107 protein-coding genes and 1 riboswitch (2 of these 108 running past the window's edge) are annotated in these 115,343 nt (G+C 56.5%); of the genes, 57 read left to right on the top strand and 50 right to left on the bottom strand.

Features of this window, described 5'->3' with window-relative positions:
* Positions 1-113: the end of a hypothetical protein gene (locus ABWV79_RS11285; protein WP_170355134.1), read on the top strand. Its footprint begins 133 nt before the window's first position; only the last 113 of its 246 coding nucleotides appear in the window; its start codon lies beyond the left edge, outside the window; the stop codon is at positions 111-113.
* Between the two features lie 10 nt (positions 114-123).
* Positions 124-594, top strand: a complete 471-nt coding sequence (locus ABWV79_RS11280) for a phage holin family protein (RefSeq protein ID WP_353392001.1) — start codon at positions 124-126, stop codon at positions 592-594.
* On the opposite strand, the gene ABWV79_RS11275 is transcribed toward ABWV79_RS11280, so the two are convergent.
* From ABWV79_RS11275 to ABWV79_RS11235, 9 genes are all read right to left on the bottom strand, one after another.
* Positions 595-1,764, bottom strand: a complete 1,170-nt coding sequence (locus tag ABWV79_RS11275) for an acetate/propionate family kinase (protein WP_353391999.1) — start codon at positions 1,762-1,764, stop codon at positions 595-597.
* A complete protein-coding gene (locus ABWV79_RS11270) occupies positions 1,757-3,151 on the bottom strand; it encodes a bifunctional enoyl-CoA hydratase/phosphate acetyltransferase (RefSeq protein WP_353391998.1) in 1,395 nt (464 codons plus the stop codon). Before ABWV79_RS11270 ends, ABWV79_RS11275 begins: the two co-directional genes overlap by 8 nt.
* 6 nt (positions 3,152-3,157) lie before the next feature.
* Positions 3,158-5,572, bottom strand: coding sequence for a DUF3141 domain-containing protein (locus tag ABWV79_RS11265; RefSeq protein ID WP_353391996.1), 2,415 nt, complete (start codon positions 5,570-5,572; stop codon positions 3,158-3,160).
* Between the two features lie 11 nt (positions 5,573-5,583).
* Positions 5,584-6,384, bottom strand: a complete 801-nt coding sequence (gene fabI, locus ABWV79_RS11260; protein WP_502949859.1) for an enoyl-ACP reductase FabI — start codon at positions 6,382-6,384, stop codon at positions 5,584-5,586.
* Positions 6,385-6,515: 131 nt separating this feature from the next.
* Positions 6,516-7,844 (bottom strand): type III glutamate--ammonia ligase, encoded by a 1,329-nt coding sequence (gene glnT / locus ABWV79_RS11255; protein ID WP_353391995.1) that lies wholly within the window; start codon positions 7,842-7,844, stop codon positions 6,516-6,518.
* 71 nt (positions 7,845-7,915) lie between these two features.
* Entirely contained in the window at positions 7,916-9,244 is a 1,329-nt protein-coding gene (locus tag ABWV79_RS11250; RefSeq protein ID WP_353391994.1) for an FMN-binding glutamate synthase family protein, read from the bottom strand.
* Between the two features lie 11 nt (positions 9,245-9,255).
* Complete coding sequence (locus tag ABWV79_RS11245) at positions 9,256-9,939, bottom strand: GltB/FmdC/FwdC-like GXGXG domain-containing protein (RefSeq protein ID WP_353391993.1); 684 nt, start codon at positions 9,937-9,939, stop codon at positions 9,256-9,258.
* Between the two features lies 1 nt (position 9,940).
* Positions 9,941-10,834 carry a class II glutamine amidotransferase gene (locus ABWV79_RS11240; RefSeq protein ID WP_353391991.1) on the bottom strand — a complete coding sequence of 298 codons (894 nt, stop codon included), beginning with the start codon at positions 10,832-10,834 and terminating at the stop codon, positions 9,941-9,943.
* Positions 10,835-11,015: 181 nt separating this feature from the next.
* Complete coding sequence (locus tag ABWV79_RS11235) at positions 11,016-11,663, bottom strand: helix-turn-helix domain-containing protein (protein ID WP_353391990.1); 648 nt, start codon at positions 11,661-11,663, stop codon at positions 11,016-11,018.
* Positions 11,664-11,789: 126 nt separating this feature from the next.
* A riboswitch (cobalamin riboswitch) is annotated at positions 11,790-11,993 on the top strand.
* A gap of 102 nt (positions 11,994-12,095) precedes the next feature.
* On the opposite strand from ABWV79_RS11235, the gene ABWV79_RS11230 reads away from it, so the two are divergent.
* From ABWV79_RS11230 to ABWV79_RS11160, 15 genes are all read left to right on the top strand, one after another.
* Complete coding sequence (locus tag ABWV79_RS11230) at positions 12,096-12,452, top strand: DUF1636 family protein (protein ID WP_170355145.1); 357 nt, start codon at positions 12,096-12,098, stop codon at positions 12,450-12,452.
* Positions 12,452-13,255: an ABC transporter ATP-binding protein gene (locus ABWV79_RS11225; RefSeq protein WP_353391988.1), complete on the top strand. Its 804-nt coding sequence runs from the start codon at positions 12,452-12,454 to the stop codon at positions 13,253-13,255. Before ABWV79_RS11230 ends, ABWV79_RS11225 begins: the two co-directional genes overlap by 1 nt.
* Entirely contained in the window at positions 13,252-14,199 is a 948-nt protein-coding gene (locus ABWV79_RS11220; RefSeq protein ID WP_353391986.1) for an ABC transporter substrate-binding protein, read from the top strand. The genes ABWV79_RS11225 and ABWV79_RS11220 overlap by 4 nt, the downstream gene beginning before the upstream one ends.
* 1 nt (position 14,200) lies before the next feature.
* Complete coding sequence (locus tag ABWV79_RS11215; protein ID WP_353391985.1) at positions 14,201-15,214, top strand: FecCD family ABC transporter permease; 1,014 nt, start codon at positions 14,201-14,203, stop codon at positions 15,212-15,214.
* 193 nt (positions 15,215-15,407) lie between these two features.
* Complete coding sequence (napF, locus tag ABWV79_RS11210) at positions 15,408-15,923, top strand: ferredoxin-type protein NapF (protein ID WP_353391983.1); 516 nt, start codon at positions 15,408-15,410, stop codon at positions 15,921-15,923.
* Positions 15,920-16,213, top strand: coding sequence for a chaperone NapD (locus tag ABWV79_RS11205; protein WP_170355149.1), 294 nt, complete (start codon positions 15,920-15,922; stop codon positions 16,211-16,213). The genes napF and ABWV79_RS11205 overlap by 4 nt, the downstream gene beginning before the upstream one ends.
* Positions 16,210-18,702 (top strand): nitrate reductase catalytic subunit NapA, encoded by a 2,493-nt coding sequence (napA, locus tag ABWV79_RS11200; protein ID WP_353391982.1) that lies wholly within the window; start codon positions 16,210-16,212, stop codon positions 18,700-18,702. Before ABWV79_RS11205 ends, napA begins: the two co-directional genes overlap by 4 nt.
* Positions 18,703-18,729: 27 nt before the next feature.
* Positions 18,730-19,548: a ferredoxin-type protein NapG gene (napG, locus tag ABWV79_RS11195; protein ID WP_353391981.1), complete on the top strand. Its 819-nt coding sequence runs from the start codon at positions 18,730-18,732 to the stop codon at positions 19,546-19,548.
* On the top strand, positions 19,545-20,462 hold the full coding sequence (gene napH / locus ABWV79_RS11190) for a quinol dehydrogenase ferredoxin subunit NapH (RefSeq protein WP_353391980.1): 918 nt from the start codon (positions 19,545-19,547) through the stop codon (positions 20,460-20,462). The genes napG and napH overlap by 4 nt, the downstream gene beginning before the upstream one ends.
* 12 nt (positions 20,463-20,474) lie before the next feature.
* Positions 20,475-20,912: a nitrate reductase cytochrome c-type subunit gene (locus ABWV79_RS11185; protein WP_353391979.1), complete on the top strand. Its 438-nt coding sequence runs from the start codon at positions 20,475-20,477 to the stop codon at positions 20,910-20,912.
* 29 nt (positions 20,913-20,941) lie between these two features.
* Entirely contained in the window at positions 20,942-21,643 is a 702-nt protein-coding gene (locus tag ABWV79_RS11180) for a NapC/NirT family cytochrome c (RefSeq protein ID WP_170754182.1), read from the top strand.
* A 13-nt stretch (positions 21,644-21,656) separates the two neighbouring features.
* Complete coding sequence (locus ABWV79_RS11175; RefSeq protein ID WP_170355155.1) at positions 21,657-21,914, top strand: hypothetical protein; 258 nt, start codon at positions 21,657-21,659, stop codon at positions 21,912-21,914.
* Between the two features lie 105 nt (positions 21,915-22,019).
* Positions 22,020-25,553, top strand: a complete 3,534-nt coding sequence (locus tag ABWV79_RS11170) for an AAA family ATPase (protein WP_353391977.1) — start codon at positions 22,020-22,022, stop codon at positions 25,551-25,553.
* 28 nt (positions 25,554-25,581) lie between these two features.
* Positions 25,582-25,839 (top strand): DUF4242 domain-containing protein, encoded by a 258-nt coding sequence (locus ABWV79_RS11165; RefSeq protein ID WP_170355157.1) that lies wholly within the window; start codon positions 25,582-25,584, stop codon positions 25,837-25,839.
* A 77-nt stretch (positions 25,840-25,916) separates the two neighbouring features.
* Entirely contained in the window at positions 25,917-27,332 is a 1,416-nt protein-coding gene (locus ABWV79_RS11160; RefSeq protein ID WP_353391976.1) for an FAD-binding oxidoreductase, read from the top strand.
* Between the two features lie 9 nt (positions 27,333-27,341).
* Here ABWV79_RS11160 and ABWV79_RS11155 read toward each other — a convergent pair whose 3' ends face one another.
* The 3 genes from ABWV79_RS11155 to ABWV79_RS11145 are packed head-to-tail and all read right to left on the bottom strand — an operon-like array spanning position 27,342 to position 30,836.
* Positions 27,342-27,806 (bottom strand): LuxR C-terminal-related transcriptional regulator, encoded by a 465-nt coding sequence (locus ABWV79_RS11155; protein WP_353391975.1) that lies wholly within the window; start codon positions 27,804-27,806, stop codon positions 27,342-27,344.
* A 7-nt stretch (positions 27,807-27,813) separates the two neighbouring features.
* Positions 27,814-29,583 carry a DUF6493 family protein gene (locus ABWV79_RS11150; RefSeq protein ID WP_353391973.1) on the bottom strand — a complete coding sequence of 590 codons (1,770 nt, stop codon included), beginning with the start codon at positions 29,581-29,583 and terminating at the stop codon, positions 27,814-27,816.
* Positions 29,580-30,836: an SWIM zinc finger family protein gene (locus ABWV79_RS11145; protein ID WP_353391971.1), complete on the bottom strand. Its 1,257-nt coding sequence runs from the start codon at positions 30,834-30,836 to the stop codon at positions 29,580-29,582. The genes ABWV79_RS11150 and ABWV79_RS11145 overlap by 4 nt, the downstream gene beginning before the upstream one ends.
* Before the next feature lie 249 nt (positions 30,837-31,085).
* Between ABWV79_RS11145 and ABWV79_RS11140 the strand changes: the two genes are divergently transcribed.
* The 3 genes from ABWV79_RS11140 (at position 31,086) to ABWV79_RS11130 (ending at position 35,175) form a co-directional block, all read left to right on the top strand.
* A complete protein-coding gene (locus ABWV79_RS11140; protein ID WP_170355166.1) occupies positions 31,086-31,949 on the top strand; it encodes a LysR substrate-binding domain-containing protein in 864 nt (287 codons plus the stop codon).
* 143 nt (positions 31,950-32,092) lie between these two features.
* Positions 32,093-33,859 carry a type I secretion system permease/ATPase gene (locus ABWV79_RS11135; RefSeq protein WP_353391969.1) on the top strand — a complete coding sequence of 589 codons (1,767 nt, stop codon included), beginning with the start codon at positions 32,093-32,095 and terminating at the stop codon, positions 33,857-33,859.
* Complete coding sequence (locus ABWV79_RS11130; RefSeq protein ID WP_353391968.1) at positions 33,859-35,175, top strand: HlyD family type I secretion periplasmic adaptor subunit; 1,317 nt, start codon at positions 33,859-33,861, stop codon at positions 35,173-35,175. The genes ABWV79_RS11135 and ABWV79_RS11130 overlap by 1 nt, the downstream gene beginning before the upstream one ends.
* A gap of 13 nt (positions 35,176-35,188) precedes the next feature.
* Here the strand turns inward: ABWV79_RS11130 and ABWV79_RS11125 are convergent, their stop codons facing one another.
* Positions 35,189-37,231 carry a dockerin type I domain-containing protein gene (locus ABWV79_RS11125; protein ID WP_353391966.1) on the bottom strand — a complete coding sequence of 681 codons (2,043 nt, stop codon included), beginning with the start codon at positions 37,229-37,231 and terminating at the stop codon, positions 35,189-35,191.
* Between the two features lie 155 nt (positions 37,232-37,386).
* On the opposite strand from ABWV79_RS11125, the gene ABWV79_RS11120 reads away from it, so the two are divergent.
* The gene (locus tag ABWV79_RS11120) at positions 37,387-38,610 is read left to right on the top strand and encodes a beta-barrel domain-containing protein (RefSeq protein WP_353391964.1); all 1,224 of its coding nucleotides are present in this window, start codon (positions 37,387-37,389) and stop codon (positions 38,608-38,610) included.
* Positions 38,611-38,696: 86 nt separating this feature from the next.
* On the opposite strand, the gene ABWV79_RS11115 is transcribed toward ABWV79_RS11120, so the two are convergent.
* The 3 genes from ABWV79_RS11115 to ABWV79_RS11105 form a co-directional block, all read right to left on the bottom strand.
* Entirely contained in the window at positions 38,697-39,398 is a 702-nt protein-coding gene (locus ABWV79_RS11115) for a response regulator transcription factor (RefSeq protein ID WP_353391962.1), read from the bottom strand.
* Entirely contained in the window at positions 39,398-41,263 is a 1,866-nt protein-coding gene (locus ABWV79_RS11110) for a PAS-domain containing protein (RefSeq protein WP_502949862.1), read from the bottom strand. The genes ABWV79_RS11115 and ABWV79_RS11110 overlap by 1 nt, the downstream gene beginning before the upstream one ends.
* Before the next feature lie 114 nt (positions 41,264-41,377).
* Positions 41,378-42,910, bottom strand: a complete 1,533-nt coding sequence (locus tag ABWV79_RS11105; protein WP_353391959.1) for an alkaline phosphatase family protein — start codon at positions 42,908-42,910, stop codon at positions 41,378-41,380.
* A 241-nt stretch (positions 42,911-43,151) separates the two neighbouring features.
* Here ABWV79_RS11105 and ABWV79_RS11100 point away from each other — a divergent pair, with 241 nt between their 5' ends.
* The 4 genes from ABWV79_RS11100 to ABWV79_RS11085 are packed head-to-tail and all read left to right on the top strand — an operon-like array spanning position 43,152 to position 47,061.
* Positions 43,152-44,276, top strand: a complete 1,125-nt coding sequence (locus ABWV79_RS11100) for an ABC transporter permease (protein WP_170355178.1) — start codon at positions 43,152-43,154, stop codon at positions 44,274-44,276.
* A 1-nt stretch (position 44,277) separates the two neighbouring features.
* A complete protein-coding gene (locus tag ABWV79_RS11095) occupies positions 44,278-45,093 on the top strand; it encodes an ABC transporter ATP-binding protein (RefSeq protein ID WP_170355179.1) in 816 nt (271 codons plus the stop codon).
* Positions 45,094-45,097: 4 nt separating this feature from the next.
* Positions 45,098-46,414: an MlaD family protein gene (locus ABWV79_RS11090; protein ID WP_353391956.1), complete on the top strand. Its 1,317-nt coding sequence runs from the start codon at positions 45,098-45,100 to the stop codon at positions 46,412-46,414.
* Entirely contained in the window at positions 46,411-47,061 is a 651-nt protein-coding gene (locus ABWV79_RS11085) for an ABC-type transport auxiliary lipoprotein family protein (protein ID WP_170355181.1), read from the top strand. Before ABWV79_RS11090 ends, ABWV79_RS11085 begins: the two co-directional genes overlap by 4 nt.
* A 41-nt stretch (positions 47,062-47,102) precedes the next feature.
* On the opposite strand, the gene ABWV79_RS11080 is transcribed toward ABWV79_RS11085, so the two are convergent.
* From ABWV79_RS11080 to ABWV79_RS11070, 3 genes are all read right to left on the bottom strand, one after another.
* Positions 47,103-49,040, bottom strand: a complete 1,938-nt coding sequence (locus ABWV79_RS11080; protein WP_353391954.1) for a vWA domain-containing protein — start codon at positions 49,038-49,040, stop codon at positions 47,103-47,105.
* Positions 49,037-49,576: an RNA polymerase sigma factor gene (locus ABWV79_RS11075; RefSeq protein ID WP_353391952.1), complete on the bottom strand. Its 540-nt coding sequence runs from the start codon at positions 49,574-49,576 to the stop codon at positions 49,037-49,039. Before ABWV79_RS11075 ends, ABWV79_RS11080 begins: the two co-directional genes overlap by 4 nt.
* A gap of 62 nt (positions 49,577-49,638) precedes the next feature.
* Positions 49,639-51,114: an FMN-binding glutamate synthase family protein gene (locus ABWV79_RS11070; RefSeq protein WP_353391950.1), complete on the bottom strand. Its 1,476-nt coding sequence runs from the start codon at positions 51,112-51,114 to the stop codon at positions 49,639-49,641.
* 334 nt (positions 51,115-51,448) lie between these two features.
* On the opposite strand from ABWV79_RS11070, the gene ABWV79_RS11065 reads away from it, so the two are divergent.
* The gene (locus ABWV79_RS11065; RefSeq protein WP_353392382.1) at positions 51,449-51,817 is read left to right on the top strand and encodes a fluoride efflux transporter FluC; all 369 of its coding nucleotides are present in this window, start codon (positions 51,449-51,451) and stop codon (positions 51,815-51,817) included.
* Positions 51,814-52,179 carry a fluoride efflux transporter FluC gene (locus ABWV79_RS11060; protein ID WP_353391948.1) on the top strand — a complete coding sequence of 122 codons (366 nt, stop codon included), beginning with the start codon at positions 51,814-51,816 and terminating at the stop codon, positions 52,177-52,179. The genes ABWV79_RS11065 and ABWV79_RS11060 overlap by 4 nt, the downstream gene beginning before the upstream one ends.
* A gap of 32 nt (positions 52,180-52,211) precedes the next feature.
* Here ABWV79_RS11060 and ABWV79_RS11055 read toward each other — a convergent pair whose 3' ends face one another.
* From ABWV79_RS11055 to ABWV79_RS11040, 4 genes are read right to left on the bottom strand one after another with little or no spacing between them, the layout of a single operon-like run.
* A complete protein-coding gene (locus ABWV79_RS11055) occupies positions 52,212-52,538 on the bottom strand; it encodes a cytochrome o ubiquinol oxidase subunit IV (protein WP_234899478.1) in 327 nt (108 codons plus the stop codon).
* Complete coding sequence (locus ABWV79_RS11050; RefSeq protein WP_170754238.1) at positions 52,531-53,163, bottom strand: cytochrome c oxidase subunit 3; 633 nt, start codon at positions 53,161-53,163, stop codon at positions 52,531-52,533. Before ABWV79_RS11050 ends, ABWV79_RS11055 begins: the two co-directional genes overlap by 8 nt.
* Positions 53,160-55,250 (bottom strand): cbb3-type cytochrome c oxidase subunit I, encoded by a 2,091-nt coding sequence (locus ABWV79_RS11045; protein WP_353391945.1) that lies wholly within the window; start codon positions 55,248-55,250, stop codon positions 53,160-53,162. Before ABWV79_RS11045 ends, ABWV79_RS11050 begins: the two co-directional genes overlap by 4 nt.
* Entirely contained in the window at positions 55,247-56,209 is a 963-nt protein-coding gene (locus ABWV79_RS11040; protein ID WP_353391943.1) for a cytochrome ubiquinol oxidase subunit II family protein, read from the bottom strand. The genes ABWV79_RS11045 and ABWV79_RS11040 overlap by 4 nt, the downstream gene beginning before the upstream one ends.
* Before the next feature lie 170 nt (positions 56,210-56,379).
* Here ABWV79_RS11040 and ABWV79_RS11035 point away from each other — a divergent pair, with 170 nt between their 5' ends.
* The 7 genes from ABWV79_RS11035 to ABWV79_RS11005 all read left to right on the top strand — a co-directional run bounded on the left by ABWV79_RS11035 (position 56,380) and on the right by ABWV79_RS11005 (position 65,849).
* Positions 56,380-57,615, top strand: coding sequence for a lytic murein transglycosylase (locus ABWV79_RS11035; protein ID WP_353391941.1), 1,236 nt, complete (start codon positions 56,380-56,382; stop codon positions 57,613-57,615).
* 401 nt (positions 57,616-58,016) lie between these two features.
* Positions 58,017-59,645 carry a peptide ABC transporter substrate-binding protein gene (locus tag ABWV79_RS11030; RefSeq protein ID WP_170773328.1) on the top strand — a complete coding sequence of 543 codons (1,629 nt, stop codon included), beginning with the start codon at positions 58,017-58,019 and terminating at the stop codon, positions 59,643-59,645.
* A 66-nt stretch (positions 59,646-59,711) separates the two neighbouring features.
* Positions 59,712-60,635: an oligopeptide ABC transporter permease OppB gene (oppB, locus tag ABWV79_RS11025; RefSeq protein ID WP_353391939.1), complete on the top strand. Its 924-nt coding sequence runs from the start codon at positions 59,712-59,714 to the stop codon at positions 60,633-60,635.
* 10 nt (positions 60,636-60,645) lie between these two features.
* A complete protein-coding gene (locus ABWV79_RS11020) occupies positions 60,646-61,575 on the top strand; it encodes an ABC transporter permease subunit (protein ID WP_353391937.1) in 930 nt (309 codons plus the stop codon).
* Between the two features lies 1 nt (position 61,576).
* Complete coding sequence (locus ABWV79_RS11015; protein WP_353391936.1) at positions 61,577-63,382, top strand: ABC transporter ATP-binding protein; 1,806 nt, start codon at positions 61,577-61,579, stop codon at positions 63,380-63,382.
* A gap of 307 nt (positions 63,383-63,689) precedes the next feature.
* Positions 63,690-64,583 (top strand): UTP--glucose-1-phosphate uridylyltransferase GalU, encoded by an 894-nt coding sequence (gene galU / locus ABWV79_RS11010; protein WP_170355194.1) that lies wholly within the window; start codon positions 63,690-63,692, stop codon positions 64,581-64,583.
* A gap of 189 nt (positions 64,584-64,772) precedes the next feature.
* A complete protein-coding gene (locus ABWV79_RS11005; protein WP_353391934.1) occupies positions 64,773-65,849 on the top strand; it encodes a DUF2793 domain-containing protein in 1,077 nt (358 codons plus the stop codon).
* Between the two features lie 23 nt (positions 65,850-65,872).
* Here the strand turns inward: ABWV79_RS11005 and fcl are convergent, their stop codons facing one another.
* Positions 65,873-66,850 (bottom strand): GDP-L-fucose synthase, encoded by a 978-nt coding sequence (fcl, locus tag ABWV79_RS11000; protein ID WP_353391933.1) that lies wholly within the window; start codon positions 66,848-66,850, stop codon positions 65,873-65,875.
* A gap of 10 nt (positions 66,851-66,860) precedes the next feature.
* Positions 66,861-67,985: a GDP-mannose 4,6-dehydratase gene (gene gmd, locus ABWV79_RS10995; RefSeq protein ID WP_353391931.1), complete on the bottom strand. Its 1,125-nt coding sequence runs from the start codon at positions 67,983-67,985 to the stop codon at positions 66,861-66,863.
* 158 nt (positions 67,986-68,143) lie between these two features.
* Here gmd and ABWV79_RS10990 point away from each other — a divergent pair, with 158 nt between their 5' ends.
* The gene (locus tag ABWV79_RS10990) at positions 68,144-69,448 is read left to right on the top strand and encodes a UDP-glucose dehydrogenase family protein (RefSeq protein WP_353391929.1); all 1,305 of its coding nucleotides are present in this window, start codon (positions 68,144-68,146) and stop codon (positions 69,446-69,448) included.
* Positions 69,449-69,456: 8 nt separating this feature from the next.
* Here ABWV79_RS10990 and ABWV79_RS10985 read toward each other — a convergent pair whose 3' ends face one another.
* On the bottom strand, positions 69,457-70,341 hold the full coding sequence (locus ABWV79_RS10985; protein WP_353391927.1) for a phytanoyl-CoA dioxygenase family protein: 885 nt from the start codon (positions 70,339-70,341) through the stop codon (positions 69,457-69,459).
* A 104-nt stretch (positions 70,342-70,445) separates the two neighbouring features.
* On the opposite strand from ABWV79_RS10985, the gene ABWV79_RS10980 reads away from it, so the two are divergent.
* Positions 70,446-71,336: a LysR family transcriptional regulator gene (locus ABWV79_RS10980; protein ID WP_353391925.1), complete on the top strand. Its 891-nt coding sequence runs from the start codon at positions 70,446-70,448 to the stop codon at positions 71,334-71,336.
* Here the strand turns inward: ABWV79_RS10980 and ABWV79_RS10975 are convergent.
* From ABWV79_RS10975 to ABWV79_RS10965, 3 genes are read right to left on the bottom strand one after another with little or no spacing between them, the layout of a single operon-like run.
* Positions 71,309-72,391, bottom strand: a complete 1,083-nt coding sequence (locus ABWV79_RS10975) for a helix-turn-helix domain-containing protein (RefSeq protein WP_353391924.1) — start codon at positions 72,389-72,391, stop codon at positions 71,309-71,311. The two genes, ABWV79_RS10980 and ABWV79_RS10975, sit on opposite strands and share 28 nt — an antisense overlap.
* 48 nt (positions 72,392-72,439) lie before the next feature.
* Entirely contained in the window at positions 72,440-73,186 is a 747-nt protein-coding gene (locus ABWV79_RS10970) for an anti-sigma factor (protein ID WP_353391922.1), read from the bottom strand.
* Positions 73,183-73,755 carry an RNA polymerase sigma factor gene (locus ABWV79_RS10965; protein ID WP_331251810.1) on the bottom strand — a complete coding sequence of 191 codons (573 nt, stop codon included), beginning with the start codon at positions 73,753-73,755 and terminating at the stop codon, positions 73,183-73,185. The genes ABWV79_RS10970 and ABWV79_RS10965 overlap by 4 nt, the downstream gene beginning before the upstream one ends.
* 48 nt (positions 73,756-73,803) lie before the next feature.
* Here ABWV79_RS10965 and ABWV79_RS10960 point away from each other — a divergent pair, with 48 nt between their 5' ends.
* From ABWV79_RS10960 to ABWV79_RS10950, 3 genes are all read left to right on the top strand, one after another.
* Complete coding sequence (locus tag ABWV79_RS10960) at positions 73,804-74,751, top strand: c-type cytochrome (protein ID WP_353391920.1); 948 nt, start codon at positions 73,804-73,806, stop codon at positions 74,749-74,751.
* A gap of 75 nt (positions 74,752-74,826) precedes the next feature.
* A complete protein-coding gene (locus ABWV79_RS10955; RefSeq protein WP_353391919.1) occupies positions 74,827-75,849 on the top strand; it encodes an Ldh family oxidoreductase in 1,023 nt (340 codons plus the stop codon).
* Between the two features lie 65 nt (positions 75,850-75,914).
* Positions 75,915-78,074: a Tex family protein gene (locus ABWV79_RS10950; RefSeq protein ID WP_353391917.1), complete on the top strand. Its 2,160-nt coding sequence runs from the start codon at positions 75,915-75,917 to the stop codon at positions 78,072-78,074.
* A gap of 80 nt (positions 78,075-78,154) precedes the next feature.
* Here ABWV79_RS10950 and ABWV79_RS10945 read toward each other — a convergent pair whose 3' ends face one another.
* Positions 78,155-78,997, bottom strand: coding sequence for a cytochrome P460 family protein (locus ABWV79_RS10945; protein WP_353391915.1), 843 nt, complete (start codon positions 78,995-78,997; stop codon positions 78,155-78,157).
* 165 nt (positions 78,998-79,162) lie between these two features.
* Positions 79,163-79,744: a YceI family protein gene (locus ABWV79_RS10940; RefSeq protein ID WP_353391913.1), complete on the bottom strand. Its 582-nt coding sequence runs from the start codon at positions 79,742-79,744 to the stop codon at positions 79,163-79,165.
* 85 nt (positions 79,745-79,829) lie between these two features.
* Between ABWV79_RS10940 and ABWV79_RS10935 the strand changes: the two genes are divergently transcribed.
* The 10 genes from ABWV79_RS10935 to ABWV79_RS10890 all read left to right on the top strand — a co-directional run bounded on the left by ABWV79_RS10935 (position 79,830) and on the right by ABWV79_RS10890 (position 88,823).
* Positions 79,830-80,564 carry an endonuclease/exonuclease/phosphatase family protein gene (locus tag ABWV79_RS10935; protein ID WP_353391911.1) on the top strand — a complete coding sequence of 245 codons (735 nt, stop codon included), beginning with the start codon at positions 79,830-79,832 and terminating at the stop codon, positions 80,562-80,564.
* A gap of 201 nt (positions 80,565-80,765) precedes the next feature.
* On the top strand, positions 80,766-81,386 hold the full coding sequence (locus ABWV79_RS10930) for a CDP-alcohol phosphatidyltransferase family protein (protein ID WP_353391909.1): 621 nt from the start codon (positions 80,766-80,768) through the stop codon (positions 81,384-81,386).
* Positions 81,383-82,996: a sulfatase-like hydrolase/transferase gene (locus ABWV79_RS10925; RefSeq protein WP_353391908.1), complete on the top strand. Its 1,614-nt coding sequence runs from the start codon at positions 81,383-81,385 to the stop codon at positions 82,994-82,996. The genes ABWV79_RS10930 and ABWV79_RS10925 overlap by 4 nt, the downstream gene beginning before the upstream one ends.
* Positions 82,993-83,895, top strand: coding sequence for a lysylphosphatidylglycerol synthase transmembrane domain-containing protein (locus tag ABWV79_RS10920; RefSeq protein ID WP_353391906.1), 903 nt, complete (start codon positions 82,993-82,995; stop codon positions 83,893-83,895). The genes ABWV79_RS10925 and ABWV79_RS10920 overlap by 4 nt, the downstream gene beginning before the upstream one ends.
* Positions 83,892-84,965, top strand: a complete 1,074-nt coding sequence (locus tag ABWV79_RS10915) for a glycosyltransferase family 4 protein (RefSeq protein WP_353391904.1) — start codon at positions 83,892-83,894, stop codon at positions 84,963-84,965. The genes ABWV79_RS10920 and ABWV79_RS10915 overlap by 4 nt, the downstream gene beginning before the upstream one ends.
* Positions 84,966-84,977: 12 nt before the next feature.
* Positions 84,978-85,373, top strand: a complete 396-nt coding sequence (locus tag ABWV79_RS10910; RefSeq protein WP_353391903.1) for a 6-pyruvoyl trahydropterin synthase family protein — start codon at positions 84,978-84,980, stop codon at positions 85,371-85,373.
* A complete protein-coding gene (locus tag ABWV79_RS10905; protein WP_353391901.1) occupies positions 85,357-86,142 on the top strand; it encodes a methyltransferase domain-containing protein in 786 nt (261 codons plus the stop codon). The genes ABWV79_RS10910 and ABWV79_RS10905 overlap by 17 nt, the downstream gene beginning before the upstream one ends.
* Positions 86,143-86,178: 36 nt before the next feature.
* The gene (locus tag ABWV79_RS10900; RefSeq protein WP_353391900.1) at positions 86,179-87,000 is read left to right on the top strand and encodes a RibD family protein; all 822 of its coding nucleotides are present in this window, start codon (positions 86,179-86,181) and stop codon (positions 86,998-87,000) included.
* 24 nt (positions 87,001-87,024) lie between these two features.
* The gene (locus ABWV79_RS10895) at positions 87,025-88,005 is read left to right on the top strand and encodes a zinc-dependent alcohol dehydrogenase (protein WP_353391899.1); all 981 of its coding nucleotides are present in this window, start codon (positions 87,025-87,027) and stop codon (positions 88,003-88,005) included.
* Positions 88,002-88,823: an inositol monophosphatase family protein gene (locus ABWV79_RS10890; RefSeq protein WP_353391897.1), complete on the top strand. Its 822-nt coding sequence runs from the start codon at positions 88,002-88,004 to the stop codon at positions 88,821-88,823. Before ABWV79_RS10895 ends, ABWV79_RS10890 begins: the two co-directional genes overlap by 4 nt.
* Before the next feature lie 29 nt (positions 88,824-88,852).
* On the opposite strand, the gene ABWV79_RS10885 is transcribed toward ABWV79_RS10890, so the two are convergent.
* The gene (locus ABWV79_RS10885) at positions 88,853-89,752 is read right to left on the bottom strand and encodes a LysR family transcriptional regulator (protein ID WP_170355217.1); all 900 of its coding nucleotides are present in this window, start codon (positions 89,750-89,752) and stop codon (positions 88,853-88,855) included.
* A 112-nt stretch (positions 89,753-89,864) separates the two neighbouring features.
* Between ABWV79_RS10885 and ABWV79_RS10880 the strand changes: the two genes are divergently transcribed.
* Complete coding sequence (locus ABWV79_RS10880; RefSeq protein ID WP_353391893.1) at positions 89,865-90,485, top strand: glutathione S-transferase family protein; 621 nt, start codon at positions 89,865-89,867, stop codon at positions 90,483-90,485.
* Between the two features lie 80 nt (positions 90,486-90,565).
* The gene (locus ABWV79_RS10875) at positions 90,566-92,194 is read left to right on the top strand and encodes an FAD-binding oxidoreductase (RefSeq protein WP_353391891.1); all 1,629 of its coding nucleotides are present in this window, start codon (positions 90,566-90,568) and stop codon (positions 92,192-92,194) included.
* Positions 92,195-92,203: 9 nt separating this feature from the next.
* Here the strand turns inward: ABWV79_RS10875 and ABWV79_RS10870 are convergent, their stop codons facing one another.
* The 18 genes from ABWV79_RS10870 to ABWV79_RS10785 all read right to left on the bottom strand — a co-directional run bounded on the left by ABWV79_RS10870 (position 92,204) and on the right by ABWV79_RS10785 (position 110,761).
* A complete protein-coding gene (locus ABWV79_RS10870) occupies positions 92,204-93,112 on the bottom strand; it encodes a carbon-nitrogen hydrolase family protein (protein WP_353391890.1) in 909 nt (302 codons plus the stop codon).
* Between the two features lie 78 nt (positions 93,113-93,190).
* Positions 93,191-93,604, bottom strand: a complete 414-nt coding sequence (locus tag ABWV79_RS10865; protein WP_353391889.1) for a GFA family protein — start codon at positions 93,602-93,604, stop codon at positions 93,191-93,193.
* A 28-nt stretch (positions 93,605-93,632) separates the two neighbouring features.
* Complete coding sequence (locus ABWV79_RS10860; RefSeq protein WP_353391887.1) at positions 93,633-94,343, bottom strand: glutathione S-transferase family protein; 711 nt, start codon at positions 94,341-94,343, stop codon at positions 93,633-93,635.
* Positions 94,340-95,521 (bottom strand): CaiB/BaiF CoA transferase family protein, encoded by a 1,182-nt coding sequence (locus ABWV79_RS10855; RefSeq protein WP_353391886.1) that lies wholly within the window; start codon positions 95,519-95,521, stop codon positions 94,340-94,342. The genes ABWV79_RS10860 and ABWV79_RS10855 overlap by 4 nt, the downstream gene beginning before the upstream one ends.
* A gap of 88 nt (positions 95,522-95,609) precedes the next feature.
* The gene (locus tag ABWV79_RS10850) at positions 95,610-96,515 is read right to left on the bottom strand and encodes a LysR substrate-binding domain-containing protein (RefSeq protein WP_353391885.1); all 906 of its coding nucleotides are present in this window, start codon (positions 96,513-96,515) and stop codon (positions 95,610-95,612) included.
* A gap of 402 nt (positions 96,516-96,917) precedes the next feature.
* On the bottom strand, positions 96,918-98,426 hold the full coding sequence (locus ABWV79_RS10845) for an enoyl-CoA hydratase-related protein (protein WP_353391884.1): 1,509 nt from the start codon (positions 98,424-98,426) through the stop codon (positions 96,918-96,920).
* 48 nt (positions 98,427-98,474) lie between these two features.
* Positions 98,475-99,395: a helix-turn-helix transcriptional regulator gene (locus ABWV79_RS10840; protein ID WP_353391883.1), complete on the bottom strand. Its 921-nt coding sequence runs from the start codon at positions 99,393-99,395 to the stop codon at positions 98,475-98,477.
* 64 nt (positions 99,396-99,459) lie between these two features.
* Entirely contained in the window at positions 99,460-99,906 is a 447-nt protein-coding gene (locus ABWV79_RS10835) for an acyl-CoA thioesterase (protein WP_353391882.1), read from the bottom strand.
* Positions 99,906-101,096: a benzoyl-CoA 2,3-epoxidase subunit BoxA gene (gene boxA, locus ABWV79_RS10830; RefSeq protein WP_353391880.1), complete on the bottom strand. Its 1,191-nt coding sequence runs from the start codon at positions 101,094-101,096 to the stop codon at positions 99,906-99,908. Before boxA ends, ABWV79_RS10835 begins: the two co-directional genes overlap by 1 nt.
* Positions 101,093-101,260, bottom strand: coding sequence for a hypothetical protein (locus tag ABWV79_RS10825; RefSeq protein ID WP_353391879.1), 168 nt, complete (start codon positions 101,258-101,260; stop codon positions 101,093-101,095). Before ABWV79_RS10825 ends, boxA begins: the two co-directional genes overlap by 4 nt.
* 80 nt (positions 101,261-101,340) lie before the next feature.
* Positions 101,341-102,792 (bottom strand): benzoyl-CoA 2,3-epoxidase subunit BoxB, encoded by a 1,452-nt coding sequence (gene boxB, locus ABWV79_RS10820; protein ID WP_170355230.1) that lies wholly within the window; start codon positions 102,790-102,792, stop codon positions 101,341-101,343.
* Between the two features lie 33 nt (positions 102,793-102,825).
* A complete protein-coding gene (boxC, locus tag ABWV79_RS10815; RefSeq protein ID WP_353391878.1) occupies positions 102,826-104,484 on the bottom strand; it encodes a 2,3-epoxybenzoyl-CoA dihydrolase in 1,659 nt (552 codons plus the stop codon).
* Positions 104,485-104,573: 89 nt separating this feature from the next.
* Positions 104,574-105,017 carry a DUF309 domain-containing protein gene (locus ABWV79_RS10810; RefSeq protein ID WP_353391877.1) on the bottom strand — a complete coding sequence of 148 codons (444 nt, stop codon included), beginning with the start codon at positions 105,015-105,017 and terminating at the stop codon, positions 104,574-104,576.
* The gene (locus ABWV79_RS10805; RefSeq protein ID WP_353391876.1) at positions 105,014-105,832 is read right to left on the bottom strand and encodes an alpha/beta fold hydrolase; all 819 of its coding nucleotides are present in this window, start codon (positions 105,830-105,832) and stop codon (positions 105,014-105,016) included. The genes ABWV79_RS10810 and ABWV79_RS10805 overlap by 4 nt, the downstream gene beginning before the upstream one ends.
* Complete coding sequence (locus tag ABWV79_RS10800; protein WP_353391875.1) at positions 105,829-107,367, bottom strand: benzoate-CoA ligase family protein; 1,539 nt, start codon at positions 107,365-107,367, stop codon at positions 105,829-105,831. Before ABWV79_RS10800 ends, ABWV79_RS10805 begins: the two co-directional genes overlap by 4 nt.
* 229 nt (positions 107,368-107,596) lie before the next feature.
* A complete protein-coding gene (locus ABWV79_RS10795; RefSeq protein ID WP_353391874.1) occupies positions 107,597-109,093 on the bottom strand; it encodes a TRAP transporter large permease in 1,497 nt (498 codons plus the stop codon).
* Entirely contained in the window at positions 109,090-109,650 is a 561-nt protein-coding gene (locus ABWV79_RS10790) for a TRAP transporter small permease (protein WP_353391873.1), read from the bottom strand. Before ABWV79_RS10790 ends, ABWV79_RS10795 begins: the two co-directional genes overlap by 4 nt.
* Before the next feature lie 82 nt (positions 109,651-109,732).
* Positions 109,733-110,761, bottom strand: a complete 1,029-nt coding sequence (locus tag ABWV79_RS10785) for a TRAP transporter substrate-binding protein (RefSeq protein WP_170355237.1) — start codon at positions 110,759-110,761, stop codon at positions 109,733-109,735.
* Positions 110,762-111,010: 249 nt separating this feature from the next.
* On the opposite strand from ABWV79_RS10785, the gene pobA reads away from it, so the two are divergent.
* The 6 genes in view from pobA to ABWV79_RS10755 are tightly spaced (at most 36 nt apart) and all read left to right on the top strand, a layout consistent with a single transcriptional unit that may run on beyond the window.
* Positions 111,011-112,180, top strand: coding sequence for a 4-hydroxybenzoate 3-monooxygenase (gene pobA / locus ABWV79_RS10780; RefSeq protein WP_353391872.1), 1,170 nt, complete (start codon positions 111,011-111,013; stop codon positions 112,178-112,180).
* Positions 112,181-112,182: 2 nt separating this feature from the next.
* Positions 112,183-112,587 carry a 4-carboxymuconolactone decarboxylase gene (gene pcaC / locus ABWV79_RS10775; RefSeq protein WP_170771687.1) on the top strand — a complete coding sequence of 135 codons (405 nt, stop codon included), beginning with the start codon at positions 112,183-112,185 and terminating at the stop codon, positions 112,585-112,587.
* The gene (gene pcaH / locus ABWV79_RS10770; protein ID WP_353391871.1) at positions 112,584-113,300 is read left to right on the top strand and encodes a protocatechuate 3,4-dioxygenase subunit beta; all 717 of its coding nucleotides are present in this window, start codon (positions 112,584-112,586) and stop codon (positions 113,298-113,300) included. Before pcaC ends, pcaH begins: the two co-directional genes overlap by 4 nt.
* A 2-nt stretch (positions 113,301-113,302) precedes the next feature.
* The gene (gene pcaG / locus ABWV79_RS10765; RefSeq protein ID WP_353391870.1) at positions 113,303-113,902 is read left to right on the top strand and encodes a protocatechuate 3,4-dioxygenase subunit alpha; all 600 of its coding nucleotides are present in this window, start codon (positions 113,303-113,305) and stop codon (positions 113,900-113,902) included.
* A complete protein-coding gene (locus ABWV79_RS10760; RefSeq protein WP_353391869.1) occupies positions 113,895-114,746 on the top strand; it encodes a 3-oxoadipate:acetyl-CoA acetyltransferase in 852 nt (283 codons plus the stop codon). Before pcaG ends, ABWV79_RS10760 begins: the two co-directional genes overlap by 8 nt.
* A gap of 36 nt (positions 114,747-114,782) precedes the next feature.
* Positions 114,783-115,343, top strand: the 5' portion of a protein-coding gene (locus ABWV79_RS10755; RefSeq protein ID WP_353391868.1) for a 3-carboxy-cis,cis-muconate cycloisomerase. The gene runs 501 nt beyond the window's last position; 561 of the gene's 1,062 nt are visible here — the first part of the coding sequence; the start codon lies at positions 114,783-114,785; its stop codon lies beyond the right edge, outside the window.

Raw genomic sequence — 115,343 nt, 5'->3', positions numbered from 1 at the left:
CCTCGCAGATTGACGAGGTGCTGACGGAATTTGAGGATATCCCTCATAAGAAATCGATTATGTTTGCCATCGGAATCTTCGCGGTTGGCTACCTGATGGGCCGTTCCCGGTAGGAGACCACGCATGAGCCGCATTTCCCGAAATATTTCGATCATCCTGCGCGCCGAACGCCTGATTGCGCAACGGCAGGTTGCTGTCGCAGCGAAACGAACCGGCATCTACGCCGCGGCAGGATTTGCCATCGGTCTGGCTGTAGTGATGCTGAACATAGCCGGTTTCTTCTGGCTTTCGGCGACGCTGACCAAACCTGTGGCTGCTCTTATTCTGGCCGGGCTCAATCTGGTACTCGCCGTCTTGCTGGCATTGATCGCGAACTCGATGACTGCGTCGACGGATACAACCGCAGCCGTCGAGCTGCGCGATATGGCCCTGCAAGACATTGAGGTTGAAATAAAAGAAAACCTAACCGAAGCGCGAAATGTTGTCTCGGGCGTCCGGCGCGATCCAATAGGCGCGCTGACGCCAGAAATCGTCAGTGCGCTGTTGGGTTCCACGCTCAAGTACGCGCGGAACCGCAAAACGAAAGCAGATTGATTACATCATCGCTGCAGCGGCCCGCGCGATCACCATCTCTTCATTCGTTGGGATCGACAGAATTCGGACTCGGCTGAAATCGGTCGACAGAACTGTACCGCCATCTGCATTGCGTGCGTGGTCCATATCAATTCCGATCCACCGCATCCCATCACATACCATTTGCCGAATTGGGGCTGAGTTTTCGCCAACACCACCGGTAAAGACCAGTGCATCAATCCCCTCCAGCGCGGCCGACAACGCGCCCAACTCCCGACGGATGCGGAACACGTAATAGTCAATGGATTTGTGCGCATCGGGCGTATCCGCGGCCAACAGAGTCCGCATGTCCGAAGAAATACCTGAAAGACCCAAAAGTCCTGACTTGCGATATAGGACTTCGGCGATTTCATCGGCAGACAGGCCATCTTGCTGCATCATGTAAAGCACAACACCGGGGTCCAGTTGCCCGCTGCGCGTCCCCATAGGCAAACCATCCAACGCCGAGAACCCCATAGTCGATGCAATGGCACGCCCTCCGGACACCGCGCACATCGAAGCACCGTTGCCCAAATGCGCGATAACCACCCGGCCATCGTAAAGACCCGGTGCGATCTCTTTCAGCTTTTGTGTAATGTAGTCATAGCTAAGTCCGTGAAAGCCGTACCGACGCACACCTTTGTCATAATAGCTTTGCGGCAGCGCGAAGGTGTCATTGACCCACGGGTGCGTACGATGGAAGGCGGTATCGAAACAAGCGACCTGCGTCGTGTTGGGGAAAGCCGCGCTGGCGGCACGAATGCCCGCAAGGCTGTATGGTTGGTGCAGCGGCGCAAAGGGGATAAAGCTGCTGAGAGTATCAATAACAGCGTCGTCGATGCGAACAGGCTCGGAATATACGGTGCCCCCATGCACCACGCGATGCCCGATCGCACGGACATGAATGTCAGGCAGATATTCCTGCGCCAGTTCCAGAAACGCGTGGATTGCTTCGTCATGGCTTTTAGTATTGGTCAAAGGCCGGTCTATCGAACGCCCACCAGCGGATTGCGCCAGCAGACGCGGCGCGTCGCCCAAGCGTTCAATCTGTCCGCGCCACCGCATACTGGGGCGATTGTCATCCACCAGTTCATACAGCGCAAACTTGAGCGAAGAGGAGCCGGCGTTCAACGCCAGAACATGGTTAGCCATGGATTTTGCCTTTGGTTGCATTGGCGTGCAGCGCTGCCACTGCACAAGATGCCAGGCGCGACTCGTCGTCGTCTGACCGGGACGTCAGGATAATGGGCGCTGCCGCCCCTAGAACAATGCCGGCGGCCTCGGCATGAGAGATAAAAGTAAGCTGTTTCGCCACCATATTTCCGGCCTCGATATTCGGAGCGACCAGAATATCCGCAGCGCCGCCGACCTCGGACGTAATACCTTTGGTCCGTGCCGCGTTCAGGTCAACCGCGTTGTCCATCGCCAGAGGGCCGTCGACCAGACCACCTGTGATCTGACCCCGTTCGGCCATCTTGGACAGCAGCGCCGCGTCTACTGATGAGGGCATATGAGGATTTATCGTTTCAACCGCCGACAACACCCCAACTTTCGGGGTTTCGATCCCAATCGAGTGCGCCAGATGAATTGCGTTCTGGACGATATCCGCCTTGGTCTCGAGGTCAGGCGCGATATTGACTGCGGCATCCGTTACCATGATCGGCCGCGACATGCCCGGTACGTCCATTACGAATACATGCGACAGTCGCCGCCCGGTCCGCAGCCCCTTTTCCCGACGCAGAACCGCGTGCAACAGCTCGTCTGTATGCAGATACCCCTTCATCAAGGTTTCCGCCTTTCCTTCGACCACCAGGTCTACTGCCTTATGCGCAGCTAACCCATGGCTGGCGGCTTCAACGATCTCGATACCTGTCAAATCGGCACCCAGTTCGGCTGCAGCGGCTTCGATCTTGCCTCGGTTCCCCACAAGTATGGGCGTGATGATGTTGTTAGCATGGCCCAGCAAGGCACCGCCAAGCGAATTGGCATCCTCGGGGGCGACAACCGCTGTTGGCATCGGATCAAGCGGGCGCGCCTTTTCCAACAGCGCGTCGAAATGGCGATGGCGCTGAACAACTAGACCCGGAACTTCGACCGAATCGAACTCCATGTGTTGGGCGGGTGGCGTTACCTGAACACTTCCGCTGAGGACCAGAATATTGTCCCCAACGCGGTGCACTTCGGTTGTGCAGATCAGATCGCCGTCTTCCAGCTTTTCCGCGACAGTAACAAAGGCCGTCAGCTCATCCCCTGCCAAGACCGGAACATGAAAGCTCAGATCTGCACGTCGGGTCTGCGTCCCTGCGCCCGGCAGAATATTTCCCAACACCGCCGCCACCAGGCCCGCAGGCCACAACGCAGGTGCGACCGCTTCGGGCCGACCGTCGCCATCGCCATCATAAGCCGCCAGATGCAACGGATTATGATCACCTGATGCCGAGGCAAACGCGTACAGGTCGTCGACTGTACACAGTCGGGTCAATTGCGCCTCATCGCCAACTTCCAGTTGCGAAAACGTTCGATTTTCGAGGATTTTCATTCTGTATCAACTCTGCTTGATTTCAGCAGGCCGCTTTGCTGGTCTGCGAGTCTTTGATGTCCGAAGTGCCGCTGTCTTAGGCTCTGGCGCAGGCAGGTCAAGCACTTGTCGCAAGTCTCGAACCATAGCTATCAGCTCGGTTGTAGGTTGCGGAATATCTCCAACAATCCTCTCGATCAGATCAACAGCTTTGCTGCGCTCTTCCTCGGCGGGTAATAGATCAGACAAGCTGTCGAGGGCGCCTTGTTCGTCAAACGTCGTTATGATCGTCTGTTCGTGCAAAAGGCGGCGACGTTGTTCAACCGTCAGGTCTTTGAACGGATCCTCATGTTTAAACACATGAGCCCAACGATCCAATATTTCCGAGCGAAAACTTTGATTGCTGTAGGCCAGCAGGATCAACATGCGGACAACAGCTTCGGCGACGCCCCCGTGTTTCATATGGGCCAAAGCGGCCTGCACTTCGGGAAGGGCCTTCAGTCCTTCAGGGTCTGGCAAGGTTCGATGGGCCGCATTTTTTCGCCCAAACCACGTCGCCACCGGGCCGCCCCACATTGAAAAGAACGCGGCTTCGTACCAGGCATCGCGCAGGTCCCGGCCCAAGTCCATCATCTGCTCGATCCAGTCCCCTGTCAGTTTCTCCAATTGCAAAAAGGGATTGTCCTGCGCAGCAACCAAGCGGTTTTCCTTGGCCAAGTCAGCGGCCATTTTCACGGGCAACATCGCAGGCTGAGCGGAAGACGCCAACGCACGTTGCTGCCGCAAAGGATGAAGATCTTGCAAAGCCTGACCGGTGGTCGGCGTAACCGCAGATTGCACGAAAGGGCGGCCAAAGGTTTCGTAGATATTTGCCTGAGTTTCCGACATATGCGCTACAGCAGCAAAACAGGTCTCGTCCTGCTGCCCGTCATCCAGCGCTGCCACATCTTTCAGTGTCCGCTCCAAAAAGCGGACTTCGAATTTCTTGTCGAGCCCCTCGCCCTCGACGTTTTCGATCTTCATCTCATAAAGCCCCGGCGCCATGGCTTCGACCGTTTCAAGGGTCGAGGCAAGCTCGGTATGCTCTTTCCGCGCGACTTTGGACGATACGAAAATACCCAGATGCCCGACTTCGTCGTGCAACATGTAAACGATCCGCTGACCGCGCAGGCGGATTTCTTCTTCGTCGGTATAGGTTGCGGCAATCCAGTTCAGCGCCTGTTGAGGCGGTGTGATATTGTCACCCTGGCTGGCGAAAACAAATATCGGGCCCTTCACTGCCTTGATGTCGATTGGCACACCGGGCTCCAGCTGCGCCGTGTTCTTGACCAAACGATTGCCCACAAACAGCTGCTCGACGATCCAGTGGATTTCGGCTTCGTTCAAAATGAAGTAACCACCCCACCAGCGTTCAAAGTCCAGAAACCGCTGGCGGCCGCCTTCGGGATCACGATAGAGATCAAAGTACTTTCCAAAGTAATTCCGGCTGGGGTTCAGCTGTTCGAAATTCATCACCAGATTGGCACCGTCAAACTTGCCAGCACCCAGATCGGACCAAAACATCGGCTGCCATGTGCCGCCCAGAACTCCAGCATTGTACCGCATCGGGTTTTCCCCGACTTCGCCTGACCAAGGGGCAATCGGCGCTCCGTTCAGCACAAGCGGGCCCGTCAAATCGGGGTTGCAGGACGCCATGATCAACGTGGCCCAACCGCCCTGACAGTTACCCATGACAACAGGTTGAGGACTGTTGGGATGGCGGGCGTTTACCGTTCTGACAAATCCAGCCTCGGCATGCATGACGTCGGCAAGGGTCTGGCCCGGCACCGGGTCACGACCAAAGCTGACAAAATAAACCGGGTGCCCCTTGGATAGCGCTACCCCGACCTGACTGTCGGTTTTAAATCCGCCTATACCACCACCGTGGCCCGCCCTTGGATCAATGATCACATACGGGCGTTTGGTGTTGTCGATTTTGAGACCTTCAGGCGGCACGATCTGCAACAGCTGATAGTTGCAAGGCCGCTTGAGCTGCGCGCCATCCACCACAACTTCGTAATCGTAAACCAATACGGGTGGGCACCCAGCAGCTTCGTGTTCAAGGAAAATATCGCCGCGCTCACGCAGCACATCCATTGTCAAAGCGACCCGCTGGCTTGCGTCCTTCAGGTAATCCGCCCAATCCTTCGCAATGAACGATGAGCCAGCAATTCGCGCAGACGCGTCTGCAAGGCCCTGAAGCAGGTTTCGCGTACGCTCGGAGTGATCCGTCGCGATTTTACTGGATTGCAACGCAGCTGACTTTGACAAAAAGTTCCATTTGACCTGCGATTGTTCCAGCGCATTTTCAACGGCACTATAGGTTCTGTCATTTGCGACGGCTGCATCGCGGGCCATATCGGACCCGAACTGCAGAGACTTGGAATGTGTATTCGGTATCATGAGGGCATCCTTTAACCGACGATACTGTATCCGCCGTCGATGGGATGGACCCCACCGGTGACGTTGAATGCTTCGCGACTGGCAAGAAAAGCGGCATAGGCACCGACATCCTCGATCGTCGCCAAATGGTGCGTGGGTGCTCGGGCGGCGGCATCTGACAGCAGGGCATCGAATTCAGCCAGCCCAGAGGCAGCCCGTGTTTGTAACGGGCCAGGCGACAATGCGTGAACCGAGATACCCTTTGGCCCCAGCTCCGCAGCAGAATATCGAACAGCAGCTTCAAGCGCCGCTTTGACCGGGCCCATGATACTGTAATTTTCAACGACCCGGCTGGCACCCAGAAACGAGACCGTCATGCAGGTGCCGCCACGATCCATCAATGGTTCTGACAGACGGATCATACGCAAAAAAGAATGGACCGAGATATCCATGGCCAATGCAAACCCCTCGGCCGAGCTGTCCACAACGCGACCATGCAAATCATCACGCGGAGCAAACGCGATCGAATGCACCAGTGTATCCAGCCGACCCCACCGCGCGCCAATCTCATCAAACAGCGCCTGCGTCTGGTCTGGTTTTCGGACATCCAGCGGCATAACGATTTTTGCCCCGACCTGATCCGCGAGGCCTCGCACATGCAGTTCGGCCTTGTCATTGAGATAGGTCAATGCGACCTCGGCCCCCTGCGCATGCAGGGCGCGGGCACAACCCCAGGCAATCGACTGATCATTGGCCACGCCAATAACCAGCGCTTTCGTTCCATCCAGGCGGAACATGGTGCCGATCCCCTCGTTTTTTCTGCGCTGCAGCATAGGCGATTCCACCCAAAACCACAAAGTTTACGCTACGGCATAGCGTCCAAAACCGCCCATGCCGCAGCGCCGCATAACAAGAGAATGTAACAACCGCACAAGAGTTGTGCTGAATATCGGCGGGTTGCCAATTAGATGTCTAAAGTGTGCTCTTTCTCCCAACGCGAGAAATGGCTGACGAAGGAATTCCATTCCTGATGCTTCATCTTCAGGTAGGCGCTGGAAAATTCGTGCCCCATCGCCGCCTTCAGCCCCGCGTCACTGTCATAGGCGCGCAGCGCGTCCAGCATGTTCAACGGCAGTTTCGGTGCGTCGGTCACGGTGTGACCCTCGGCATACATGTCGATATCATGACGCGGGCCGGGATCGGCTTTGGAGCGCAGCCCGGACAGCCCCGCCGCGATGATCACCGCTTGCAGCAAATAGGGGTTCGCAGCCCCGTCCGCCAAACGCAGCTCGAACCGGCCCGGACCGGGCACGCGCACCATATGGGTGCGGTTGTTGCCCGTCCACGTCACGGTATTGGGTGCCCAGGTCGCGCCCGACATGGTGCGCGGCGCGTTGATGCGTTTGTAGGAATTCACCGTAGGATTGGTGATCGCCGCCAGCGCGCTGGCATGTTTCATGATCCCGCCGAGGAAATGCTTGCCCTTCTCGCTCAGACCGACCTCGCCAGTCGGGCCGTCGCCGTCACCCGCGAATACGTTGGTCTTGGCATCAGCCCCCGGTGCATCCCAGACCGAGATATGGGCGTGGCAGCCATTACCTGTCAGCCCCTCGACCGGTTTGGGCATGAAGGTGGCGCGAAACCCGTGTTTCTCGGCCACGGATTTAGTCATGAACTTGAAGAACGAATGTTTGTCGGCGGTGCGCAGAACATCGTCAAACTCCCAGTTCATCTCGAACTGGCCATTAGCGTCCTCATGGTCGTTCTGATAGGGGCCCCAGCCCAGTTCCAGCATATAGTCGCAAATCTCGCGCACAACGTCATAGCGGCGCATCACCGCCTGCTGGTCATAGCAGGGTTTGGCGGCGGTATCGAACGGGTCGCTGATCTGTTCGCCATCGGGGGTCAACAGAAAGAACTCGGCCTCGACCCCGGTTTTGACATGCAGCCCTTCGGCGGCGGCCTCGTCGATCAGACGGCGCAGAACGTTGCGCGGGGCTTGGGCCACGTCTTCACCCTCCATCACACAGTCTGCTGCAACCCACGCAACTTCGGGCTTCCAAGGCAGCTGAATGACCGAGGACGGATCGGGCACCGCCAACATGTCTGGGTGCGCCGGGGTCATGTCCAGATAAGTGGCGAACCCGGCAAAGCCTGCGCCTTCGATCTGCATCTCGTCGATGGCTTGTGCGGGGACCAGTTTGGCCCGTTGTCCACCGAACAGATCGGTGAACGAGATCATGAAGTATTTGACGCCTTTTTCCTTGGCGAAAGCAGCCAGATCTGTCGTCATGGTCGGCTTTCCTTTCCCTGTTGAACCCAAAAGAAAAGGCGCGGCCCCGGTCAGGGTCGCGCCCGCTTGTCTCAGAACCCCGGCTTGCCCGGATACCACTCTGTCCCCGCCAGAGGCACGCGCGCCATGGCGGCAGCCTCCATCGTCAGGGCGCACAGGTCTTCGGGCTCCAGATTGTGCAGATCGTTGTGGCCGCAGGCGCGCGCGATGGTCTGCGCCTCAAGTGTCATGACCTTGAGGTAATTGCGCAGACGCCGCCCGGCCTCAACCGGGTCAAGGCGCGCCGCCAGCTCCGGGTCTTGCGTGGTGATGCCGGCCGGATCGCGGCCTTCATGCCAGTCGTCATAGGCCCCGGTTGTGGTGCCCAGCTTTTGATACTCGGCCTCCCATTTCGGATCATTGTCGCCCAAGGCGATCAAAGCCGCCGTGCCGATGGCCACCGCATCTGCACCCAGCGCCATTGCCTTGGCCACGTCAGCACCGTTGCGAATACCGCCCGAGATCACCAGTTGCACCTCGCGATGCACACCCAGATCTTGCAATGCCTGCACGGCGGGGCGGATACAGGCCAGCGTCGGGATACCCACATGTTCGATGAACACGTCCTGCGTGGCCGCAGTGCCGCCCTGCATCCCGTCCATCACCACCACATCAGCCCCGGCTTTCACCGCCAGCGCCGTGTCGTAATAGGGTCGCGTCGCGCCGACCTTCACGTAGATCGGCACCTTCCAGCCCGTGATTTCGCGCAGTTCGAGGATTTTGATCTCAAGGTCATCCGGGCCCGTCCAATCCGGGTGCCGACATGCCGAGCGCTGGTCGATCCCTTTGGGCAGGGTCCGCATCTCGGCCACGCGGTCGCTGATCTTTTGGCCTAGCAGCATCCCGCCGCCGCCGGGTTTGGCGCCCTGCCCCACCACGATCTCAATCGCATCGGCCTTGCGCAAATCGTCGGGGTTCATGCCATAGCGCGAAGGCAGATACTGATAGACCAGTTTCGAGGAATGACCGCGTTCCTCGGGTGTCATACCGCCGTCACCGGTGGTGGTCGACGTGCCCGCAGCGGACGCTCCGCGACCCAGCGCCTCTTTCGCGGGGCCGGACAACGCGCCGAAACTCATGCCTGCGATGGTGATCGGAATATCCAGCTGTATCGGGTTCTTGGCAAATCGCGTGCCCAGCGTGACTGAGGTGTCACAGCGTTCGCGATAGCCTTCCAGCGGATAGCGGCTGACCGAGGCCCCCAGAAACAGCAGATCGTCGAAATGCGGCACCTTGCGTTTCGCGCCGCCACCGCGAATGTCATAGATGCCCGTTGCCGCCGCCCGCCGGATTTCCGCGTTGACCGGGTTTGAAAACGTTTCAGACTGTATCGGCATCGTGCGTGGTGTGTGATCGTCCATAACGGTCTTCCTCAGTATTCTGCCGCGTTGTCGACATCGAAATTATACAGCTGGCGGGCCGAGCCATAGCGTTTGAACTCTTCGGGCTTGGCATCCGCGCCTGCGCGGTCCAGCAGGTCGGACAGTAGGGTCAGATGTTCGGGGCGCATCTCTTTTTCGATGCAATCCGCGCCCAGACTTTTGACCGAGCCGCGCACGAATAGCCGCGCCTCGTACAATGAGTCCCCCAGCGCGTCACCCGCATCGCCGCAGACCACCAGCGTCCCCGCCTGCGCCATGAAGGCGGACATATGGCCGATATTGCCATGCACCACGATGCTGATCCCCTTCATGGAAATTCCGCAGCGCGAGCTGGCATTGCCCTTGATCACCAACAACCCGCCATGGCCCGTGGCCCCGGCATATTGACTGGCGTCGCCTTCAACGATCACTGTGCCCGACATCATGTTCTCGGCCACGCCCGGCCCGACCGAGCCTTCGACCCGAACGGTCGCCTGCTGGTTCATCCCCGCACAGTAGTACCCGGTCGAGCCTTTGACCGTGACCTCAATCGGAGCGTCCAAACCAACAGCGATGGCGTGACTGCCCTTGGGGTTCTGAACCTGCCACTGGGTCTGGTTCGTCTCGGTGCTTTGGGCCTGAAGGGCGGCGTTCAGCCCGCGCAGGCCCTGTTCGGCAACATCATAGCTCTGCATTTTAGCGGCTCCAGAAATAGACGGTTGCGGGTTCGGGTTCCCAGACGCGGGCATCCTCGATCCCCGGCAGGTTGACCAAGGCGCGGTATTCGCTGCCAAAGGCCACGTACTGATCGGTCTCGGCCATCACCGCCGGTTTGCAGGCGATGGGGTCGCGAACCACGCCGAACCCATCCTTGGTGCCGACCACAAAGGTAAAGAACCCGTCGAGATCCTCAAGGCTGCTTTCCAGCGCCTCGCCCAAAGTGGCCCCATTTTGCATCCTCCACGTCAGATAGGCCGCGCCAACCTCGGTATCGTTCATGGATTCGATGCGCACGCCTTCACGCATCAGTTTGCGGCGCAGCGCATTGTGGTTGGACAGCGATCCGTTGTGCACCAAGCACTGATCCGCGCCGGTGTTGAACGGATGCGCCCCTTCTGTGGTGACGGCGGATTCAGTCGCCATGCGTGTATGGCCAATCCCGTGGCTGCCGGACATCGAGGTCAATTGGAATCGCTCCGCCACCTCTCGAGGCAATCCAACTTCTTTGTAAATTTCGATCGCATCGCCATCGGACATGATCCGTAGGCCAGGGCGCAATTCCCTCAGGGCCTGCCGCGCAGCGCTGACTTTGTCGTTGGCCACGCTCAGAACCGCATGAGTGTCATTGCGGCCCAAGCTGACGGGGCTGGTCAAGACGTCGGCCAAATCTTCGGCCAGAGTCTGAAAATCCGCATCCGGATTGTCGGATTGCACGGTGAGCTTTGCCTGATCTCCGACAGGTCCATAAATCGCGATCCCGGCGCTGTCCGGGCCGCGATCCGTCATTGTGATCAGCATATCTGTCAGCATCGCGCCCAATTGAGGCTCGAGCGTTTTGTCCTTCAAAAAAAGGCCGACAATTCCACACATGTGTCAGCTTCTCCTGTGTTGAGTTGGGCAGACGCTAACACCTGAACTTCAGATTATCAACAAAGGGAAATTAATATTCATAGGGGGAATATTTTCGGCTATCTATTTCCCCCGCATTCAAAAATCACGGAGAGCAACCCCGCAAAACCTCAGCAGCGGGTTATCAATCGCCGAATCGTGACTAACGCGTCTGCGGATATGAGATGATCGACAGGTAACGGGCTGGCAGTTTGCGCAGCACCTCGGGTCCATGCGGTGCGTCCGCATCAAAGAACAACGTATCACCCGGCTCCAGCAGATAGATTTGATCGCCGTGTCTGTAATCGACTTCGCCTTCAAGCATGTAGAGCATTTCAATCCCGTCATGCTGGAACGTCGGGAAAGTGTCGGACTCTTCCGTCAGCGTGATCAGATAGGGTTCGACCACAACACCGCTGGCATTAGACCCCATATGACCCAAAAGGCTGTATTGATGGCCTGCGCGTGTCCCGGCCCTCTCGGTTTCAATGCCTTCCCCTGCTTTGGTGTGGGTTGCGTTTCGGGTTTCTTCGTATCTGCGGAAAAATGCAGTAATCGGTGTGCTTAGGGCATTGGCCAACGATTGCAGCGTCGTCAATGAAGGCGATGTGTATCCGTTTTCGATTTTTGACAGCATACTGATGGATAACCCGGTCAGCCTCGACAATTCCGCAATTGTTACACCCTGCTGCAACCTCAACGCGCGGATTTCCCGACCGATCGCCGTTTCGAGATTCTTTTCACCGGGGTCCCTGACCTTGTGGGGATCCTGAGAAAACTGAGGTTTGGACCTATCGTTTGATGCTTTCACCAACCTATCCTTAACGTCTTTCGCTTCGTCGTTATCGCCTGCAATTTTCCTGAAAGGAAACATATTTTCAAAACTACATTCCTGCGCAACCTCCGGTGATTTGTGTTGACCGGCGATCTGATCTCGGGCAGTGACGCATTTGATGGTTCCCTGGGGCATGCTCCTGCGGTGAAAAGGGAATACGGTGAGGTTTAAGTGCCAAGTCCGTAACTGCCCCCGCAACTGTAGGCGGTGAGCGAAGCCAATATCCCACTGACATGAATAATGTCGGGAAGGGTGGCCAAGCCTCGACTCGCAAGTCAGGAGACCTGCCATCGCAACCGAAACCAACCCGGGGCGGGGCGTCCTGGAAGGAGGCTTGATGGTACCTCTTACGCCTTTATGCGCGACCGCGTTTCAGTACGGCCCCAGCGGCCGTGGAACAGGCGCTTGATGGTCGAGACCACTGATCATTTCGTTCTGATCTGCGCGACCTGTCAGGGTCTGGAGGCAGCGCAGCACATTGCGGATGCCTTGTGCCCTGAATTGCCTGCGGGTTTCGCAGTGCGCACAGTAGATTGTATGGCTGGATGCGATCACCCGGTCACTGTCGGATTTCAGGCCCTGGGAAAAGCCCAATACCTGTTTGGTGATATCGGCAGCGAGCAGGAGCTGAATGCTCTTGCCCAATTCGCCGCGCAATACCTGGGCAGCGCAACTGGTTGGACAAAGGCCACAGACAGGCCTGCGCCTCTGATAACTAAGACATTGGCGCGCATGCCGGCGTTGGCTGTTCGAGAAGCTCGATGATGAGCAGACCCTTCCTGCAGGCGCGTGGTGTAGCCTACTATTCTTTTCACGGTGACGTTCTGTTGCAGGACATCTCGTTCGATCTGGAAGAGGGGTCGGTTCTGGCCATTGCCGGTCCGAATGGCGCTGGCAAAACCACTCTGCTGAACTTACTATGTGGCGCTGAAGCTCTGTCTGAAGGCGACGTTCTGGTGCAAGAGCAGAGCTTGAAAACATTGTCAGCGACGGAGCGCGCCCGAAAAATTGCCGTCGTTAGTCAGCAGGAATATCCCGATGGGCGGTTGCATCTGCGTGACTATGTGGCACTTGGGCAAATTCCAATTCGCTCGGACCGCTCCTCTGAAGATCACGCAAACGACTTGACGCGAATTCTGGACCTGACCGGCCTTATGGAGCTTGCCGACAAGCGCATGGCAGTGTTGTCGGGTGGCGAACGTCAGCGCGCCCATATCGCGCGTGCGCTGGCGCAGAACCCTACTCTTCTGTTTTTGGACGAACCGACGAACCATTTGGATCCCGACGCCAAAGGGCGGATGCTGTCGCTGGTCGCTGGACTGGGGATAACCGTCATAATGATTGTCCATGACATTGTCATGATCCCCGAATTCGCCACCCATGTCGCATTAATGAAATCTACCCGGCTGACCGGCTTTGGCCCTGTTTCGGAGGTCCTGACGACTCAACATGTGCGCGACACGTTCGGCGTCGACTACTTGTTCTTTCAGCACGACGGTCGGATGATCCCTGCGCTGGACATACGAAAAACCACTGTTTCCCAACCCTCCAGGAGATTTCCAAAATGAAACATATCTTGTCCGTGGCTCTGGTTATGGCCATGGCGGGCGGTGTTGCTGCGCATGAAGTGACCGTAGACAATTGTGGTGAACCGCTGGTGTTTGAAACCCAGCCCGAACGGTTGGTCGTACATGACATGAACATGACCGACATGGCCTTTGCGCTGGATCTGCAAGACAAAATCGTCGGCCTCACGGGCATCACCGGCTGGTACAAAACCAGTCCTGAATTCGACACGCTACGTGGAGATATCCCCGAACTGGCACCGAAATATCCATCGGTGGAAAATATTGTCGCGGTTGAACCCGATCTGTTCTTCGCCGGCTGGTACTATGGAATGCGCCCCGGTGGGGATGTAACGCCAGAAACGCTTGCCCCGTTCGGGATCACAACCATGATCCTGACTGAAAGCTGCGTTCATTTGCATAAAGACCGCCCCGAGGCCAGCATGGACCTTTTGTTTGACGACATTCTGCGACTGGGCAAAGTCATGCATGTCGAAGACAAGGCCGAAGCGCTTGTATCTGGTTGGAAGGATGAACTAACCGCAATCGAGGCACAAACCGCAGACTTACCGAAACCTCGAGTGTTTCTGTTGGATGGCCCGGCGGACGCTCCGTTCACTGCTGGGAAATACGCAATCCCCAACGCAATGATAGCAGCGGCGGGTGGTCTCAACGTTACCCGTGATATGGACACAAGCTGGGGTCGCACGTCATGGGAAACCGTGGCAGCCGCGAACCCTGAATTTCTAGTGCTGTTGGATTATCAAACCGGAAACGGAGCGGCGGATACGTTCAGGTTTCTGCAAGAACATCCTGTGATGTCACAAACCGACGCGGTCAAAAACGAGCGCTGGATCGGTTTGCGGTACGAAGAATTGACCCCTGGGCCGGCAAACATTCAGGCCATCGCAAAATTGGCAGCAGCCATGCGCACGGGTCTGAACTGATTTGGGCCGTCTGGGGCTGACACTTTTGATGGGGGTGGCCATTCTGGCCGCCCTACTTCTGGTTTCGACAATCTACGGAACCACATCCATTCCTCTGTCCGATACGGTCTTAGCTATTCTGCTCGGCGCTGGTTTGGTCGAGGGAGACATGTCACCCCTTAACCGAATCGTCTTCGACCTGCGCCTGCCCCGCGCGCTTTTTGCCGCCGTGATCGGCGCTGGCCTTGGAGTTGTTGGAGTCGTGCTGCAAACGACTACGCGAAACGATCTGGCCGACCCGTTCCTGTTCGGTCTTTCCTCCGGTGCGGCGGCGGGGGCAGTGTTCGTCATTACGGTGACTGGTGACATACTGGGGTTCTGGACTTTGCCGATAGCAGCATTTTGTGGGGGTCTGGTGGCCTCGGGCATTGTGCTGGCTCTTGTCCACGGGCTGCGAACCAGTGCACCGGAAAAGCTAATCCTGGCTGGGCTTGCCGTGTCGTTTCTGTTCTCGGCGTTGACTAATTACCTGATTTTCGCAGGTGACAACCGTGCTGCGCATTCTGTCATCTTCTGGATGCTGGGCGGATTGGGTCTGGCGCGTTGGGAAACCTTTCCGCTCGTATGCGCGGGTTTGGTCCTAATTCTGGTCTATTCACTATATCGCAGCCGTTGGCTGGACGCCTTGTTGACCGGTGACATGACGGCGTCGACACTGGGTGTCCCGGTCCAGTCGCTGCGGTTCAAGATGTTCTTTGTTGCCGCTCTGGCTACGGCTGTATTCGTTTCGGTCGCCGGGGTGATCGGGTTCGTCGGGCTGATGGTTCCGCATATCGCGCGCGGAATTGCCGGACCACTGCACACCCACTTAATCCCTGCGGCCGCGGTGGTCGGCGCTGTTCTGCTGACCGGGTCCGATATCCTCAGCAGACTGCTGCTGGCCCCGCAAGAACTGCCGGTCGGCATAGTGACCACCTCGTTAGGGTCCGTTTTCGTGTTCATTTTGTTGCTGAGAACTGCAAACGCGAAACGGTAGGTCACACCGAGCCTGTTCACTCATTCTTGGGCTGCAAACTGTGGTCACCCGTCAAATTCCGACATTCATTTAAAAATATATCCTAGATCAACCTTAAGAGTGCCCAAAAAATGATCTAAATCAAAACCGGCTCGGTGCAAAAACGCTAAGCGGAAATTAGCAAACAAAAGAAACGACGAGAGCCAGGTCTAAAATGGACCAAGTGACGACCCGTCGCGCTTTCCTGCGCGCCCGATTTCAAGAAGAGGACGGCAAAATAGCCCGGCCTCCGGGATCGGTCGGCCAGGTCTTTTATGATCAATGCACAAAATGCCGAGACTGCGTCGTGGCTTGCCCCGAAGGCGTTCTTTCAATCGCGGCAGATGGATTTCCCGCGTTCACTCCAACCGAAAATCCCTGCACGTTTTGCGGCGCGTGCGCCGAAGCCTGCCCAACACCGGCGCTTGATATCAGCCGATTGGCCCTGTGGCGATGGCGCGCGTCGCTTGAAAAGCAAGCATGCCTATCCATGAACGGCGTCAGCTGTCGCATCTGTCAGGACAATTGCGAGCAGAACGCAATCCGATTTTCGCTCCAAACCCAAGGGCGCGCGGAACCCGCTTTGAATGTTGACGCGTGCAATGGATGCGGATTGTGCGAGGCGCTTTGTCCTGCTGACGCACTTACACTGAAGCATAACCCTCAACCTCAAATGGAAGCGATACAATGAACATCTGCGGTTGCCTTGCCCATGTCGCGCCGGACTATGCTGCCAATGCGGCGCAATCCATGGCCGCAACTCCGGGCGTCGAACTCCACGCCCAGACCGAAGACGGCCGTTTCGTCGTCGTTGTCGAAGATACCCCTGAACGCCTTGCGTCCGAGACCATCATGGATCTGCACCAGATCCCAGGGGTCGTGTCTCTGACGTTGACCTATCACCATTTCGAGGACCTCGCAGAGACCCGCCCGCGTCCCGATGCCCCAAGCCAAACCACCAGCCGGAGGCTCACGCTATGACACATTCTGAATCACGCCGGACATTCCTCAAGGCCACTGCGGCCACAGCCACAGCCTCGGCCGCCGGTATTCCGCTGGCCACAGGCGCAGCCGACGCTCAGGCGGCAACGCCGGATATCCGCTGGGACAAAGCCGCGTGCCGGTTCTGCGGAACGGGCTGTTCCGTTCTGGTTGGCACCAAGGAAGGCCGCGTTGTGGCCACTCAGGGCGACCCGGACGCGCCGGTGAACCGCGGCCTGAACTGTATCAAGGGCTATTTCCTGTCCAAGATCATGTATGGCAAAGACCGCCTGACCACTCCGTTGCTGCGCAAAACCAATGGTGAATACGACAAGAATGGCGAGTTCGAACCGGTCAGCTGGGACGAAGCCTTTGATGTCATGGCCGCCAAGTGGAAAGAGGCGCTGGCCAAGAAAGGCCCGACCAGCGTGGGCATGTTCGGCTCGGGTCAGTGGACGGTCTGGGAAGGCTATGCCGCCGCCAAACTGATGAAAGCTGGCTTCCGCTCGAATAATATCGACCCCAACGCGCGCCATTGTATGGCTTCGGCTGTTGTTGGGTTCATGCGGACCTTTGGCATAGATGAGCCGATGGGCTGCTATGACGATTTCGAGCACGCAGATACATTCGTTCTGTGGGGTTCCAATATGGCCGAAATGCACCCCATCCTGTGGTCGCGCCTGACAGACACGCGTCTGACCAAACCGGGCTGCGAAGTTCATGTCCTGTCAACATTTGAACATCGTTCTTTCGAATTGGCGGACAATGGCATCGTGTTCAACCCACAGACCGATTTGGCGATCCTGAACTATATCGCCAACTACATCATTCAGAATGGTGCGGTGAACGAAGACTTCGTCAAAAAGCACGTAAACATCACCAAGACGGCAACCGATATCGGTTACGGCCTGCGCGACGAAAACCAACTTCAGCAAGACGCGGAAAACCCGAACTCGGGCAAAATGGAACCCATCAGCTTCGAAGAATATGCCAAAGCTGTTGAGCCATACACTTTGGAATATGTATCTGAACTCTCGGGTGTTCCCGCTGACAAGCTTGAGAAACTTGCGAAACAATATGCGGATCCAAACCGGAAAGTCATGAGCCTTTGGACCATGGGTTTCAACCAGCATACGCGCGGTTCGTGGGTGAACTCGCTGATGTATAACGTCCACCTTTTGGTTGGCAAGATTTCCGAACCCGGCAACTCGCCCTTCTCGCTCACCGGCCAACCATCTGCCTGCGGCACCGCCCGAGAGGTTGGCACATTTGCCCACCGCCTGCCCGCGGACATGGTTGTCGCGAATGACGAGCACCGCGAGATTTGTGAAACCGCATGGAAAATTCCCGAAGGTACAATCCCGCCCAAACCGGGCTTCCACGCTGTTTTGCAACACCGAATGCTGAAAGACGGTGTGCTGAATGCATATTGGGTTCAATGCAACAACAACATGCAAGCCGCCCCGAATATCAATGAGGAAGGGTACCCCGGTTATCGCAATCCTGAAAACTTCATCACAGTTTCAGATCCCTATCCAACCGTCACCGCAGTTTCAGCTGACCTGATCCTGCCAACGGCTATGTGGGTCGAGAAAGAAGGCGCATATGGCAACGCCGAGCGCCGCACTCAGTTCTGGCATCAACAGGTTAAAGCGCCGGGCGAGGCTAAGTCCGACCTTTGGCAGCTGATGGAATTCTCGAAGCGCTTCACCGTAGAAGAAGTTTGGGGCGAAGAGCTGCTGGCCAAGATGCCGGAACATCGCGGCAAGACCATGTTCCAGGTTCTGTTCGAAAACGGCAATGTCGATCAATACCCGCTGTCAGAAACTGCCGAAGGGTTCGACAATGACGAATCCGAACATTTCGGGTTCTACGTCCAAAAAGGCCTGTTCGAGGAATATGCAGGGTTCGGACGCGGCCACGGACATGACCTTGCCCCCTTTGAAATGTACCACGAAGCGCGCGGTATGCGCTGGCCGGTCGTGGATGGCAAGGAAACGCTGTATCGCTTCCGCGAAGGGTATGACTCGTATGTCCCCGAAGGTGCGGGCGTCAAATTTTATGGGCACAAGGATGGCAAGGCCAAAATTATCTTCGCGCCCTACGAACCTGCTGCTGAAGAGCCGGACAATGAATACGATTTGTGGCTCTGTACTGGTCGGGTTCTGGAACACTGGCATTCGGGTTCGATGACCCGTCGGGTTCCGGAATTGCACCGCGCCTTCCCGTCAGCCGTTGTTTTCATGCACCCCGACGACGCACGGGATCGCGGTCTGCGGCGCGGTCAGGAAATTGTTTTGTCCACCCGCAGGGGTGAGGTGACCAGCCGGGTCGAAACCCGCGGGCGCAACAAGGTGCCACGTGGGCTGGTCTTCATGCCTTGGTTTGACGAGCACCAGTTGACCAACAAACTGACGCTAGATGCAACCTGCCCGTTGTCGAAGGAAACCGACTACAAGAAATGCGCCTGTAAGGTCGAGCGCGCGTAAGAGACTGGCAAGGCAAAGGTAAGACCCATGTCAGGTGTTGGCTCTCCCCTCTCGCCGCAGCGGCGCCGGTTCCTTCAAGACTCGGCGCGCGCCGCAGGCGGCTGCGTGGCGGCCGGGTCCATGTTGGCCTGGCTGGCACGCGACGCGCGGGCTTTGCCAGCCGAGGCATTGCGTCCCCCTGGAGCCTTGCCGGAACAAAACTTCCTGTCCGCCTGTATCCGTTGCGGCCTGTGCGTGCGAGACTGCCCCTATGACACGCTGAAACTGGCCGAGCTCGGCGTCGATGCCGTCGCCACCGGCACACCCTATTTCACCGCTCGCGACGTGCCCTGTGAGATGTGCGACGACATTCCCTGTGTCGCCGCCTGCCCCACCGGGGCGCTGGACCCTGCGCTGGACAATATCGACGACGCCGATATGGGCGTGGCCGTTCTGGTCGACCAGGAAAACTGCCTGAACTTTCAGGGCCTGCGCTGCGATGTTTGCTACCGGGTCTGCCCGGTGATTGACGAAGCGATCACGCTTGAAACCGCGCACAACACCCGTTCTGGCCACCATGCGCTGTTCATCCCCACCGTTCATGCCGATCGCTGCACCGGCTGTGGCATGTGCGAGAAAAGCTGCGTTCTACCAGAAGCCGCGATCAAGGTTCTGCCCACCCGGCTGGCGCGTGGTAGCAGTGCTGACCACTATCGCAAGGGCTGGGAAGAAAAAGCCGCCAAAGGCGCGCCCGTGGTCGAAGGTATCATTGACCTGCCCGACCGCCTGCCCGGACCGGGTACCGATAATCTGGTCACGCCGGGCGGCTTTGCGCCGGAGTACAATTTGCCGGGGGCCGGACAATGAGCACCCGCACCCATATGCCTGTCGGACAGGAAGCCATCGAAGTCAAAGGCTGGATCGGCGCGCACAAATACCTGCTGCTGCGCCGTGCCTCTCAACTGTTCTTTCTGGTTCTGTTTCTGCTGGGCCCGTGGTTTGGCATCTGGATCATTCAGGGCACGCTGGCCGGGTCGCTGACCCTTGGCGTGCTGCCGCTGACCGACCCGCTTGTGCTGTTGCAAAGCGTGGTTGCCGGGCACTGGCCCGAGCTTACCGCCCTGATCGGAGGCCTGATTGTTCTGGTCGCCTACGCGCTGATCGGCGGTCGGGTTTATTGTTCCTGGGCCTGTCCGATCAACCCCGTAACCGATGCCGCCCATTGGCTGCACCGCAAGCTGGATCTGCCCAAAGGCTGGCAACCCAAACGCGGTACCCGGCTGTGGATCCTAGCTACGGTGCTGATCGTTTCGGGTCTGACCGGCATCATTGCGTGGGAGCTGATCAACCCGATTACCATGCTGCATCGCGGGCTGATTTTCGGCGCGGGCTTTGTCTGGGCGATGATCGTTGCGATCTTCTTCTTCGACCTGTTCGTGTCACGCCACGGATGGTGCGGGCACCTGTGCCCGGTCGGAGCATTCTATGGCCTGATTGGCACCAAAGCGATGTTGCGTGTCAGCGCGCCCAATCGCGCAGCCTGTGACGACTGCATGGATTGCTTTGCCGTTTGCCCGGAAAACCACGTCATCTCACCCGCGTTACGCGGCAAAACCGGCACCACACCGCTGATCCTGTCGCCCGACTGCACGAATTGCGGCCGCTGTATCGATGTCTGCGCGGTCGATGTCTTCAAGTTTACTCACCGGTTCGACGACCAGGTCGCCGCGCCTTTCGATCCCGTTCCCGCGCCCGAGAGGCGCGCAGCCAGACCTACCTAAGGGAGTGCCAAGATGAACAAGCCAATCCTGACCGGCGTCACCGCCCTGATCCCCGTTTTACTTCTGAGTAGTTTCGCCCTTGCCCAATCCGCGCAAGTCGAAGCCCTGCGCGGGGCCGAGGTTAATGAACCCGTTCCACTCGATCAGGTCCACCGCACTATCGAAGGGCGTATGCAGAGGAATTACCGACAGCAACCTCCGCTGATCCCGCATTCAATCGACCAGTACCAGATTGATCTGCGGACCAACCAATGCCTGTCCTGCCACGACTGGACAAAGGCCGGTGAGCGCAACGCACCCACTTTATCGATGACGCACTACCTGGATCGCGAAGGACGTGAACTGGATCAAATCGCCGGTACTCGGTACTTCTGCAATCAGTGTCATGTTCCGCAGGCAGACACGCCCGCGCTCGTCGACAATGTTTTTGAACCTTCTTCCGGAAACTGATCCAACGCTTGACTGAAAGGAGCACCGACATGGCAGACTCCCCCGAAAAACGCGGCTGGATAGGCCGCATCTGGAACGCGATCTGGACACCGGCCGTCATGTTCAGCTCGGGTTTTCTGGTGCTGGCAGGTTTTCTGGCTGGCATCCTGTTCTGGGGCGGGTTCCACTGGACCCTGGAACTGACCAACACCGAGGAATTCTGCACCTCGTGTCACACGATGGAGACCAATCTGGGCGAATACCGCGAAACGGTTCACTATAACAACCACTCGGGCGTCCGGGCTATTTGTTCGGATTGTCACGTTCCCCATGAATGGAACCACAAAATCAAGGCCAAGATCATGGCTGTCAAAGACGTTTATCACGAGTTGGCTGGCACAATCAGTACGCCTGAAAAATACGAAGACCATCGTCTGAGTATGGCCTCGGCTGTGTGGAAAAAGATGAAGGCATCGGACAGTCGCGAATGCCGCAACTGCCATAATTTCGACTACATGGACTTCACTATTCAGGAAACCCGCGCCGCGTCCGAACACCAAAGGGCGATCGACAACAACATGACATGCATCGACTGCCATCAGGGCATCGCACACAGCCTGCCACCCGGATACCTGGAACAATACCAAGAGGTGACGGAAACTCTGGCGAGCAAAGCGTCTGGAACGCTGCAAGATCAGGTTGCTGATAGCAGCGCAGAAATCCGGTCATTCCTGACCAAGCAGGCCGACTGAGAAAGGGCACGATATGCTTGAACTTCTGGGAACAATCGGCGCCAACATTATCAGCCTGCCGGGCATCTTGGGCCTTGCGCTGGGTATGATGACCCGCAACCTGATGCTAGGCGCGGTTATGGGCGGTGTCGTCGGTGTGCTTGAAACGCTTATCTTCGCACACTGGTCCTTTGCCAATATCCAGACCATCGAATTGGTTATCGCAGTCGTCGTCGGCTTCTGCGCCGGAGCACTTGGATCGGCGATCCGCATCAAAGGTGCGACTGTCTAACCAAACGGTATCGGCGACGCGAACCTTCGCGTCGCCTACGCGCTTCCCGTTGCGCGCCTGAACGCTCAACTTGATCCAAATCCGTTTCCACCGCATGATCCTGCAATGGGTTTTGAAGTCGGAACATGGCTGCAAGAACTTGGGTTGGGTCAGTACACTGATGCGTTTCGGCAAAACGACGTCGACGCGCGTGCGCTGCCTCTGCTTACGAATGACGACCTCAAGGAAATAGGGGTGTCATTGGGCCACAGGAAAATCCTGCTGGCTACCATTCAGGAATTCGATCAACAAGACCATGTCTATTCTTCGGCTACTTCTTTGCTTCCGGATCAAGCGGTTAAAAACGATGAGGCCGAACGCCGGCATTTGACGGTGTTCTTCGCTGATCTTGTCGGCTCGACAGAACTGACGAACCAATTGGACCCCGAAGACATGCGCCTGCTGTTGCAAACCTATCAGGACGCAGTTGCAGGTGCGGTATCACGCTATGGTGGCTTCGTCGCCAAGTATCTTGGCGATGGATTGCTGGTCTTTTTTGGTTGGCCGCGTGCATTCGAAGACCACGCCTTGCGCGCGGTTAAGGCCGGTTTAGAGGCTATCTCCCGGGTTCAAAAGCTCCGGACACCTTCCGGTCAACCCCTGGCCGCACGTATAGGCATCGCAAGTGGCGATGTAGTCGTTGGCGATACAATCGGCGAAAACACACATGAAGAAGGCGCGATGACGGGCCCAATCCTCAACCTTGCTGCTCGGTTGCAGGAAAAAGCCCCGCCGAACACGGTTGTTCTGACCCAAGAGGATTCGCAAGCGATGCTGCATCGTATTTTCGAATTCTCGTCGCTTGGGCGCGTAGACCTTAAGGGATTTGAAGACCCCCGAGAGCTCTTGCAGGTGGTTAGTGAAAGGCAAGCTGAAAGCCGGTTTAAAGCTGCACATCGTGATGACGGATCAAACCAGCTTGTTGGGCGCAGTTCCGAAAAGGGTATCCTGCAACAAACCTGGCTTCGCGCCCGCGCAGGACAGGGTGAAGTCATTCTGCTGACCGGAGAAGCGGGCATAGGAAAATCACGCCTGACAGAAGAATTTCTGAACGACGTTACGAATGCAGGTCAGGCTGATATCATCAGACTGAATTGCTCGCCATATCTAACCAGTAGTCCGTTCCATCCTGTAACCGAGCGAATATCGCAGGATGCAGGAGTGGAGCCAGGCTTCGACGACGACCAGGTGTTGCGCCACGTCCGGGCCATGCTCGAAGCGCGGCAAGGCATCGACTTGGATCAGGTTCTTCCCGTTTTTGCAGCCTTGGTCGCCCCCGCAAGCGCATTGGCTCGGGATATTCTGGACCTGTCTCCGCAGGAACAGCGCGACATAACTGTGCAAACGTTGATAAAGACGGTGCAGGCGCGGTCGCAGGTTAAACCGGTCGTTCTGTGCGTCGAGGATGCGCATTGGATCGACCCGTCGACGAACGCCTTGCTTGATCGGTTCCGGGCGATCTGCGCAGATTTGCCGCTGATGATCCTGATCACGCACCGCCCTGGCTGGGAACTACAGCGCGACGCCGGTGATGCGCACGTCCAGACCTTGCACCTGCGTCGTTTCAACTTTGAACAAGTTGAAAACCTGATCCAAAACATATCGGGCCAGTCACCAGACGCGTCTCTGGTTCGCCTGATCATGGAAAAAACCGACGGCGTGCCTCTATTCGTCGAAGAACTTACCAGCGCATATATGGAAGCCGGGGAAGAAAATCTGGCCGTTCCGTCTTCGTTGAAGGGCGCATTGATGGCCAGGCTCGACGCTGTGTCGCCAGAGGCAAAGCAAATGGCGTTGACAGGCGCGGTCATCGGTCGCGAGTTTGCGCTGGACCTTCTGGCGGAGGCAATTGATCTGGAAAGACCGAACCTGCAGTCGGGGCTGGCAGAACTGGTGGAAACGGGACTTGTTTTCGAAAGCGGACACAGCCGCGGCCAATTTGTTTTCCGGCATGCCCTGATCCGCGATACCGCATACCAATCCATGCTGTCTGCGACCCGAAGAACCCAACACGCAAACGTAGCCAAGGCCCTGACACGCCTGCGATCGGCCGAGATTGCGCGCCGACCTGAATTGGTCGCAAGGCATTTGACCGAAGCGGAAGACTGGCAGATTGCGTTCACGCAATGGAAATTGGCAACAGAAATGGCCCTTGCCCGGTCTGCCAGTCAAGAAGCGATGGCCAACGCGACCGAGGCACTTCATGCTGCAGAGAACCTTGGAACGCAAAACAGCGCCGAAACAATCACGGCGATGGTTCTGGTTGGGCGCAGCTACGACAGCCTCGGGGATCTGCCTCAAGGGATTGCCAAGCTCAAACAAGCCTCCGACGCGGCCCGAACACTGGGACATGCCGGGCTGTCCGCAGACATCGCGCAGCACTTCGCGGATTCATGCATGATGTCCAGCCAACGTCACAACGAGGCGATCTCATTGTGTCTTGAGGCACTGAATGGTCTGCCCGAAGACGACGAAAGACGCCAGTGCCAGTTGATGAGCCAACTCGCTCGGGCCTATATGTTTATCGGTCAGTTTAGTGAAGGGGCGGCGTACGGTCACCGCGCCATGAAACTTGCGGCAAATCTCGGTGACTACAAATCGCAGTTCTCCGTCATGATGATGCGTTTTGGTGCCCCGTTTGTGGCTCGGCAGGATGAAGAGGCGCGAAATTGGCGGCAAAACCTGCAAGCCATGCACGACGTGGCCGAAAAACTGGGCACGATTGACCAAGGGCGCGACCGGACCCTCAGCCTGTTTGTTGGGGCCGAGATGGCAGACAGGGTTATGCTTGACCGCTCGCTCAAGCTGCTGACAGAGGTCTCGCAAAAGGACAATCACCTGCAGCTTTACTGGGTTCAAATCCACGCGCGCGCGATGGTTGCCATCATGGAAGGCGCTTGGCAACAAGCCGAAGCATTCGCGACCGAGGCTGTAAAGATCGGCCGAAAAACCCACGGTAAACACATCGAAGGTGTGTTCGGTGTGCAGATGTTCACGATCCGGCGCGAACAGAACCGGCTTCACGAGGTCGCTCCGGTGATCAAGAAACTGATGGACGAAGACCCCGACGACATCACTTGGAAACCTGGCTTTGGTCTTATCGCCGCCGAGTTGGGCTATTCCGACCCGGCCGAACGGATTCTCAACGAATTGGCAGCAAACGGTTTCGACCTACCGGCAGATGCCATGTATTCGACTACGCTGTCATATCTTGCGGATATTTGCGTCGCGGTTGGCAGGCAAGACCACGCGCAAACGCTGTTTGACCTGCTTTTGCCCTACGAGGACCTGACGATCACTGCTGGTGCCACCACCGTTTGCACTGGGGCAGCCGCACGTCGGCTAGGCAATCTGGCAACCTTGCTGGGCGACCGCGATATCGCAGAACATATGTTGACCAGAGCAATCGAGATCGACACAAATATGGCCAGCCCACCGTGGATCGCGCACAGCAAGGCTTCATACGCGTCTGCTTTGCGAAAATTCGGGCATAAGCAGAACATCGAACATGCGTTTCACCTAGAGGCCGAAGCGTTGGCAATCGCACAGAATTTGGGTATGGTTTCCCTTATGTCTAAGCTTGAAGGAACGGTCACTTAGTTCATAAACGCATGCCCTGGGGGTGCATATGCCAAGATATATTATTGAACGCCATTTCGCCGAACAGCTGAATATCACGGACGACGGCAAAGCGCACATCAAGGAAATTAACGATGAGGAGGGGGTCGAATGGATCTTCTCGTTCCTTAGTGCCGATAAACGCAAAACCTATTGTCTTTACGAAGCGCCTGACGAGGAAAGTCTGAGAAAAGCAGCCGCGCGCCTGAATATTCCGGCAGATGTTATAACTCCGGTAGATCGGATAGATCCGGGAGTTTTCGCGTAAGACGCGATAATTGAAACTCCGATTTCTATCAGAGGCAAGTGGCAAGAGACCTTCCATTATTAAGGAAGGCATCGAATATGTTCGACGTAAAAACTCTGCATGGGACTTCGGCCCAAGTTGACCAGTCTTCACTGGATGATCTTAGTGCGGCTTTGCGCGGTGGCGTGTATTGCGAAGGCACTGCGGAATACGACGCAGCACGCACAACCTGGAACAGTATCGTGGATCGCCATCCTGGATTCGTCATTCAGGCTTTGGGTGCAAGCGACGTACAAAAGGCAGTGAATTTTGTAAGGGACGCTGGTCTGGTCATGTCAGTTCGGTCGGGCGGACATCAGATCGCCGGTCACGCTGTTGCTGACGATGCGGTTATGCTGGACTTGTCCCAGATGCGATCGGTCCACGTCGACCCGATGGCCAGAACCGCTAGGGTCGCACCTGGCGCCTTGCTGGGCGACGTTGACCGCGAGACGCAGGCCCACGGCTTGGCCGTTCCGCTCGGGATCAACTCGACAACCGGTACAGCCGGATTGACCCTGGGCGGAGGTTTTGGCTGGACCACACGCAAGTTTGGAATGACCATCGACAATCTGCTTTCAGCCGAGGTGGTCACAGCGGAAGGTATGATCGTCACTGCATCACCGTCCAGCCACCCCGATCTATTTTGGGCAATCCGTGGCGGCGGGGGGAATTTCGGCGTCGTCACCTCGTTTGAATTCCAACTGCATCCTCTCGGTCCTCAGGTCCTATCCGGACTGATTGTTCACCCCATCGAAGCCGCGCCAGGCTTGTTGGCCGAGTATGTGCAAATAGCGGATTCTGCACCCGATGAATTGACAGTCTGGAGCGTGATGCGCAAAGCGCCCCCTCTGCCCTTCCTGCCCGACGAATGGCACGGGCGGGAAGTTCTGATCTTTGCCGCCTGCTATGCCGGCCCCATGGGAGATGGCGAGGACGCCATGAAGGAACTACGCGGGTTGGGCTCTCCGATTGTGGATGTCATTTCGCCCCACGCCTTTGTGGACTGGCAGGCGGCGTTTGACCCGCTTTTGACACCAGGCGCACGGAACTACTGGAAAAGTCACGATTTCAGCACGTTGTCATCAGATGCGATAACGGGGTTGCTGAATGGTATCTCCAGCTTGCCCGACCCGGCATGCGAGGTGTTTATTGCGCATGTGGGCGGTGCCATGGCCCGCGTGTCTTCCGACGCCACCGCATATCCGGAACGGTCCGCGCATTTCATCATGAATGTCCATACCCGGTGGGAGGACCCGCAAAAAGACGACGAATGCATTGCATGGGCACGCGCGCTCTATGATCGTATGACGCCCCATGCCACCGGCAGCGCCTATGTCAATTTCATGCCCGAAGATGAGGCCGATCACATGGCCGGTGCCTACGGTGAAAACGGGATGAAGCTGGCCAAGGTCAAGGCGCAGTATGATCCGGAAAATCTGTTCCGGCTTAACCACAATATTCTGCCCGCCTGACTCGTGGCGCTATACGGGAAAAGACGATCGTGCCAACCAGCTGCTGAGGTCTTTCTCTGCTGCTACGATGGCTTCGTTGTTCAGAATCTGAGACGTCATTGCTTTTGAAACGGCGCGGACACGTTTGTTGATCGCGACATCGCCGGTATCAATCAGCAAATCGTTCACATCCAGTTTTTCGTATATCGAAAGCAGTCGGTTTTGTATCGTCCGCAGCGCCAGTTTGCGACGGGCAGCAATCGCCTTATCCGGCAAGCCAAGCGCAAGATCGGTCAGAATGGCTAGTTCAACCTCGGTCAGGGCTTCACCGGACCGGCTCTGATCCCTTTGAATCTGATGGATCTCGCGATCCACCATGATCTGAGCCTCAAGCAACACCGCCCGCAACGCCAGATGCATCCGGGATGGGCTGGCCGTCTTTAGGACATAACCATAAGCCGCCTCTTTCGGCACGATCCGAGCAATGCCACGCAAGTATGCCTCATCCGAATAGTTCGACCAGAATTTCGCGATCCTCTGGCGCGAGTCGCATTAGCGCCAACTTAAAATCCGCCTGCCCCGGAACCAACTTCTTCTGCCGGTACTCATTCATACGCTGGATCAGCTTTTGCGGAGCCAGGTATCCACGATTGTCGGTCGGAGCAGACAACATGGGTACCGATAGACCGGCCTGCACAAATGCCAGCAGTTCAGCAGAACGCGCAGAGAACATACCAACAAAGCTGTTTGGATCGGTTCCCAAAGGAATATGACCCGAGTATCGGGGCTGCAGGGAAGGTTCTATTTCCGCCACAAAATCGCTATCGCGCGCCCACGCGAGGGCGGTAGCTGCAATAGGAATCTGCAAATGGCTTCTGCTTTCAAGCCCAGCATCAATCCCGCGCGCCCTCAACTGGTTTGCGCGCTTGGCCAACGGATTCAGCAAGGGCTCTGCTGCCGCTCCAAAGCGTGCCATGCCATCCAGAGCACGTTCGGTCAGTACTGCATCATCGCAGTGCTCAAGCAGCGCCAAAAACGTTTCAACAGCTTCTTCCGCCGACGCAACTGGAACGACGTCTTCGAGCACTGGAGTTGGGTAAAGGGTTTCATTGGTTTGGACAGGAGCGTCTTGCAGATGAGCGGCAAGTCGAGTTTGAAAAGTAGGGGCTGCCAGCTCCAGGTAATCCCGCATCCGAGCCTGTATTTCGGCATCTTTCACCTGATCCAGTTCTTCGACCAAATCAAGCGCCAGCGCCTGAACCTCTCCGGCCTCAGATATCAGGGCCGAAACGGCGACTTTGGCCACGTCATGCACGCATTGGGGATGCCGTTTGGCACTGCTTTTCAATAGCTTTATCGCCAGTTTTGCCGATGATTTTTGCCGACTTTGAAGCGCCGGTTCGATAGAAGTCACAAGTAAAGTCGGGTCCACCCCCCCATTTGTGTCCATCCGTTTCAGAAACTTCAGGGCGAATGAAACAGTGGGTGGAACAGGGCTGCTCAGCAAGTCGAGGTAACGGTTTGCCCGGTTTGCAATCTCATCTTCTGTGGGGTCCATGGCGACGTGGAACCGGGAATACCACCCAGCCCTGAACTGGCCAAAGTCCCGCTCTAACGCATCCAAGGACGCATCCAGAAGCCTTTGCCTGTCTAAAGTCCCGTCCCGGCTGAGTTCAATCAGAAAGTTGGCCCATGAAACATTTCGCCCACAGTACTTGTCGCATGCGGCTAGGCTGAGGTCGCCGCCGCCTTCGACCTCAAAAAACCGCCAGACATCCTCGGCAAGAAATTGTGTGCGGGCCAATTCCGGTATGCTGGCCTGTCCAGCATAATATCCAAGTATGTAAGCATCAGTTTTGGGGATGGTGCAAAGCCCCTTGTTAACAAGGGCGTGGATTGTGGTGATCAATCGAGGGTTATCTTCGACCGCGGCTTCGGCCCACGCGTTCATCCAGCTTGGGTTCAGTACGGCAAAAACCTCCTCCAGCGGGATCGAACTTGGCAGAATGCGCCAATCGCCGCAACTGTATTCGGACGGGCGCGCCGTTGCCAAGACAGCCACGCCTAAAGCCTCCAAATCCTTGGCGAGATCAACTGGAGGTTTGAGACCTTTGAACTGAACGTCCCAGGCTGCTTTCTGCTGACGCTTTTGAACTTTCAGCGCAGTTGGAGCAAGTTTACGGCGGTCTTGTTCGGAAAGATCGGCCAGTGCCTTCAGGACACGCTTGGCCGACTTTGTCGTAACCAACCGGATGAAATCCGTTTCGTTCAATGCAAACGTTCCAACTCCATCTCTACTGCAAGAACATGCTTGCAGGGCCCCCGCGTTGTCTGATGTTTGGCATACCACGGGCAAGTACAACTGTATCCGTCTTGAGAGAGACGCACGCGGTGAGTAACGTTTTCACTGACTACGTCGGCGCCAGTTTGCGACAACGTCACAGCCTTGCTGTCAAAAAGCGCCCGCGCGGACTTGAGACGAGGGTTGAGCGCCTGCAGACGCTCCAGACCAAACGGGAGCTGCCGGTGGAACCAGGCGTTACGAGAAAGGTCAAAACCAACTTGGCCAATTGCCGCCAGATGTGAGATCGCCTGACGAATGTCTGCGCCGGATACGCCAGGTTCATGCCCCATAAACGCTAGGTCGAGACTATCTTGCCAATTCAAATGGGCGCGAATGATCGGAACGCAGCTGTTCGGATGAACCAAATCAGACAGCAACCGTCCATCCCCCGAAAAGCCGCGCCAAGGCTCTGCGTTCAATACCAACGTGAATCTCTGAGAGCCGAAATCCAACTCCCAGGCAGAGCTTCCAAGTGCCGGGTTTCCATAAACATTCAAATATCGCGCTTTACTCGCCAGAGTCTCCAAAACACGTAAACGATGCGCCCCACGCAAAGGTACACTATCAGCGCTTTTACGCGTCATCGTTCGCACACGGTTTCCCGCGGCAGAAACCCAGAGCAAATGATCGGCTTTTGAACGCGGTAACGTACGCAAAAACCTTTGTGCCGGCACGGACGGAAGGGAAAAAACCTTCTCCATAACTGCAAGATGCCCTTGAACCTCGGCGAACCCTTTCAGCCAGCGCAACGGCAGCGGAACTTTGCGTTCTGTTACGCAGCCTTTTTCATGCGCAATATCTACAAAGGATGAACCGATTCCGATTGTTAGTTCGCCGCTCGGTTTTACCTGCGCCAACAGAGCACGCAATTCAGGCCCAAAATCCACATTCGTAGTGCCAGTTCTCCGCTTTTCCACCTCAAGCGACTCCTGCTCGAGGTCCAGTCGCGCATACACACTGCAACAGGCGGAAAACCCTTCAAACCGGACACATTCTCGCCCGACGGTCGCAACCGGGTCAGCTTCACGCAGGATTCGCGCCAGCATGGCCGGCGGAACATAGAATCGTGAACCAACAATTTCAGATATCGCGCGCAGAGCTTTTGCGGTTAGGTCCGGCTGAATGGCTTTCGCTTTCAGATAAGTTTGCGCGCTTTCTGGCTGGCCTTTGTCCGAAGCCAATCGCAGAAACTTGGCTTGTCCGGAACCCGCCAAGGACGAGCGGCCATCATAGCTATAGATATAATCGATTCCGCTCATTCCGGAGCCCCAAAAAACTGTCAAAGGATGTAAATACTCTAAGCAATGGTAGCTAGCTGAATGAAATCTTTGCAACCATCGCAACTCGGGATTTGGTCTTTTCTTTCAAATAACTCGAGCTCAATATATATACTTTTCTAATAAATGCGGATGTAAATTCAGGTTTTCTCAATGCTTAAATCCGAGCTCAGATCTTTCCATGCGGTTGCGACATTCCGAGGGTTCTCGGCTGCCGCGAGGGAGCTCAACATCACGCAACCTACGCTCTCGACACAGGTAAAAGACCTCGAAAGCCGCTATAATATTCAACTTTTCAACCGCGTTGGGCGTGAAGTACATCTGACCAACGCAGGCGAAGAATTGTTAGCCATTACATCTCGATTGCACCAGGCTGAGATTGACGCCGAAACGCTGCTGGAGTCGTTTCGGGGATTTCACGCCGGTCGCCTAAGTATTGCCGCGGTCGGTCCTTTTCATGCAACGGATATGATCGTTGCTTTCAAGTCCAAATACCCGGCGATCGACATTGAGGTTTGGTTTGGCAATTCGCAAAGGTGTTTTGATCGGATTCTGTCCTACGACGCTGATGTCGCCATCCTGGCCGAAGTTCAATCTGACCCCCGAGTGACAACTCAGCTCTATAGCACACACCAGGTAGTGGCGTTCGTAAATTCCGACCACCCTTTTTACCATAAGGAAAGTATCTCAATTGCCGACCTTCACCGACAACGAGTAGTCCGACGCGAGGTCGGTTCCACCACGCGGCTGGCCATCGAAACCGAAACGGAAAAACGAGGAGTCGTTCTGGATCCAATTCTGGAGTTAGGGAGCAGGGAAGCTATTTGGAAAGCTGTAGAACAGGGTATCGGAATCGGCTTCGTCGCCGATTTCGAATTCGTTTCTCACCCCAATCTGCGCGCAATTCCGCTTAGAGATGTAAAGGTTGAGACCCGCTATTATCTGGCACATTTGAAAGAGCGCGGAGACTCTCGACTTGTCCAATCCTTCTTTAAAACAGCATTAGAAGCCAAGTGACGCTGGCTGCTTCCAAACCATTTCGGCTGGCTCATTTGTTGCGAACACCACGCTGTTTTCTGGCTTCAGCCTAGACTGGCATTTTCTCTTTCTGACCATCAGTCTAAGATGTGTCAAAGCTCTCAGGACCTAGGGTTCCGTTCGTGAAAAATGACTTAGTACCACCACCTGCCCCTCGCGAAGAACTAAGAGCCGCGCGCAATCAGGGTGCAAAATTTTTGGCGCTTGCTTTCCTGTTCAGTGTGTTTGTTAACCTTTTGATGCTCACCGGCCCTCTTTTTATGTTGCAGGTCTACGACCGGGTGCTTGGTTCACGCGCGGTAGAAACCCTGGCAGCGCTTTTTTTGTTGGTCGCTCTGCTATATGCCCTGATGGCCATGTTAGACTATGCCCGCGGTCGGATTGTTGCGCGGTTTGGTGCACGGTTCCAATCCCAGTTGGATGAACGGGTGTTTGACGCCACTATGCGCAGATCTCTGCATCCACAAATCCGTGCAGCTCCGGCAACGGCCCTGCGGGATCTGGAATCCATTCAAAACCTATGCTCATCGCCGGTATTGCTTGCTGTGATGGATATCCCGTGGACACCAGTCTTTCTGGCGGCCATTTTCCTTTTTCATCCGCTGCTAGGGTGGTTGGCCATCGCAGGAGGTGCGGTTCTGGTCGTCATCGCTCTGATGAACCAACAACTGACGCATCGCAAAATCGCCGCCGCACAATCTGCTTCGGCCAAGGCCAACTCATTTTCGGAACATGCCCGCCAAGCCGCTGAGATTGTGCGCGCTCAGGGTATGCAAACAGACATCACCAACCGCTGGCAACGACAGCGGACGGACGCATTGCGGCAAACGATTTCCGCCAGTGATTGGACTGGCAGCTTTTCATCTCTGACAAAGTCCCTCCGTCTGTTTTTACAATCTGCCATGTTGGCCCTTGGCGCGTTGCTGGTGTTGCGCAACGAATTGACGCCAGGTGCTATGATCGCCGCGTCGATCCTACTGGGCCGAGCTTTGGCCCCGGTTGAACAGGCTATAGGACAGTGGTCGATGGTTCAGCGCGCCAGAACTGCATGGGTCTCATTGAACGAGTTCCTGCAATCTACGCCGCCCGACGCTCTGCGCACAAAACTGCCCACACCCGAGGCCAATTTAACGGCCAAGACGGTCACGCTAATTCCGCCTGGCGCGGAAAGTCCGACATTGCGCAATGTGTCCTTGTCTTTGGAGCCAGGAAAAGCGCTCGGCGTGATCGGGAAAAGCGGGTCAGGAAAGTCAACACTGGCCAAGGCGCTTTTGGGCCTTTGGCGTCCCGTAAATGGAGAGGTCCGCTTGGGCGGGGCAACCTTGGATCAATACGATTCCGGCGAGTTGGGACAGCACATTGGATACCTGCCGCAGGATGTGACGCTGTTCAACGGAACCGTCTCGGAAAACATCGCGCGCATGTCCGAGAACCCGGATGCTCAGGCCGTGGTAGACGCCGCCAAAAAGGCAAATGCTCATGATCTGATTTTAACGTTGCCCAAAGGCTATGACACGTTTCTTGATGGCAATGATAGCCAGCTATCAGGCGGCCAGAAGCAGCGTATAGCTCTAGCACGCGCGCTCTATGGAAATCCGGTTCTGCTTATATTGGATGAGCCGAACTCGGCCTTGGATGCCGATGGAACCGAGGCACTGAACGCGGCAATTCGCGGTCTCAAGTCCGAAGGAAAATCCGCCATCATAATGACCCACCGCCCGCAAGCAATTTCAGAATGCGACGACCTGGTCGTTATTGAAAAAGGGCAGGTCGTGAAGTCCGGAAATCGGGACGAGGTTTTAGGAGCTATGGTACAAAATGCCAACGTGATCAAACGCGACCTTAGCAAAACGACTGTCAAGGTAACCCGAGAAAAGGCGAACGACTGATGCCGGACCAGGACGCAAATAATATACGGCCTGTCTGGCGCATAACTTTCCCTGCTATCGTCGGGTTTGTTGCCTTGGCGATCCTAATTGGAGGATTGGGTATCTGGTCGGTTCGTACACGACTTGCCGGTGCCATCGTTTCCCAGGGCACCATCGAAGTAGAAAGCAATCGTCAGGTCGTTGAACATCCTGACGGCGGCGTCGTCGGAGAGCTTTTTGCCCGCGACGGAGATGCGGTGGATAGCGGCGACTTGCTGGTGCGGCTTGATGATACTTTCCTCACCTCTGAAAAAACCATTGTCGAAGCGCAGCTGTTCGAGCTTCTGGCGCGCAGAGCCCGTTTGGAGGCCGAACGCGACGGTGTTTCTATCGACAACCTTGCGGCGCAGTTGCAAGAGCTTCAAATGCAAGAAGGTTTGGCCGATGACCTTGTCTACGGACAACGGCGTCTGTTCGAAGCGCGCCTAGAAACGCTGACACAACAGACCGGACAATTGAGCAACCAGCTTGTTCAGATTGAAAGTGAGATCAAAGGCAACGATTCTCAACTGGCTTCCCTGCGCCGTCAGATGGAGCTGATCAACGAAGAACTGGAAGACCAGCAAAGCCTGTTTAAACGTGGTTTAACCCCTGCAAGCCGCGTTCTGGCCCTGCAGCGTGAACAGGCTAGCCTGACCGGGGAAATCGGACGTCTTGAGGCATCCATCGCGCGACTTCGGGGGCAGATCGCTTCGACGGAAATCGAAATCGTCGAGTTGACCGCGACACGGCGAGAGGAAGCCATCGCAACCCTGAGGGACATTCAGGCCCAGATCGCAGAACTTGCGGAAAGGAGATTGTCGTTGACAGTTCGCTTGTCGCGCCTGGATATTCGGTCTCCGGTCACCGGCACCGTTTATGGCAGCGAGGTATTTGCCTTGCAATCGGTGATCCAGGCAGGTGAGCCTATGATGTATATTGTGCCGCAAGACACACCGTTACTGGTTGCAGCACGAGTGGATGCGATCCATGTGGATCAGCTGCATGTCGGGCAACCCGTTCTGCTGCGCTTCACAGCCTTTAACCAACGTGAAACGCCGGAAATTGCGGGCAAGGTGATCAATGTGTCAGCAGACACCTTCACTGACGAGGCAACAGGTCAAACCTTTTACCGCGCTGAGGTAACACCCGATGACGGCCAGGTCGAACGTCTGAATGGCCAGGAACTGCTACCGGGTATGCCTGTTGAGACTATGATCAAGACGGACGAAAGAACGCCCCTTTCCTTCCTCGTTAAACCGCTATCAGACTATTTCAATCGAGCATTCCGAGAATGACCTGGGAACGGGCTTAAACTGACTCGAGGTTACCTAGCAGAATTGAAGTCATGTCAGCAGCCAGGACATTGTCGACTACAACGATATCTGTGCCCGTCTCGTAACTGACATTGGTTCTGGTGACACCTGAAAGGTCGGCATCGGCGTCGATAAAAACCCATTCCGCCTGGTGTGAAGAAGATTGCCCAACCGCCACTTGCAAGACCGCAAGCGCATCCAACGCGTTCACTGCACCGTCCCTGTTGATATCCGCCGCAATCAGATTTTCCGCGGTAGCCGGCCCCCATGTTGGGTCAAGCCCAACCGCAATACGAAGAACCTGAAGAGCATCAAGGGCTGTAATGTCTCCTGACGCCGTTGAATACCCTTTCACGATATCCAACTCACCCGTGAAGGTTCCTGATGGCAGGCTCAAGTCGAACACCCCATCGTCGTCAGCCCGCACGCTCACGGTCCCGCCTCCATCTATCGAAAAGCGGATCTCAGCGTCGCTTAACCCCGCATTTGTAGATGTGGAGTCAATCGTAATGTCGCCCTGAATGCCGTCCGAGCTGCCGGGATCAAGCCCACCGAAGTCGCCAAAATCGACGGGAATGTGGTCCGGCCCTCCAAATCCCGCCCCGAACACCTGTACAAGCGACAACGGGCTACCCGTGTTCGAATTTACCTCGATCGTTTCATTCAGGTACTCGATTACCGCACCCGTTGCCGTGGACGTAAAGGTCAATTGTTCGGGCGTTCTGAGTAGAGGGTAGTCAAACACGTTCAACCGATCGACTCCGACCTGAAAATCGGTGATCGTGATGGGGTTACTTCCGTATTGGGCAACGAAAATGTCCGCACCAGCCCCGCCCGTCATTGTTGTCGCTCCGGTGCCCGCAATCAGGATATCGTCCCCTGCTCCACCGTTCAAAGCTGTTTCCAGAATGCTGCCGTTGAGTATGTCGTTCTGACTTGTTCCGTTCACAGTACCGAACCCGTCCCGTACGACGCCCAAATTGGACACATCGACGGACAGCTGAGTCAGACCCGCATTCTGCTGCGAGGCTACAAGTATCTGCAACTCATCACCCACATGTGCAACGCTGAAGGCTTCTACGTTTTGTAGACCGCTTTGAAGCGTATCTTCGAAACTGTCTTGGTGAACCAGTTGCCCGTCGGGCGTCATGGTGAACAGTGTAATCCCGTCATCCCCTCCGCCGGCGACAACGAGAACATGACCGTTCACCTCGACAACCTCGAGATCCTGAACATTGCCAAACCGCGTGTGCAAAGAATCCAGCACATGATCTGTGGGGGTCAAACTGCCGTCACTGCCAAGCATCATGACACTCAACGAGTTGCTCTGGGCACCGGCAACCACAACCCAGGACTGACCATAAGCCTGAACGACTTCCACTGCGGTCGGTGTCGCAATTCCCAAGGTGCTAAGCGTGTCAGTATTATCCACTTCACTGATTGCGCCTGTTCCGTGATCGATACTGAAGGTTCCGACTGTCCCGGAGGTGGCATCGCTTGTCACCAGAATCGAACTGGACGCAATCTGTATCACTTGCATCGAATCAGCTTGGGCCGTGCTTGACCCCGAAAGACGCACAGTCCCATCGCCGTTAAGGTCATAAGTCGCAATCTCCCCGGTGGTTTCATGAGCTACAGCCAAAATTCCACCAGACAGCTGGACCACGGCAGAGACATCCCCGCCTCCCACCAGTGTTCCTGTTTCTTGTAGCGCCCCGATTGTGCTGTCTGGATTCAGTTCATACCCAACCAAACCGTTGGCCGAGCGCACGTCCAGCACCAGTTGGTCTCCATCAGCAAAGAAAACGGGAGTTCCCATACGTCCAACCTGAAACGCGATCGAACCCGCAAAATACTCGGTGTCTTGCACTTGCGGGATCGCACCGTCGATCAGTTTCCAAACAACTACGCCGCCGCCAGGGCCCGTCACGCTGTACAGATACGTATCTCCGTTAAACGTTTGTAAAGCCGTATCGCCGATACCTGAATCGAGCGCTGCACTTCCTGTTGCAACCACTCCTTCGAACTGAAGCATCATAACCATCACCCCACGCCACATCTGGCTTCGTGAATAAGATGACCTGATGCCCAGTCCGAAACAAAAGCGCGATTGTGGTGAAAACGAGGAGTTCAGTTTCAGATTAACACAAATTTTTCAGGTCCGACCGCATGAGTCACAGATGGGAAAGACAGATGAACAGCAACTTGCCCCATCGGGCGGACGCGGACACCACATATGAGGGTAAGATGACCAAAGAACCTGAATCCAGAACCCCTACGCACGAATTGCAGGCGGACGCAGCTTACAAATCCAAACTACAAAAGTGGATCGACAGAAAGATGCGCCGTTGGGCCGGAACAGGGCTTGCCGGTGGTCTTGGTTCGACTCTGTTGGCATTGCCCGCACTTGCTCAGGCCACCGTCGAGGAACTCTACGCCTTCCAATTCGCGGAAACCATTCCAGGTGTTCGATCGGTCAAGCTGTTAAAAGACGGAGATGTTGTTCTGAAATTGGCCAATGGCCAAACGATAGTCGTTGCCGCTGAAAAAGTTCAAATTCTTGAAGGCGGCGCCATTATGATAGCCGAGGATGCGGTGGCCGAAATTGCACAATTCAGCCTAGCGGCCGAAGCCGGCGGCGCGGCTAGTGCCGGTGGCATCAGCGGCGTAGGAGCCGCACTTGGCGGGCTTGGGCTGGCAGGGGCCGCAGCAGCCGGCGCAGGAGGAGGAGGCGGTGGCGACTCTGCTCCTCCCCCAGCTCCGACCTACCCTCACCTGAACCTTTCTGGTGTACAATCCACTGCATTGAGCAGTGCCGCATTGAACATAAATGCGGCTGAAGGCGCGGAGTCAGTCCAAGTTACTATTGGAAGTTTTGTCGCGCCGGCCACCTTGAATAGTGATGGAACCTGGAGCCTGTCTTTATCGCCTGCACAGGCAGCCAACCTACCTCAAGGCGTGACAAATGTTGTCGTCCGCAGCCTCGACGTTGATGGGAACGAAATAACCACGATTGGTGGGTTGGCCCGCAGCGGAGAGGAATTGATCGAGTTAGTTCCGCTCGGGGACAATTTGCTTGTCGAAGCCTACGTGCGTCCAGATGATATCGCGTTTTTGCACGCCGGACAGCCGGTGAAGGTCAAAATCACCGCTTATGATTTCGCTCGATACGGTGCGCTGGATGGGGAAATAGTCCGGATCGGTGCAAACACCATAACGCGATCAGAACGAAATGACGAAGAAGTTTTTGTCGTTGAGATTCAAACCCAACAGTCTTTTCTGGATGCCAACGGAGTGGCAGTTGAGATCATTCCCGGCATGATCGCTGAAGTCGATATTCTAGCGGGGCGAAAAACTGTGATGGAATACCTGATAAGACCCGTCGTCAAAGTCAAAGAGCAAGCTCTGCGGGAATAGAAAGGGGTTCTGAAGGCGGGCCAACCGAACTAATAACCTGAAATCACTTGGCGGCCGTGGACTGAAAAACTCATAATGCCGCTCGCTTATTGCCAAACGACATCTCCCAGAAAAATGTAGCCTGCACCATAAATCGTTTTGATTAATTTGGGGTTTTTGGGGTCTTCACCCAATTTGGTACGCAGTCGGGATATTCTGACATCCATCGCCCGATCAAAACTATCCCCTGCGGCACCGCCCAAAGTCTCTTGCATATGTGCGCGACTGATCAACCTTTTTGGGCTTTCCAGAAACAGCCGCAAAACTTCCCCTTCGGCGTGGCTGAAAGGGGTCTCGGTCCCTGCGCCATCATCCAGGATGTAGCGATCGAAATAGGCAGTCCAACCGTTAAAATGCGCCACATCAGAATGAGTTGGTCGCACCCGCGGCGCTCGCAACCGGGCCCGTATGCGCGCGACAACTTCGGCAGGATCAAAGGGCTTGGTGATATAATCATCAGCACCCAATTCCAAACCGGTAACCCGGTCCTGTACCTGGGCTCGGCCCGAGATGATTATGACCGCTGCGCCTTGCTCTAGCGCCAAGCGATGCACCAGCGCAAGACCATCTGTGTCAGGCAATGAAAGATCCACCAGGCACACGTCTGGAGTAACACGTTTCAACGAGGCTTCGAACTCGCGCGCACGAGAGAAACTCTGGGTCCGGAAGCCTGCCTCCTCCAAAGCATCGGTCAATATCCGTCGAATTTCAGGTTCGTCATCAACGATCGTGACCAGAGGTTGGGTCATCAGGCGGCCTCGGTTCTGATCAGGGCACAAAGTTGAGCGCGGGTGAATGGCTTGCGTAAAACTGGTGCTCGGACAAGCGCTTGTTTGTGCAATGGGTCGGAATAAGGCAGCGAAGTCATTAGAATGCAGGGCACCGATGCGTTTATGTCGTCCAAAAGATTCAACCCGGTCTCCTCTCCCTCAAGGCGGATATCCGACAGCACCAAGACTATGTCCTGTAAATTTTGAACCAAAGCTAAAGCCTCGGATTTCGAAGTTGCCTCGATCACGGAAAATCCCAGTTCGACCAGCATGTCACGGAATTGGCTTCTGAGCGCGTCGCTGTCTTCGACCAGCAGCACAAGCCCCTCTTGCACGGGCGGAGCCGGTCTGTACGGCAAACGCAGCACCACAGAGGCGCCAGACGGTGTGTTGCGCAGATCCAAATCCCCGCCAGCCAATTTGACCGTGTCATAAACCATTGGCAAACCAAGCCCAGACCCCTTATTCCCCTTGGTGGTAAAAAACGGGTTGAGTGCTTTGTCCAAAGCTTCAGGCGAAAAGCCGGGGCCAGTATCGGAAACCGCGATTTCCGCCCAGATGCTACCCACCTTATGAGCGCTGATGGTAATTTGACCTGTTTCACCACAGGCATCGCGCGCATTTAACACAAGGTTCAGCAGGGCATCCTGCACCATGCCCGAATCCAGCATCAAGGCGACGTCTGGCAGTGTATTGACCACCGATAGCCCAACACCGCGCGGCAACGACGGCGAGGCCAGAATTCGCAGGTCTTCAAGTAACCCACGCATATCGGTTGCCTTGGGTTGAGGAGTGCGATTGCCTGTCATATCCGCTATTCTGTTCAGCAATTGCCCTCCGCGGCGGGCGGTCTGCTGCGTGGCGGTGACCAACTCACGGGCATATTCCGGCAAGTCCATCTTTTGCAGTCGGGATTGCATTCCAAGAATGATCGTCAAGAGGTTCGAGAAATCATGGGCAAGGCCGCTGGTCATCTGGGCCGCCATAGCCCGACGGCGCGTTTGCTGCAAGGCGACCCGGGCTTGTGTCTCTTCGGTGATATCGACTGACATGACATAAACCCCGCCTTCTTTGTCTGGCGTGAAAGAAACACGAATACGTCGCGAACCCTGGTTTTCGGTGAACTCGAAAACGGATGTTTCCCCGTCATACGCTTTCTGAAGGTGCGGCTCGACTTTGTCATAGTCAGCAGCACCCAATGCCTCAGAAATATGCATCCCGATTATATCGGACGGACGGCCTGGCATCACTGAATTCAGACGTCGATTGGAATAGTCATATCTTCCTTCAATATCCAAATGCGCTATATGAGCAGGCATCATTTCAGTCGTCATGCGGGTGCGGGCTTCGGTTTCGGTCAACTGCCGCTTGGCTTCTTCCAATGCCGAATTTGTAGAAGCGAGCTTTCGGTTCGCTGCCGACAGTTCCTCGGCCCTGTCCAAAAGTTGCCCGGACAGTTCTACCGAACGGGCGCGCAGCAGGGCCTCAGCCTGTTTGGTGTTTGTGATATCTGTATAAACTGCAACCCACCCCCCCTTCGGTAACGGAGCGCCCTCGACCGAGATAACCTGACCGTTGGCTCGAACGCGTTCAAGGTAGTGGGGTTCAAAAGTCAAAGCCTGTCGGATTCGCCGTTCGACGATCTGGTCAGCATCCGCATCATCGCCATACTCACCATGTGTCGCCAGATAGTAGATGGTATCCCGAAACAGCGCACCGGGTTTGACGAGGTCATCGGGCAGGTCAAACATCACCTGAAACGGTCGATTGCTTACAACCAGTCGCAGCTGACTGTCATAGATCGACAACGCCTGACCAATCAGATTCAACCCGGCCGACGTCATCGCTTTGATCTGTTCTTCGGTGATGTCCAATTTCACCCTCCCCGAGTTATATCCGTAACATCGGAAATCTCGCAGGTGTAGAGGCGTTAGCGCCCAAGGCCACGCAGAATTCGATCAATGCCTAGAGCGAGACTTTGGGCCGTCGGATGTAATCGCACATAATGACAACGTGTGGTCCATATTGCGCATTCGGTGCCGCAACATTTGGCGCGTAAGCCGGGCCAGTTCGGGTGCGTAGTCGGGGTTGAACGCCACGTTTTCAAACTCTCCACGGCCCGTGTGGTCAAAAAGCATGGGAGGCAGGTCCGCAGCGAACTCGACCAGAGTAAAGCGGTCATCCCGCAATATTCCAAGGGATGAATCGCTGGGATCAGTCCCTAGCTGTTCCTGCCAGATCGTGGGGTTCAAAGGTTCGGAAAAGTCCAGCTCACTAAAGGAATAGCTGCGCCAGTCCTCGGGCAGGTTCCCACGCAGCAAAGGCAACAGAGACCGCCCATCCATCGAATTTGGAATGGATTGCCCAATCCAGTCGAGAATGGTCGGAGTAACATCGATGGATTCGGTCGGAGCAGAAATGACGGAACCCGCTTGGTCTCGATTGCCAGGCAACCGGATCATAAGGGGCGTGTGATAGGCCGCATCATAGACGGTCATTTTACCCCAGCTGTTTCGATCTCCGAGCATCTCTCCGTGATCAGCAGTGATAATGATCAAAGTGTCGTCATACTGGCCACTGTCCTTCAGGAACTGGACGACCCGTCCGATATGGTGGTCAACTTCCGTCGCCAACCCCAGATAAACAGATCGCAGAATTTGGATGTTCTCAGGCGTCGGATCAACGTTCTTAAAACCCAGGACGAAATCAGCAGCAGTCTGTTTTTGCATAGTAGGTGCAAAGAACGGATGAACTTCGGCCTCGCTGTTCGCGCCCCCAAGCCCGGCAGGCAGAGGGAGCGACGTTGGGTCATACATGTTGTTGTAGGGGGCAGGTGCCACAAGGGGTGGATGCGGGCGGATATAGGTGAGATGTGCAAACCAATTCTGCCCAACAAGCGGCGCCATACTATTAAGGAATACATCCGTCAAAAACGCGGTGTCACTGTCTTTGGCCGCGTACAACGCTGGATCATTCAGCTTGGCCGGACCACCGGACTCAGAGACCGGTGAATGGACATCCCAATAGCTGTCAAAGGAATAGCCCTGTTTCATCAAGTGCGACCGCCATGGGTAAGACTCTTCTAGTCGCATCTCGACCACTTCTTCGAACCCGGCCATGGGTTGTTCATAAGACCGAAGAACAGGGTCATTTGGGTCGTGTATCCTAGGGTCGGCCGTCGTGTCGGTATAGCCAAACAACAAAGGCGAGTAGCCAGCCTTTCGCATTTCACTTGCTATGGTCGGGGTATCGTGACGCAAAGGTGTTCCGTTTCGCACGGACCGATGGTTCATCGCATATTGCCCGGTCAGGATAGACGCGCGCGACGGGCCACAAGGGTTGGTCACTGAAAAATGCCTGTCGAACGTCACCGCCTCTTGCATGAAGGCGCGCATGTTGGGCAGGTCGACATGTCCCGCCAGTGCGCCGTTCAGACAATCGGCCCTAAGCTGGTCAATAATGATAAAAAGGACATTACCGGCGCGTTGCATCCCAATTCCTCTGATCCTGCTGGCTTGGCTTTTGATGCGGACATTGTCCGGGTTCTGCCCAAGCAGCAACAGATTCGTTAGACTTGGCCTTAGTTAAGATCAGACTTGAAACGTGTTTGTCGGCTTGGTCGATCAATCCTGCGTCTGAAACTGTCACACATGCGCTATTGAGAGGAGAGAATTACCAGAATCTTTCGAAAAATACGTTGCAGCGCACGCGTGTTTTAAATCACATACGCTCATGACCCGACCAACTGTAAATTTGAACCATGATGCTGAAGGCATCAGCATTCTAGTGTCGGGTGAACTGCTAACCCAAACCCTAAGCAGTATAGAAGCCGCATTCACATCCTTCACGCCTACGGGGAACAAGGTCGTTGTCGACCTGTCAGACGTTCAGGCAATGGATACAAGCGGCGCATGGCTGGTCGCCGATCTGACCCGCCGGGTACAAAAGGCAGGGGGTGAGATTGATCTTCATGGTGCGTCACCTGCCTATTCCGACCTGATTGCGACTGTGTCCAAAAGCATCCCCGATGACCCAGTAACTGAAATTCACCATCGCAGCTTTGGAGACTGGGTGGAAAGCGTCGGCAAACGGACGGCGGGCGGGTGGAAAGACACCCTGTCGATGCTGGACTTTCTTGGCCTGACGCTGCACCGACTAGGCCGGACCCTTCTGAACCCACGCAGGCTACGGCGGGCGGCTCTGGTCTCGCAGATGGAAGAGGTCGGTTTCAAAGCCATTCCGATCGTTGCCTTGATGGGTTTTCTGATTGGCGTCGTTTTGGCATTCCAAGGTGCAACCCAGTTGAAACAGTTCGGCGCCGAGATTTTCGTAGTCGAACTGATCTCGATCTCGGTTTTGCGGGAATTGGGCATCCTTCTGACGGCTATTATTGTGGCAGGTAGGTCCGGTTCGGCTTTCACGGCGTCCATAGGCTCGATGAAAGTGCAAGAAGAGATTGATGCCATGCGCACCTTGGGCCTGGACCCGATTGAGGTTCTGGTCATCCCGCGGGTGGTCGCCTTGCTGATTATGTTGCCGATCCTTGGCTTCATTTCCGATATCTCCGCCCTGATTGGCGGTGGACTTATGAGCTGGATCGACCTCGACGTCAGCCCCGGAATGTTCGCGACGCGGTTGAAGGAAAACACAGGCATCTGGCAATTTGCGATCGGCATGATCAAAGCGCCGTTCTTTGCACTGGTCATCGGTGTTATCGCCTGTTGGCAAGCGTTGCAGGTCAAGGGGTCTGCTCAAAGCGTCGGGCAGAGGACAACCTCGTCTGTGGTTCAATCCATTTTTATGGTTATTGCACTGGACGCTTTGTTCTCGATCTTCTTCTCGGTCATGGGGGTCTGACATGGACGGAACCGTGCTGCAGAAAACAACCCAGGCCGACACCCAGCGCGAGGCCGTCATTCGGGTACGTAACCTGACCAACCAGTTTGGGCCGCAGGTGGTTCACCAGCACCTTGATCTGGACGTCTGGCGCGGTGAGGTGCTGGGCATCGTCGGCGGGTCAGGTACTGGTAAGTCCGTTCTGCTAAGGACAATTGTCGGGCTGAACAAACCTACAGCTGGCAGTATTGAAGTTCTGGGCGTCGACGTGTTGAACGGTCCCGAACAGGAGCGTCGAAGGATTGAACAGCGTTGGGGTGTTGCATTCCAGGATGGGGCGCTGTTTTCGTCACTAACCGTTTTGCAGAATGTCATCGCTCCTCTGCGCGAACATACTGGTATGAGTGAAAGCCTAATGTGCGCACTTGGCAGTTTGAAAATCAGCCTAGTCGGTTTGCCTCAGCTCAGTTGTGGCAAATTTCCTTCGGAACTTTCAGGGGGGATGCGCAAGCGGGCTGCGCTGGCCCGTGCGTTGGCAATGGATCCCGAAATCGTTTTCTTGGATGAGCCCACGGCCGGGTTGGACCCGATCGGAGCCGCCGCTTATGACGATCTGATCGGAGAACTGCAAAATGCGCTGGGATTAACTGTATTCATGGTCACGCACGATCTGGACAGCCTGTATGCCATTTGTGACCGTATTGCCGTTCTCGCGGAAAAACGCGTTTTGGTTGAAGGGCCGATTGAAGAAATGACCAAAGTCGATCATCCTTGGGTGCAAGAATATTTCACCGGCCCTCGGGCGCGCGCAGCGCAAGAGAAAGGGCAAAGCAGGTAGAACCATGGAAACCCGAGCGAATTATATCTTGATCGGCGCCTTCACCCTTGCGGGCATACTTGGTGCTTTCGGGTTCTTTCTGTGGCTCGCCAAATTCGAAATCTCGCGGCAATACGCTTATTATGATGTGTTGTTCGACAACGTCTCGGGCCTATCCGCTGCTGGCGGAGTCAGCTACAATGGCCTGCCGGTAGGTCAGGTGATTTCTCTAAATCTCGATGAAAATGACCCTTCAAAAGTACGCGTTCGTCTGGAAGTTGACGCAGAAATCCCAGTTACGACAGAGACAATCGCTCAGTTACAATCGCTTGGTGTAACAGGTGTCAGCTATGTCGAGCTGACCGGTGGTTCGCCCACAGCCGAGCGTCTACCGCAAGATAGCCTCATTAAAAGTAAACGCAGCGCGATACAATCCTTATTCGAAGGCGCTCCGCTGCTGATGGAAAAAGCAATAACGTTGCTAGAAGACATCAATGAGGTCGTCGACGACAAGAACCGGCAGGCAGTTTCGGATATTCTGGAAAACGTCGCCTCGGCCACTGGTCGCCTAGATAAGACACTGTCAGACTTTGAAGGCCTGTCGTCTGATCTGGGTGGAGCAGCGCGTGAGATTTCTGCTTTCTCAAAACGGCTTGATAATCTGGCCGACACGGCGGAAACAACGCTGGAAACTGGTACGGACACTTTAAAAAGCGTTAGAACAGCGTCCGAATCCGCCGCTGCTGCCTTGGACAGTGCAAAGGTTACTTTTGAAACAGCGGATCAGGTCATCCAACAGGATCTCAAACCGTTCATTGAGCAAGCATCGTCTTTGGCTGAGAACTTGTCGGGCCTGTCGGATGAAGGCAGCGTCGCGCTGGCAACAGTTTCCGAGACTTTCCTGAATGCAAACAAAACCCTTGGTACGATCACAGGTGCGATGGAAGCGGCCAAGGGAACCCTCACCTCGGCCGAGCGTGCCTTTGACTCGGCGAACCGAGTGATTAACGAAGACGTGGGAGAGGTGGTTGCAGACATTCGTAACGCAGCCAATCAGGTGGCGAACACGGTCACACGGGTAACCGACCGGCTGGACGAAATATCAGCTGATGTTCTCAGTGCTTCAAAGTCCGCTTCTGAATTGCTAGGCACGATTGACGGCATCGTTCAGGAGAACCGCCGTCAACTGTCTGATTTCATGCGCGTTGGCTTGCCCCAATTCACTCGCTTTATCGAAGAATCCCAACGGCTTGTCGTTAGCCTCGATCGGTTGGTCGACAAGGTCGAACGCGATCCTGCACGCTTTTTGCTGGGAACCCAAGCATCGGAGTTTCGCCAATGATCAGGATATTCCTTGCTTTACTGGTGGTTGCGGCCATCGCGGGCTGTACAGGGCTGGGAACGCTTACGCAGGCGTCTAAACCGAACGATCTCTACTTGCTCACGCCCAAAAGCACATTTTCAACGTCCTTGCCACGAATCCAACGACAGATTGTAGTGGAAGAACCGACCGCAACCGCGGCGGTCAATACGGATCAGATCGCGGTGCAACCTACACCGCTTCAGGTGCAATACCTACCGCGGGCGCGTTGGGTGGACCGGGCACCTTTGATTGTTCAATCCCTGCTGGTCGAAAGCTATGAAAACAGCGGAAAAGTCGCTGCAGTCGGACGGTCCATTGTGGGTTTGCGCGCGGACTATGTCATAGTCCCAGACCTACGCGAATTTCAGGGAATCGTCGTAGAACAGCCCGACGGCTCATCAATTGTACGGGTCGAAGTCAGAATGAATATCAAAATCATCGATGAGTTCGAGGACAAGATCATCGCGTCGGACTCGTTTCAAGAATATGTCATTTCAGAAAGCGACCAGACACCCGATCTGGTCAATGCCTTTGACGTCGCATTGGGCAAGACCATGCGCGACGCTGTCGAATGGAGTATTCGGAGAATACACACCCACGCCAGCAACAACCCTAGGTCTTTCTGATAGAGGTTGTTGGGTGCCGCGTAGGACGGCACCCGTTGTGACTAACGCTCAAGCGATTGCGCGAGGCGCATCAGCGTCACAGCTTCTGATCGATACCCAAACGGATCATCGCCACGGGATGTGCTGGCCAATGCGATGGCTTCATCATAGGACCAGCCATTTAGATATTCACCTCGGCGTAGCAACTGGCCGAACCCTGCAATGGCATATGAGAAACCAATATCTTCGGTCACGTTGCCCTGCCCGGAGAAAATCGGTTCCTGGATCAATTGGCTTTCCTCTGAGCCCGGTGCTTTGAAGCGCAGCTTCAAGTAGCCAATCTCTTCAGACGCGTCGGACACCACGCTGTCGGCATAGCGAAGAGGTTCGTTCCTAATGGCTTCAGACCCCACCGGTGTCACTTCGTATATCGCCGTGACCGAATGCCCTGCCCCAATATCTCCGGCATCGACCTTGTCGTTTGTAAAGTCCTCGCGTCGGAGGCTTCGGGTTTCATAACCGATCAGGCGGTATTCAGCGATCTGAGCGGGATTGAACTCTACCTGAATCTTCACGTCATTTGCGATCGGGAACAATGCACCTGTCAGTTGGTCGACCAGAATTTTACGCGCCTCGCTCAAGGTGTCGATGTAAGCGGCCTGACCGTTCCCATTCTGAGCCAGCGTCTGCATGACCTCATCGTCAAGATTGCCGCGCCCAAACCCCAGAACGCTGAGATATGTTCCGCTGTCTCGCTTGCGAGCAATAAAGTCCCGCAGCGCTTCGGGATCAGCCATCCCAACATTGAAGTCACCATCTGTCGCCAAAAGGACTCGGGTAACCTCACCTTCAGCAGACATAGTTTCCGCCACTTCATATGCTTGCTGTAAGCCGGCCTGCCCTGCAGTCGAACCACCGGCTTCAAGGCGCTGAAGGGCAGCTAGGATCTTACCTTGATCAGATGCAAATGTCGGCTCCAAAACTTGTCCAGCGCTGCCTGCATAGGTGACGATGGACACCTGATCCTCGGGCCGCAACTCAGCCAGCATTAAGCGGAAGGACTTCTTGAGCAGCGGCAGTTTATTGGCGTCCTGCATCGAACCCGACGTATCGATCAGAAAGACAAGGTTAAGCGGCGGGCGTTCCTCGACAACCGGCGTCATACCTTGAATTGCGACATGGACAAGCTGAGTCCCATCGTTCCAAGGGGTTGGGCTTACAGTGATCGAAGGTCGGAAAGGCGCTTGACCCTCGGGCAGAGGATAGGCGTAGGGGAAGTAGTTTATCATTTCCTCGATTCGCACCGCATCACGCGGGGGCAATTTGCCATTCAGCAACGACGACCGAACGATTGAATATGAGGCCGTATCGACGTCGATCGAAAATGTGGACACGGGATCGTCTGCTGTAATTTTCAGCGGGTTTGTTTCGGCAGTGGCAAATGCCTCAGTATCCCTTTCGAGGGACAAGCCATGCAGGCGCGACAGCTCAGATGGCGTGCTGCCGCCCTCATCCGCAGTCAGGGAATTACCATTTACGACGGATCTCTGGCCTGTAGCCCGCTGGTTTCTCGGCTCAGACAATGGGGCGGGGAGTTCGGCCAACACTGGGGCTTCAAACCCTGGCTCACTGTAACCGAGAGCATCTTCAGCCTCTGCCACCACATTTTGTGGGACATCGGATTGGACTTGTTTCCAAGACGTCGGGTTCGGCACATAGTCACGTGTCTGCGGCAGGACCACAACCAGAGCAACGGCTGCAACAGCTGTCGTGGCCGTCAGCAGACCACGGTGTGAGAGGGCATTCAACATGGATTTCGCTCCTTTTGTCACGCGGGCCAACAGGCCTCGCCTGACATTGGGACGGTCCTGGGCGGACGATCCTTGGAGCGCCGCAAAGTTTTTTTGCGCCAGTTTCATATTGGCGGCTCGACGGGATGCGTCTGGACCGGGGGTCGAGACGTCCATTACTATCTTCAACTGCTCAAGATCATCGGTCATTGCGCCAACTCCTCTTGTCGCATTGCACGCAGACGCTTTCGAATTTCAGCAAGACGCCATGACACGGTACCTTCGGACACTCCCAATACTTCACCCGCCTGCGCATGCGTCATCTCATCTTCAAGGGTCAGGGCCAGCGTCTCCTGCAAGTCGAGCGGCAACAACCGCATCGCTGTTTGCAGCCACTCGACGGCTTCCGCTACCTCGGCTGCTTCGGCGCGGCGCATCTGCTCAACGTCGCCCCACCCAAGCGCGGCTCTGCTGCGCGTCGCCTGCCTGCGGCGTGTGTCCTCGACGGCGTTCACCACAACGCGATACAACCAAGTGGTAAATTTAGACCGCGCTTGAAACCCGGCAATCTTGGACGGCAAACTGGCACAGATATCCTGAGTAATATCCTCGGCCTGTTCCTCGCGGCCGGTCAATCGATAGGCCAGACGGAAAATTCGATCGTAGTGACGCTCCAGAAGGGCAGCAAACGCCTCAGCGTCCCCTTCAATCGCGGCTTGAGCCAAGTCTTCATCCGACGTTTCCATGCGCATCACGATGAGTAAAACGCATCTGAAAGGTCAATCCTTGGCGGCATTCGTAAAAAAAATCAGAAATGTTCGGATGTGGCTTGTTCCCAATCAGCCGCATACTCATCCGGAATGGAACCTGAAAGGAAAGCACCGGAATCCACTAGCGTGTATTGATCAGCATAGGAATTCTCACGCTCATCTGCGGTACGGCGCCGGATATCTGATGGGTGCAACTCGGCGGTGGTTTCTTTGCCCATAGCCCCCAGAATTTCTACAAAGCTCTCCACAGTCGCGTCATGGTAGCGCTGAACACGCTTGCGTTTTTGCGGTACGTTCACCGCTCTCCCCCTGATCGGGTCTTGGGTCGCCACGCCGGACGGGCATCTGTTTGTGTTGCAGTGCAAGGCCTGAATACAACCTATCGCGAACATCATCGCCCGGGCCGAGTTGCACATATCGGCACCCAACGCGAACTTCTCGATCATGTCATATCCCGTCGCCACTTTGCCCGAGCAAATGATCCTGATCTGATCCCGCAACCCCACACCGCGCAGGCAATTGTTGACGAAGATCAGAGCCTCGTTTAGAGGCATCCCCAGTCGATTGGTAAATTCGACCGGGGCCGCGCCGGTGCCACCTTCGGCACCGTCAATGGTGATGAAGTCCGGCACAATCCCAGTTGCAAGCATCGCCTTGCAGATCGCCATGAACTCAGACGGACGTCCAATACACAGTTTAAACCCGACAGGCTTACCACCTGACATTTCGCGCAGATGCTGCACGAAATGCATCAGCCCCGTTGGCCCCTCAAACGCAGAGTGGACAGGTGGAGAAATAACATCCTGATGCACCGGCACACCCCGGATTTGAGCGATTTCTTCGTCAACTTTCGCGGCAGGGAGCACACCACCATGAGATGGCTTGGCCCCTTGCGACAGCTTGATTTCAATCGCCTTGACAACTTCTGTGCCGGCTTTTTCGGCAAATTTGTCCTTGTCGAAACCGCCATCGGCCGTCCGACACCCAAAGTAACCGGTTCCAATCTGCCATATGATGTCACCGCCCTCGGCCAAATGGTGCGGAGACAACCCACCTTCACCAGTATTATGGGCGAAACCACCATCCTTAGCGCCACCATTCAAAGCTCTGATCGCGTTTGCGCTCAAGGCACCAAAACTCATGGCAGATACATTCAATCGCGAGGCGTTGTAGGGCTGGCTGCACTGGGGGCCACCCAGCAAGACACGCTTTTCGCTTTCATCCACGTGTTTGGGCGCGAGCGAGTGGTTGGCGCGGTGATACCCAACGGTCAGGATATCGTATTGCGTACCAAACGCCTGCGTATCCACCTGCCCTTTGGCGCGCGCATAGACCAACCCACGGATGATACGATTAAAAGGTCGGCCACTTTCGTTGGTCTCAACGAAATACTGACGTATTTCGGGGCTGACGAACTCCAACATATATCGGAAGTGACCTAGAACCGGATAGTTGTTGAGCACATTGTGCTTGGTGGTCAGAACGTCATAAAGCCCGATCACTGAATATGGCACCAAGAATATCAACAACCAATGCGCAGGAGGCCAAAAGAGTCCCCAAACAACCGTCAGCGGCAGACACACATAACTGAGAAAATAAAATAGTCTGCGGACGATCATCCTAGCTCTCCAAATCAGATGGCGGTTCATCAAATCGTGGGGGCATTTGGCGTTTGATTGCAAGCATTTGTATCAGTGCACGTAGATGGCGGTGATTTTGAGGGCAGGGCTTCAGGTCGGCTCATAGTTGATCCTACTATAGTCACACGGTATCCAACTCGCACGCTTGAAACGGACGAAACCATTGGCCCAAAAATCTACCCACCCGAAGGTTTCAGCCACAGCTTGGATGTTTTTGGCTGTTTTCGTGGGTGGCGCAGCAGGGTCATTGTTTCGAGAGGCTTTTTCTATAGAGATCCCCGGCATTCGGATCCTAACAACAACCTTCGGGATTAATATTGCGGCCTGTTTTGTCTTGGGTTGGCTATATTCCATAAGACACCGCGTACATGCCCATGTCCTGCACCTTGGCGCTGTCGGCTTTTGCGGCGGGCTATCTACCTTTTCCTCTTTTGTTGCAGACTTAGACATGTTGGCCGCTATAAACCCCTGGTACGCCGTAATGGCTGCCGTACTTGAGATCGCATGTGGCCTGATTGCCGCCCTCGCGGGCGAAGCAATAGGTCGCCGCGTTTTCAACACGAGGTCCGGGTGTTGAGCGAATTTTACCAGCATATAATGTTTGGTTTAGGCGGGGGTCTAGGTGCGGTCCTGCGCCATTGGGTGGCTTTGAAAATCAATCACGATCTGCCTTTTGCGACGTTGATCGTAAATGTTGCAGGAAGCTTCATTCTGGGCCTCTGGATCGAGTACCTCGGCGGGGTGACTGAGATAAGCGAGGAACAGAAACACCTTGTTTTCGGGTTCTGCGGTGGCTTCACGACCTTTTCAAGCTTTGCTTATCAATCGCTGGAGTTGCGGCGCAGGAACACATTTGCCTTGGCTGCGGGCAACATATGCCTCAGCCTTGCCTTGTGCTGGATAGCGCTTGGATTTGGTCTTTTATTGGCGAGGCTTTGAATACCGAAGAGTTCGCGTTTCTAACTTGGTCACTACATTGGAAACGTGTGCATGCGCACCGCCAAATTTCCCATGATCCAGATTGTACCGACTATGATGATCAGCAAAACCAGCGTTGAAAACAACACAAGATCCAAATCTTCACGGCTACTGCGTCTGCGATCAATGTGAAGGAAGTAGACCAGCTGTAAAATCAATTGCGCAAGCCCAAGCAATCCAATCGTCAAATAAACGCCCTTGGTCGCAATACCGAAGACAAACGCTGCCAAGAAGACAGAAATGGTCAGCAGCAGTGAGCCGCCATATCCTATAAGATAACGACGGCGTTCGCGACGGTGCATTTCGCTGCGCTTATCCATAGGCAAGCCCTCCGAAATAAACGATTGTGATGATCCCGATCCAGATCAGGTCAAGGAAATGCCAAAACAAGGCCAACCGCACGACCCGCGACATAAGCAGGTCTGTCAGACCAAAAACGCGAAGCTGGATGCCAAGCACGATCAACCAGATGCAACCGGCAGCAACGTGCAGGCCGTGCAGTGGAACGAGGCCATAGAAAGCGGACAGAAACCCGCTGCGTTGGGGAATGCCTCCCTTTTCAGCCATCGCCATAAAATCACTCATTTCAAGAACCAGAAAACTCAGCCCCAGAACCAGCGTCACGCCAAACCACATCACAATGCGTGAGCGTGGCAGGTTGTACTTCAGAGCCAGCATCGCCAGCCCCACAGTCAAGCTGCTCGTAAGCAAGATGAGCGTTTGGGCAAAAATGCTCTTAAGGTTGAACAGCTCATGCGGACCGGGTCCACCGGCCTGCGCATCTATCATGGTGATGTAGATCGCGAACATCAGACCAAAATAGACAAGGTCGCTCATTAGAAAGACCCAAAAACCGAATGTGACGACTTCACTGGCCTTGTCCGCTTCGGGATGCCTGCGGCCCAGGTTCAATCCAGGGTAACTATGGGTTGGAGCGCGCTTCATGTTGCGGCCTCCATATCTGGTCGCGCAAGACCACGGTTTTCAGGTGTGCATTCATGGTCGCGATTGACAGGGTCCGAATTGCGCACGATCTCAAGCCATGCTTCATGCTGTTTGCGCACCTCGGTGGCCGGTATGACCTCTTCGGTGTCCGTTTGGAACGTCCAGGCGATGAACGCCACGACGATAAGGACGCTCATCAACGCGGCCAACCACCAGATCCACCAGACAAGCGCGAACATCCAAACACCACTGAAGACACACAAAACGAAACCGATCGCTGTATTGCGCGGCAGCAAAATATCCTCGTAAGCCTCAGGCTGCGGGTAAGCTTCATTTCGTTCCTTGGCCGCAGCAAAATCATCCCGCTCGGTCACCTTGGGGATGATAGCGAAGTTGTAAGGCGGCGGCGGCGCCGGCGTCGACCATTCCAGTGTGCGGGCATCCCATGGGTCGCCAACCGGCACGCGTGTTTTCTCGCGGTCTCTGATACTGATCCATAACTGCGCAACGACCGCCAGCAATGCTGACAGGATCACCAGTGATCCAAGCGCCGCAACGATCATATAGGGGTGGAAGCTGGGGTCCTCCCAACTGAAAGACCGTCTGGGCATCCCCATCAGACCGACGAAATACAGCGGCAAAAAGGTCAACATGAACCCAACTGTCCACAGAACAACCGTCAATCGCCCCCAAGCTTCGTTCAAACGAAACCCAAAGGCCTTGGGGAACCAGTAGTTATATCCAGCCAGCAACCCAAACAACACCCCGGGCAACAACACGTTGTGGAAATGCGCAACAAGAAACAGCGTGTTGTGAACCTGATAATCCAACGTTGGATTAGCCAGAAGAACGCCACTGAGGCCGCCAATCACAAACAGCATAAGGAATGCGAGGCCATACAGCATCGGGACCGAGAAACGGATTCGGCCCCGAAACAGTGTGGCCATCCAGTCATAAACCTTCACTCCGGTCGGAATAGCGATCAGCATCGTAGCAATCCCAAACACCGCATTTATCAGCGCGCTTTGACCCATCGTGAAAAAATGGTGCAGCCAAACCGTGAACGACATAACCGCGATCGACATCGTGGCGATGACAAGCGAGTTGTAGCCGTACAGTCGTTTGGCCGAAAAGGTTGCGAAAATCTCGGAATAAATCCCATACGCGGGAAGGACCAGCAGATAGACCTCGGGGTGGCCGAACAGCCAGAACAGATTGGCATAGTTCATCATGTTCCCACCAAGGTCGTTGGTGAAAAAATGGAAGTCCAGATATCGATCCGCAGCCAACATCAGAGCCGCCACGCCAAGAGGTGGCATTGCGAAAACGATCAGGATCGAACTGCAGATGATCGTCCAACAATACATCGGCAGACGCATGAAAGTCATACCGGGCGCGCGCAATTTATAGATTGTTACTGCAAAGTTTATACCTGTCAGAGTTGTTCCGATACCCGACACAACAATGGCCCAGATCCAATAATCCGGCCCTACACCGGGGTTAAAGGCTGCTCCGGTATAGGGTGGATAGGCCGTCCAGCCACCGGTCGAGAACTCTCCGACCACCAATGACACCATCAGCATCATGCCTGCGGAGACCGTAAGACCAAGGCTGATCTGGTTCATGACCGGAAAGGCGACATCTCGTGCACCGATCATCAGGGGAACCAAAAAATTCGCAATGCCGAACACGAAAGGAACCGCGACAAAGAAAATCATGATTGTGCCATGGGTACTGAACAGTTCGGCAAAGTGTTCAGCTTCCAAAAAACCTTCACCCGGGCCTGCGGCCTGCTGAGCGCGCATCACAACACCTTCAAGAACGCCCCGAGCCAACATGACGATGGCAAAGACGATGTACATGATGCCGATTTTCTTGTGATCCGCGCTGGTCAGCCAATCGCGCCACAGTGGACCCCAAAGACGAAACCAAGTCAGCAAGGCGACAACGGCTATTGCTCCGACGATCACTATCGCGGCAGCGGCGTTGGCGACTATCTCATTGGCGTTCGGAGACTGGATCAGCCCCGCAATCGGAAAGGACTCCCAACTCAGACGGCCGAATATTCCGCTGTACTCAATCGTCATTGCCCGCTCTCCTGACCATATGAAACGGTCCCGGGCTGTTGCGCTACCGACAAAGGTTGACCGCTGTGGTAACGGCGCAGAATAGAATGAAACAAGTCGCCGTCATCCAGTGTGAAATACAAGGCGTTCAGAGGCATCGTCGCGGTGCCCAACGCAGCCTGAACTTCGTCCCTGTCGGTGCGCATTGCCAGTGTTTTATAGGTCTCGGTTGTTAGCGGAATGCCGTTGGCTCGCACGCTGTTTACCCACGCATCGAAATCCTGCAACTGCATGGCCTGTGTCAGGAATTTTTGCTTGGTAAAGCCCCTGCCATTGTACTGCGTGTTTTCACCCTGCATGGTCTTTGGCGTGTTGGCGACGAGATGCAGTTGAGTGGTCATTCCCGGCATCGCGTAAATCTGGCCGGCTAACGCAGGGATCATGAAAGACTGCATAACGGTGTCAGTCGTCAACGTTATCGCGACTTGTTGCCCTACAGGTATCCCGAACTCTCCCACAGTGGCGATGCCGTGGTCAGGATAGATAAACAACCATTTCCAATCTAAGCCTACGACCTGCACATTGATGGCAGGCGCTTCACCAAATGAGTTTGCATAAGGATCCAACCGGTGAGTTGCCTTCCACAGATAGAAAGACAAGACCGCGACGATCACGACCGGAACGCCCCACATCAAAAACTCCAGACGCGCCGAAAAGTCCCAGTTCGGGGCATAAGCTGACTGACTTTGTTTGCGCCTCCGATACCTGATTGCGATCAAAGGTACGAGGCATAAAACCGGCACAACAGCAATCAGGATCAACAGCGTTGCTCGCACCAGATGTGTTTTCTGAACGGCTGCGATGGGGCCTTGCGGCTCCAGAAAACTGTCGGCAGCATGGGCCACATGTGCAAACAACCCCGCGGTCAGAACCAATGCAGCGATTGGCAACACAGCGGATGACACTCTGAAATGGGCCACGCCTGTTCGCCCTCCTACGGCATATGGTCTGGCTGAACTATCAACAGAGTCGGGCGATTTCTCAAGAGTTTTCCAAAACCCCAAATTGTTCTTATTCCTTTGCGATCAACCCCTGCCTTATACAAACGAACTATTGACTTGCGAACCACGTAGGTTGAGACAATTCGGAAATGCATTGGATTGTTTGTTTTCTTGCTCTTCTGCTTTGCACGACTGTTGCGCGGGCTCAGGACCGCGCTGCCATCGAACACCAATTTCAAGCGTGGATTGATGAAACCATATGGCCGAACGCAAAAGCCAAGGGCGTTTCAAAACACACTTTTCAGCGAGCATTTGACGGTGTGATGCTCAACTGGGATCTTCCCGACCTGGTTCCACCCGGAACACACAGGGTGCAGCCGACGCAACAGAAACAGGCCGAATTCGGTGCGCCTGCCCGCTATTTCAACCCTGGCTCAGTGCAAGGTGCCACCTCGGTTGGGCGTAAGATGGCCCGCCGCCATGGCGCGGTGCTTGCCCGAGTTGAAACTGAAACCGGTGTCCCTGCCCGCATATTGTTGGCTATTTGGGGACGAGAAAGCGGATACGGTCAAGTGCCCATCCGGCATGACGCCATACAGGTTCTGGCTACCAAAGCGTTTATGAGCACGCGGGCAGAACTATTCACCAAAGAACTGATCGCAGCGCTCGAGATTGCCGAGGCGGGCCACGCCCCACCTGGTAGGATGAAAAGCAGTTGGGCTGGAGCTCTTGGGCAGCCCCAGTTCATGCCCTCGAATTATCTTGAACATGCGGTTGACGGAAACGGAGACGGACGCGCAGACATCTGGACCTCGGTTGACGATACTTTGTCATCAATTGGGTACTATCTTGCGCGGCATGGCTGGGTGCCGGGCCGCGATTGGGGATTTGAAGTCACGGTTCCCCTATCTGTGTCCTGCGCAAACGAGGGGCCTGATCAGGGTAAACTTATTCGTGATTGGGCCAAACTTGGCATTCAGCGAGTGTCGGGGAAACCATTCCCACAGCATGAACTACCCGAAGAAGGATATCTGATGATGCCTGCTGGTCGAAACGGACCAGCATTTCTGGTTACACCAAATTTCTATGTGCTGAAGCGATACAACAACAGCGATCTGTATGCACTGTTTGTCGGCCACGTAAGCGATCGCATCCAGTATCAAATCGGCGATTTCAAGGGACGTTGGGGTGCGATAGACCCGCTGTACCGATCAGACATTTTAGCAATGCAGAAAGCATTAGAAGCTCAAGGGCACGACGTGGGCGGAGCGGATGGTTTACCTGGATTCAAGACGCGCCGTTCTATCGGTCGGTGGCAGGAACAAACTGGCCGTATCCCGACCTGTTTCCCCGCGGCTTCAATGAAAGCGACTCTGGCCAAATAGCGATTCGCTGTTTTCACAGGCTATGCTTGAGCCATTACCAAGCGTAAAGCGTCAACCTGTTTCCAAGCAGCTTCACAAAAGTGTCAAGAAGCCCTTGCGCTAAATTATTTTATTGCCGGATAGGACCCGTTTTCATTCACAATTGACGTTAGATTGCCCAATTTGCAGGCAAAGGCTTTAACCTTTTTTGAAATAATGCCAACGTCAGCCCCAGTGAAGGGCGACTTTCGCAACCACGTTTCCGACTGCAACCGAAAGACTGCGACGCGGTGTTCATTGCGATCTGACAAAGCAAACTGTGAACCCGTCCCGAGCTCGATCCGAGCCGGACAATAAGAGAGGTCAGTGACCGCTCTGACGGGTTATGCGTGTGTCGCCCCCAAAAACGGGAGAATACAAACATGAACAAATATATTCGAACTTCACTAGCAGGTCTGTTGACCTCGACCATGATCACCGGCGCGGCTTTTGCCGCCGGGACCCACCCGACCACGGGCGAAGCGCTGGCCGATGACCAGACGTTCACCTATCGCATTCTGGACGAGCACAGCTCGGTCGATCCGCAGGTAGTTGAGGATGTTTCGGGCGCCGAGATCGTCCGCGATCTGTTCGAAGGTCTGATGAACCAGGACGAAGACGGTAATCTGGTGCCAGGTGTTGCCACCAGCTTCACCACCAATGATGCCAAGGACGTCTATACCTTCACCCTGCGCGACAATGCCAAATGGTCCAATGGAGATCCGGTTACAGCTGGCGATTTCGTTTACGCCTGGAAACGTGCCGTCGATCCCGCGCTGTCCTCGCCCTATGCGTGGTACATGGAGCTGATGTCGATCGAGAACGCGTCTGAAATTATCGCAGGCGAAAAGCCGGTTGACGATCTGGCCGTCAAAGCCATCGACGACCACACGCTGGAAGTAAAGCTGAGCGCACCGCTGTCCTATTTCCCGCAGATGACCACGCATGCGACCACCTTCCCTGCCCCGCAGAAAGTGATTGAGGAGTTCGGCGACGCCTGGACCAAGCCCGGCAACATCGTGTCGAACGGTGCTTATGTTTTGACCGAGCATCTGCCGCAGGAACGCTCGGTTCGCGAGCGCAACGAGATGTACTGGGACAACGACAACACGATTATCGAAAAAGTCGTGGCCTTGGTCATCAACGACGAAAACGTGGCCCTGACCCGCTATCTGGCCGGTGAGCTGGACCGCACCGAAGTGCCCGCAGGCCAGTTCCCGCGCCTGCAAAAAGAGCACCCGGAAGAGGCGATCAGCTTCCCGCGTCTGTGCAACTATTACTACACGTTCAACCTGTCCGAAGGTGGTCCGGAAGCGTTCAAAGACCCGAATGTCCGTCAGGCCCTGTCGCTTGCCGTAGATCGTAAGATCATCACCGAGAACATCATGGCAGGCGGTCAGCCGCAGGCATATACTTTCGCGCCCGAAGCAACCGCAGGCTTCACCGTTCCGGACGTCGAAATGGCGTCTATGTCACAAGCCGAACGGGACGAGCTGGCCAAGGAACTACTGGCCGAGGCCGGTTATGGCGCAGACAATCCGCTGAGCTTTGAGATGGTCTACAACACGTCAGAGGCCCACAAGAAAGTTGCCGTGGCGCTGAGCCAGATGTGGAAACAGAAACTGGGCGTGAACGCCGAGCTGGCCAACATGGAATGGAAAGTGTTCCTGGAAGAGCGCGGCAACCAGAACTTCGATCTGGCCCGTGGCGCATGGTGTGGCGACTACAACGAAGCCTCGACCTTCCTGGACCTGTTGCAGTCGGATTCGGGCTATAACGACGGCAAGTATAACAACGCCAAAGTTGATGAACTGCTGGCCTCTGCCAAAACCGCGGACGATGCCGCGCCGCTTTATACCGAGGTCGAGCGTATCATCGCGCAAGAGACCCCCGTCATCCCGATCTATCACTATGCTGGCGTCTATATGATGGACAGCGATGTGGGGAACTGGCCGGTCAATAACGTAGAGCAGAACTGGTACTCCAAAAACCTCTACAAAACAGCCGAGTAATCACCTTTAGATCCCGCTGTGCCCCAAGGACCGCTTTGGGGCACAGCCAATAATTGGGGGCATGAAATGCTTGCCTATATTATCCGGCGGCTATTGGTCGCCGTTCCGACGATCCTTTTGCTGATCGTCGCCAGTTTCTTTCTGATGCACTTCGCACCCGGTGGGCCCTTTACCTCGGAACGGCCCCTGCCGCCCGCGGTTCTGGCCAATATCGAGGCACGCTATGGGCTGGACCAGCCGCTGTGGAAGCAGCTTTGGGACTATCTGTATAACATCGTGGTGCATTTCGATTTCGGACCATCCTTCAAGTTCAAGGACCGCGATGTGAATGATATCATCGCCCAAGGTTTCCCGATCTCACTGACCTATGGGTCCCTGTCGTTCCTGTTTGCCACCACGATTGGTGTGGGGCTGGGGATTGCGGCGGCCATCAAGCACAATAGCTGGATCGACTATTTCGCCGTCGGTCTGGGCATTGCAGCTCAGGCGCTGCCGAACTTCATCATGGGCCCGATCCTGATCCTGACCTTTACCCTGTGGTTGGGCTGGTTGCCGGGCGGTGGCTGGAATGGGGGGCAATGGCCATACCTGATCATGCCCGTCATCGCGCTCGCGACCTCATATGTCGGCTCGATCGCGCGGATCACACGCTCGTCGATGCTCGAGGTTCTGAACTCGAACTTCATCCGCACCGCGCGGGCCAAGGGCCTGCCGACCAGAACGGTGATCTGGCGCCATGCGTTGAAACCGACGCTCTTGCCCGTCGTCTCCTATTTGGGCCCGGTCTTCGTCTATGTTCTGACCGGTTCGGTCTTCGTGGACATCTATTTCTCGACCGGAGGTCTGGGGCAAGCCTATGTCGGCTCGGCCCTTTCACGCGACTACGCGGTACTTTTGGGGGTCACGATCCTCTATGGCGCGCTGACCGTCGTCGTGAACCTTTTAACCGACCTGGCCTATGCCTGGTTCGATCCGAAAATCCGGTACTAAGGGGCGCACCATGCTTGGAAAATCTCAAAAAGCCGCCCACCTGGCCGAAGATATCACCGATTACACGATCATTCAGGGGCGTTCACTGTGGCAGGACGCGCGGATGCGTTTTGTGCGCAATAAGGCTGCGATGGCCAGCCTAATCATTCTAGCGCTGATCGTTCTGTTCACCATCATCGGTCCCTATTTCGCGGTCTGGAACAATGAAGAGATCGACTGGAACGTCATGGGTGACGTTCGTGGCATGGGGATGCCCTCGGTTGAGACGGGGCATTTTTTTGGCGTCGATGATCTAGGGCGCGATCTGTACAGCCGCGTCATACAGGCCACCACCACATCGCTGTTAGTCGGTCTGATCGGGGCGGCCACGGCGCTAATCGTGGGCACCTGCTATGGTATCGCCGCAGGCTATATCGGTGGCCGGACCGACAGCGTCATGATGCGCTTTGTCGACATCTTGCTGGCGATCCCGGCAACTCTGGTGATTATTCTGCTGCTAGTCGTGGCAGGTCGATCCTTCTTCATGCTGTTCATCGCACTTGGCGCGGTCGGCTGGCTGACCATGGCGCGGATCGTACGGGGTCAAACCCTGACCCTGAAAAACCGTGAGTTTATCGAGGCCGCCCGCGCCGCAGGCGTCAGCGAATTCACGATCATGTACCGCCATATCCTGCCCAACTTGCTGGGCGTGGTGATCGTCTATGCCTCGCTTCTGGTGCCTGAAATGATCCTGACCGAGAGCTTTATCTCGTTCCTTGGGCTGGGGATTTCAGAACCGTACACCTCGCTGGGTCGTCTCATCGCGGAAGGGGCGGGAACCATGGGGTATGGCACCCTGTGGCAATTGATGTTCCCGCTGACTTTCTATGTCGCCATCATCATCACGATGTTCTTCATCGGGGATGGTCTGCGTGACGCTCTGGACCCAAAGGATCGCTGATATGAGCCTGTTTTCCGTAAAAGACCTGAAGGTCCAGTTCGACACGCCCGATGGCGTGGTCGAGGCCGTCAAAGGCATCAGTTTCGACATAAACCCCGGCGAATGCCTTGGCATCGTGGGTGAAAGCGGGTCGGGTAAAAGCCAAACCTTCATGGCGGCCATGGGCTTGCTGCCACCTGCTGGTCGGGCGCTTGGGTCAGCCAAATTGAACGGCACCGAAGTTCTGAACCTGGCCATCAACCGCTTGAACAAGATCCGTGGCTCAGACGTGGGCATGATCTTTCAGGACCCATTGACCGCGCTGACCCCGCATCTGCGCATCGGCCAGCAAATGCGCGAGGTTCTTCAGGTGCATGAGGGGCTGCAGGGTTCCAAAGCGCGGGCTCGCTGTCTGGACTGGCTGAACCGCGTCCGCATCCCCGAGGCCGCGCGGCGACTGGATCAATACCCGCACGAGCTGTCAGGCGGGATGCGCCAACGCGTGATGATCGCCATGTCGATGCTGTGCAATCCCAAACTGCTGATCGCGGATGAGCCGACAACGGCGCTGGACGTGACCGTTCAGGCCGACATTCTTGACCTGATGGTGCGCCTGCAAAAGGACGAAGGCACCGCGATTGCCCTGATTACCCATGATATGGGCGTAGTCGCCCGTATGTGCGACCGCATTCAAGTCATGCGCATGGGCGAATTTGTTGAGGCCGGAGACACCCGCGAAATTTTCCGCAACCCGCAGCACGACTATACCCGCACCCTTCTCGAGGCGATGCCACGCATTGATGCGGGCGATGCGCCCAAGGCGTTGGAGAAGGTCGAAGAACCGCTGCTCAAGGTCGATGACGTCAAGGTGCATTTCCCGATCAACGTCAAAGGCGGGCTGTTCGGGCGCAAAGTGCCACTCAAAGCCGTCGATGGCGTAAGCTTTGACATCCGCAAGGGTGAAACTCTGGGCGTTGTGGGCGAATCCGGCTGCGGCAAGTCCACGCTGGCGCGCGCCGTGTTGCAACTGATAGAACCCAGTGGCGGAAATGTCAGCTGGTTGGGCAATCCTATTGTGGGTCTGAAACGCGCCGAGCTGAACAAGTACCGCAAGGACTTGCAGATCGTCTTTCAAGACCCATTGGCCAGCCTCGATCCGCGCATGACAATCTCGGCTTCGATCGCCGAGCCGCTCAAGACCTATCGCCCTGATCTGACGGACCGCGAGCGCAAGCAGATGGTCAGCGAAATGATGGAGCGTGTGGGCTTAAACGCCAACATGATCAACCGTTATCCGCACGAGTTGTCAGGCGGTCAGAACCAACGGGTCGGCATCGCGCGCGCGATGATCAACAAACCCAAGCTGATCATCTGCGACGAGGCGGTCTCGGCCTTGGACGTGTCCATTCAGGCGCAGATCGTTGAATTGCTGCGCGAGTTGCAGCAGGAGTTCGGCCTTTCGATGATCTTCATCAGCCACGATCTGTCGGTTGTACGTGCCGTGTCGAACCGGATCATGGTGTTGTACCTGGGTCGGATCGTGGAGCTGGGGGATGGCGAGGTGATCTGCTCTGATCCGATCCATCCCTATACCAAGTCTCTGATATCGGCTGTTCCGATCCCTGACCCAGATGTGGAACGGAGCCGCCAAAGGCTGAAAATCCCCGGTGAGCTTCCCTCGCCGATGGATCCGAAGGCTGCCCTGCGGTTTCTACCCAGTCGCCTGTCCGCTGGCCAAGAGGACTATGTCCCGCAACTTAACGAAATTAAGCCCGATCACTTCGTTGCGGAACATGATCCACTGGAAAGCATTGTGGCCAATGCATAGTACAAACCTCAAAGCCAGATTCTGGCTTTGAGGTATTAACCAACCTGCCTGTTTATCCATCAATTTGGCGCTCTTATGGAAACTATCTCACTCTAAAATATAAATTAGTTTCCCAACATAGCACGAAAGGTAAGGTTTCATTCGCATGTGACAATGGATCGTTTTGACTTCCCTGTGTTGGGATGGCACGATTTCTCCTGTTTCCCTAGCGGTCTCGCGAGGTCATTGAACATTCCGGGTTCACGGCCTAAGACAAGGTTCCGAAGCCTCTGGACTTCGGTGCAAATTTTAAAAACTGAGAGGTACAATGGTACGCAAGGTTACCAAAGCGATTTTCCCGGTTGCGGGACTGGGTACCCGCTTTCTGCCTGCGACGAAATCCGTCCCCAAAGAGATTATGACTCTGGTCGATCGTCCGCTGGTCCAATACGCAATTGACGAAGCGCGTGCGGCTGGCATCAAGGAATTCATCTTTGTCACATCGCGCGGCAAATCCGCGCTTGAGGACTATTTTGATCACAACCATATTCTGGAGCAAGAACTCAAGGCCAAGGGCAAAGACGAGCTGCTTGAAGTGCTGGATGAAACCAACATGGAAAGTGGCGCAATCGCCTATATAAGGCAGCACAAAGCCTTGGGGCTAGGCCATGCTGTGTGGTGTGCTCGCCGATTGATCGGGGATGAGCCCTTTGCCGTCATGTTGCCTGATGACGTCATCGCCGCGGACAAACCGTGCTTGCAGCAAATGGTCGAAGCCTATGAGGAAACCGGCGGAAACATGGTGGCTGCGATGGAGGTTCCCCAAGAAAAAACCAGCTCCTATGGTGTTTTGGACGTAGGTGAGAATATCGGACAAGTTGTCCGGGCTCGTGGCATGGTGGAAAAGCCCAAACCGGATGAGGCGCCTTCAAACCTCGCAGTGATCGGTCGCTACATTCTGGGCCCATCGGTTCTGTATAATCTGAACCAGAAGAAAAAAGGCAGCGGTGGTGAGATTCAGCTGACGGACGCGATTGCCGAGGATATCGGGAATGGTGTGCCGGTTTTTGGGCACAAGTTCGAAGGACAACGTTTCGACTGCGGCTCGAAGGCTGGATTTCTACAAGCAACCGTGGCTTTCGCATTGGCCCGGCCCGATCTGCGCGACGACCTGCGGGAATATCTGCACGATACGATGGCGACTGACCAAGCAGCCCAATAAATTCCGCCCCATAATCTCAGTACAAAGGCACCCGGTTTTGGGTGCCTTTTCTTTTTCGGGCAACCTGACAGAAAACTTACCACTTCCTTTCGGAAGCGTTCTGCCCGCTTAGCGTGAATTCATCCATTTGATGGCAGTTTGGCGCGCAAAGCAATTGTCGGACCAGCATCTTCAGGAGGACACGCCCCAATGCCACAAGTTTCACCCCGTTTGGATTTACCATTCATTCAACCCTCGCAAGCACAAAAGCACGTCACTCACAACGAAGCCTTACGGCAACTGGATGTGATTGTTCAATTAAGCGTCGTGGCAACCGATGCATCAAACCCACCAGTGGCCCCAGCGCAGGGTGAAGTTCATGCCGTGGGTGAAGCTCCGGTTGGTGAATGGTCAGGTCAGGAAAACATGCTTGCGGCATGGTTGGATAATGCGTGGCACTTTGTAGCGCCAGATATTGGCTGGAGAGCGTGGGACATCAGCGCCGGGCGTGTGAAAGTCTGGACAGGCTCGGATTGGGTTGTGCCGGCAGGGGCAACGCAGAATCTGGACGGGATAGGCGTCGCAACGACCTCGGACGCAACAAACCGCCTCTCGGTTCGTTCTTCTGCCACATTGCTAAGCCATGAGGGCAATAGCCACCAGTTAAAGATCAACAAGGCAAGCGCAGGGGATACCGCTTCGCTTTTGTTTCAATCCAACTGGACCGGTCACGCCGAAATGGGACTGGCAGGCTCAACTGGTTTTTCAATCAAGGTTTCGGCAGATGGGAATACATGGGCAGATGCCCTTGTTTTCGATCCGACAACTGCAATTGCAACTGGTGCAGCGATTCAAAGCAGTGCTTCGGACGTAACTGCGGGTCGTTTGATGCGGGCGGATTTTGGCTATAGCCCCGGCAACGTGCTAGGATCTGTGTCACAAACATCAGGCACGCCGACAGGCGCGGTGATTGAGCGGGGCTCGAACGCAAATGGTGAATTTGTTCGTTTCGCAGACGGCACTCAAATCTGTACAGTCAATCTGAGCGCAGTAGGCTGCACCACCGGCGAAGGTGCGATTTTTTCAAGCGGGCAAAACAGTTGGACCTTTCCAATTGCCTTTGCCTCTGGGACCAAACCTGCCCTAAGCGGCAGCGGTGGATCGGTCTCGCGATTTGTCGGGTTTGATGCGCCGGCAGCCACAGATGTTTCCTATCAAGTACTATCAACGGTTTCCGACCCTGCACCTGTCGCTCCGACCGCAACCGCCACAGGACGCTGGTTCTGATCAGAGGTTTTGTAATCTGAGCTTCACTTTGCCCGCAAGTCAGCATCTGCCTGTTCCAGAAACCACGCATAGGTTTCGTGGATGCCGTCTTGCAAGGTGATCCGCGCACGCCAACCCATATCCGCCAGTCGTGACACATCCATGAGCTTACGCATTGTGCCATCTGGTTTGCTGACATCCTGAGTGATCCGCCCGGAGTAACCCACCGTGCGGGCCACCAGAGTTGCAAGCTCCGCGATCGAGATATCCTCCCCACAGCCGACGTTGATATGGCTCAGCATGGGTTCTGTGTTCGCTTCGTAAACATCGCGTGGCAGATCGAGCACAAACAGAGACGCTTTGGCCATATCGTCTACGTGCAGAAACTCTCGGCGAGGCTTACCGGTTCCCCAAATGACTACCTCGTCCAGACCGTCCCGCTTGGCTTCGTGAAAACGACGGATCAAAGCCGGCAGAACATGGCTGTTTTCAGGGTGAAAGTTATCACCTGGGCCGTACAGATTGGTTGGCATAACTGAGCGATAGTCAACGCCGTGCTGCCGGTTGTAGCTTTCGCACAGCTTGATACCTGCAATCTTGGCAACTGCATACGGCTCATTTGTCGGCTCAAGCACTCCAGTCAGCAGAGCATCTTCTCGCATCGGTTGCGGTACAGCCTTGGGATAGATGCATGAGCTGCCAAGTTGCAGCAGGCGCTGGACTCCCACTGAAAACGCCTGATGGATCACGTTGCATTCGATCATCAGGTTTTTGTAAATGAAATCTGCCGGGTATGTATTGTTCGCGTGAATACCTCCGACCTTGGCTGCCGCCAAAACGACAACATCGGGCCGTTCGGTCTCCATGAAGTGCCGAACTGCGGACTGATCAGTCAAATCCAGTTCCGCATGAGTGCGGGTTACAATGGTCAGTGCCTCACCTGCCGCCCGACGATCTTGCAACTGCCGTAGTATGGCAGCACCGACCATACCACGATGACCGGCAACATAGATCTTCCGCATCGCGCCCACCTCAGCCATTTTCCAGGCTTACTGGCAAATCGAAGCCGTGCTCTTTCAGCAAGGCATGACGTTTGGCGGTCTTGAGGTCTTCGCTTACCATTTCAGAACACATTTCCTGAACGGTCAGTTCCGGCACCCATCCAAGTTTGGTTTTGGCCTTCGACGGGTCGCCCAACAGGGTCTCGACCTCGGCGGGCCGGAAGTATTGCGGATCGATACGCATGACGACGTCCCCGGGCTTAAGCGCGGGCGCATTTTCGCCTTCGACCGCTTTAACAGTCGCAACTTCCTGAACGCCTTCACCCGAGAACTCCAGCGAAACACCCAGTTCCGCAGCGGACCACTCGATAAACTGACGGACGGAGTACTGTACGCCTGTCGCGATAACGAAGTCTTCTGGCGCATCCTGCTGCAGCATTAGCCATTGCATCCGCACATAGTCTTTCGCGTGCCCCCAATCGCGCAGACTGTCGATGTTGCCCATGTACAGGCACTCCTCAAGCCCCTGTGCAATATTCGCAAGACCCCGTGTGATTTTCCGCGTCACGAAGGTTTCACCCCGGCGCGGGCTTTCGTGGTTGAACAGAATTCCGTTGCAAGCATACATCCCGTACGCCTCACGGTAATTCACAGTAATCCAGTATGAATAAAGCTTGGCCACGGCATATGGGGACCGGGGGTGGAACGGTGTGGTTTCTTTCTGAGGAATTTCCTGCACCAAGCCATACAACTCGGAAGTGGACGCCTGATAGAAACGTGTCTTCTTTTCCAGGCCTAAAAACCGTATCGCTTCCAACAATCGCAGCGTCCCAATCGCATCGACATCAGCTGTGTATTCCGGCGATTCAAAGCTGACGGCAACATGGGATTGCGCGCCCAGGTTATAGACCTCATCCGGTTGAACTTCCTGAATAATTCGAGTCAGGTTGGACGTGTCGCTGAGATCACCATAGTGCAAGTGGAGTTGAGGGTTCGGATCGTGCGGATCCTGATAGATATGATCAATGCGTTGCGTATTAAACGACGAGGCGCGGCGCTTGATTCCGTGAACTTCATACCCTTTCTCCAAGAGAAACTCGGCCAGATACGATCCGTCTTGCCCTGTGATGCCGGTTATTAAAGCAGTTTTAGTCATTGTCTCGTTCCACAAAACTCAATCTGGCTGGTAGGACTCTCAGAAACAGCAAGAACACCCAGAATGCAACCCGGCGGCAGGAAACGGCATTGAAACCCGTTGAACTTTGCGAAATGCTGGCGCGCGTTAAACACTCTTTTGTTGAAGGACATTGAAAAATGCGGATAGCGATGATCGGCACAGGTTATGTTGGCCTTGTGTCGGGCGTTTGCTTCTCGGATTTTGGCCATGACGTTATTTGCGTCGACAAAGCCGAAAAGAAAATCGAGATGTTGAAAGCCGGCCAAGTCCCCATCTACGAACCGGGGCTTGATGCTCTGATGGCCAAGAATGTAGCGGCAGGGCGGTTGAGTTTCACGACCGATCTGGCTGCTGCCGTGGACGGTGCAGACGCAGTTTTCATTGCAGTGGGAACCCCAACCCGGCGAGGCGACGGGCACGCTGATCTGACCTACGTGATGGCCGCCGCGCAAGAGATTGCTCAGTCGGTCACCGACTATACCGTAATCGTCACCAAATCGACCGTGCCCGTCGGCACCAACAGAAAGGTGCACGAGGCTGTTCTTGAGGCCAATGCGGATGCAGACTTTGACGTCGCTTCAAATCCTGAATTCCTGCGCGAAGGGGCGGCGATTGACGATTTCATGCGCCCCGATCGTGTTGTCGTGGGCGTTGAAAGCGACCGCGCCGCCGAAGTTATGGCCGAGATTTACCGGCCGCTCTATCTGCGAGACTTCCCAATCCTGACGACGGATCTGGAAAGCGCCGAGATGATCAAATACGCGGCAAACGCGTTTCTTGCGACCAAGATTACTTTCATCAACGAAATCGCCGGCCTGTGCGAACGTGTGGGCGGTGATGTCAAAGAAGTCGCGCGCGGTATTGGTCTGGATGGTCGTATCGGCAACAAGTTCCTGCATGCTGGTCCGGGTTATGGTGGCTCGTGCTTTCCTAAAGATACCGCTGCTTTGGCGAGGATCGGTCAGGAACACGCTTATCCAATGCAAATCACCGAAACGGTTATGCGCGTGAATGACGGCGTCAAACACCGCATGATCGAGAAAATTCGCGACGTATGCGATGACAGCTTCAACGGTAAGACCATCGCGGTTCTGGGTGTTACGTTCAAACCCAACACAGATGATATGCGTGATGCCCCTTCGTTGACCATTGTCCCCGCACTGATCGGCGGAGGCGCAACGGTTCGGGTTGTGGATCCGCAGGGTCGGGCCGAGGGATTAGCCTTGTTGCCCGGCGTGGAATGGTGCGACGACCCTTATACCGCAATCGCCGATGCGGATGCGGTCGTATTGCTGACCGAATGGAATGAGTTCCGCGCCCTGAACCTGTCGGACATGGCACGTTCAATGAAGTCCCCCCGGATGGTGGATCTACGAAACATCTATTCGAGATCGGCTGCTCGGAAATCGGGATTCGAAACCTATATCGGTGTGGGCCGCTGACCGCCGCTTTAAGAATTGGCGTATAGCGGCACAGAACTGTCTGCTCCCTCGGCCAGGGCCTTTCTCTGATCTTGCCGTACCTGCTCGTAAAGCGCCAACGCCTCGGGTGAAAACAGCATTTCGGGCGCAGGTACCGGCACGAAATTGCTTTGAGTATCTTCGCCCCGTGCCAACAGGGCATAATCGCGTTCGGCCACCAATTGCTTTGCATTCGGGTTCAGATAGCGGATGGCCAGACCAATCCGCCGGTCATCCGAGCGGTTCGGCCCAGAGCCGTGGATGGTCAACCCGTGGTGCAGCGACATCTGACCCGGTGCCAGCTCGATATGGGTTTTATCCTCATCCGCGACCTCTACCGCGATCTCCTGCCCACGCGACAATAAATTCGTATCCGAATAGGTGTCGTTATGCGGCAGGATCGGGTTCTTATGGCTGGCGCGTACGAAATCCATGCAGCCGCTGTCACACGTTGCAGGAGACAGCGCGATCCACGCCGTCACCTGATCCGGCGTTTCTCCCATCCCCCAATAGGTCAGGTCCTGATGCATACCGACTGTTTGGCGGGTGTTCGGTTCCTTAACAAAAAACTCGGCCGACCAAACCATGATATCCGGCCCCAGAATACCCTGAACGATATCCAGCACCCGAGGGTCCGTCGCAACACGCGCTGCCAGCGGCATAACAAGATGTGCGTTGACCCGTTTATAAGTATTCAGGGGTAGCGGAAGATCTGCGCCAAGCCAGTCTTTCTCGATCTGTTCGAACTCTGCCCTGATCTCGGACGTTTCCTGTTCCGAAAACGTAGTGAGCGGGTACAGATATCCGTCCTCCCAATAGCTTTCTATCTGCTCAGGCGTCAGACTGCCAATCGGCGCGGAATTCAATGCAGACATGCGTGTCTCCTTCTCAGGCATGTCTTCAAAGCTTAGACGTTGTCCGAAGTAAGGCAGAATGTTGTGTCTTGCCCGTGAGGGTAAGTTGAGCTTAGCCTGAATTCATGTCGTCCCGCATCCCATCCCTCAATTGGCTTCGTGTCTTCGAGGCCGCGGCCCGCACCGAAAGCTTTGCGCGCGCGGCTGGGCAGTTGAACATGTCTTCAGCCGCCGTCAGTCAGCAAGTCAAAGCCCTGGAAAATCAACTGGGAACGCCCCTGTTCCATCGCCATGCCCACTCTGTGACACTGACCGAGGCAGGTCGCGCCTATTTGCCTTCGGTCCAGCAATCGCTTTTGAAGCTGGAAACGTCGACCACGGGTCTTTTTGGCGAAACGCGCGGGCAACGCTTGTACGTTCAGTCGGTGCTTTTGTTTGCGCATGGTATTCTGGCCAGCGGGTTGCCAGCGTTTCAAGACCTGTACCCCAGGATCAACCTGTCTTTGACGACAGGTAATCTGACGGCAGACTTTGCCAATCGATTTACTGATCTTCAAATCGTTTTCGGTAACCCGACACTTTTCGGCACTGAGGGCGACGAATTGTTGCGCGAACGCCTTTACCCCGTCGCTCCGCCAGATATCGCGGATCGCATCCATAGCCCAGAGGACCTGTTTCAGTTCACCCTCATCGAAGTATCAACCCATCGCGCCAGCTGGCTTCATCTGTTCGAAACACTGCGCCTTCCAGCTGGGCGGGCCCGGTTTTTCTTTGCCGACAATTCCATGATGGCGGCTGAGCTGTCCGCCAACCGAGGCGGTATTGCGTTGGCGCGTGCCCCTGCATCTGACCGGGTCATGGCCCTGTCGGGCCTTGTGCCCTGCCTGCCCGGCATCGACGTTGCGGGGCAAGAAGCCTATCACCTGATTTACCCGTCCAAATCTGCTTTGCGACCCCCCGCCCGCGACTTCCGCAACTGGATCATGGATTACAGTGCTGCGGTCCAGACACGGTAACGTCCCTGCCCTGTCACCTCGCGGATCAAACCGCGTGACGTGAAAAGGTCAATGTTACGCTGCGCGGTCGCTCGTGACGCCTTGGTCAATTCTTCGGCCAAAGGAACCGAAACCATTGGCCACGCGGCTAGCACATCAAGCAGCATTGGCGGGGTTTTCCCACTCAGATCGGACGTCAGATCCCGAGCTCGGAGTTCCCACGCGCTGACACGGTCCAAGTGAAGCAATGCCGCCAAAACGGCCTGACCTAACCCCTTGATCCAAGCACTTAGCTTATCGTTGACCTCTCCAACCCCACGTAAAGCACCCGGCCCAGACAGTGCAACCGGCATGAAAAGGGCGCCCCCCCGGCCCATCGTTGCCGCGTGTCGGGCCGCAATGACCGCAGCCTCGGTGTCTTGTCCCATGCCCTGAGACAGAGCGCGCCATGCGTGGAATGCAATCGCTGCTTGCGTAACCGGGTGCAGGCTTGCAACCCCGTACATCACGTCCGCCAAATCAGCAATCGCCTCGGGGACCTCGTCCATGCCAAGCGCCATACGATCAAGAAATGCGGTCAATCCTGTGCTCCAGCCACCCTCGGCCGGGCCAGCTCCGGTTGTCAGGCGCCTGACGGCCCAACCTGCCCGAAACAACGCCTGAACGTCATCTCCGGTCGATCCGATCCGCAACCCTGTCCACAGCGCCAGGCGATCAACGCCAATCCGGTCACCGGTCCACCAACCTAGGTCCGAAACATCCATCAGTGCCAACCGATGCGTCCACCCCTTTGGACCCGCACGTAGTCTTTCGTCCAGAGCCCCGAAACTTGCCGCAAGATCCGCCAATTCATAAGAGAGTTCGGCCTGCGCGGCCCGCCAATCCCTGAAGTCGAACAGTGTTCTGCGGTCGGCCTTCGGACCCGGTGGCAGAAAATCTTCGTCAATCTCGGCGTCGGCGGGCAGAAACCACAGATCGTCTTCCTCTGGCGGGTCAGCATCATAGATGCTGCGCGGCCCCAGCGAGTCGTCGTCTTCCGGGTCTGGCCTGACAGGTTTAGTGGTCATACCCGGCATATTTCGGGTATTTCCACCAGTTCACAAGGCGTTTCTGCAGCAGATGGATCAGCTGGCGAAACTTGTGGTCAGAATATCCAACTGCCCTTCCAGAGGTGTCTGCGGATTGCTGCCAATCAGCATATAACCATAGCCACCCTCGGACCATGTCGCCGTTGCCAGACCGCTGAGCTCGGCAAGGTTGACGTCGTTACTGGGGGCACCCTCACCTTGTCGGATGATACAGAAGGCGAATGGTTGGCCCTGCTCGTCGGCAAATACCACCTGAACCAGCGGTTTGCCATTGAATGACAAAATCTGCGCGCGTTTCAGTTCCATTCCCGGCAAAGCTTCAAGCGTTTCGCGGTTCAAGGACCGTCCCAGCTCCGCCTCTGCCAAATCGAACTGCATTTTCAGCGCCTGTTCCGAATTGTCCAGCGACGCAATCGTGTCAGGTACATAAAGCGACTGATAGATCGCCGCCTGTTGTGCCCAACCCAAAGGTTCAGGCCGGGTTGTCCAGAACGTTGCTGAAACAGCGACAACTGCCACCGAAGCCGCAACGGCCATCAGGTGCCACGGTCCGCCTGAAGAATACGAAGATTCCACCGGCTGCGGCTCTGGCAGCTCAACTTTCGGCGCCTCGGCGGGCACCTTTTCAAATACCGCCTGCACCATAGGTGCGAACGAGTCCAGCGCCATAAGGCGCGCCTCCAGCTCAGGGTCGTCCTCGACCGCGTGTTCAATCGCGGTTGCCTGGTCGTCATCCACTGTGCCTTCCAGATACGCTATCAGCGTCTCATCGGAAAACTTCATTTGCCACTCCGTCGAACGGCGTCTGCAGCACTTAGCTGCATCACGGTTTTAAGTTTCTGCCGGGCGTTAGACAACCGGCTCATGATGGTTCCAATCGGCACATCCAGCATCGCAGCCGCTTCGCGGTAGCTATAGCCCTCAACGAACACAAGCATGACCGTTTCCCGCTGCGCTTCTGGCAGGTGCATCACTTGAGTAAACACCTCAGCTGCGAAAATATTCGTTTCCGAGTCAGCTTCAGGCGAAATTAATTCTGCTTCGGGTGTGACCGACAGCGCCTGCGCCTTCCTAACCGAGCGCGCCCGGACTTCATTCAACCAGATCGAGCGGCAGATCGTCATCAGCCAACTGTCCAACCGGTCATGTGATGTCACTTGATGATGGCGCTCGAGCGCGCGAAGGCAAGTGGATTGCAATAAATCGTCGGCTACGTCGGAGGCGCCGGACAAGGCCAGCCCAAACCGCCAGACGCGTTTTGAATGCGTCTGTATCGCGCCGCGTACGGCTTGTTCGGAACTAATTGCACCAACCATTGAATAAATAGTGACCTGTGTGTGTTTGACATTCACGAGCCGGGCCCGCCTGGTCAGAATTGACATAACCTGTGGAGGAAAGAAATGAAACTTCTGTTGAAAGCAGTCACGATTGCGTCGGCAATTGTTGCAACGCCAGTATTGGCCGAGCATTGGACCCTGTCGCCTGAAAACTCTCATTTGGCGTATGGTACCATCAAGAAAGATACCGTGGGCGAGGTCAATTCCTTCACCAACTTATCCGGTCACGTGGGTCCAGATGGCAAGGCCGAGATCGAAATCGATCTGTCGTCGGTCGAAACGAATATCGACATCCGTAACGAGCGGATGATCGAGCACGTCTTCCGCAAAGCGGGCACTGCCGCCCTTAAGGCCGAGTTCGACATGGCCGAGGTCAAGGCGCTTGGAGTGGGCGAAACCGCGGTAATTGACGTCGAAGCAGTACTTACTCTGGTGGGGACAGACGTGGAATTCGACGCAGAAATGTTCGTTGTCCGCGTATCCGAGACGTCAGTTATGGTGTCGACCAATGACATGGTGTTTATCAGCACCGAAGACGCAGGCGTGAATACAGGTGTCGACAAGCTGATGGAACTGGCCAGCCTGCCCGGCATCACCCGCACCGTACCGGTCACTGCGCGCTTGTTCTTCAACATGGATGAAAACAAAGCCGAGGCAACACCCGCTGCCGCTGCAACCCCTGTCGCCGTCGCTGCGGTGGAAGGCGACATTAAAGCCGGTAAGAAAGTCTACCGCAAATGCAAAGCCTGCCATCAAGTCAAAGAAGGCAAGAATGGCGTTGGACCGTCATTGTACGGAATCGTCGGTGCACAAGCAGCACAAGCGGAAGGGTTCAAATACTCGGATGCTCTGAAGGCTTCAGGGCTGGTCTGGAACCCTGAAACTCTGGCTGCCTTTTTGGCTGACCCCAAAGGCGCCCTGCCCGGCAACAAAATGCAGTTCCCCGGCCTGAAGAAAGAGGAAGATATCACCAACGTGATTGCCTATTTGCAGGACGAGGCGCAGAGCTAAGGCTCAAAACCGTTTCCCTCACCTGCCCCGCCGCGCTATGCCTGTCATAACCAAATGACAGCGCAGGGGCGGGGCATGAACGAGACGGTCAAACTGGAACTGGACGAGATTAAGGCCCTTAGCCTCAACATCTTGACGAAATCCGGTTTTGGAACGGACCACGCTAACGCAATTGCAGGGATGCTTGCGACCTGTCAAATCGACGATTGCCAGTCTCACGGGTTGTTCCGCCTGTTCATGTGCAACGACACCATGAAAGCGGGCAAGATCGATGGGCGTGTCGCGCCGGTGTTGGAACATTCGGACAATGCCATCGTTCGGGTGGATGCGCAGGGCGGCATGTCCTTGCTGGCCTTCGAACAGGCGCTGCCGGTACTGATCGAGAAGACGCGAACCCACGGCATTGCCGCCATGGCGATCAACCGCTGCTTTCACTTCTCGGCGCTCTGGCCCGAGGTCGAGCGCTTGTCTGCGGTTGGCCTGGCCGCGATGGCGATGGTGCCCAGCCATTCCTGGGTCGCCCCTGCGGGGGGCTCGCGCGGTAGCCTCGGCACCAACCCGCTGGCCTTCAGTTGGCCGCGTCAGGGGCAAGACCCGTTTACCTTCGACTTTGCCACCAGTGCCTTTGCCCGCGGTGAAATTGAACTCTATCGACGCGCGGGCAAGCCCCTGCCCGAGGGTGTGGCCATCGACAAGGACGGCCAACCCACGACCGATCCAAAGGCGGCGATGGAGGGCGCAATGCTGACCTTTGGCGGCTATAAGGGCTCGGCCCTGTCGATCATGATCGAGCTGATGGCAGGCCCTTTGATCGACGATTTGACCAGCCTTGAAAGCATGGAATACGCCGAAGGCGCGGGCGGCGCGCCCTATCACGGCGAGATCATTCTTGCTTTTGATACGGCCCAGTTCAGCGGCGGCCGTTTGGCCGCAAATGATACCCGCGCCGAGCGTTTGTTCGCCGATATCATCGGTCAGGGCGCCCGCTTGCCCTCGCAAAGGCGCTTTGCCGCAAGGGCCCGCAACACTGAACGTGGTTACGTCGAAATTGCCAAAACGCTGCACGACGATTTGCAGGCGCTAGCCGCTCAGGTGTAAGGCCTCTTTCCCTTCGGCATATGGCTGGCTAAGTAGGTCCTCCGGATAATATTCAGGAGGCCCCCTTGGACCGCATCGCCCGCACCATCGCCACAGAGATCAGCGCCCGCCCCGAACAGGTCGGTGCTGCGGTGAAATTGCTGGACGAAGGGGCCACCGTTCCCTTTGTCGCGCGGTACCGCAAAGAAGCGACGGGTGGGTTGGACGACACTCAACTGCGCACGCTGTCTGACCGGCTGACCTATCTGCGCGAACTTGAAGCGCGGCGCGAAACGATTCTGGGCTCGATTAAGGATCAGGGCAAACTGACCGACGATCTGGTCAAGTCCATTACTCGGGCGGACACAAAGGCGCAGCTGGAAGACATCTACCTGCCTTACAAGCCCAAGCGCCGCACCAAAGCCATGGTCGCGCGCGAAAACGGGTTGGAGCCGCTGGCCGATGCGATCCTGACAAACCGCTCGGCCAATCCTGAGGCACTGGCCGAGCGCTATGTAACCGAAGCCGTGCCCACCACCAAAGATGCCCTGAACGGCGCGCGTGACATCATCGCCGAGCGATTGACCGAGGATGCGAGCTTGCTTGGCGATTTACGCGGCTTCATGCAACGCGAAGCGTATCTGACGTCCAAAGTCATCGACGGCAAACAAACGGAGGGTGCCAAGTTCAGCGACTATTTTGAGCATGTCGAGCTTTGGGCGAATACGCCCTCTCATCGCGCGTTGGCGATGCTGCGCGCGTCCAAGGATGGTATTGTTACACTTGATATCGCGCCTGAACCCGAGACAGGAGTGGCGCGCGCCGAGGCCATCGTTGCTGCGTGTTTGCACACTCGCAGCGATGCACCCGGAGACGTCTGGCTTCGCAAGGTGGCGGGTTGGACGTGGCGGGTTAAACTGTCCCTGTCCCTTATGGTTGAATTGATGGCCGATCTGCGCAGCAGGGCGCAGGATGACGCAATTCAGGTGTTCTCGAATAACCTCAAGGATTTGCTGTTTTCCGCACCAGCAGGTGCCAAGGCAACGCTGGGATTGGACCCCGGCATTCGTACCGGTGTGAAGGCGGCTGTTGTCGACCCAACCGGCAAAGTCATCGCCACCACCGCGCTGTATCCGTTTCAACCGAAAAACGAACTGAAGGCCACGCAGACAAGCATTATGGCTTTGATCGAAGCGCATCAGATCGAGTTGATCGCGATCGGCAACGGCACAGCAAGCCGCGAAACTGAGAAGATTGTCGCCGACACGTTGAAACTGCTGCCCAAGTCAGTGAAAGCGCCCACCAAGGTGGTGGTTTCCGAGGCAGGCGCTTCGGTATACTCGGCCTCGGAACTCGCGGCGCGTGAGTTTCCCGATCTGGATGTGTCACTGCGCGGCGCTGTTTCAATCGCACGGCGCCTGCAAGATCCGTTGGCCGAGCTGGTCAAGATCGAACCCAAATCAATCGGAGTGGGCCAATATCAGCACGATGTGGATCAGCACCGGTTATCGCAGTCGCTGGCATCCGCGGTCGAAGATGTCGTAAACGCCGTCGGGGTGGACCTGAATACCGCCTCTGCCCCGCTCCTTTCGCACGTCTCGGGCCTGGGGCCTGGCCTTGCCGAAGCCATCGTGTCACATCGTGACATCAACGGCCCGTTCGCCACGCGGTCCGAACTTTTGGACGTCGCGCGGTTGGGACCACGCGCCTATGAACAATCCGCAGGGTTTCTGCGCATCCGGGACGGCAAAGAGCCCCTGGATGCATCCTCGGTGCATCCCGAAGCCTACGACGTAGCCCGGCGCATCGTTTCTGCCTGCGGGCGAGACATTCGGCAGATTATGGGGAATGAACAGGCCCTGAAACGGCTGAAACCGCAGCAATTCGTCGATGCCAGATTTGGCCTTCCGACTGTCCAAGACATCTTTGCCGAGCTTGAAAAACCCGGGCGCGACCCGCGTCCAAGTTTTGTAACAGCGACTTTCCGCGAAGGTGTCGAGGAGATTTCCGATCTAAAGCCCGGAATGGTTCTGGAAGGCACCGTGACCAACGTCGCCGCCTTCGGCGCGTTTGTTGATATCGGTGTTCATCAGGACGGGCTGGTGCATGTCAGCCAGTTGGCCGACAGGTTTGTCAAAAATCCCCATGACGTGGTCAAAACCGGCCAGATTGTCAAAGTGACCGTCGTCGATGTGGATACCAAGCGCAAACGCATTGGTTTGAGCATGCGCAAGAAAAAGGGATAGCCTTGGGCGCCTTGCACAAGCAAAAAACCCCGGCAATTCAACCGGGGTTTTCAGAAATCTACAGTTAGGCGAGTGCCCTATTATTCGACGATCTTGTGCGAATAGCCAGCCGTTTGTGACGCGTGGAAGTCTTCGACCCAGTCAACGGTAAACGCGTAGTCATCCTCGGTCAGCGGCTTGTGGCAGGCCATGCACGGAGCTTCGTTCACACTAGCCTTGTTCGAGCCGTCGACCTCAAAGACCGAATAACGCCAATCGTCATTCTTATAGATTTCAGGGACATCATCCCCCCACCCGTCGCGCTTTTCCATTGCCGTAAATAGCTTACGCTCGCCAGCAATCAATTTACCCTCAGCGTCCTTTAGCAGATTACCATCAGCGTCTTTTTTAGCGTCGTAAATCTCGACCAGGAAATACGAACCAGGTTTGAACGGCAGACCGGTCTTGACCCCTTCAAGCGCCAAATCGTTACCGCTGAAGAACCGAACCTGTTTACGGTCGTCATAGTCTTTGCGGTGATAACGGGTGAACGTGGTTTCATGATCCTTCGGGAACGCCATCAACGATCCGTCAAGACCCGTGTCATTGCTGGCAACCGCCCCAGCTTCGCCCCCGGGCAGGCTGGCGAAATAAGCGGCCAGATTATCGATCTCTGCGTCGGACAGGTTCGCTGCGATGGCGTTCATCAGATCATCCTTGCGGCTTTCGGTTTTGAACGCCATCAACTGCTTTTTGATGTAGCCTTCTTTTTGACCGGCAAGGTTTGGGAAATTGTCGGCCGTACTGATACCAGCACTACCGTGGCAGGCGGCGCATTGCGCCGCCGTTTCACTACCAGCCTGGATATCTCCGGCATTCACAACGGTCCCTAACGAGGTGCCAACTATGGCGGCCCCTAGTGCGGCTTTTACCAACGATTTCATCAAATGTCCTTTCACTGGCTGGCAGCCGCCCGAAACGTGACAAACGGCGATGCTTGCTGTGGTCAGGACATTAGGCACATGGACTACGCACGCAATGGATGCACCGTTCACAAACGCGCACAAAAAAATGAGACCGTTTTTAAGCTTGGTGCAGGCCGAAACGCATCATTCAATCCGCATAGCTTCGGTTTCGATTTTTATATTCACAAGGTCACCCACAAGGCCATTCTCGACCGCGTAAGTCATTCCATAGTCGCTGCGTTTGATGGAGGCTTCTATCGAAAGCCCAAGCACAAACCGTTTGTGCCCAAACGGGTAGGGTTCAGCCTTGTTCAACGTCACGTTCAGTGTCACCGGCTGGGTCACGCCCAATATCGTCAGGTCTCCGGTCACTGTGCCCGCATTGTCCGTGGCGGCTGTACCAGACTCTGCGACAAAAGTGATTTCGGGGAATTCCGAGACATGCAGAAAATCCTTGTTTTTAACGTGCCCGTCACGCGCCTTGTTAAAGGTGTTGACGCTTTTGGCATCGATCGCGACTTGAACATTCGCCAGTTCCTGCGTCTCGGTATCATAGTCGAAAATACCCTGCACATTGCCGAATATCCCCAGCGTGTCGGCATATCCAATGTGTTCTATGGCAAAAAACACCGTCGTATGCTCGGGGTCCAGTTCGTAGCTCGCCATTTCGGCGGCCACTGCGATTGGAGAGGTTGCGATCAGAAAGCTTAAAGCAATATTGCGCATGGCTGGTCCCTTGACGATTGTCGAACTAGATAAAGGTAGTCAAACAATCATATAGCCCGCGCCCTGCACCGACAAAGTAAACTAAATGCGCTTAGCCCGTCTAACTTGTGCCACTTGGAACATTCACCGCGCCAAGGGAGCGGACAAGCGGGTTGATCCCGATCGTGTCCATCGAACCATCGCTGCTGATCTGGCCCCTCTTCGGCTGGACGTTTTAGCCTTGCAGGAGGCCGATGGCGAGTGCCGGCCACATGCGCGAATTTTAGACATGCGCCGTATACAGGCCGACACCGGCTTGGTTTACCAGCATGATCAGCATGCGATGCGATGGGGATCACAAAGCGACGGGTTCCTGGGAACCATTCTATTTCTTCATCCGCTTCTTGAGGTGACCCACCGCGATGTTGTCGATCTTCCGGGGCATTGCCACCGCGGCGCGGTCGTGGTCGAGACCCTGCGAGACGGCGTCGATATGCGAATTCTCTCAACGCATTTATCGCTGTTCCAACCCTTGCGCGTCATACAAATGCGTATCATCGGGCAATATTTGCGGCGCCGTCCCAGGATGCAGACAATTCTTCTGGGTGACTTGAACGAATGGCGGCCGTGGGGTGGTTTGATGTTTCACAGACGTCTTGTTGGGCAAAAGCTTGCAGGACCTGCCCGGGCGACCTTTCCGTCACGCCGCCCTTTGTTGCCTCTGGACCGCATTATGACTGATCGGCCTGACGCGGTCTTTGATGCACAGGCTATGTCGACGCCGAATCTGCGCATGGCGTCAGACCATTTACCATTGATTGCTTCGGTCAAGGTTTCGTGATCACCTGAATAATGACGCTCGGCATTTGTTAAGAGATTAGTCAAAAGGGAAATCTACGCTAGATCACAATAGATTATGACACCGCAAACCAAAGTCCAAGCGTCACAGCGCGTGACAACCGACCGCCAGTCTCTCTGGCTGATGTCGCCCCTGACCTCCTTTTGGCTTCAGGTAGGTTTGATTGGGTGTGGGCTGACAATCTTGGCATGGTTAACCCTGCCAACTGTGTTTTGGGTTCTGCTTGCGTTCTTCGTGGCCTCGGCCCTTGCCGGGCTGGGGTTGGCAACTTCGTACCCTTACAGGGTGCTGGGCCTTTGCAATACCGTAACCTTGCTGCGCGCGGCCCTTGTGGCGTTCCTTTTCGGCACGCTTTTTGTCGCCGACACTGTGTCGGGCTGGGTGATATTCTGTATTGGAACAAGTGCATTTGCGATGGATGGCCTGGACGGCTGGCTGGCCCGCCGCTCTGGCCTGCAATCCGACTTTGGCGCGCGGTTCGACATGGAAACCGATGCCGCCTTGGGTGCAGTGCTTGCGCTGTGGCTGATACTATCCGGGACCACACAGGCCGAAGTTCTGATCCTTGGTTTTGCTCGCTATGCCTTTGTTATCGCTGGTTGGGCAATACCCCGGCTGCAAGGAGAGCTTAGGCCATCCTTTCGTCGCAAAACCATCTGCGTGGTACAGATCGCGGCACTTTTGATATTGACTTGCCCGCTGGCACCACCCTTTCTGATCGCGCCGATTTCCATCAGTGCGTCAATCGCGCTGAGTTACTCATTTGGCGTGGATATCCGTTGGCTGCTGAGCCGCAACTCATGAGGTTATCTTTCGCACTTATCCTCGGCGCTTTTTTGGTCTTTTGCGCTTTGGTCCTGCCCAACCATCCCGGCACAATGAATTGGTCTGCGCTGAATCGCTGGCCGCTGGAATTGCCCGTGATCCTTTTGTTCATGATCGCGTTTGGAAGGATCCCTGGGGTGGCGTCAATTCTGGCGGCCCTTTTGGTCGCAGCCAGCCTGATGAAACTCGCTGACTACGCCACGTTCACCGCGTATAATCGCACCTTCAATCCAATCGTCGATACATTTTTGATCGAGGCAGGTTTTGGCTTGTTGCAAGACAGTGTTGGCAGGCCCTTGGCCATCGCGATGGCGGTCACAGGCGGCGCGCTGGTGGCCATCTTTTTCGTATTGCTGCGTTTTGGGCTGAAAGCTTGGGGGGCTCTGTCACCACCCGTTTGGACGAAGACGGCTGCGGTGCTTGGCATAATGATCACAGGATCCTGGGCCGTAGCAGACGCCGGGCATCACCTAAAATACTGGCGTTTTGATCAAAGCCCTCCGGGCACGGCATGGACATCGCGGCTGGTGTTCAAGCGTGGGACCGAGATGCAGGCAACCGTTGACGATCTGGCTGTGTTCCGTCGCGAGGCGCGGGCAGATCCGATGCGACAGGCGCAAGGTTTGCTGGATAGGCTTTCGGGCCGCGATGTTCTACTGATCTGGATTGAAAGCTATGGCCGCGCGAGCTTTGATAATCCACTGTATTCCGAAACCCACCTGCCGACGCTGCAAAGTGCCGAGACGGCCCTTACGCAAGCGGGACTGTCCGTCAAAAGCGGCTGGCTGACCTCGCCCACGGCAGGTGGCGAAAGCTGGCTGGCACATGGCGCCTTGTCGACCGGCCTTTGGACGTCGGATAACGGACGCTACAACGCAATGCTGGTCAGCAATCGAAAGTGGTTGTTTCACTATGCGCGGGATGCCGGCTATCGCACGGCGGCGATAATGCCTGCGATTACGCTGGCGTGGCCCGAAAGCGCCGTGATGGGGTTCGATCACATATTTGCAGCCGCGGACATTCCTTATCGCGGAAAACGTTTTGGCTGGGTGACTATGCCTGATCAGTTCACTCTGGCGACCTATCAGGATTTGCTACCGCCCGACCCACGGCCTGATTTCATTCAAGTGGCGCTGATCTCGTCCCACGCGCCATGGACACCGATCCCGCGGATGATCAGGGATCAGGACCTGGGCGATGGAACCGTTTTCACACCGATGGCCGAGCACGGTCCCCCCGCGCGCGAGTTATGGCAGGATCACGATGATGTGCGGGACGCCTATCGCCGCGCGATAGATTACAGTTTACAAGCGGTATTTTCACATGTGGCAAAACTGGGCAAGCAAGCACCACTCGTTATTGTCGCAGGAGATCATCAAGCCGCAGGTTTTGTGGCTGGCAGTGACAATCGCGATGTCCCGATCCATGTTATCGGCCCCACAGATGTTCTGTCTTTGATTGACCACTGGGGCTGGACTGACGGTCTAGCGCCCGCCGCGGATGGCCCGGTGCGTCGGATGGATACGTTTCGCGATGATTTCCTGTTAGCCTTCACATCTTCGGGGCAATTGGCGGGAGAATCGAGATGAGCGGCCGCCTGTACCGACTGTTCGGATCACTCGCGCTGTTGGGCGTCGTCTTGTGGTGGAGCGCGGCCGGAGAGGTCTGGGAAAGACTGCGCGAAGCTCAGCCGTTCTGGATTGTGATAGCAATCCTTGCCCTGAATTGCAGCACCCTATCAATGGCACGGCGATGGCAGCTAACCGCGCGAGCGTTGGAGCTGAAGATCACTTACCGCGCAGCGCTAAAGGAATATTATCTAGCTCTTCTCGCCAATTCGCTGTTACCCGGTGGTGTCGTTGGCGATGTCAGCCGTGCAATCCGAACACGCCAGCATGGCGACCTGAAACGCGCAGCGCAATCCGTCGTGGCCGAGCGGCTTATGGGCCAGGTGGCTCTGTTTGCGGTCCTTTTTGCCGGTCTGTCCGTTAGTTTATTGTGGCTAGGTGGAATCGAATGGCCCAGCGGGACAGGATGGATGCTGGGAGCTGGCGTTACCCTGACTTTCGGTGTGTTGATCTGGCTGGCGTCGGCTCAAAAGACAGCCCGTTTTACGAAGTTCTGCCTTGTGCTGATGGTCCGCCCAGAGATTTCGGCTCATGCCATGACGGCCGCTGCTCTGTTGATCTTCGGCCTCTATGCATGCGCCCGTGCTACTGGAAAGGAACTATCGATTGAGGCAAGCGTGACAGTTCTGCCCTTGGTCCTTTGCGCCATGCTGGTTCCGTTGTCGATCGCCGGTTGGGGATGGAGAGAGGGCGCCGCCGCCGCGCTTTTTCCCATACTGGGGGCATCGCCCGAAGCTGGGATCGCGATGGGTATCTGTTATGGTGCTGTGATGCTATTGGCCGCCCTGCCTGCGGTTGCTTTTGTTTTTATGCCCTCCGAAGCTGAGTTGAACACAAATCCCTTGGAAAACGCATCATGAGCGCCGTTTTTGCGATACCCGGAGACAAAGACCAGCGCACCGGCGGTTATATCTATGATGCGACCGTATTGGATTTGTTGAACCAAATCGGCTGCCCAACCGCGCATCTGGAACTGCCCAGCAGTTTTCCGAATGCACCTGCGCATGACATGGAAACTGCGCTGAATGCTCTGCGGGCCGTTCCTGCCTCTACCCCGGTTATCGTGGACGGTTTGGCACTGGGCGCCATGCCACCCGAAGGTGTCGCCAGTATTGCCGCACCTGTGATCGCGCTTGTCCACCATCCGCTTGGGCTGGAAACCGGAACAGATCCCGCTCGCGCACAGGATTTGATCCGCAACGAGGCCGCAGTGCTGGAACATGTCGCCCATGTCATCGTGACCAGCACCCATATCGGGGAGACGCTTTGGGCCGATTTCGGTGTGTCCCCTGATCGGATCACTGTGGCAAGCCCCGGCTTCCTGCGCCCCATGACTGGTTCAGCACCTGTTTCACCACCGCTGATCCTGAGTGTTGGATTATTGTCATCGCGCAAGGGCCACGACGTTCTGATCTCTGCTTTGGCGCAAATTGCCGACTTGTCTTGGCAGGCGGAAATTATCGGCCGCCCGCAACACCCAGACTATACAGCAGAATTGCAGACACAGGTCTCGAATGCAGGGTTAGCTAATCGTATCCAACTAAGGGGCGAGGTCGACGGTGCCGCCATCGAGGATGCATACCGACGCGCAAGTATGTTCGCTCTGGCCACACGATACGAAGGCTACGGTATGGTCCTGAGCGAGGCGATGCTGCACGGTCTGCCGGTTGTTTCCTGCGCAGTCGGCGCGGTCCCCGAAACGGTTGGCTATGCCGGGCGTCTTGTGCCCGCCGATCAACCGGATGCCTTTGCAGCCGAATTGCGCACCCTGCTGGAAGACCCGGATCAGTTGGCGAAAGCTGCGCATGCTTCACTGGAACAGTCGGCAGGGTTGCCGAGCTGGCACGACACAACCCGGCATTTCGCCGATGTCATCAAACGGGTGGCCGAGTCACTTGCGCCGCCTTTCCCCTTTGGACCCACGAAATGAACTGGACTGCCTATGTTTGCTGTTGAAGTCCGCGACCATGTAATGATCGCGCATTCCCTACCCTCTCCTGTTTTTGGCCCCGCGCAAGGGATGCACGGCGCGACCTTCGTGGTGGATGCGGCGTTTTACACCGAAGATCTGGATGAAAACGGTCTGGTCGTTGATATCGGCTTGGCCACCGAGGCTCTGGCCAACACGCTTGCCCCGCTACGCTACGCCAATCTGGACGAAGTCCCCGCGTTCAAGGGCAAGATCACAACGACAGAGTTTCTTTGCTATCACATTTGGGATCAACTCAAGGCGGTCGCAAAAACCAGCGGATTGGGCGACAATGGCCGCGTCAAACGCGTTCGGGTGCAGCTGCACGAAAGCCATGTGGCGCGTGGGTGGTATGAAGCAGACATCTGAAACCAGCTTTGAACCGGATTGGCTGAATCTTCGGGAACCAGCCGATCACCGGGCCCGCGATCCAAAACTGCTCGCTAGTGCCGCAAGCTGCGTTCAAGATGGGTCCATTGTACTGGATCTGGGCAGTGGCACCGGATCAACGGCCCGCGCATTTGTTCAAGCAGGGTTCGGCAAGATGCGTTGGCGGTTTTTCGACAACGACGCGACCCTGTTGCGTATTGCAAGTGATCGCCATCCCGAAGCCGAATGCGTCGTCGGCAATCTCGGTGACGTAAAAAATCTGCCGCTCGGGGACGTCGGCCTGATCACGGCTTCGGCCTTGTTCGATCTTATGCCCGAAAGCTGGATCAATGCTCTGATCCTCCGTGCAGCCGAAGCGGGCATACCAATCTACACGGCCCTGAACTACGATGGCCAAATGAGCTGGACGCCCAACGACGAACGTGACTGTGTCGTCACTCGGGCGTTCAACTGGCACCAGACGAACGACAAAGGTTTGGGACCAGCGCTGGGGCCGTTATCCGGGTCACGGTTTGCGGAATTGAGCGAAATAGTGGGCTACACTGTTGCTTCCGCACAAAGCCCGTGGCGGTTGGGGCCGCAAGAGACCCAACTGCATGACGCAGTTTTAGACGGAATCGCGCAGGCAGCCCACGAGGCGGGCGAGAAACACGCCCTCGATTGGGGAATAGACAGGCGGGGCGCGGTCGCGGTCGCGGAAACGCTTGGGACGATTGGGCACACTGACCACTTATCGGTACCGCGATGACAGTCGCTCAACTCTATACAGAATGCGGAGAAACCAATGCACGACATTGACGTAACACCCAGGGTATGGGACCGCATTCTTGCCGTTCGAGCGGGTCATGGTTGTCTGTGCGATCCGGATTGGACGGAAGGCGAAAAGCGGGCCATCTCTGTCTATGGAGCGTTAGCACAGCCGAACCCCTCGGGTCAGGTGATCGGGCAGATCGGGCAATCACTGGACGGACGGATTGCAACTGTTTCAGGCGATGCCAAAGACATCTCTGGTCGTGAAGGGCTGGTACATTTACACCGTCTACGGGCTTTGTCGGATGCGGTTGTGATCGGCGTTAAAACTGCACTGCATGACAACCCACGCCTCACCGTTCGCCTCGTAAAAGGTCAAAATCCGGTCCGCGTGATCATTGACCCAAACGGGAGGATGCCAAACGATATCGGTCTGATGCAAGACATGAACGCCCGGTGCATAGTCATCCAATCGGTAGATGCACCGCGTCCTGACCATATCGAAGTGGTCAAGTTGCCCCGCACCCATTGGATTTCGCCGGCACAAATCCTGGGCGCCTTGCGTCAGCGTGGATTGAACCGCGTCTTGATCGAAGGTGGCGGCATCACGATTGCTCAGTTTCTTGAAGCAGGGCTGCTGACCCGGCTGCATGTCGCGGTTGCACCCCTATTGATTGGGGCCGGACCACAAGGGCTGACCACATCACCGGTCGCTAGCCTGGCGCAGGCCCTTCGGCCTAAGACGGACGTCTATGGTTTGGGTACAGACGTGCTGTTTGACTGCAGACTGGAACCTCGACATGAACAAGTGGCTACCTACCCCTTACCGTGCCGGACCGCTGCTCATGCGTCCTAACGCGAATAAGTTGAACTATAAACAATGACCGCCAACCCAGAACCGCCAACACGGGCTTTATGGATTACTAAAGCCGCTAGCACTGAAATACGCGAAACGGACATCCTTGATGGCCCGGACCATATACAAGTGTCCACCCTGTTCTCGAGCATCAGCCGGGGCACCGAACGGCTTGTGTTTCACGGTCAGGTACCGCGCAGCGAACATGACACCATGCGTGCGCCGTTTCAGCAAGGCGATTTCACCTTCCCCGTCAAATATGGCTACTCGGCTGTTGGCACCGTTCAATCCGGACCGCGTAAGGGTGAGACTGTATTCGCGCTATATCCCCACCAGACACGGTTCAGCATACCCTCACATGCGGCCATTTCGATCAATCCATCCGTTCCTCCTGCCCGCGCCGTGTTGGCGGCCAATATGGAAACAGCATTGAACATCATGTGGGACGCGGGCGTTTGCGCAGGCAGCAAAGTGACCATTGTTGGCGGCGGTGTTGTCGGCGCGCTGACCGGATACCTGTGTGCCAGAACGCCCGGAACCGAGGTTTGCATAGTGGACATCAACCCGGACAAGGCCGCGCTTGCCGGACAGTTGGGTTGTGCATTTACCACCCCCGAAAACGTGCCCGAAGACGCAGACATGGTCATCCACACCTCAGCCACCTCAAGCGGATTGGCGACAGCAATAAACGCTGCCGGTGTCGAAGCAACGATTATCGAGGCCAGTTGGTATGGTGATCACTTCACGACCGTGCCGCTTGGTACCCGATTCCATCAAAGGCGGTTGCGGATCATCAGCAGCCAAGTCGGTCGTATCTCCGCACATATGGGAGCGCGCTGGGACTACAAAAAGCGGCTAACCAAGGCGATTGACCTGTTGGCTGACCCAGTTCTGGACGCCTTGATTTCGGGTGAAACTGATTTCGCAGATCTTCCCGAGAACTACGGGTCTATTCTGGAAGATCCATCGACCCTCTGCCATAGAATACGGTATTCCAACAGATGACGTTGCCGCAGGAAGTTACTCCTTGGCTGTCGCCCAAGGCGTCTGAACACATGCAAGCGATGGCACGGGCCGCGCTTCGCGCCGGGGCCGGGTTGCAACAAGCCTTCAAGACCCGCGACACGCTAAACATTTCGCAAAAATCCAAAGGCGATTTCGTATCCGACGCAGATCGCACGGCAGAAGCGGAAATCAATCTGCACCTGACCGCGACCTATCCCAAGTATGGTTGGCTCGGTGAAGAGACTGGAACGCGCGCGGGCATCGGGACGGCTTTGCGATGGGTGGTGGATCCGTTGGACGGGACGACGAATTTCCTCAAGGGTATTCCCCATTGGGCCATATCCATAGCGTTGTGTGATGGCGACGATATACTGGCTGCGTTGATCTACGATCCCCAGAAAGCCGAAATGTTCACAGCCGAACGCAGCTGCGGCGCATTTTTGAACGGGCGACAGATATCGGTCAGCGGCGAAGGTGATCTGACCGCAGCTTTGTTTGCCACTGGCGTCCCTGCCGGGGGGCGTGTGACCTATCTGAAATCTGCCCTTCAGGACCTTGAACGACTTATGCCAGAGTGTGCCGGTATTCGCAGAAACGGCGCTGCGGCCCTTGACCTTGCCTATGTCGCCGCCGGGCGGCTTGAAGGGTATTGGGAGCGGAACCTGAGTCCGTGGGACATTGCTGCAGGAATTCTGTTGGTACAGGAAGCCAAAGGGGTCGTGCAGCCGCTTTGGCCGGATCAAGACATCTTCTCGTCAGGCTCTTTTCTGGCAAGTAACGCAGCCTTGGCAAATACGTTCCGCAAATTCATTGTCTGAGGTGATCTTAGACAAATACCCCCGCCTGGTCACGCGCCTGCGTTTGTGATGAGGTCGTCGTTTGCAAGGTGGTCAATCAGGTGCCTGACGCGGGTCGTCATACGGCGATTTTGCGGGAAAAGAGCGGCGACGACATAAGGTGCCACACGGTAAGTAGCAAACAGTTCGATCAAAGCACCCGACCTGAGAGCCTCAGCTACTGTGTAAGCAGGACATCGTGCGATTGCTACACCATCCATCGCAAGACGCGCCGAAGCTGCGGGGGCATTGGCGCGCAACCGTCCGCTAACGGGAACCGCCACATCTTCGCCTTTGATATCGAACCGCCACAGCCCGGGCTCGGACATGTTACCGTCAAGAATACAGTCATGTGTCGCCAGGGCGCGCGGGTCTGTCGGCGTGCCTGCGCGGTCCAGATACGCGGGGGATGCGCATACGATTAACGGCATTTGCCCCAGTTGACGCACTTTCAGTGAACTGTCGCGCATCGGACCTATCCGGATAGCAAGGTCCAGACCCTCATCAATGATCGACACCCTGCGGTCGGACAGGTTCAGGTCAATCTCGACCTCGGGGTGCTGGGTTGCAAAGGCCGCAAGAGACGGCGCAAGCCGCACCGAGCCAAAGCCGGTCGGCGCCGAAATCCGGATGACGCCGCGCAGTGATTTCTGGGCGTTTCGGACTGTTTCCTCAAGTTCGTCAAACCCATCCAGCAGCGGTTCGCACATTGCCAGATACGTCGCTCCCGCATCTGTCAGGGATACGCTGCGTGTCGTACGGTTCAAAAGCTGCACGCCCAATGCCTCTTCCAGATCAGCAACATATTTGCTGACCAGTCGAGATGAACGCCCCATCCGCTGCGCCGCCAACGTGAAAGAAGCATTTTTCGCCACCAGCGCGAATGCGCGCATTCGATCAATCTTGTCCATTTTATTGCGCCCTTTCAGGGCCTAATTATTCGCAAAATCTGACAATTATCATCCACTTTCGCAAGAGTTATCTGTCCGTCAGACACAGCTTATGAATGACAGGAGCCAACAGATGTCCAACGCAGTTCGTATCCACCATTTCCCGAAATCAGGTCACGCGCATCGTGCTTTGGTCTTCGCCCAACTCGCAGGAATTGCGCATGACACCAACTTTGTTGATCTGGCTGCCGGAGAGCACAAGACACCAGAATTTCTGGACATGAACCCAAACGGTCAAGTGCCGGTCTTGCAAGATGGCGACGTCGTCGTATCGGATTCGAACGCAATTCTGGTGTACCTTGCGCGGAAATATGCGTCTGACTGGATGCCCAGCGATCCAGTCGGAGAAGCTACTGTCCAGAAATGGTTGACCCTTGCTGCAGGTGAAATTGCGTTCGGGTCATGTGCCGCACGTTTGATTACAGTCTTTGGTGCTCCGTTGGATGCCGATTTTGCCGCGGCCACTGCCGCCAAGGCAATGAAAAAGTTAGAAAATGGCCTTGAGGGGCGTGATTGGCTGGTTGGCGACCGCCCGACCATTGCAGATGTAGCTGCCTATTCCTACACCGCCCACGCGCCCGAGGGGAATGTCTCGCTTGACCCTTACCCGAACGTACGGGCCTGGATCGCGCGTTTCGAAGTCCTGGATGGCTTTGAACCGATGCCCTCCACCGCTGCGGGCCTCGTGGCCTGAACCAAACCTGCCCGAAACTTGAGTGTAAAGAGCTTCGGGCAAGGGTTCCCAGTATTGGGAAAAAAAGAAGGAGTGAACCGATGGTCGATGCAGATACCCCATTCCATGCCGGTGAACTGGCCGCACAAAAACGCGCCGGCGCGGATAATATTGCCACCATCGGAACACGCTATATACGCGATTTCATGCCCGAACAGCACCGTACGTTCTATCAGGCGCAACCGTTTCTCGTCGTCGCCTCGGGTGACTCGGACGGTCAGGTCTGGGCAACAATCATCGAAGGGCCTGATGGGTTCATCGGGTCTCCTGATCCGGAACGCCTGACGTTGGATACACAAGTTGACTCGCTGGATCCTCTGGCACACAGCCTGCAGGAAGGGACCGATATTGGGGTCGTCGGGATCGAACTGGCCACAAGGCGCCGCAACCGTCTTAGCGGCCGGACCCGACGTTCGGACCAAGGGCTGATCATAGACATTCGCCAAACGTTCGGAAACTGCCCGCAGTACATCAATGAACGCGACTGGTGGCGCGCCCCGCGAACCGTGCCCACAGACGCCCAAGAATCCGACCATCTCAGCCCCGGCCAAATCGCTCGCATCCGTGCCGCTGACACGCTTTTCCTGGGTTCCGGTCATCACGCCCCGCAAAAGGCGGCCTCGGATGGGTACGACGCTTCGCATAGAGGCGGTGAGCCAGGGTTCGTGCGCGTAATCAGCCCAACTCGGTTGCGCATACCGGATTATTCCGGGAACAACTTTTTCAACACGATTGGAAATCTGCTGCAGGACCCCCGTGTCGGATTGTTGTTTGTCGATTTCGCAACCGGTGGACTTTTGCATCTGACCGGGCGCGCCAAGATCGACTGGGCGCCCGAAGAAGCGCGTGATCCAAACATTTTGCGCATGATCGACGTTACGATCGACGCGGTGATTGAACGGACCGAGGCACTTTCGTTACGTTGGTCAGCGGACCCTGCCCCGTCGCAAAACCTGACCGTAGTCGACAAGAAATCCGAGGCCGAGGGGATCACATCGTTCCACCTCGCTCCGGCCGAGGGCGATACTCTGTCACCCTTTCAAGCCGGGCAGCATTTGCCGATCGCCCTCGAAATACCTGCGCATGATGTAAAGATACGTCGGTCTTATTCCCTGTCGGGCAAACCCGGTGAAGACACTTACCGGATCACTGTAAAGCGCGAGCCAGGTGGGACTGCATCGCAATTCTTACACGACAGCATCAAAATAGGAGACACGATCGAAGCCCGCCCTCCGGCTGGTGATTTTCTGATACCTGATTCAACACGCCCTTTGGTTCTGGTCAGCGTGGGTGTTGGTTTGACACCAATGATGGCCATGCTGCATCAGTCGGCGCAACAGAATACCGGACGCCAGGTATGGTTCGTGCATGGCGCACGCAACGGTCGGCACCATGCACTGTCCCAAGAAACAGACCGCCTGATCTCGGCGACCCGCGGCGCACGGAAACGCGTGTTTTTCAGCCAACCCGACAGCGGCGATCTGGTTGGTCGTGATTTCGACGCAGAAGGCCGTGTCACGGCCGCAGAGGTTCTGGCGCTCGGTGCCGGTGCGGATGCGCTTTACATGCTTTGCGGTCCCGCCGGATTCGTGACTGATCTGAAGTCAGGTCTAGAAGCTGCCGGAATAGACGGAAGCCAAATCCACTATGAAACCTTCGGCTCTGCCTGACCGCTGCCGTTAGTCCAACCGCTGTTTGCTATGGTTGAGGCTAAGGATGTCGCGACGGCTGTAATGCCCTGCCGGGTCCAGTTTCAGATGTGCGGCGATGACCTGATCCACATCGATCTCAGCATAGAGCGTGATCTCTTCGCCCGTGACTGGACCCGCAATCAATTTGCCACCGGGTGCCGCGATCATGCTACCGCCGTCGTTGATGACATCGCGCCCCTCCGTTACGTGTTTTCGCAAGGGGAAGCTGTCAGGAATGTCACTACTGCGCAGCAGACCCGAGACCGAAACAACATAAACCCGCCCCTCCATCGCGATAAACTGTGTGATGTGGTCGGTTACGTCCAGATCTCCTGGCCATGTTGCGATATGCAACTGCTCTCCCTGCTGGTACAGCGCTTGCCGGGCCAGAGGCTGCCAGTTTTCATAGCAATTCAAACCGCCGACCCGGATGCCTTTCCAATCCTGAACGGCCAGACCATGCCCATCCCCATCGGCCCATAGCAGCCTTTCGTGAAACGTCGGCTTGAGCTTGCGATGCACATTCACGACACCCTTGTCGGGCAGGATTGTCACCAACGAGGCATAGACCGAACCGCCCGACCCAGCCCGTTCAACGATCCCGGTCATGACAGCGACGCCAAGGTCAGTTGCCTCGGCACAGATCTCAGCAATCTCGGGGCCGTCGGTCGTAATCGCGGACTTCAGATAGGCCACATGCCCGGTCTTCAGCAGCTCATCATTATGGGCCACGCTCGGGGCGCGCAGCCATACGGGATAGCCGGACAAAAACACCTCGGGGAAGACAACCAATTCGGCACCATTGGATGCTGCATCCCGCAGCAGGGCGATCAGCTTGTCCGTGCTGGCCTGTGGATCAAGAAAGACCGGAGCGGCCTGAACAGCGGCAACTTTCATAAGGCAATGTCCTGCTCGTTTTACGTATGACCCGCGCATTATCTCATCAGGCACGGGCCAGGGTGTCAAATCAGACGTTTAGCCCGGATTGGCCGGCGCTTCGTCCATATCATCCGAAACCGGGCCCCAGGGTTGCGCAGAATTGCACCAGATCTGGATCGAGGGCTTGACCCATGAACTGTCCTGCAACGTCCCCGCCTTTACCGCCGCAAGGTCACCAAAAGCCGGCATCTCGGTCGATAGAGGCGAGCCGCAATTACCGCAGAAATTGCGGGTCACCGGCTGCCCGGATGCCCCGTTCATCACATAGGTCCTGCGGTTGTCACCCTCGAATGCGATCGACGCGGTCGGCACCAGCACATTGGTCGAATAGGCCGAGCCGCTTTGCCGCTGGCAATCCGGACAGTGGCAGACGACCATCATGGCAGGCTCATCGGCGCTGGAACTATAGGTGACCTGTCCGCACAGGCAGCTTCCTTCGATCTTGGGCATTGGTGTCTCCTTGCTGGTGGTTTTGGTTTTATTGGGATTTCTCTTTTGTTGGCATCAGGTGGGCGGCCGATTGATTGAACAGGGTTTCGTTCTGCTGCGCCGTGGCTTTGCCCGTGAACTGAGCGTTTTTGTGCAGGTTGATCGCATCACGAACGGCAGGGCGTGCCTTGATCCGTTGACGCCAGGCGGCGACGTTTGGAAAAGCATCCAATGAAACGCCCAAAGGTTTCGCGATGAAGGCCCACGGAAAACACATCATATCTACGATCGTATAGCGGTCGAACATATACTCGCGCCCCTCAAGCCGGTTCTCTAGGACCGCCAGAGACCGTTCGAACTCGCCCTTGTATCGCTTGTGGGAATAGGGCTGATCTTTCGGCGCATAGTTCACAAAGTGGCTCAGTTGACCGCCCATCGGACCCTGATTGGCTGCCTGCCAGAACAGCCATTCGGTAAAGGCGATCCGCTCGCGTTGGGTTTCGGGGCCAAATTGGCCGCTGCGATCTGCCAGGTACAACATGATGGCGCCGCTTTCGAAAACACTCAGCGGGCCACCGTCTGCGTCATGATCCAGAATAGCCGGCATCCTGGCGTTAGGGCTGATCGCCAGAAAGTCGGGTTGGAACTGGTCGCCACCGCGTAGGTTCATAAGAATGGTGCGATGATCCAAACCAGTTTCGGCCAGCATGATCGCGACTTTCCAACCGTTCGGTGTGGGGGAGTAATAGAAGTCAATCATGATGCATCCGCCAGAGGGTCTGGGGCCAGGCTCGCGCGAACCGCGGCAGTGTGTTCGCCTAGTTCCGGCGCGGGGCGCAAGTCGGTTGCCGGAGTACCGTGAAACACCGCAGCCGGCCGGGTCTGCCGCAGGCGACCGGCAGTCGGGTGGTCATATTCGACGAACATACCATTGGCCTCGAGCTGCGGATGTTGGCGCATCTCGCGTCGAGTCAGGACAGGGGCGCAGGGGACACCCGCCTCTTCCAGTGCGGTCAACAACGTGTCGCGGTCAAGGTCACGCACCATCTCTTGCGTCAAGTCCAGCCGCGCGTCCCGGTTGATGTCGCGCAACTCGGTCGTTTTAAAGCGTTCGTCGTCGATGATATCAGGGCGACCTGTGGCATGGGCCAGCGCCTCCCAATGTTTGTTCTGCATGATCGAAATACTGAGATATCCGCCTTTCACCTCATAGATCAGATCATGGAAAGACTGGCTGGCCTCAACCTCCATCTCATCGCCCACAAAGGTGTGGCCGTTCATGTCCGAGGCCCAGAGGAAAGCCGCCACTGTGTCCAGCATCGACAGCGTGACCTTCTGGCCCTTTCCTGTGCGTTCGCGGGCAAACAGCGCGGCGGTCACCGCCTGACTGGCCTGTACCGCCGTCAGCTTGTCGGGCAGGATCGTGCGGACCAGACGCGGACGCTCCTCGTCCGATCCGGCCTGAACCGTGGTCAGCGCTGATAACGCCTGTATCAGCGGGTCATAGACAGGCTTATTGGCCAAAGGTCCTTCGATCCCGAACCCGGAAATGGACATATAGACCAGCCGGGGGTTGAGCACACTCAGCACTTCATAGCTAAGCCCAAGACGATCCACGACACCGGGGCGGAAATTCTGGATAAACACGTCGGCGTCCTGCACCAGCGTCTTGATCATGGCGATATCATCGGGGTTTTTCAGATCGGCCACCACCGAGCGTTTGTTGCGGTTATTGTTCAGGTAAGAGGCCGAATGTCCTCCCCGGCGCGTCGCCACGTGACGGGTAAAGTCGCCGTCGGCGCGTTCGATCTTGATTACATCGGCTCCCTGATCGGCAAGGATCATCGTGCTCATGGGGCCGGAGACAACGGCGGTCAGATCAATGACCCTAATGCCCGACAGGGGGCCGTTGCGCTGAATGTCACTGTACTGGGCCATCGCCAAACTCCTGCAAACCTTAGTTTGAAGCTAGGTTGTGAAGGAACAGGTTTGTACTGCAAAAACCTCAGCAAGAGTTGAAAAAAATTCAATTCTTTTGCGCCAGCAACCAGTCATGGAACCGTTTGACATCGGACCGCATGGCACCATCGGGCCGCGCGACATAATAGCCGATATTGTCGGCGTCGGGCAGATCAAAAGGCGCGCACAGAACGCCAGCAGAAAGCAAAGAATCCACCAGCGGCCTGCGGCCCAAAGCAATACCCAAACCGTCTTGTGCCGCCTGAATCGTCAATTCATAGGTTTCAAGACCATACCGCTGATTGGCCGCCGGAGGTTGAAACCCCCGCGCCTGGCACCAGTGATCCCATTCTGCATCCACGGTCGTATTTGCCAAAACCCGCTGGGTTTTCAAAACTTCCGCCAGCGCCATACCCCCAATCGTCTGAGCAAACGCAGGCGACATCACGGGCACGATGACTTCGCGCATAAGCGGAGTTACAACCGTTTGAGGCCACTCGCCCATTCCCCGCCGGATTGCCAGATCAACATTTTCCCGTTCTAGATCAACCACACGTGTTGTGGTGACCAAATTGACCTCAAGATCGGGGTGGCTACGTTCAAGATCGGAAAGCCTCGGCAACAGCCAGCCGGCTGCAAAAGACGGCGTCAGAGTCAAAGATATCCGCTTGCGCCCCGGCATCGAACGGATGGCCTCGGTCGCGCGCAGTATCTCGGACATCGGCCCTTTGATCTGATCAAAAAACTGTGCGCCATCGGCGGTCAGAAACAGACGTCCCTTGCGGTTTTCGACCAACCGGACCCCCAGTTCGGATTCAAGCGACTTGACCTGGTGGCTGATAGACGACGCCGAAACTTGCAAGCGTTCCGCTGCCTTGACGGCGCTGCCGGTCAAAGCAACCTCGTAGAAGGACTTCAACCCACCAAAAGGCGGAAAATAATCATGTGGAATGCGCGCTCTGACCTTGGACATGGCGCCATCTTAGCCATCGTTCGGGAGATGAACAGCCAGAGCAGATCAAATCCCTTTCGCACAGTACATGGCTATCTCATACAGTGTTTAGCAAACCAGAAAACGCTGTTGGTTGATGACTCCGTAACGCCTATTCACTCGCGTCATATTACCTTTCCAGGCGTTTAACCATGTTCCTATGCGAATGCACAGAACATCGGCACAAGCAGTGAATTCCGGCGTCTGGGGATCGACCTGAAAAACGGGTCTATTTCTCTCAGAACTGGCGAATTCAGAAAGCCCACTCCGGGCTCAAGCCGCTGTTTTGACTTCTCTTCCTCAGTTCATGAGAACTCTTCTTCCAACAATCCCGAACGTCTGATCTTTTCTAAACAGATAAGTTTAACTGTGGGTCTCCGAGCATCACTTGGTCGGAAACAGGTCAGACAGGCGGACGTTGTTTTCCACGCAATATCGCAGGGAAGGGCTGGGTGCCCAAACCAAACTGTCTTCGTTCGCATAGGTATCCAGACGCGCCAAGATAGTTTCAGCCCCGATCGTATCCGCATAAAACATCAACCCACCACGCCACCGTGGGAAGCCACAGCTTCTTACGGTAACAAGATCAATACTTCGAGCCGATAAGGCAATCCCTTCGTCAAGCAGACCAACCGCTTCGTTGATCATCGCACATAGCAGCCTGTCCCTGATCTCCTCCTCAGAATAGTCACAGCGGGTGATCCCTGCGAAATGTGCCTCCTCCAATGCCAGGTCGGCCACGATCGGGTCGTCAACCTTCCCACCCCCGCCGGGATATCGATACCAGCCTGCTCCGACCTTTTTGCCCAGCTTGCCCAGCTCGAGCATCCGGTCCGCGATGGGAATATTTCGGCGGTTCGGGTCGCGCGGGGCGGTTTCGCGGCGATTGGCAAGAGCAGTGTCCACACCGATCAGGTCCTGCGCCTCGTAAGGGCCCATGGTATAGCCGAATTCGACCATGGCCTCGTCCACCTCCCACGGGGTCGAGCCATCCATCAGCACCGTATCCGCTGCTTCGTGGTACCGCGCGAGCATGCGATTTGCGATGTGGTTGTTGCTGGCGGTGTCCTGCCCTCGCGCAGCCCGTTCCGCAAAGAAGATATGGCGCAGGGCGCGGGCTTGTGCGCCTTGCCGCAGGTCCAGAAACGCGGCGCGTTCTTGGGCCATTGCGTCCGACAAAGTGGTTGTGGCGGACAGGGCCACCAGATCAATCGACCGTGGCGGCGCGATCTGGTGGGGCATCCGCAGCGCGACATCGGCGCGCGCGGCCGCAATCGCCGTATCATCTGCGGCGGGCCGGTCCCGCAATCCGGGCGGCACAGACAGTTCCAGCGTGCCTACATCCAGATGCAGCGCAACATCCACCGGGTCCTCTGCGATACCGTCCACCAGCCCCAAGGCTTCTGCCTGTTCAGCTGGAACGGGCTTGCCGGTTGCAATCAACTCGACCGCAGCCGCAATCCCGATCAGGCGGGGCAAGCGTTGCGTGCCGCCCGCGCCGGGCACCACGCCCAGCGTTACCTCGGGCAGGCCAACCCGGACACCCGGCGCCGCGATCCTATAGCGGCAGGCCAGCGCCAGTTCACACCCACCGCCCAACGCAACCCCCGTTATCGCCGCAACCCACGGCACGTCCGAGGCCTCGATCCCATTCAAAATCTCCGGCAAATGCGACGCAACCGGTGGCGCGTCAAACTCTCGCGCATCCGCGCCCGCGGCAAATGCGCGCTGCGATCCATGCAGCACCACCCGCGACAAACCTTTCTGTGCCTGAACCCAAGCCAACGCATCCCACAGGCCCTGCCGAACGCTGAGACCGATGGCATTCACAGGCGGGTTGTTCAGCCTGACAAAACCGACGGCTCCCTGACGCCAGACATCCACGGCCATCATCGGCTCCTTCTGCGTTATAGTTCACTTATTTACGGATATAGACCTAGGTCACGCTTCCAACAGCTTTTGCGTCCGGATCATCGTCACCAATTCATCCAGCGACTGGTCCAGCGCCCGCCCCGACGTGTCCAGCATGAACCGCGCCCGCGCATAAAGAACCTCGCGGCTGGCCAGGATCGAGGTCAGCTGCTCCATCGCGTCGGCATTGCCCGCCATGGGCCGCTCATCACCCTGCGCGCGCACCCGGTCCATATGCTCCTGCGGCGAGGCCTTCAGCCAGATCGTTTGGAAACTGGACAGCAACTTGTTCAGGGTTTCAGGCTCGGACACGATGCCGCCGGCCACGGCCAGGATCACGCGGTCATAGTTTTCGATCACGCGGTCCAGCGATCCGGCCTCAAGCTTGCGATAGCCTTCCTGACCGTAAAGGGCGAGGATCTCGTCAATCGGCATTCCGCCATGCAGGGCGATTTCTTTGTTCAGCTCCAAAAACGGCGCATCCAGTTGTTCAGCCGCAAGTTTACCAAGCGTCGATTTCCCCGCACCGCGCAAGCCAATCAGACAGACGCGCTGTGCCCGTCCACCCTGATCGTTGCCCGGCGAGAGCGCCTGCAACACCTGATCACGCGTTTCGCTATCGGCGGCAGAGAACAATTCGGCCACGCGCAGGCTGGTGGAATTCCACGGATCTTCTGCGCCAACAAACCACTCGATCCGGTGATCCAACGAATGCGCGACCCGTTGCAGCAACCCGATCGAAATATTCCCCGTCCCGGATTCAAGCTGCGCCAGATAGCGCTGTGACACGCCCGAGCTTTCGGACAGAACCCGACGAGAAATGCCCTTGCGTTCACGCGCGCTGCGGACCCGTTCGCCCACCTGCACCATCAGCGCCGAGATGCTGCGTTCGATCTCGGATTCTGTGTCGATCTGGGTCGACACCCCGCTGAAGGTTGTAATTTCCGCCATGTTCCGCAATTCCGAATGTGTATAATAATGCACAATACGTTCGCCGGACCAAAAAGGAAAACGGTTATGTCCCGGTCTGCCCCGCGTCACGCAAAAACGGAGCCAACAGGTCTTGGATATCCTGCGGCGGTTGGCGTTTTTCAAACGCGTTTGCCACGATGAAGACGCTGACGGTCTGGGCCGAAAAACACAGTTGGCCATCTTGTTCGCCATCGACGCGAAACGTGATGGAGGATGTGCCCAACCGGCTGGGCCATACGTGACAAGCCAGCGTGTGCCGGGGCGTGACCGGGGCTTTGAAATCCATTTCAAGCCGGACGAAGGGCGTGCCGACATTGCGGTCCAGTTCCAGCTGATACCAGCCCTGACCCAGATGCTCTTCCCACCAGGCGTTGATCGCATCCAGCGTGAACCATGGCAGGCGCCCGGTATAGGCGATGCGCGCCGGGTCGCAATCGCCCCATGTCACCCGGATATCATGTCGATAGGCCGAGGCTGGCCGGGCCGACATCAATAGGTCTCCACGTGGTACCGACCAGCGTCGCGCATCTGATCCCGCAGCGCGGTCCAGTCCTGTCCAACGCCCGCCGAGATTTCAGTCAGAGCTTGCTCGACCCCGTCCTCCATATCCCGCAGGCCGCAGATATAGACATAGCTGTTGGGATCTTGCAGCAGATCGGCGACGATGTCCCGTTTGGCCAGCATCCTGTCCTGAACATATTCCTTGTCCTGACCCTCTTGCCGGCTGAATACCAGATGCTGATCCAACAGCGTCTTGGGCACTTTCTGCAAAGGCCCGAAATAGGGCAGGCTGTCGGGCGCTCTGGCTCCGAAGAACATCGTCATGCCACCGTGAATGGTGCCCACCTTGCGCTGACGGCGCATGGTAAAGGCGCGCATCGGGGCCGAGCCGGTGCCGGTGCAGATCATCAGGATACGCGCATCCGGGTCGTCGGGTAGCAGGAAGGTCGACCCGAACGGGCCGGTGACATTGACCGCATCACCCTTTTTCAGATCACAGACATAGTTCGAGCAAAGGCCGCCCTCTTCGCGTTTGACGGTCAGTGAGACATTGTTGAAACCGGGTCGTTCGCCATCGCGCGGGCTGGACACGGAATACAGCCGTGGCAGGTGCGGCTGCCCTTCGCCGGTGGTGCCGGGCGGGATGATCCCGATCGACTGACCTTCCAGAACCGGCATCGGGTGGCCCTGAAAATCCAGAATGATATGGCGCACGTCACTGTCCGAGGACGCCTCGGTCAGGCGGTAATTACCCTGCACAACGGCCTGAACAGGTTTGCCCAAATTGTACAGGTTGATCGTGGGTTTCGATGCCGTGGCCGGGGCCTTGGACTTGCCCCCCGCACCCTTGTGTGCATCGGCCAACAACGCGGCCATCGCATCATCCAGCGCCTCAATCCCGGTGTCGGCGTCATCCGAGCCCAGATCCTCTTGTTCCGGCAACTCCTCCCACTCATATTGCTGTTCCAGGCTGTAAGGTTCGGTCACCACGCGCCATTCGTCGATTGATCCGGTCGGACAGACCGGGATGCAATCCATGCAGAAGTTGCACAGATCAGCATTAACAACCACGTTGTTGTCGTCATGTTCGATGGCCTGTTCGGGGCAGGTCATCTCGCACGTGTAACAACGGATACAGATTTCCGGGTCGATCAGGTGCTGTTTGATGGGTTTGTTCATGATTTATGCCGTCGCTGGATAAGGGCGGGAAGGGTCATGGCGTCGATAAGTGCTGCGCAGATGCCCGTGCAGGTGTCACAGCCAAGACAACGCCCCCGGATAACCGAGTGATTGGGCTGTACCTCGGCCTTGTCTGCGCTGAGTGCGGAGCGTTCCGCTGGCATTATCCATATCCTTCCCGCGTTGGCTGGCAAGATGCGGCGGGCAGAGGGGGTCCCCACTGCCCTGTCAAATAGGCCCAAGATCAGGCCATGTGCAGTTTCACATATTCGAAATCGCCGGGCTTGTTATCGATCCCAACCTTCGGAGCCGAGATCCAGCCTGCGTATTTGCCGGGCTCATAGCACGGCACCATGAGCGACTGGATATAGGCCCCATCTTCCTTGGACGGCAGCCATTTGTCGGCATTCGCGGCCCATTCCGCCTCAGAGATGATATCGCCTTCAGGATTGGCCTTGATCGCGGCAAAAACGCCAATCTGGCGGTGGAACGCCTCGTCTGGCAGGGCCAAGTTGAATTCGATCCCGGCCTTCTGAATGATCTTGTTCCAGCGCCCGACACCACCCGAGGCATCTCGGACATAGTCGTCGCGCAACCGCATGTTGATCGCGGTCAGCGCAGGTACATCCTGCGTCACGATCGCCCCATCAACAATGGATTTCACTGCATAAGTGTCGCTTTGCAGCATGTGGTCGTCGTCGATACGGTTCTCCATATACCGGCCCTTGATGCCCGCGTTGAAGGCGTTGGCGGCATTGGTCGAGACCTCCTGCCCGAACAGGTCCAGCGACAGCGAATAGTGCAGGTTCAGCTTTTTCTGGATCGTCGGCAGGTCGATCACGCCCAGATCGCGGACCTTGCCGATATCATAGGGGTCGGTCAAACCGGCCTCGTTCATCGCCTCGCAGGTGCGTTGCACGATACGGCTGACACCGGTTTCGCCCACAAACATATGGTGGGCCTCTTCGGTCAGCATAAAGCGGCAGGTCCGGCTGAGCGGATCGAACCCCGATTGTGCAAGGCTTTCCAGCTGCATTTTGCCGTCGCGGTCGGTGAAATAGGTGAACATGAAGAAGGACAACCAATCGGGTGTTTCTTCGTTAAAGGCACCCAGCATCCGCGGCGCTTCTTCGGAGCCCGAGGATCGGATCAGCAGGTCATCCGCCTCTTCCCGGCCATCCTTGCCGAAATATTTCTGCAGCAGATAGACCATCGCCCACAGGTGACGGCCTTCTTCCACGTTGACCTGAAACAGGTTGCGCATGTCATAAAGCGACGGCGCAGTCAGTCCCAAGAACCGCTGCTGCTCGACCGAGCCCGGCTCGGTATCGCCCTGAATGACAATCAGACGTTTTAGCATGTTGCGGTATTCGCCCGGCACCTCCTGCCATGCTTTCTCACCCTTATGCTCACCCATTGGAATGATGCGCTCTTCGACCTGCGGAGCCAGCAGAACGCCCCAGCGGTATTCCGGCATTTTCACATAGTCGAACTTGGCCCAGCCTTTGGGGTCAACGCTGACGGCGGTGCGCAGGTAGACCATCGAGTCCTGAAAATTCTGCGGGATCAGCTTGTTCCACCAGTCGATATAGCCGGGATGCCATTTCTCAAGCGCTTTCAGTACCTTGCGGTCCTGGCTCAGGCCGACATTGTTGGGGATCTGAGTGTCGTAACTTACGTTGATGACGTCTAGCATGTCTTTCTCCTGATGAAGCTCGGGCGGAACCTGTCACACACGTTCCATGTCATATTCGCCGCGCAACCCGGTGCCGTACCGTTGCAACGCGCCATCGGGACCCACCGCATTGGGACGGTTGAAAATCCAGTTCTGCCACGCGGTCAGGCGGCCAAAGATGCGAGTTTCCATGGTTTCGGGGCCCGCGAAACGCAGGTTCGCCTCCATCCCGGTCATCGCGTCAGGGCTGAATGAGGCGCGCTCTTCCTCGAAGATGCGGATCTCGTCTTCCCAGTCGATGTCATCCAAGATCATGGTCACAAGGCCCAGCTCGTCGGCTGCTTCGGCATCCAGTGCGGTGTTTTTATGGTTTTCCATCTGGCCAGCCGCATTGGGCGTACCGTAGAACCGGGTTTCAAGCCGGGTCAGGTCATTGCCCATAGGCAAAGGTCCGAAATTGGCATCGGTCAAAGTGACCGTCGCCAAGGGACGATTGTCGCCTTCGAACTCGTCTTCCATCATATACGTACGATCCACCGCCCACAGGATTTCGGCCAGAATACCCGTAAAGCACGAGCCATGTTCGACCAGCGCGGACATCGACCGCGAAGTGACGTCGATCCGTTTCAGTAGGCGCTTCCAATATTGCAGCACCTCATTAGCCAACCAGTGATCGCGATTGGCCAGCAACAGCGCCTCATGCGCCTGAAACAGCTCGGGGTCGCCTTGGGTGCGGAAGACCAGCAGGCCCAACTCCATTTCGTTCAGGCGCAGATGCAAGATGGCATCGTCCAGTTCGCGTGCCAGCCGCAACAGATAGGCCTGATCCCCTTGCGCCGTGAACGCGGCCATGTCCTGCGGCGCGTCGGCATCCGGGCCACTGATCGTCACGGTCGCCTTGCGGGCATCCCGATCAACAGCCACCTCAATCAGGCTATACGTGACCGAGCCATCTTCGCCGACCGTCTTGTCCAACGGACCCAAAGCAACCCCAGTGGCATCCGGCTTGGGCATCGCGGCGGCGAATTCGCGGGCACGTTCTTGCACCGTGGCGTCGAACTTGGAGTTCGGCACGACCTCATCCACCAGACGCCAATCCAGCGCCCGCTTGCCTTTGACCCCTTCTTCGGTCGAGCAGAACACATCGGCCAGATCGCGCCGCACCTTGCGTTTATCCGTCACCCGCGTCAGCCCACCAGTTCCGGGTAGAACCGCCAACAGAGGCACCTCGGGCAGCGCGACCGAGGATGTGCTGTCATCGGTCAGCATGATGTGGTTGCAGGCCAGCGCTAGCTCGTAGCCACCCCCGGCGCAGGCGCCTTTGACGGCGGCAATATATTTCTGGCCGCTGTCCTTTTCGGCGGCTTCGTAGGTGTTGCGCGTCTCATTGGTGAATTTGCAGAAGTTCACCTTGTGGCTGTGGGCAGCCCCCCCGAGCATCCGGATATTTGCACCCGCGCAGAACACCCGGTCCTTACCGGATTGCATGACGACCACTTTCACCTCGGGATGTTCAAAGCGCATCCGTTGCACGATATCGGCCAGTTCGATATCGACGCCCAGATCGTAAGAGTTCAGCTTGAGTTGATACCCCTCGAACAGCCCCTGATCTTCGTCGACATCCATAATCAGGTTCGCAACCGGCCCATCATATTCCACCCGCCAATGGCGATACTGCGATGGATCGGTCTGAAAATTGATGACCTTGGTCATGTGCAACTCCTACGTTCAGTCATGCAGAATAGTGCGCTGCATGTATCGAGTAAAGGAATGAGTGCAAAATAACGCATACTTTAGATACATTATTTGCCAGTCCCACCCTCTATTTCTAGCTTTTTGTGTATTATTTTGCACATTTCACCATTCAAACCCAGAACAGCCCGTCCTGCCCGGTCCACCGCCTCGCAAGCCAGATCGTCGGACAAGGTCATTAGCCGCGCCATCGCGCGAGGCTGCCCCATCCGACCTTTCAGACAGGCGTTTGCGTATTGGATAACCGCCTGCACCATCAGACGTTCTGGCGAATTGGGCGGGCAGGCCAGCCAGACGGCCTCGAGCACCTCATGCGCCTCCCAAAAATACCCTTCGTTCAGAAAAGCCAAGCCGCTGGTCCAGGCAGATGTATCCACCAGATCCGACGGCGCAACATCCGACAGGCCGGTTTTCAGCGGGTCAAACAGACCTTCGGGGTGACGCGCTGTCTGACCCGGTACGTAGGCGTGCGGAGGCCAAAAGTCGCCGGTCATGCCATTTCGGGCATTGCGTGTTCCAACCGCTCAAGCCGGGCGGTGAACTCTGCGATTGCTGTCAGGGTTGCTGTGGGTTGATCAAACTGAGGGGCGTGCCGACAATTGTCCAGTATGGCTGTTTCGACCGGGGCATAGCTGCGGGTTTCAACCTCGGCAATCTGAGCCAGTGTGCCATACTGATCATCACGCCCCTGAATCGCAAGCGTCGGAATGCGCAGGTAGTCGATGACATCCGCCACGTTCCAGTTGCGGAAACCGGGGTCCAGCCACGCATCACACCAGCCACTGAAGGTCGCGGCGGGGTCACGGTGATACGCAGCCAACCGCCCGGCCAGATCGTCGGTATCGAACGCCTCCCGTGCGGCGGCAATCGAGGCCAGCCCCATCTCTTCGGTAAAGAAATGCGGCGCCATCAGGATCAGCCCCCGCACCCGCTGGTCCGAGACCGAGCCTGCATAGATCGCCGCTATTGTTGCACCGTCAGAATGGCCCAGTAGAACCGCTCGCTGAATGCCAGCCTGATCCAGAAGGGGACCCAGAACCTGCTGCGCTTCGACGGTCATGTAGTCCAGAGGACGCGGCAACTCAGCTGCATCAGACCTGCCATAGCCAGCACGGGAATAAGCCAGAACGCCAAAGCCGGTTGCAGCCGACACCTCAGCCGGGAAATCCCGCCACATCGCGACGCAACCCAGCCCTTCGTGCAGCATCACGATGGTTGGCGCATCCTGTGACGCAGGGCCCCAGGTGCCGTATTCCAATTCCGTGCCGTTCACATCCATGCGGCCCGAGCCGCCATCCTGCCAGATCATGCGGTTTCCCTCAGTTTGAAACGTTGGATTTTGCCGGTTGCGGTTTTGGGCAGATCATCCACCACCTCGACCCAGCGCGGATATTTCCACTTGCCAATCCGGTCTTGGACAAAGTCTTTCAGATCCCCAATCGCATCCACGCTTTGACCATCTTTCAGAACGACAAAGGCGCGGGGCTTGTCCAAGCCTTGCTCGTCGGCATGGGCCACAATCGCGGCCTCAAGGATGGCGGGGTGTTCGATCAGCGTCTGTTCAATCTCGAACGGACTGACCCAGATGCCGGAAACTTTGAACATGTCATCCGTGCGCCCGCAATAGATATAGCGACCCTCGGCCGTGCGCTCGTATTTGTCGCCGGTCCGGGTCCATTGCCCCTCGAAAGTCGCGCGCGATTTCTCGCGCCGGTTCCAATAGCTTTCGGCCGAGGATGGGCCACGAACTAGCAGCTCGCCCACCTCGCCATCGCCAACCTCGTGATCGGCTTCGTCGACCAGACGCACGTCATAGCCGGGCACCGCCGTGCCGGAGGTTCCATAGACAATGTCTCCGGGTCGGTTCGACAGGAAAATGTGTAGCATCTCGGTCGAGCCCACGCCATCCACGATCTGCGCACCCATGTGCTTTTCCCATGCCTCACCCACCTCGCGCGGTAGCGCCTCGCCAGCCGAGGTGCACAGGCGCAGATTGGGCTCACTTTGCAGATCGCCCGCCTCGAACCGTGCGTTCATCGCGGCAAAGAAGGTGGGCACGCCGCAAAACAGCGTCGGCTTGTGCGCGGCAATGATCTGGAACGCTACGTCCGGCGTTGGGCGGCCACCCAGCAGGATCGTCGTTGCCCCTACCGACAGCGGAAAGGTCAGCCCATTGCCCAACCCATAGGCAAAGAACAGCTTGGCGACCGAGAACATCACGTCTTCTTCCCGGATACCCAGCACCTGCGCCCCGAATGTATCGGCGGTGGCCCGAAGGCTGGACTGCACATGGCGCACACCTTTCGGCAGACCCGTTGAGCCCGAGGAATAGAGCCAGAACGCGGCCTCATCACTGTCCGAGGTGACGGTTTCCACTGGCGTGGCCCCATCCATGAACGCCTCAAGGCTGGTGGTGCCATCGGGCGCGTCGCCTATGACAATCACCTGCCGCAGATTTGTATTGCCTTGGATCGCAGGTGCGACCGTGGCCCACATCTCGGCCGATACGATCAGAACCGTCGCGCGGCTATCATTCAGGGTCGCGGCGTAAACCGGCGCGGATAGCAATGTGTTGATCGGCACGGGAATGGCCCCGGCCTTTATCGCGCCCCAGAACAGGATCGGAAATTCGATCTGGTCCAGCACGACCATCGCAACACGCTCTTCCCGGCGCACGTCATGGCGCGCCAGCGCGCCCGCAAACCGCGCGCTTTCCTCGGCCAGGGCGCGATAGGTCAGCGTGCGTTGCTGTCCGTCGGCCTCGTGAAAGGCCACTTTGTCGCCGCGCCCTTCGCGCAGGTGACGATCCACAAACCAAAGGGCTGCATTCTGGTTTTCTGACACGGGTTCCTCCTCCCCTCGACAGGCCAGCGGCTGCTTGCCGGAAAAACAATCACCCTGCTACGCGACCCATTTCCCCAATGGGGTCGCCTCGTTCGGGGATCATTCGAATCGAGGTTTTTGGAAAATTCCGCCCCGACGCCTGAAATATGCGTTATAATGCACATTTCTCGGATATGTTTGCAACGGTGTTTTTTGCGTTTGTGCATTTTCTTGCACAAATCGGCGCAGATCAGCCAAATGGGATCAGGAATAGGGTGATCGCCGGGAACAGCACCAAAAGGACAACACGCAGGATGTCAGATCCGACAAAGAACAGCACGGCCTTGTAGGTCTCGGTCATACGGGTTTCACGGTCCATCGTGTTGATCACAAACAGATTCATCCCGACTGGAGGCGTAATCAACCCGACCTCAACCACGATCAACACAAGGATACCGAACCAAATGGCTGTGCGCTCTTCGGCGATGCGGTTGGCCATGCCTTGTGTGACTCGGATACCGATCTCTTTCTGCAAATCGCGACTGATCTCGGCCCCCGAAGCGATCAGGGCTTCGACTTCAGCACGAATCTCAGGAGCGATGTCAGCAGCTCCGGCAAGCGCAGTACGGGCTGCATCATGTTGCATCGCGATCAGGTCGACCAAGCCGAAATCCAGCACGGATATAACCGGGTAGAAGATGGGAATCGTCAACAGGATCATGCTGAGGCTGTCCATCACACAACCAAGAACCAGATAAAACACAAGGATCAGCGCCAGAATTGCCCAGGGGCTGAAGCCTTGGCTCAACACGAAATTCGCCAGTTCCTGCGGAACATTCGTCAGCGCCAGAAACCCGTTATAAAACCCTGCGCCCAGAATGATGAAAAAGATCATCGCGGTGGATTTGGCTGTGGTGGTGAAGCTGTCTTTTAGCGTCGACCATGTCAGCCCCCCATTCGCAAGCGCGATCAAGCCAGTTCCAGCCGCCCCCACAGCAGCGCCTTCCGTGGGCGTGAACCACCCCGCATAAATGCCGCCGACGACGCCGCCAAAGACAACCAGCACGGGCCAGACGTCCAGCAACAGCCGAAACCGTTCACGGTAGGGCACGGCAGGACGGGTTCCGGCGCTGTCTGGGTAAAGGCGCACATAGACCGAGACGGCAATCACATAACCCAAAGCCGCCAGAACGCCGGGAATGAATGCAGCGAGAAACAGCTTGGCAATATTCTGTTCGGTCAGGATCGCGTAGATCACCAACACGACTGAAGGCGGGATCAGAATGCCCAACGTCCCCCCCGCGGCCAACGTGGCGGTCGAGAAGCCACCGGCATAGCCATACCGACGTAACTCAGGCAGTGCCACGCGCCCCATTGTGGCCGCCGTGGCCAACGAAGACCCGCAGATCGCCCCGAACCCAGCGCAAGCTCCGATCGCGGCCATGGCGACACCGCCCCTACGATGGCCCAGAAAACCCTCTGCCGCTTTGAACAGAGCCGTCGACATCCCGCCCAGCGTGGCAAAATACCCCATCAGCAGGAACATCGGCACAATCGACAGGGAATAGCTGGAGAAGGTCGTGTAGGTCTCGGATTTCAACCGGCCCAGCGGGATGTTCATGTTTCCGGTGACAGTCACGATGCCGACTAGACCGGTGACGAACATTGCCAACCCGATCGGCACGCGAGCGAAAATCAACAAAAGCAGAGCGGGAAAGGACAGCAACCCAATGGCGAGATCGCTCACGGCAGGATTTCCTTTCCTGTCGCGCATTCGCGGATGCGGATGCCCGCCATATAAAGACCGACGACCGCCGCCACGACGGCCGCGCACAAGCTGGCGGCATAACCCCACCAGACGGGGAATTGCAGGATAAACGTATTCTCACCAAACCGCAGCTTCGCCATCATGCCCCCGAACAACTGTACTGCGATCAGCACCAAAACGGCGGCAAAGACCACCTCGGCCAACATCCGCAAGATACGGTCAACCCGAGGCGATAGTTTCGAGGTGAAAATATCCACGACCGCATGACCCGAATTCAGCTGGCAGAGCGGCAGAAAAGCAAAGATAGCAAAGGCCACACCCGCTTCGACAATCTCGAAATCGCCATTGATCGGCCCGACACCCAACCCAAGCGCCCATTCGGAAAAACCCGGCGCAACCTGCCCGATCCAACCATGCAGCAGTGTATTGAGGGACCGGCCCAGAACCGAAATACAGATCAACAGGATCAAAGCCGTCAGAACAGCACCGCCCAGCAATGCCATGCCGCGCGCCAGCTTTTCTATCGTTTGGTGCATGTCCCCTCCACCAACGGTGCCGATGCAGATTTTGGTCTAAATGCCGCGCGGCGTTCGGATTACGCCGCGCGAAAAGTCCGGCTTAGCTGCCGTACTCGTTCATCAGCGCTTTGGCTCGATCGATCAGGGCCTGACCGTCAATGCCCTTTTCGTTCATCTCGGACAGCCAGGTGTCATAGACAGGCTGTGCGGCCTCGGCCCAGGCGGCAGATTGTTCGGCGTCCAGTGTCACCACGTTGTTCCCGCGATCCAGCGCGATTTCACGTGCGGGCTCGTCATAGGCCTGCTGGACTTCGCCTGCGAACATGGAGAACTCCAGACCCGAATTGTCGTCGATGACGGCTTTCAGGTCATCCGGCAGCGCGGCGTACTTGTCCTTGTTCATGGCAAGAACGAAGGTAACGGTATACATCATCGGCCCAGTGAATTCGGTGTGATTCTCCACCAGTTCCGGCACTTTCAGCGCCTTGGTCACTTCCCACGGAATCGTCGTGCCGTCGATCACACCCTTGGACAGCGCCTCGGGCACCGCGGGCACGGGCATACCCACCGGGGTCGCGCCCAACGTGCTGAGCAGGGCGTTGACCTGACGCGAGGCGCCACGGATTTTCATGCCGTTGAAATCGTCTGGCGTCAGAACCTCTTTGTTGGCGTGGATCATGCCGGGGCCGTGGACCCAGCCACCCAGAACCTTCACGTCCGAGAATTCACGCGCGGCGATGTCTTCTTCCAGCAAGGTCCAGAACGCGGCCGAAGCGGGCTTGGCGTCATTCACCAGGAAGGGCAGTTCGAACACTTCGGTCGACGGGAAGCGGCCCGGCGTATAGCCGATGACGTTCCAGGTCATGTCGATCACGCCGTCGATCACCTGATCCAGCAATTCCGGTGGCTTGCCGCCCAGTTGCATCGAAGGATAGCGAGTGATTTCGATACGTCCGCCCGAATCCTCTTCGATCTTGTCGGCCCAGACGTCGATGATTTTCGATGGGATCGTCGCCTGCGCAGGTAAGAAGCTTTGCAGGTTGAATTCATATTCGGCAGCCGTTGCCGCCGTCCCCATGCTTAGGGCCAAAGCCCCTAACGCCCCGATCAGCGTGCGTTTGATCTTCATTGGTTCCTCCTCCTCTGCGCGATGCGTCGCGATGCAATTTAATGCATAACATGCATAATATCGCAACTTTTTTTGCAAACCCGCTTATCATCAGTCCAGCGTCCTAGGTCCGATACGGGCCGGTATCCACTCATCGCATGGGATCATGTATGGCCCCCTTATGCTTTTATCGCAACGGTATGGCCGCATCCGTGCGTTGCGAAACCTCTTGCACAATGCAATCCTGCATAGCGGGGACAGGAGGATAAGATGCGGACGCAAGTTCTTGTGATCGGCGGTGGGCCGTCGGGTTTGCTGTTGTCACAGCTTCTGGCAACGCAGGGAATCGACAGCATTGTTCTGGAGCGTCGGACGAAGGACTATGTGTTGGGCCGCATCCGCGCCGGCGTGCTGGAGCAGGGTTTTGTCGACCTGATGGATCAGGCAGGCGTCAGCGCGCGCCTGCACGCTGAGGCAATTGAACATAGCGGCACGTTGATCGCGGTCGAAGACGACTACTTCCGGGTCGACTTCCAGCACCATACCGGCACCCCGGTTCTGGTTTACGGCCAGACCGAAGTGACCCGCGACCTCTATGACGCGCGCGAGGCCGCAGGTGGCGCGATGATCTTCAACACCGAAAACGTCACCATTCATGACGCTGAAACCGACACTCCCTATGTGACCTTCACCACCGATGGGCAAGATCAGCGTATCGATGCGGATTTCGTCGCGGGCTGCGACGGATTTCACGGGGTCAGCCGACAAACCATCCCGCTGTCGGTCCGGCGCGAATACGAAAAGATCTATCCTTTTGGCTGGCTGGGCATTCTGTCCGAAACCCCGCCTGTGCATCACGAATTGATCTATGCCTCGTCCCATCGCGGCTTTGCGCTGTGCTCTATGCGCAACGAGGCGCTGAGTCGCTATTACATCCAGTGTTCTCTGTCCGATCACCCCGAAGACTGGACCGATGCCGCCTTTTGGGCCGAGCTGAAACGCCGCATTCCAAAGGAATTTTCCGATCGCCTAGTGACTGGCCCGTCGATCGAAAAATCGATCGCGCCACTGCGTTCCTTCGTGACCGAGCCGATGCAGTGGGGGCGGCTGTTTCTGTGCGGGGATGCCGCGCATATCGTGCCCCCAACCGGGGCCAAGGGGCTGAATACGGCGGCCTCGGACGTGCACTACCTGTTTCAAGGTTTGAAGGGCTATTACCAAGACGGGTCTGAGGCCGGGATCGACACGTATTCGCAAAACGCTCTGGCGCGGGTTTGGAAGGCCGAGCGGTTCAGCTGGTGGTTTTCAACGCTGCTCCACCGCTTTCCCGACCAGTCCGAATTTGACCTCAAGATGCAACGGGCCGAAATTGACTTTCTGCGCACCAACGAAGCCGCGCAAAACGCGATGGCCGAGAACTATGTGGGGCTGCCGTATTGAAGATGACCGACGAAAAGGGGAACGTGATGGATCGCCATGCAACCGGCATGTCCGTGCGCCGCAAAGTTCTGGGCGACGCCCATGTAGATCGCGCCGAGGCGCGCAAAACCGCCTTCGACGCGCCGTTTCAGGACATGATTACCGAGACCGCGTGGGGCACGCTGTGGGCGGATGACACGATCACCCCGCGCGAGCGGTCTATGATTACGCTGGCACTGCTGGCCGCGACGCGGAACTTTGACGAGATCCCCATGCATGTGCGCGCCTGCGCCAATACCGGGGCCTCGAAAGACGATATCCTTCAGGCTTTCCTGCACGCCGCCGTCTATGCCGGCGTTCCCTGCGCCAATCGGGCCATTGCCCTTGCCAAACAAACCTTTTCCGAGATGGAGGACATGGCGGAATGACCCAGCTTTTCCCACGCGACAGGGCCTGGCATCCGCAAGCCTTGGACCCCAACTACAAGACCAGCGTGACGCGGTCTCCGACACAGCCGCTTTTGTCGCTGGAAGGAACCACAAGCGAGCTGTCCGGCCCGACCTTTGGCCATAGTGACATCGACCCGCTGGACAATGACCTGCTGCGCAATTTCGCTACAACCGGCGATCCGGTGGGTGAACGTATCCTGCTGCACGGACGGGTGCTGGATGAAAACGCCCGCCCGGTGCCCAATACTCTGGTCGAGATATGGCAAGCCAATGCCGGAGGGCGGTATCGCCACAAGAAAGACACCTATCTGGCCGCTATCGACCCGAATTTCGGCGGCTGCGGGCGAACGCTGACCGATGATCAGGGTTACTACCAGTTTCGCACCGTCAAACCCGGCGCTTATCCTTGGCGCAACTGGGTCAGCAGTTGGCGGCCTGCACATATTCACGTGTCAGTCTTCGGAACCAGCTTTGCGCAGCGCCTGATCACGCAGCTTTACTTTGAAGGCGACCCGCTGATTGCCAAATGCCCGATCATCAACACGATCCCCGACCCGCGCGCTGTTGACCAACTGGTGGCCGTGCTGGATATCAACGCCTCCGTTCCCTTCGACTGTCTTGCCTATAAATTCGACATCGTGCTGCGCGGGCTGCGGTCGACCTATTTCGAAAACCGGCCCGAGGGGAACTGACCATGGTGCAAAAGCTGAACTATCTCAAGGAAACACCCTCACAGACCGCCGGGCCCTATGTGCATATCGGGCTGGCCCCCGGAGACGCCGGGTTCGATATCTACCGGCACGAGTTAGGCCGTGACATCGCGGGGCCAGACGCGTCAGGGACGAAGATCACTGTGCGCGGTGTGGTACGCGACGGAACCGGCGCGCCGGTCAAGGATGTACTGATCGAAACATGGCAGGCGGACGCAAATGGCGTTTATCCCGATCAGGGCTCTGTTGATCCGGGCTTTCGTGGCTGGGGCCGTGTGATTCCGGATTTCGACACGGGTGAATGGGCGTTCGACACAATCAAACCGGGCACCGTGACAGACCAATCCGGCGCGGTGATGGCCCCGCATATTAACTTGTGGCTCGTTGCTCGTGGGATCAATCTAGGCCTCAACACCCGGCTTTATTTCCCCGATGAAATGGCGGCAAATGCGTCGGATCCGGTGTTGAACCTGATTGAACAGCCCGCGCGCAGGCAAACTCTTATCGCGGAACAGGTGGAAGGCGGCTACCGGTTCGATATTCAATTACAAGGCCCCTCAGAAACGGTGTTTTTCGATGTCTGATCCTGTCTCACAAACCCCCTGCATCATCTGTGTGGCGATCACCGGATCGGTGCCGACCAAAGCCGATAACCCGGCCGTTCCCATCAGCGTGCCGGAGCAGATCGAAAGCACGCACGAAGCGTTCGAGGCTGGAGCCTCTATCGCTCATTGCCATGTGCGCGACGCCGAGGGCAAACCCACCTCGGACCCCGACCTGTTTGCGGCGCTGAAGGACGGGATCGAAACGCATTGCCCCGGCATGATAGTGCAGCTCTCCACCGGAGGTCGTTCGGGTGCGGGCAAGGCGCGTGGGGGTATGTTGCCGCTGTCCCCGGACATGGCCTCGCTTTCGGTGGGGTCGAACAACTTTCCGACGCGTGTTTATGAAAATCCACCCGATCTGGTGAACTGGCTGGCCAGCGAGATGGTAGCATACGGCGTTAAACCCGAGATCGAGGCCTTTGACCTGTCGCATATCCTGCAAGCGGCCCGGATGCACCGCGAAGGGCAATTGCCCGATACACCCTATGTCCAATTTGTCATGGGGGTCCGTAATGCCATGCCCGTGGATCGAGATGTATTCGATTTCTACGTCAAAACCGTGCACCGCCTGCTCGGAGACGTCCCATGGTGCGCCGCCGGGATCGGGGCTGGGCAGATCAAGCTGAACGAATGGTCCATCGCGGCGGGCGGGCATGTGCGCACAGGGCTAGAGGACAACGTGCGTCTGGATCGCGAAACACTGGCCCCATCCAATGCAGCGCTGGTGCAGAGGGCTGTCGATCTGTGCCACGCCCATGACCGCCCAGTTGCAAATGTAGACCAGGCGCGCGCCATTCTGGGCCTGCGCCCGGCTGCGGCCTGACGCCAGGCCGGACGACCCAAGATAAGGACAACGACGATGACCGATCTGTTCTCGCACCCCTGGTTTTCCGGCCTGTTCGGCGACGCCGAGGTGCAGGACATCTGGTCGGCGGAGCGGTCGCTCGCCCACATGTTGGCCTTCGAGGCCGCCTATTCGCGCGGCTTGGGCGCAACCGGCAAAATCCCCGCCGACCAAGCGGACGCTGCTGCCGCATGGATTGAACAAGCCGTGCCCGGAATGGATACCTTGCGCGCGGGCGCCATGGCGGATGGGCTGCCTGTACCAGCTCTGGTTCAGGCCCTTAGATCGGATGCAGGACCACTGGCCCCGGCCATTCACACCGGAACAACATCCCAAGACGTAATGGACACCGCGCTGGCCATGACGCTGCGCGAGACCAGCAACCTGCTGCAAATACGCCTGTCGCAACTGTCGGACATGTTGTGCGACCTGAGTAAACAGTTTGGTGAATGCAAAATCATGGGGCGCACGCGGATGCAAGCCGCCCTGCCCGTCACCGTCGGCCACCGGATCGGAACCTGGCGCAGCCCTTTACATGCCTTTCATCAGACTATCGAAGACATTCGCCCTAAGATC

Origin of the sequence: Ruegeria sp. HU-ET01832 (assembly GCF_040371315.1) — a bacterium.
Lineage (GTDB): Bacteria > Pseudomonadota > Alphaproteobacteria > Rhodobacterales > Rhodobacteraceae > Ruegeria > Ruegeria lacuscaerulensis_A.
The sequence above is the reverse complement of the archived record's forward strand: the minus strand, read 5'-3'. Positions and strand labels throughout refer to the sequence as shown.

Bases quoted from the DNA above. Each gene is read 5' to 3' on its own strand.
- ABWV79_RS11240 (WP_353391991.1), bottom strand. From the start codon at position 10,834: ATGTGTGGAATTGTCGGCCTTTTTTTGAAGGACAAAACGCTCGAGCCT.
- ABWV79_RS11130 (WP_353391968.1), top strand. From the start codon at position 33,859: ATGCCGGACCAGGACGCAAATAATATACGGCCTGTCTGGCGCATAACT.
- ABWV79_RS11020 (WP_353391937.1), top strand. From the start codon at position 60,646: ATGCTTGGAAAATCTCAAAAAGCCGCCCACCTGGCCGAAGATATCACC.
- ABWV79_RS10785 (WP_170355237.1), bottom strand. From the start codon at position 110,761: ATGAAGATCAAACGCACGCTGATCGGGGCGTTAGGGGCTTTGGCCCTA.
- ABWV79_RS10945 (WP_353391915.1), bottom strand. From the start codon at position 78,997: ATGAAATCGTTGGTAAAAGCCGCACTAGGGGCCGCCATAGTTGGCACC.
- ABWV79_RS10985 (WP_353391927.1), bottom strand. From the start codon at position 70,341: ATGTCTGCATTGAATTCCGCGCCGATTGGCAGTCTGACGCCTGAGCAG.
- ABWV79_RS11140 (WP_170355166.1), top strand. From the start codon at position 31,086: ATGCTTAAATCCGAGCTCAGATCTTTCCATGCGGTTGCGACATTCCGA.
- ABWV79_RS10935 (WP_353391911.1), top strand. From the start codon at position 79,830: ATGCGCTTAGCCCGTCTAACTTGTGCCACTTGGAACATTCACCGCGCC.
- ABWV79_RS11160 (WP_353391976.1), top strand. From the start codon at position 25,917: ATGTTCGACGTAAAAACTCTGCATGGGACTTCGGCCCAAGTTGACCAG.
- ABWV79_RS10980 (WP_353391925.1), top strand. From the start codon at position 70,446: ATGTCGTCCCGCATCCCATCCCTCAATTGGCTTCGTGTCTTCGAGGCC.
- oppB (WP_353391939.1), top strand. From the start codon at position 59,712: ATGCTTGCCTATATTATCCGGCGGCTATTGGTCGCCGTTCCGACGATC.
- ABWV79_RS10850 (WP_353391885.1), bottom strand. From the start codon at position 96,515: ATGTCCAAGGTCAGAGCGCGCATTCCACATGATTATTTTCCGCCTTTT.
- ABWV79_RS11085 (WP_170355181.1), top strand. From the start codon at position 46,411: ATGATCAGGATATTCCTTGCTTTACTGGTGGTTGCGGCCATCGCGGGC.
- ABWV79_RS11120 (WP_353391964.1), top strand. From the start codon at position 37,387: ATGAACAGCAACTTGCCCCATCGGGCGGACGCGGACACCACATATGAG.
- ABWV79_RS11125 (WP_353391966.1), bottom strand. From the start codon at position 37,231: ATGATGCTTCAGTTCGAAGGAGTGGTTGCAACAGGAAGTGCAGCGCTC.
- ABWV79_RS10865 (WP_353391889.1), bottom strand. From the start codon at position 93,604: ATGCCCAAGATCGAAGGAAGCTGCCTGTGCGGACAGGTCACCTATAGT.
- ABWV79_RS11250 (WP_353391994.1), bottom strand. From the start codon at position 9,244: ATGGACGATCACACACCACGCACGATGCCGATACAGTCTGAAACGTTT.
- ABWV79_RS11175 (WP_170355155.1), top strand. From the start codon at position 21,657: ATGCTTGAACTTCTGGGAACAATCGGCGCCAACATTATCAGCCTGCCG.
- ABWV79_RS10900 (WP_353391900.1), top strand. From the start codon at position 86,179: ATGCACGACATTGACGTAACACCCAGGGTATGGGACCGCATTCTTGCC.
- ABWV79_RS11065 (WP_353392382.1), top strand. From the start codon at position 51,449: ATGTTTTTGGCTGTTTTCGTGGGTGGCGCAGCAGGGTCATTGTTTCGA.
- ABWV79_RS10940 (WP_353391913.1), bottom strand. From the start codon at position 79,744: ATGCGCAATATTGCTTTAAGCTTTCTGATCGCAACCTCTCCAATCGCA.
- boxB (WP_170355230.1), bottom strand. From the start codon at position 102,792: ATGCTAGACGTCATCAACGTAAGTTACGACACTCAGATCCCCAACAAT.
- napH (WP_353391980.1), top strand. From the start codon at position 19,545: ATGAGCACCCGCACCCATATGCCTGTCGGACAGGAAGCCATCGAAGTC.
- ABWV79_RS11230 (WP_170355145.1), top strand. From the start codon at position 12,096: ATGGTCGAGACCACTGATCATTTCGTTCTGATCTGCGCGACCTGTCAG.
- ABWV79_RS10910 (WP_353391903.1), top strand. From the start codon at position 84,978: ATGTTTGCTGTTGAAGTCCGCGACCATGTAATGATCGCGCATTCCCTA.
- ABWV79_RS10855 (WP_353391886.1), bottom strand. From the start codon at position 95,521: ATGGCCCAGTACAGTGACATTCAGCGCAACGGCCCCCTGTCGGGCATT.
- ABWV79_RS11275 (WP_353391999.1), bottom strand. From the start codon at position 1,764: ATGGCTAACCATGTTCTGGCGTTGAACGCCGGCTCCTCTTCGCTCAAG.
- gmd (WP_353391931.1), bottom strand. From the start codon at position 67,985: ATGACTAAAACTGCTTTAATAACCGGCATCACAGGGCAAGACGGATCG.
- ABWV79_RS10915 (WP_353391904.1), top strand. From the start codon at position 83,892: ATGAGCGCCGTTTTTGCGATACCCGGAGACAAAGACCAGCGCACCGGC.
- ABWV79_RS11050 (WP_170754238.1), bottom strand. From the start codon at position 53,163: ATGAAGCGCGCTCCAACCCATAGTTACCCTGGATTGAACCTGGGCCGC.
- ABWV79_RS11080 (WP_353391954.1), bottom strand. From the start codon at position 49,040: ATGACCGATGATCTTGAGCAGTTGAAGATAGTAATGGACGTCTCGACC.
- boxA (WP_353391880.1), bottom strand. From the start codon at position 101,096: ATGAACAAACCCATCAAACAGCACCTGATCGACCCGGAAATCTGTATC.
- ABWV79_RS10960 (WP_353391920.1), top strand. From the start codon at position 73,804: ATGAAACTTCTGTTGAAAGCAGTCACGATTGCGTCGGCAATTGTTGCA.
- ABWV79_RS11165 (WP_170355157.1), top strand. From the start codon at position 25,582: ATGCCAAGATATATTATTGAACGCCATTTCGCCGAACAGCTGAATATC.
- ABWV79_RS11015 (WP_353391936.1), top strand. From the start codon at position 61,577: ATGAGCCTGTTTTCCGTAAAAGACCTGAAGGTCCAGTTCGACACGCCC.
- pobA (WP_353391872.1), top strand. From the start codon at position 111,011: ATGCGGACGCAAGTTCTTGTGATCGGCGGTGGGCCGTCGGGTTTGCTG.
- ABWV79_RS10825 (WP_353391879.1), bottom strand. From the start codon at position 101,260: ATGCCAGCGGAACGCTCCGCACTCAGCGCAGACAAGGCCGAGGTACAG.
- ABWV79_RS10905 (WP_353391901.1), top strand. From the start codon at position 85,357: ATGAAGCAGACATCTGAAACCAGCTTTGAACCGGATTGGCTGAATCTT.
- boxC (WP_353391878.1), bottom strand. From the start codon at position 104,484: ATGACCAAGGTCATCAATTTTCAGACCGATCCATCGCAGTATCGCCAT.
- ABWV79_RS10835 (WP_353391882.1), bottom strand. From the start codon at position 99,906: ATGTCGGCCCGGCCAGCCTCGGCCTATCGACATGATATCCGGGTGACA.
- ABWV79_RS10805 (WP_353391876.1), bottom strand. From the start codon at position 105,832: ATGATCTGGCAGGATGGCGGCTCGGGCCGCATGGATGTGAACGGCACG.
- ABWV79_RS10885 (WP_170355217.1), bottom strand. From the start codon at position 89,752: ATGGACAAGATTGATCGAATGCGCGCATTCGCGCTGGTGGCGAAAAAT.
- ABWV79_RS11030 (WP_170773328.1), top strand. From the start codon at position 58,017: ATGAACAAATATATTCGAACTTCACTAGCAGGTCTGTTGACCTCGACC.
- ABWV79_RS10810 (WP_353391877.1), bottom strand. From the start codon at position 105,017: ATGACCGGCGACTTTTGGCCTCCGCACGCCTACGTACCGGGTCAGACA.
- ABWV79_RS10990 (WP_353391929.1), top strand. From the start codon at position 68,144: ATGCGGATAGCGATGATCGGCACAGGTTATGTTGGCCTTGTGTCGGGC.
- ABWV79_RS10955 (WP_353391919.1), top strand. From the start codon at position 74,827: ATGAACGAGACGGTCAAACTGGAACTGGACGAGATTAAGGCCCTTAGC.
- ABWV79_RS10840 (WP_353391883.1), bottom strand. From the start codon at position 99,395: ATGGCGGAAATTACAACCTTCAGCGGGGTGTCGACCCAGATCGACACA.
- ABWV79_RS11265 (WP_353391996.1), bottom strand. From the start codon at position 5,572: ATGATACCGAATACACATTCCAAGTCTCTGCAGTTCGGGTCCGATATG.
- pcaG (WP_353391870.1), top strand. From the start codon at position 113,303: ATGGTGCAAAAGCTGAACTATCTCAAGGAAACACCCTCACAGACCGCC.
- ABWV79_RS10875 (WP_353391891.1), top strand. From the start codon at position 90,566: ATGGTCGATGCAGATACCCCATTCCATGCCGGTGAACTGGCCGCACAA.
- ABWV79_RS11045 (WP_353391945.1), bottom strand. From the start codon at position 55,250: ATGACGATTGAGTACAGCGGAATATTCGGCCGTCTGAGTTGGGAGTCC.
- pcaC (WP_170771687.1), top strand. From the start codon at position 112,183: ATGACCGACGAAAAGGGGAACGTGATGGATCGCCATGCAACCGGCATG.
- ABWV79_RS10870 (WP_353391890.1), bottom strand. From the start codon at position 93,112: ATGAAAGTTGCCGCTGTTCAGGCCGCTCCGGTCTTTCTTGATCCACAG.
- ABWV79_RS11245 (WP_353391993.1), bottom strand. From the start codon at position 9,939: ATGCAGAGCTATGATGTTGCCGAACAGGGCCTGCGCGGGCTGAACGCC.
- ABWV79_RS11110 (WP_502949862.1), bottom strand. From the start codon at position 41,263: ATGACGTCGGCCGGGTTGAATCTGATTGGTCAGGCGTTGTCGATCTAT.
- napA (WP_353391982.1), top strand. From the start codon at position 16,210: ATGACACATTCTGAATCACGCCGGACATTCCTCAAGGCCACTGCGGCC.
- ABWV79_RS11270 (WP_353391998.1), bottom strand. From the start codon at position 3,151: ATGAAAATCCTCGAAAATCGAACGTTTTCGCAACTGGAAGTTGGCGAT.
- ABWV79_RS10890 (WP_353391897.1), top strand. From the start codon at position 88,002: ATGACGTTGCCGCAGGAAGTTACTCCTTGGCTGTCGCCCAAGGCGTCT.
- ABWV79_RS11220 (WP_353391986.1), top strand. From the start codon at position 13,252: ATGAAACATATCTTGTCCGTGGCTCTGGTTATGGCCATGGCGGGCGGT.
- ABWV79_RS10880 (WP_353391893.1), top strand. From the start codon at position 89,865: ATGTCCAACGCAGTTCGTATCCACCATTTCCCGAAATCAGGTCACGCG.
- ABWV79_RS11075 (WP_353391952.1), bottom strand. From the start codon at position 49,576: ATGGAAACGTCGGATGAAGACTTGGCTCAAGCCGCGATTGAAGGGGAC.
- fcl (WP_353391933.1), bottom strand. From the start codon at position 66,850: ATGCGGAAGATCTATGTTGCCGGTCATCGTGGTATGGTCGGTGCTGCC.
- ABWV79_RS11090 (WP_353391956.1), top strand. From the start codon at position 45,098: ATGGAAACCCGAGCGAATTATATCTTGATCGGCGCCTTCACCCTTGCG.
- ABWV79_RS11055 (WP_234899478.1), bottom strand. From the start codon at position 52,538: ATGGATAAGCGCAGCGAAATGCACCGTCGCGAACGCCGTCGTTATCTT.
- ABWV79_RS10970 (WP_353391922.1), bottom strand. From the start codon at position 73,186: ATGAAGTTTTCCGATGAGACGCTGATAGCGTATCTGGAAGGCACAGTG.
- ABWV79_RS11035 (WP_353391941.1), top strand. From the start codon at position 56,380: ATGCATTGGATTGTTTGTTTTCTTGCTCTTCTGCTTTGCACGACTGTT.
- ABWV79_RS11095 (WP_170355179.1), top strand. From the start codon at position 44,278: ATGGACGGAACCGTGCTGCAGAAAACAACCCAGGCCGACACCCAGCGC.
- ABWV79_RS11180 (WP_170754182.1), top strand. From the start codon at position 20,942: ATGGCAGACTCCCCCGAAAAACGCGGCTGGATAGGCCGCATCTGGAAC.
- ABWV79_RS11115 (WP_353391962.1), bottom strand. From the start codon at position 39,398: ATGACCCAACCTCTGGTCACGATCGTTGATGACGAACCTGAAATTCGA.
- ABWV79_RS10760 (WP_353391869.1), top strand. From the start codon at position 113,895: ATGTCTGATCCTGTCTCACAAACCCCCTGCATCATCTGTGTGGCGATC.
- ABWV79_RS11170 (WP_353391977.1), top strand. From the start codon at position 22,020: ATGGGTTTTGAAGTCGGAACATGGCTGCAAGAACTTGGGTTGGGTCAG.
- ABWV79_RS11105 (WP_353391959.1), bottom strand. From the start codon at position 42,910: ATGCAACGCGCCGGTAATGTCCTTTTTATCATTATTGACCAGCTTAGG.
- ABWV79_RS10860 (WP_353391887.1), bottom strand. From the start codon at position 94,343: ATGATTGACTTCTATTACTCCCCCACACCGAACGGTTGGAAAGTCGCG.
- fabI (WP_502949859.1), bottom strand. From the start codon at position 6,384: ATGCTGCAGCGCAGAAAAAACGAGGGGATCGGCACCATGTTCCGCCTG.
- napF (WP_353391983.1), top strand. From the start codon at position 15,408: ATGGACCAAGTGACGACCCGTCGCGCTTTCCTGCGCGCCCGATTTCAA.
- pcaH (WP_353391871.1), top strand. From the start codon at position 112,584: ATGACCCAGCTTTTCCCACGCGACAGGGCCTGGCATCCGCAAGCCTTG.
- ABWV79_RS10845 (WP_353391884.1), bottom strand. From the start codon at position 98,426: ATGATGGCCGTGGATGTCTGGCGTCAGGGAGCCGTCGGTTTTGTCAGG.
- ABWV79_RS10975 (WP_353391924.1), bottom strand. From the start codon at position 72,391: ATGCCGGGTATGACCACTAAACCTGTCAGGCCAGACCCGGAAGACGAC.
- ABWV79_RS11005 (WP_353391934.1), top strand. From the start codon at position 64,773: ATGCCACAAGTTTCACCCCGTTTGGATTTACCATTCATTCAACCCTCG.
- glnT (WP_353391995.1), bottom strand. From the start codon at position 7,844: ATGACGACAGATCTGGCTGCTTTCGCCAAGGAAAAAGGCGTCAAATAC.
- napG (WP_353391981.1), top strand. From the start codon at position 18,730: ATGTCAGGTGTTGGCTCTCCCCTCTCGCCGCAGCGGCGCCGGTTCCTT.
- ABWV79_RS11100 (WP_170355178.1), top strand. From the start codon at position 43,152: ATGACCCGACCAACTGTAAATTTGAACCATGATGCTGAAGGCATCAGC.
- galU (WP_170355194.1), top strand. From the start codon at position 63,690: ATGGTACGCAAGGTTACCAAAGCGATTTTCCCGGTTGCGGGACTGGGT.
- ABWV79_RS10895 (WP_353391899.1), top strand. From the start codon at position 87,025: ATGACCGCCAACCCAGAACCGCCAACACGGGCTTTATGGATTACTAAA.
- ABWV79_RS11185 (WP_353391979.1), top strand. From the start codon at position 20,475: ATGAACAAGCCAATCCTGACCGGCGTCACCGCCCTGATCCCCGTTTTA.
- ABWV79_RS10790 (WP_353391873.1), bottom strand. From the start codon at position 109,650: ATGCACCAAACGATAGAAAAGCTGGCGCGCGGCATGGCATTGCTGGGC.
- ABWV79_RS10925 (WP_353391908.1), top strand. From the start codon at position 81,383: ATGAGGTTATCTTTCGCACTTATCCTCGGCGCTTTTTTGGTCTTTTGC.
- ABWV79_RS10920 (WP_353391906.1), top strand. From the start codon at position 82,993: ATGAGCGGCCGCCTGTACCGACTGTTCGGATCACTCGCGCTGTTGGGC.
- ABWV79_RS11205 (WP_170355149.1), top strand. From the start codon at position 15,920: ATGAACATCTGCGGTTGCCTTGCCCATGTCGCGCCGGACTATGCTGCC.
- ABWV79_RS11280 (WP_353392001.1), top strand. From the start codon at position 124: ATGAGCCGCATTTCCCGAAATATTTCGATCATCCTGCGCGCCGAACGC.
- ABWV79_RS11225 (WP_353391988.1), top strand. From the start codon at position 12,452: ATGAGCAGACCCTTCCTGCAGGCGCGTGGTGTAGCCTACTATTCTTTT.